This is a genomic window from Actinacidiphila glaucinigra (assembly GCF_900188405.1).
In the GTDB taxonomy this organism is placed as follows: Bacteria; Actinomycetota; Actinomycetes; order Streptomycetales; family Streptomycetaceae; genus Actinacidiphila; species Actinacidiphila glaucinigra.
The window spans coordinates 1-115,343 of record NZ_FZOF01000016.1 but is presented as its reverse complement, the minus strand read 5'-3'; the positions used below and the strand labels follow the sequence as shown (position 1 = coordinate 115,343).

Here is a 115,343-nt window from a genome sequence, read left to right as displayed (position 1 = left end):
GCCGCACCATGGTGCTGATCTTCACGGAGACCGCGATGGGGAAATACGCAAAGATGTATTGGAGACTGTGGCCCCTGAGCACCTAATTATATCGACAGGGGCATCCAACAGATACGGACATCCATCGGCGACGATCGTGGCTTCAGCTGCCGTTCATTCAAAAGTGATGTGCACGCAAGTTACGCCAGGCTGCTTTGGCTACGTAACCCGCGAAAGTCGAAACTCTGGAACCGCTCAGAGTGCTCTTGCTGGCTTGAGATCAACTCAATGTGCTGGATCTGTTCAAGCCCTTGTAATGCCGTCAACGGTTGTAATATCAACACACCCAGCGGACCAGCAGATGCGAATTAATCAGTGGCCCAGCCCCCTCTGCAAAGAGGTTTAGGATGTCCCTGCGCTGGCAACATTGAGCTTTCTCCATCACCGCTCTGAGCAGGCCAGATGTAGACAGAGGATGGCCTGGATGAGGGTCGTGATGCGGGTGGTTGGGGACCTGAGTTTGGGGAGGTTCGCCATGACGACGACTCGCTCGACCAGGGTCCGGATTTCGCGTAGGACTGGTTGATACTCCAACCGGACCTTGGGACCTGGAGCCAGTACTTGGCGCCTTCGCCGCCGTCGCCCACCCACAGGCCGAGGACCGAGCACCGCGACGACCTGGTCCGGACCCGCACCCAGACCGTCAACCGCCTCCACGCGTTGATGACCAAGCTCGTGCCCGCCGGCCTGCCGCGCAAGCTGACCGCCGATACTGCTGCCGCAGCCCTGCGGGGCCATCCGGCCCAAGGCGTCCCTGGCCCGCACCCTGCGCGCCCTGGCCACGGACCTCGTCACCGAGATCCGCCGCCTGGACCGCCGGATCACCACCGTCACCGAGCAGATCACTACAGCAGTGGCCGAGTCCAGCACCACCCTCACCGAACTCCACGGCATCGGGGACCTGCTGGCCGCGAAGATCCTCACCCGCACCGCGGGCGTCGGCCGCTTCCGCTCGGAGGCCGCATTCGCCTCCTACTGCGGCGTCGCACCCCTGGAGGTGTCCTCCGGGGACGTGAAACGACACCGGCTCTCGCGAGCAGGGGACCGGCAACTGAACTCCGCCTTGCACGTCATGGCCATCACCCAGATCCGCCACCCCACCCCGGGACAGGCCTACTACCAGCGGAAACGCGCAGAAGGAAAAGGCCACAAAGAAGCCCTCCGCTGCCTCAAGCGCCGGCTGGCCGATGTCGTCTACCGCACGATGCTCCGCGACCGGGATCCCTCTCTGATCGCCCCCGCTTGACACAGAGAGGTGCCGTTCTTTTTGCAGTCACTGACCTTGCCGTGGCCCGCTAAACTCCAGCCGCCCAGCGAAACCCGCAGGTCGGACAGAAAAATCCTGCTGGAGTATTAGAAGAGAGCTCCTTCGGTGCCCTCACCGAAATCCGTATTACCTCGCCTGGCAAGCTGCTCCCTGCGCCTCATCACGGCTTCCGGAGAAGGCAAGGGCATATCGCGATGATTTTCTTTCGCCTTCTTCTCTTGCATCGGATGCAACCCAAGGTGAACCTCGTCGGCGAAGACCTGGTGGTTCAACTGTCGCAGACGGTCGATAATCTCGGTCCGAGCGAGTAGACCAACAGTGTAGCGTTTCCCCTGATCGGTATCTTGGAAGCCATGGTCGAGCGGGAAAGTCTCGTGGGTCGGATCTGCGGGCAATGTCCGCCCAGAGTCGTCCAGCAGATCGTTCCAGCCATACGCCTCGACCGTGGCTTTGTCGATCTCCTCGTGGATGCGGCGGAGTTCGACGATTTCCTCGTCCTGGCAGTCAGGGTCGTGGACTAGATTATAGGTGGCAGTAAGCCCTATCTGGCGAGCCGCCATAAGATTACGTCGGTAGGAATCCAAAAGGGCACCAGCGGCACGAAGCCTGTCAGTCTTAGTCGGGCGAACGAGCGTTTCGAACACGTCCGTTGACGTGTAACGTAGATCCCCCTTCATCGTAGACGCGCAATTAATCGCCCACCAGTAGTGAGGGGAGCTACTAAGAACGGCCAATAGTGCATGGTCGCTGGAGGCAAACACGACAGTTGCCTCACTGAACACCGATCCAGTTGGCACCATTGCAGGAATGACTGTGTGTGTATGGCGGGTAATCACCATGCAACGCTCCAGGGGAGCAAGCGCTGCCATCAAAGCAGGTCGCTTTTCTGCATAGTGCCAATAGCGCTCAGGAAGGGGTTTGCGCAGTACGTAGGAACCATCGGGCTTGCGCCGCTGTCGCTCAGGCTTAACGTCTGCCTCGATCTTAGAAAATGCCCTTGGGAACTCCCGCGCTCGACTCTCCGACCAATCGCGGAAATTAATAACCCAACGAGAACTCAGATGCTGCGGATGATTATTGACGTCCTGCCCATTTAGATACGGAAACAAAACCTCGGCATAATTCTCATCTTCGGCGATCCATTTTTTCGCATCGGCTTCAGGGAGTGTAAATCCTAGGCCGAGCACGATAGACCCCTGGAATGAAACTCCCCCATTCTCGCGAAGCGACTCGATCCACGATGCTACGCGACTTGCCGGATTCAGTGCGGTTGAGATTCCCTGCGGGGCAGGCAAATCACCCACGAATCGTTCCGCGGCGCCCATGATGGGCGCCTTACTAGTCCATACTGCACAGTATTCAAGCACGGCAGACCGTGAAGGCCAGGGCGCGCTCTTAATCGCTCTCCGGATCAGAATCCCCTCTTCAGCCAACTGATCCAGGCCAACCGTGCGTGTATCCCCCTGAGCCAGGGTGTTCGTCGCAATAAGTCCCGTTTGCCCCCGGGAAGCAAGCAATCGATGAGTGCGTAGCTCAAAGTACGCGACCAAATCTGCACTACCCCGCCTTCGGTTCGCAAGGTATTCAACCATGTACTCTCGATATGCCTCCCCCATTGCACCAGTGAGTTTCTGCCCGCCCAAGAACGGCGGGTTACCTACGATCGCGTCAAATCCCGCCCGTCTATTGAAGACCTCCGGAAACACCAGTGGCCAGTGCACCGGCCGCCGCTCAAGGGACCCCTGCGGCGACTCCGCCGCCAACCACTCTTCCGCTGTCGCCTTAGCCTCGCGCACCACATGCGCGTCATCCTCAACCCCCTCGCCGATGATCTGCCGCACGATCCAGGCCGCCTGCGGGAACAGGTCCCTGACGCGATCGCCACCGTTCTGCGCGTACCACTCCACCCGCCCCGAGGCGCACGTCGCCAGTGCCGCGCCCGCGATCAGGTCGCCGACCAGCCGTAGGCGCCGGGAGTGGCGGTTGACTTCAGCCAGACGCTGCCGCTTCTGTTGGAGCGCGGGCAGGTCGACGCCCTTGATCGCGGTGATCGCCAGTCGTTCCCGCGTCAGCTCGTCCACCAACTGCCGGGCCTGCTCCGCCAGGATGTCGGCCTGCTGACCCGGCTTCATGTGTACGGCCTGGATCTGCTCCAGGCTGTGCACGCCCAGCAGCGAGTCACCCGCCACCAGCCGGTCGTCCAGGAACGTGAACGGCCGGCCCGGGTCCATGGAGACCAGCCACAGCGACAGCTTGGCCATCTCCACCGCCATGGGGTTGATGTCCACCCCGTACAGGCAGTGCTCGATGATCTGGCGTCGGGCCTCCACGACCACGGAGTCCTGTTCGGCGTCGGCCGCCGTCACGGCGTCCACCGCCCGCCCCGCCCGGTACGTCATCGCGTCCACGCGGCCCTCGGACTCCCAGGCCTCGATCAGTCGGTCCGCCAGGTAGCGGCAGGCCGCCACCAGGAATGCCGCCGAGCCCATCGCGATGTCCGCGACCTTCAAGTCGAGAATCTGCTCAGCCGACTTCAGACGCCACTCCCCCGTGTCCGCCGTCTGGAGCGGGCCCGGTTCGTACACCAGGGGCTCCAGCGCGTGCAGCACGACCTCCTCCGCCAGGAAACGGGGCGTGTAGTGGGTGCCCGTGTTCTTCCTCAGCGAGGACTCGGTGATGTAGAGGGCGCCGTTCGGGATGACCGTCGGCAGGCCCCGCAGGTCGTCACGCAGGATGCCGACGAACGACAGCAGCCTCTCCGTCAGTGCCGGGTCCTTGGTCACCGCGTTCAGCCGGCGCCGTGCCTCCGCCGCGTCCTCCGCCCCGAGCGGGGCGAGGCGCTTCTCCAACTGGCCCGCCGTCGCCGGGGGCTTGGGGTCCTTCCACTTGTCGAAGACGGCCTTCGCCAGCGTCTTGACCGATCCCGCCTTCGCCGCCAGGGACTCCAGTTCCCGCAGCGGCACCTCGTGCTCCAGCCCTTCCGGGCCGATCAGCCCCACCATGTGCTCGGTCGCCCGGCGCCCGTCGAACGAGAGCAGGCCCTCGTAGACGTAGCCGATCTGCTCGACGTCCAGGGCGCGGAAGCTGAGGGTGCGGACCTCGCGGTCCTTGCCCTTGCCGACGCGGACCTCCTGCACCGCCTGGAGCATGTGGAGCACCGTGCGGTCGTCGATCGGCAGGAGCGGGGTGGTGCGCTCCATCCAGGGGTACGTGTCGGGGTCGAAGATCGAGCCGTCGTACGCGGGCAGGTGGAAGCCGGAGCCCGGGTGGTCCACTCCCCCGTGCACGGCGTGGAAGAGCGCGATCAGCCGGTGCCAGGCCGAGGTGGTGTGCTCGAGCGAGGTCTCGCCCTCCTCGTCCGCGCGGGCCTTGAGCTCGTCGCGCAGGAAGCGGGCGGAGTAGGAGCGCGCGTAGACCTCGTTGTCGGCGGGGAGCAGGCCGCGTTCCTCGGCGAAGAGGAGGAAGACGACGCGCATCATCACCGCGACCGCGCCGCGGTAGACCTCGCCCGCGGCCACGCCCGAGGCGTGCAGGCCGGGTGCGCCGTGCTCGACGGCGCGGACGTCGGCGCGCCCTATGGCGTCGACGAGGAGTTCCACGGCCTGCCGGACCTGGATGCCCAGGGCCTCGGTGACGTCCTCGCCGGCCGCGAGGCTGGCCTTGAGGAGGCCGACGAGGGTCTCGGCCTCCTCGTACTCGAAGAAGCGGCGGCGGCTGAGCAGGGAGGCGAAGGCGCGGACGACGTTGCGCTCGGCGGCCTCGTTCCAGCCGATGGAGTCGAAGACGGCAGTGGTGGTGACGCCGCCGAGGGGTGCCCACACCAGGCACCACCAGCGGCCGTCGGTGACGAGGCCGAGGGGGACGCCGTGGTGCCGCAGGAGCCGCGCGAGACGGTCGGCGGGGGCGGCGGCCCAGTCGCCGCCCCCGCCGGCGCGGGCGGTGGGCGCGGTGCCGGCGGGGACGGTGATGCCGAGGAGGCGTACGCGCTTGGCGGCGGACGCGGTGTCGGGTTCGGCCGCGAGATCGTAGCCGGGCTCCACCAGGGCGAAGTCGGGGCGGACTTCGGTGTTGTGCTCCGCCACACGCAGGGTGAGGCGGTCCAGGCCATGGTGCTCGGTTTCGCCCTGCCGGAAGGTCAGGGCATCGTCCCAGCCGAGGAGACGGCGCAGGATGTAGGCCACCCACTCGTCGCGGCCCGCGGTGGTGTCGGTCTGCCAGTCGGCGTGGCGGGCGCGCAGCCGGGCCCGCTCGTCCTTCTCCAGGGGGTCGAGCTGGGGCCAGGCCCGCAGCAGGACAGGCATGGTCAGGAAGGGGCCGGAGACCTCGCTGAGGTCGAGCCACTCCTGGTGCTGCCTGCGGCCGTCGGCGGCCTGGGCCTTGGCGGCGGCGAGTCCGGGGCTCATCGGGCGGCGGGGGCTCATCGGCGGGCGTCCTTTGCGGGAATGACGAAGACGACTGCGGCGGGGAAGACGTGGGAGCGGGGCTCGCGGTAGCGGGCGGCGATGGCGGCGAGTTCGCGCTCGCGTTCGCCAGGAAGGCCTTCGAGGCGTTCCTGCCAGCGGCGGCGGTCGTCCTCGAACTGCCGGCGCTCGTGGCCGGTCAGCTCGTGGGTCGACAGCAGGGCGAGCTGTTCGCCCTCGCCGTCCCCCTCCTCCTTGAGCTTGGCGCGCAGGGTGGCCTCGAAGCGGTCGAGGGTGGCGGTGATGCGGCGCTCCTCCTCGGCCCGGCGGTCGGCGAGCCGGCTCTCCAGCTGGCGGCCGAGCTCGTCGGCCCGCGTCCTCAGTGACCGGTACAGCGGGTCACGGAGCTTCGGCCAGGCGTCGGTCAGCTCCTTGCGCAGGTGCGGGGCGGCCTCGCTTCCCTCGGTGAGGGCGCGGGACAGGACCCTGCCCTGTTCACCGACCGACTCCCAGCGGCGGAAGCGGCCGGTGTCGCCGAACCAGCCGCCCGCGTGCAGGACTTCCTCGTGGAGGCGGGTGCCGTCGGTGCCGACGAGGACGTAGCGCGCATAGGCGGAGACCAGGGTCGTGGTGACGGCCGGGTCGTCGGAGACGACGGCGGTGACGCGGTTGAGGCCGACCGAGTCGGCGTTCCACACGGCGGCAGTGAGCAGGCGCGTGGAGAGGGCGACGAGCGGGTGCTTGAGGTGGGCGAGGACCACGTCGTCGCGGCCTTGCGCGGCGACCGCCGGGGAGAAGGTGAGCGGCCGCTGCTCGCCCTCGCGGAGCTTGTGGGCCAGGCCCCGGGTCGCTCGCTCCCAGCTGCCGGACAGGGGTTGCACGTCGAAGAGGTCGCCCGGCTCGAAGTCCTCCGCGCGGAGGAGGGAGGGGAGGAGCGCGGGCTGGTGGTCGAGCGCGAGGGCGGTATCGACGACGCGCTTGACGCTGGCCGGGGTGAGGCCGAGGGAGTCGACGGTCTCCTCGTACTGGTCGGCGAGCCTCTTGGTCTGTGCGGTGACGTTCTGCTCGGGTGCCACGTCGCCGCCCGTGCGACGGCCCTTGATGGGCCTGGGCTTGGCGTTCTCGATGTCGACGGGCGCCGTGTCGCCGGTCATGCGGCGCTGGACGGCGTCTGCGAGGACGGCGTTGACGGAGCCGAGGTCGTGCTCCATGCGGGCGACCTTCTTGGCGACGCGGGAGAGGAACTCCAGGTCGGCCTCGTAGGAGCCGGCTTGGGCCTGCTGCCAGCCGGAGCCGATGAAGTGGGTGATCTCCGGGTCGTTCTTCTGGCCCCAGCGGTCGATGCGGCCGATGCGCTGTTCGAGCTTGTTGGGGTTGAACGGGATGTCGTAGTTGATCAGGCGGTGGCAGTGGTTCTGGAGGTCGATGCCCTCGCCGGCGGCGTCGGTGGCGAGGAGGATGCGGACCTTGCCCTCGACGCGGGACGGCTCGGCCTGGAAGCCGAGGCGGATGCGCTCGCGTTCCTCGGCGGACAGTCCGCCGTGGAGGCGTTCGACGCGGCCGCCGTCGGTGAGTTCCTCCTGCTGGAGCAGGTCGTGCAGCCACTCCTGGGTGTCGCGGTACTCGGTGAAGATGACGACCCGCTCATTGGTCCAGTTCCTGCCGTCGGGACGGCAGAGCGCCTTGAGGGTGCGGATCAGGGCATCGGCCTTGGAGTCCGGCGCGGCCTCGTGGGTGAGGGCCCAGCGCTCCATCTCCTGCAGCAGGTCGAGTTCCTGACCGTCCTCGGCCGGGGTGAGGGAGGTGGAGCGGGTCAGGGCGTCGTCCTCGGCGTCGACGAGGCCGGTGTCGTCCAGGTCCGCGACGAGGTCGGCGAACTCCTCCAGCCACTCGGGCACCTCGGCCGCGGCCGCACGGCCGCGCGCGGGGCCGGTGTCGTCCAGGTGGGAGAGGTACACCTGGACGGTGTGGAGGAAGGCCGCCGGGGAGGAGAAGAGGCGCTTCTTCAGCAGCAGCGTGACCAGGTCGGCGGCGCGGCGCCCGCCGCGAGCCGTGGGTGTCAGCTTCTTACGGCGCAGCTCGGCGAACGATCCGAGCAGCTGGTGGATCTCGCGCTCCTGCGGCGTGTAGTCGACGGAGAGCTCAAGGGTCTTGCGGGTGCGGAAGCGGGGCGTGCCGTCGGCGTTGGTGACGGTCGACTTCAGGCGCCGTACGACGGTGTCCTTGAGGGCTTCCTTGTCCGGGTCCACGCCGCGGGCGAAGCGCTGGTCGTCGATGAGCTCCAGGAGCGCGGTGTAGGACTCGGGATAGCCGTTGTGCGGGGTGGCGGAGAGGAAGAGCCGGTGCTCGAAGTGCGGGACGAGGCGCCGGATCAGCTTGGTCTGCTGGGAGTCGACGGCGTACACCTGCTTGGGCGCGGCGGGCGCGACGTGGTGGGCCTCGTCGAGGACCAGCAGGTCGAAGAAGCGCTTGTGCTCCCCGTCGGAGCTCTCCTCGGGCGCGCCGATGACCTCGTCGAGGAGGCGCTGTGCCTTCTGTCCGCGCAGCCAGGGCAGCGAGACGATGGTGAGCGGGTGGACGCGGAAGGGGTTGGCGGCGGTGCCGTGGGTGCGGCGCAGCCGGGCGCAGTGCTCGGAGTCGACGATGGTGAACTCCAGGCCGAACTTCTCGGCCATCTCGTCGCGCCACTTCAGGGTCAGGCCAGCGGGGCAGACGACCATGGTGCGGCGGGCTCGGCCGCGCAGCAGCAGTTCCTGGACGACGAGGCCGGCCTCGATGGTCTTGCCGAGGCCGACGTCGTCGGCCAGGAGCAGGTTGACGCGCGGCGCGCCGACGGCTCGGGAGACCGGTTCCAGCTGGTACGGCTCGACGGCGACGCCGGAGCGGAACGGGGCCTGGAGCGTCTTGGCGTCGGCGGAGGCGACGGCGGACCAGCGGACGGCGTCGAGGAAGGCGGCGAGGCGGCCCGGGGAGTCGTAGGAGCCGGTGGAGGCGTCGGGGAGGGAACCGGCGGGCAGCACACGGCGGCCGGGCTCGACCTCCCAGATGACGGAGAGGGTGTCGCCGAAGCGTCCGTCGGCGACGGACTGGAGGTGGACGAGGGTGGCGGGCCTGCGCTCGTCGTCTCCGTCGGCGGCGGGTGACGGCTCGACGCGGGAGACCACCCAGGACTGGCCGCGCACCTCGACGAGGTTGCCCTCCTCGGGGAGCTGTCCCGCCTCGGTGCGCTCGGTCTCGCGCTGAGCTGCTGGCGTCATGGGCGCTGTCCCCTCGGTGTCTCTGCTGCCGTCCGTAGACAGTGTCCTGTCTCCCCACCGAAACGGAGCGATCGCAGCGTAACACGAACAATTTGCTGTGAACAGAGATTACAAAACCATGGTCGGTGCGGAGAAGGACTCAGGCCATCCGCCGCAGCCGGTCCAGTAGGGCTCGACTGCGTCCGCGCCGGGCATCGGCCACCGGCAGGACCCTCTCCTCCTCGTCTGCCAGGCGCCGCAGCAGTTCCTCGGCAGCGAGCCGCTCTCCCGTGCGCACCAGGAGCACACCGATCTCATACCGCGTGTCCAGCACCGCCGTGTCACCCGATCCGAGAAAGCTGCGCTGTTCGGCGAGGACCGACTTCAGCTCGTCCAAAGCCTCGCGCGTGCGGCCGAGCGCGCCGGCGCAGAGGGCGGATCCGGCTCTGGCGGCGAGAAGGTCGGCGTGCCCGAGGCCGGGAACGTCCATGAGGTCGCGATATTCCTCCAGGGCTCGGGCGGGGCGTCCTGACCGGCGAACGGCGGCGATCTCGGTCAGACGTGGATGCGCGGGCGCCGCCGCGGGTCCCGGACCCTGCTGCGGGATCCAGGGGGCGAGCAGGGCGGCCACCTCCGCCGCGGAGGCGGGCCGGTCCTCGGGCTTCTTCTCCAGAAGCCCCGCCACCAATGCCCTCAGCCCGATCGGAACACCGGAGCGGCGGTCGGCCAGTGGAGGCACGGGTTCGTGCGCGTGCTGGTGGTACAGCATGAAGGGGCTGCCACCGCTGAAAGGCGGAACGCCGGTGAGAAGCTCATACAGGACGCACCCCAGCGAGTAGAGGTCGCTGGCGGCGACGGCCTTTCCCACTGCCTGCTCGGGCGCCATATAGACGACCGTGCCGGGGGTGGCGTTGGCAGCGGTGAAGCGGGTCTCGCCGGGCTGGGGCTCCAGGGCCGCGGCAACGCCGAAGTCGAGGACCTTGATCTCGCCGTTCGGGGTGATCATCAGGTTCGACGGCTTCAGGTCGCGGTGTACGACATTCTGCCCGTGGGCGTAGGCGAGCACCTCGGCAGCCCGCCGGGCAACGTCCGCGGCTCGTTCGACGGGCAGCGGGCCATCGCTCTCGAGCGCGGCATCGAGGCCACGACCCCGGACAAGATCCATGACCAGGTAAAGCTCGCCCTCGTGGCTGCCATGATCGTGGACGGCGGGGATGCCCGGGTGTTCCAGCCGACTGGTGAGGTGCGCCTCACGCAGGAACCGGCGCTCCAGCGTGCTGAGTTCAGCGCCAAGGCCGCGGGGAGCGAGAAGCTTGACAGCGACTTCACGGCCACGGTCGCGGTCGTACGCCGCCCAGACGACTCCCATGCCGCCCCGGCCCAGCTCGCGCGTCAGCTCGTACTGCCGAAGGCTTCGCCGCATTGCGCCCGTCCCCAGTCCCGGCGCCGGTGGCGCCTGTCACACCCCTGCGACCGGGGCGGCGCGGCGCACCCGGTCGGCTGAACCCATCCTCTCACCGTTCACACCGGCCACGGCCCTTGCGGAACCAGAAATGGGCGGCGGGGATCCTCGGGCCGCGCGCGACGGGTGGCCAGCACCGGGTTCGGGTCCGGCAGGTAGCGAGCGAGAGTCGCGTAGACCTCGACTGCCGAAGAGGGACGGTCGTCCGGATGCTTCGCGAGCAGAGCCGTCACCAGCTCCCGAAGGTCGTCGGGGATGTCAGAGTCGGAGATGGCGGGCGGGGGCGAACTCAGATGGTGGGAGGCCAGGAGCGCCGGCTGGTCGCTGGCGAAAGGCGTCTCACCTGTGAGCATGTGGTGCAGCAGGCAGCCCACCGCGTAGAGATCGCTGCGGCCGTCGAGCTCGTTCCCGCCGGACAGCAGTTCTGGCGACGCGCAGAGGATGTTGCCGATGCCTTCGCCTGTCATGGTCAGGCGTGGATCGGTATCGGCGAGCAGTTTCACCAGTCCGAAGTCCAGGATCTTCACGACTCCGTCCCGTCGGACCATGACGTTCTGCGTCTTGAGGTCACGGTGCACCAAGCCGGCGGCGTGGGCAGCGGACAGTCCGGAGCACAGCTGGGCGGCGACCGCGGCGGCCGAGGGCACGTCGAATCGTCCGTCCTCATGTTGATCGAAAAGGTGCTCCAGAGTGGTGCCCTCGATCAGCTCCATCACCAGACAACAGGTGTCGTCCGTGATCGAGGCATCGAAAACCGTGGTGATGTTGGGATGGCCGAGGCGCGCCGCGGCCTGTGCCTCTCTTTTGAAACGAGCCAGTGCCTCATCGCGGCTCCGGGGGACGGCCAGCAGTTCCGCGGCAATGGTCTTCACCGCCACCGGCCGGTCCAGATACAGGTCACGGCCCTGCCACACCTGCCCCATCACTCCTCGGCCGAGGACGGACTTCAGCTGGTAGCGGTCGCGAAGCACCATTCCCGGCTTGAATCTCTGCATTTCTCCCACCCTCTACACTTCCCACACAGCCGACTCACAGTTTTTCGCTGTGAACAGAGTCAATAAGCGTAGTACCCTTCCATGCAACACGGCCGCTGGGACGCCGACCAGCTCAGCCGGCCAAGCCCCTCGGAGACCTTTCGATGAGTGCACCCAGCGCCGTACCCGTCAGCTTGGCCGAGATCGCCCGGATCGCCGGCGTGGGGCGCGCGGCAGTGAGCAACTGGCGCCGCCGTCACGACTCGTTCCCCACTCGTATTGGTGGCACCGACGTCAGCCCCCAGTTCTCACTGGGGGAGGTCGAGCTGTGGCTACGCGACAACGGCAAGCTCAAGGACAACGGTGGTCGCGAGTTCCTCTGGCCCCGGTTCGAGGCCCTCGGCAGCAGGGACGAGTCAGGCTTGGCCGTTGCCGAGGCGGCCCGGCGAATGCGTTCTCCTCACGCTCGGGCCGCAGCGTTCGAGCTCTCCGCGGAAGCAAGGGACCTGGCGGATGAAGCGGCGCGACTGGGCCGCAGCGAGGGACCACGCGAAACCTTTGAATTCCTCCTGCAGCGATGGCTCGAAACACACGTGCGGCAGCTCAGTACCACGCCTCCAAGACTTGCCGCGCTGATGGCCCGGATCGCCCTCGCCTCCCGTCTCGGCGAAGCTGAAGGGGGATTGACCGTCTTCGATCCGGCCTGCGGAACCGGACATCTACCTGCCGCGGCTGCGCAAGAATACGACGGCTCAGACCTGGCGGTACTGGCGTGTGAGCAGGATCCGGCACTCGCCGCTCTGGCTTCCGCACGACTCGGATTCATCACGGAGGACCGACAGGTCCGTTCCGAGATCGCTACAGCCGACGCACTGCGCGAAGACCCCTTCGCCGGGGCTCGTGCCGACATCGCGCTCTGCAACCCACCGTTCAACGAACGCGACTGGGGCTACGAAGAACTCGCCACCGACCAGCGCTGGGCTCACGGTCTACCGCCTAGGACCGAGCCGGAACTGGCCTGGGTGCAGCACCTGCTCTCCCACCTCAAACCCGGCGGAGTGGCCGTCATCGTCCTTCCACCCGCTGTTGCGTCCCGCAAGGCGGGCCGCCGCATCCGAGGTTCCCTGCTGCGTACGGGCGCACTTCGAGCGGTCGTCGCTTTGCCGCCCGGCAGCGCACAACCGCACAGCGTGTCACTTCAGTTGTGGGTTCTCAGAGCCGCCCCGGACAGCTCTGCCCCCGGCCCGACCTACCAGGACGTCCTACTGGTAGATGCCACACGCTTCGCAAGACCGGGCTCACGCGAACCGGGACCGAACTGGGACGCTCTCGACTGCTTCGTCCTCTCCGCCCTCGAAACCCTCGACCGCCCGGACGACGATCCACCGGAAAGCGCCGTTCGCATCCCGCTTCTGGATCTTCTCGACGACGAGGTAGACGTCACTCCGGGTCGCTACACCGCATCGAGCACTGAACCTTCCGGCGTTGAACTCGCAGCGTCGTGGCAAGAGTTGGCGGAATCATTGGCCGACCTGGCCGGCCACGCGCAACATCTGTCCAAACTTGATTTCGAGACCGAGGTACTGCAAACCACGGCCGCTGTGGGGGACCTGGTCAAGGCTGGCGCCCTCACTCTGCGTGCCGGACAACACTCCCTGGAAACCATGGAGTCTCGTCGCGATCCCACCATCCCCCTTCTCACGGTCGCCGATCTGTTGATGGACGGCCGTCCCAGCGGAGTGCTCCCCGCAAACTCGGCACAAGCCGTCGCCGAGGAGGGTGACGTCGTGGTCGCAGGAGTGGTTCGGGCCTTCAAAGCCTGGGTGCACGAGGGGCCGCCGGTGGCCCTGGGCGCCCAGCTCTACACCCTGCGAGTGGACCCGGAGAAACTGGACGCCCACTTCCTCGCCGGCTGTCTGCGTGCTCCGGCCAACGGACGCCAGGCAGGCACGCACGCCTCGAGTTCCTCCCGGGTCGACATCAGGCGCCTCCAGGTGCTCCAACTTCCCCTGGAGGAACAGACGGCCTATGCCGATACCTTCCGGCGCCTCATGGCATTCGAGGCGCTCCTCACGAAGACTGATGCCCTGGGCAAGGGATTGGTGAACGATGTGAGCGATCGACTCGCAGCGGGTGGGCTGATCGCCTGAAGGCATTACGGGAGTCGTCCGCTGTCCGGACCAGAGGGCTGCCCACCATCCAGCGCGACGGACGAGTATCCAGTCCATCGCCACGAATCGCCCGGGAGACGGATACTACGGCCCGACATGTACATAGGGTGTCCTGGGCTTGATCCAAGGCCCCTCACTCGCAACTGCCAGTTCATGGGCAACTCCTCCCCAGACACGCGAGGTAGGGACCAGCGCGGCTACCCACGGCCAAAAGGTCTCGCAATTCGTCTATGAGCCCTGCCCACCAGGCCGTCGTGGCCGACGCGCAGTTTGGGCCGGTCCGCAAACGGCGCGAGGCCGTCGAGGAAGCCGCCGCCGTGCCCGGGCAGTGGTGCCCAGCCTTCGACGAGGTGTTGTGCCGTGACCGGTTCCCCGGACGAGGACGGGCCTGACCGAGATGATGCCGCGGTCCGGCAATGACGTCGGCCAGGGCCACATGTCCATCTCCACCCACGAGCGGCGGTGCCGATGCGGAGGGCTACCTCCTCTGTGACTGTGATCTCCACACTCTCCGACCGAGGACTGTCAGATGCGCCTGGCACGATGCCGGGCATGAGCCGGACACCAGAGTTGACGCAGAAGACCCTGACCGAGCGCGGCTTCCGCGGCTTCGTGCCGTTCCGTGAACTGCCCGACAGCAACGTCCCTACCGGGCACGGAATCTACGTGGTGCTCCGCACCGACACCGCGCCCCCGTCCTTCCTCCCCACCAGCCCTGCCGGGCACCTCAAAGGCCGCGACCCGTCCGTGACGGCCGACAAGCTCGGCGATGCCTGGGTGGATGGGGCAACGGTCGTGTACATCGGCAAGGCCGCGGGCCAGGACGGACTGAATCAGCGGCTTGCCGATTACCGCCGCCATGGCACCGGTCTGCTGGCCGGCCATTGGGGCGGCCGCTACATCTGGCAGCTGGTCGACTCGGACGCACTGCTCGTCGCCTGGCGGCCGACGACCGAGGACGACGCCGGTGAGGCCGAGCAGGACCTGATCGATGAATTCAAAGAACTCCACGGAGGAGTTCTGCCTTTCGCCAACCTCAGGAACAACGCCCGAAAGATTCCGGAAACGGACACGAACAGCGCCCCGTGAACAACAGTCCCCAGCCCGTCAGTTGTCGACGGCCCAACGGGCGCCGGGGATGGTGTCGGACACCGTGGTGAAGCCTTGCCATCGTTCAGCCGCAGCCCCCAGAAGAACCGTGAATGCGACGCGCAGTAGCCGTAGTTCGCCCAGCCCGCCAGCTTCGACCGGCTGACCGTGGGACGGGACATCCCGCACGGCACCGGAGTGGAGTCGGCGACCCGCACGGTGTCGTGCCAGAAGTCCGTATCCCTCGCCAGCGTCCGGATCACCCGCTTGACCTGCGGCAGCGCTGCCCGCAGCCGCTTGTTATAGCCGGAGTCCTGCGGGATGTACGGAAACAGGTGTCGGTGGTGCGCGCGCAGGTGCCGCAGCCAGCGGGCCTCGCTGTGAAAGCCCAGCAGTGCCTGCCTGACCGCCAGACACAACGACTCCGAGTGACTGAGCTTCGGCGGACGTCCCGGCAGACGCGCGATCCCGGCCCACTCATCGTCGATCTTCACGTACAGTGTGGTCACGAGGGTGTTCAGTTCTGTCGTCACAAACGGATCTTGAACACCCTCCCTTCATGCCCGCAGCCATTCGGACAGACTCGTCTAGCCCACCGCACCACGCGACGGCGCCGGACGTCCCGGGGGCTGCCGGCGCAATGCGAGCCGCAATGCTGAAAGGCAGCCCCCTCGCATTTGCCATCCCCGTGGCGGACCGCTCTTCACCACCCGTCGCACTGCACTACGGGTTTCCGTCGGGGTGGTCGTTGATCCAGGTCAGCCCGCCGAGGTCGAGGCGGGTGCGGGCGCGGGTGACGGCAACGTAGGCGAGGCGGGCGTCGGCGTCGTCGATCGGCCCGGGCAGCGGGTTCCCGTGCTCGTCTTGTTCGTCGCTGTCCCTGGGTGGGTGGAAGTCGTCTGCGATCTCGACCTGGGGCCATTCGCGGCCCTTGGCTTTGTGCGCGGTGGACACCGTCACCTGCGCGTTCTCTTCCTGGTCGAGGCGGTTGACCGCGGCTAGGACGGCGTCCGTGCCGTGAAAGTCGACGAGGTCGACCAGGGGCTGCAGGTCACTGCCGGCGGGATCGTGTTCGGCGTAGTCCTGCAACTGACCCCAGGAGCTGAACAGCACCAACTCGGGGTGGGAGGTCCGGCGTCCGTCCTGCAGGTCCCGGGCGGCCAGCGCCAGAGCACGAAGGGCCGCTCCTCCCCCGGCCAGCGCGACCCTGCGGCCGAGAGCGAGGAAGCGGAAAATCTGTGCCATGGCGCCGATGTTGCTGCGGCACAGCACCGCGTCCGGCTGCGTCACCTTACCGACATCGGTGGCGATCGACCGGCTGCCTTCCAGGCGGATCGGAGCATTGGCGATCGTCAGCCACCGGTTGGCCTCCAAAGCCAGCAGGGGGCCGAACCGGAAGGACCGGGTCAGGGACAGGGCGGTGCCGTCGAAGCCGGTCATGACGTCCTTGGCGCCGCGCCAGCCATAGATGGCCTGCGCGGAGTCGCCGACCATGACCAGCTGGGCGTGGCCGCGCTGGGCCATCAGGACCTGCTCGAGGACGGGGTTGGTGTCCTGGGCCTCGTCCAGGAGCACGAAGTCGGTGCGCAGTTTCGGGTCGGACAAGGCCCAGAGCTTCAGGTAGTGGTCGTGTTCGAAGCGGACCGCGCCGGTGTCGGGGTGCTGCAGGTCGGCCCAGGCGGCGCGGGCGTAAGGCAGGATGCGGCAGGCGAGCTCGGCGTGCAGGTCCTCGGTGTCCAGGCCGCGCAGCGGGGGCACGTGGTGGCGGTCGATGACCGGGTCGGCGGAATGGCAGAAGCGGGTCACGGTGCGCTGCGCTGTGGAGGTCAGCGTGGGCGGATACACGGTTCGGTCGCCGATGCGCATGGGCTTGGTGATGCCAAGCGCGTCGGCGGTGTGGCGGCCGGGAAGGCGGGGTCCGTTCAGGCGGGCCTGGTAGCGGTGGCCGATGGCGGCGTAGGCCAGGGAGTGGGCGGTCTTGCACAGCACCGTGCCGGGGAAGCGGCCGACGGCGTCCTGGGCGATGGCCCGGTTGAACGCGACGTACAGGCCGCGTCGGGAGGTGCCGGCAGCGAGCTGGGTGAGGGTGGTGGTCTTTCCGGTGCCGGCTCCGGCCTGGATCACCAGGTGGTCCCCGGTGGCGAAAGCGTCGGCGGCCGCGATCTGTTCGTCGGTGGGCTGCAGCATCGTTGAGCATCGTCGTTCTGTGAGTGCGCGGTACGTGGCGCGCAGGGGTGGTCAGGTGGTGTCGTCGTCCATGAGGAAGCCGCGCATCGGCACCGGCGGCAGGCCCTCAGGGTGAGCGGTCGGATGGCGGCGCAGCGCGGCCAGGTCCCGGACGATCGCCGCGTAGTGCACTACGACCGGCTCCGCCGGTACCGCGACACGGTCAAACTCGGTGACCAGGTGCTTAGCCTGCTCGAGGAAGGAGGCCCTGCTCGTTCGCTGCCGCCGGGCGAGCTCGGCCGAGACGGCCGCCGCAGTGCAGGCCCCCTTGTGGTGATGAACTGCGACCGCAGCAAGGAAGACCTCCCGGCAGGCCGGGCCGCTGAAGTACGTCGCATGCGGTACCGCCACCAAGTAGGGGACCAGCTGCGGGTAGCGGAGCAACGACGCCAGGACCACGCGCTCGGCATGCTCATCACACAGGGCAGGACAGGGCGGCGGCTGGTCCGGGTCGGGAGTACCGACCAAGGTCTTGGACACCAGAGGCCTCCGAAACGGCCAGGACAAGAGCAGCGAATCCGGCGCAGCAAGTGATGCGGCAGGAAAGTGGCCGTGGTGGCCGCGAGGCCGACGCGGGCGGAGCAGCCGAGCGGAACGGCCCCTGGAGGGCAGCGGGCTAACCCCAGACCACCGCCCGAGGCAGGCGACGGGTCGGGAAGCCGGTCGCAGATACACAAGCGGTGGCGGACCGAGTCAAAGGGCTCCCAGGCAACCAGAGCGCTGTCCGCAGCACCGCGAACAGTGGCATGAGCGGTACAACGCTGGGCGCGCCAGCGCAGCTGCTCGGCGTACGGCAAGCCAGTGAGGTCGTACAGGGCCATCACCTCCGGGTCGGCCGGCAGGTGCCCGTCGCCGGGGCGAAGGAGCGGATCGACGATCTCGAGCCGCCACGTACCAGGCAGGGCCGCGGGGTCCAGGACGGGCAGGCAGCAGCGACGGCGGGTGCGGGTCTGGGCCACACACTGGACGTCCTCGACAGGACCGGGGGCCACATAGCGCGTGCCGAGGACGCGCACGACCGGCCGGACAGACACATCCGGCGCGGCCTGGGCCGGCTGCTCAGGCCGGGGCGTGAAGAGGCCCGCATCTTGCATGCGGCGGGAGTTCAGCGCGAGGGCCCGGCACATCTCCTCCAGGAGCGGGCTACGGTTGCCCACTGGCGATGCAGGGCACAGGGCGTGGTGCCGCACCCGACACCACGCGCTCCCGTCATGGGAAGCATGAGCAAAACCGGAAGAAACATGCCAGCGCTCCCCAAGCGGCACCGACCCCACGGGCAGCTCTACCGGATGCAGCGGAACAGCAGGACTACCCGGGCGCTGGTACCACTCAACGGGATTCCCGCAGAGATCACACCGGCCGCCTTGCGCAGACCGCAGCAACCGGCTCGGACTGTCCTCGGCAATGTGCAGGGACCGGCGCGGCCGGTAATTCTTCCGGCTGCCATCCCAGGCAAAACCATCGTCAGCGAAGGAATTGTTCGTCGAGCGCATGACCGCAGACGGTGACGCCCAACACGCCACCACACGGACGACCAAGCCGAGGAAGTCACCCTACCGACCCCTTCAAGCCGCACAAGAGTTCGCTCACTAGCTCATGCGTTCCATGAGCCCCTCGAACCGGTCGATGCACACAAGGGCGCCGTGCACCCCCCTTCGACCGCCGACGCGACTGACCACCCATCCAGCCTGTGCACTCAACACCCGTCGCTCATGCGGTCGGCTGCGACAGGGGCCGCAGAAACGCGGCCTCGCCCTGCGCCTGGTCCAAGATGATCTCCGTCGCATGGGCTCATCGCCGAACCTGACACCCTGGAGGCATCGATTGAGGCGGCCCTTGCCAACAGAACGACCGTAACCAGCGCTGCAACGGCGCGTTCGTCAGCACGAGCGTGCGGGGACGCGGCCGTACCTGCAACTCATTTGGCTCGGAGGAGGCTTAGCGTCCCCACCGACACGACCGGCAGCCCGTACTCCAGAATTCAGCCGTCACTCGCCGCGGTCTATGCCGATTTCGTACGCGATCTCCCAGCGGACGTCAGGCACTACAAGGTCGGCCGTCTCCACAGGCCGACCGTCGCCGTCGTAGTACGTGCGCTCGATCCGCATCAGCAGGTCTCCGACGCTGATCCCCAGCAGGTTGGCCTCTTCTTGCGTGGCGCGCCCCGGCCGCGGCACCTCGACGGCGGTATCGACGGTGACGCCGATGGTCCGCATCCGCTTCACGACTCCCTCGCCGGCAAGCGGACCCATCTCCGGCAGCACAATGGGCGTGCCGTCCGTGATGACCATCGGCTCCCAGGACGTCGACAGTTGTACAGGCTGACCGTCAGCCATGAACTCATATGTCGTGCGCACGCAGTGATCCCCGGGCTGGATGGCGAGGCGCTGCGCAACGTCCTCTGAAGCGGGCACTCTGGCCTGACTGTGCGACTCCCAAGTGCCGGCCTTGCCTTGTTCATCCATGTTCGCGTGGAACGGGCTGCCGCCGCGGTGCTCGCGGTGGCGGGACCGGATCATGCGCATGCGCTCGCGTGGTGGGCGAACAAACCGTCCGGAGCCAGCCCGTCCTTCGAGTAGGCCTTCGATGACGAGCCGGTCCAAGGCGCGTTGCGTCACGTTGCGGCCGACGTTGTATTCGGTCGCCAAGACGGCGCCCGAGGGAAGTTTTTCGCCGATACCCCACTCCCCTGCCTTGATGCGGCGACGCAAATCGTCGGCCACCTCGAGGTAGGGGGCTTCGCGGGGCATGGCACTCTCCGTGCTGCCCCAGCGAGGGGGCGAGTTGAGGCTGACGTCGTCATTGACAAAGCTACTGCATAAGGGATAACCTACTTAAGAAGCATTACGCAGTGCGATCAACCAGTGACCAGGGGATACCTGTGCGTCCACGCATCGAAAGCATCGCCGCACGGCTCCTCGCGGCCACCGGCACAGAAGTCGAGCGCCGGGAGGACCAGACAGGCGTGCGCCTGATCGTCGCTCTCCCAGAGGAGCTCGACGAACCACACCGTGCCTTCCTCCTCGCCGCTCTGGCCGACGCTGACGACTACGGCCATGACCACGCGGGGGACGGCACTCAGCAGGCGTGGGCCCTGATCACCGGAGGTACACAATGAGCGACCGGCACGTCGGCGGATACGGCATCGCCTTCGGCATGGCCAAGCTGGGGATGCCCCGCCTGGGCGGGGGGCGCGAGCCGGTCACTGCCCAGACAGACGGCCCGGACGAACAGACGCCCCGGCTGGAGGCACTGGCCAAGATTCCGGCAGCGTCACCTGACATCGATCCAGCCCGCCTCCGTGGTGAAGCCTGCCTTTGGTGCGGTTCCACCTGCGGTCACCTCGACGGAGCGGGCATGGTGCGCGTCGCCGTTGACGGCGGGTGGCGTATATGGCCGGTCGTCGTCTGCCCTGAGCATCTCCCGCGGAGGGCAGCGTGACGGCGGCGACCAGACCCATCGCGCTGATTTACGACCGGCTCACGCGTCCAGGGCCGAGTCTGCTCATCGAGCGGCTGAGCGACTGTGAGCAGTACGCAGCCGAGGCGGACTGGGAACACAAGGGCATCTGGATCGAGCACGGGCCTCATGCGCACAGCGCCACCGATCGGCCGCAGCTCGACGCCCTGGTTCACCTGGTGCGTGCCTTCTCGCACGCGCGGCCTGTCATCTGCCTGGTCAGCAGCTGGGCCCGGCTGGGCGATGAGGCATCCCGGGCGCAGCTTCAGCTGCGGGTGCGGGAGGCCGGCGGGTGGTGTGCGACCGTCGGCGGCGCCAGCGACAGGGACAAGGGCGTGGCCGGCCACGCGGTTCGGCACCCGATCGCGGGATGCCAGCGCTTGCGTGCCACAGCGCCTGCAGCACCGCCTTGCTTGTTGGAGGAGATCTGATGCGCTCCCGTTCGGCCGTGTTATCCCGTGCCCGCTCGAGACATCGTGCGTCCCGTGATGCCGGGCCGCACCGGTCCGGTGTGCTGAGCCTGGTGTGGCTGCTGGGCAACAGTGCCGCCGTGCCGCTGCTGTGGATGCAAGTCGCCGCCGCTCAGCACGACATCCGGCCTCCGACCGCTCTGAGTTCGCCGGACGTCGCCATCGAGGTGGTCTGACGCCGGCCCCCTGTTTCCTCCCTGTTCTTCGGGGAGGACGCCCCCGCTCCACGACGACGACGCGCACGGCCCGTACCAGGCGGGCCGTGCGATCCCGCCGCGCGCGCTGGCGAGCCTGCCCGGATCGTCACCCAGCGCGCGTGGCGGGCCCCCGCCCGGTTCCACCCACGATCTTGGAAGACCACCGTGTTCGCTTCTTCTCTCCGGCTTGCGTCCGCAGTACCGCTGCCGCCGGTCCGGCCTGACCCGCCCGCCGCCGTGCGGTGTGCCGCGGACGGCCCTGGGTCCGGTTGCCGGTCCGGCGGCATCCGCGTGCCGCGGCAATGGTCCAGCGCTGTTCCGGACGAGCGGCGGGGCACGCCCTCGAGCACGGGGGCTGGGCGGGGCGCGGGTTTGGGTGGCGCCGCCCTCCACGCCCGGCAACCCGCCGGAGGCCGGCAACCCGGAGCCAGGAAGGGGGCCGGAGCCCATGCGGCGTGACACGAGCCCGGATCCGACGCGCCGGACCTGGACGGTGGAGGTCCGGCCCATAGCAGCAGTGGCGGTCATGACGTGCGAGGAATGCGGCCAGCTCCGTGACCTGCCGAGGGCGGAGCCGGTGCGTGGCGCGGTCGTGGCGCACCTGGTGGCGCATGTCCGTGCCGCGCCGCTCGCATCGCACCTGAGGACGTGCCAGTGCGGCCAGTACGGCTGCCGCTGGCATCCGCGGCACCGCGGGTGTGACGGTCTGGTCCAGCTGGTGCTGGTGCGCTGCGCGGGAGGCCGCCGATGGCGTCTGGCCGACACCTGCCACGCCTGCAGCACGGCCACACCGCAGGCAGCCACCGTGCCCGAGCCACAGGTCACGCCCCTGGGCCACGGCCCAGCCCGGGACGTGGAACCGGCGAGTTACGTGTCCCCGTTCGTCGTGGACTGCAGCGGCGGCCCCGCAGAAGTGTGGGGGTGGGATGACGGCGCAACGGCCCGGTGAAGCGGGACACCGGCCGTGGCGGCAGCACCGCGGCCTGAGGCTCCTGGGCGGGCCGCGGTCCGGCGCGGCCATGCCGACGAACTGCCCGGCCGGTCCGGCCGCACGGCACCTCGCGGCTGCAGCGACGCTGGCGGCCATGGACGATCTACTGGAAGGGAAGACGTGGTGAACGAGCAAGACCTGCGCCGGCAATTGCTGGTCTACCTCACGGCTGGCCGCAGTGTGCGCTCGCCGCAATGGCGGCAGGCCGTCGCGGTCACCGGGCGACACGAGTTCCTGCGCGGAGGCTTCTTCCGCCAGGTGCCCGGTTCGGCGCCCACCGCGTGGGAGCCGGTGATGCCCGGCGACGAAGGCTGGCTGTCCGGCTGCTACTCCGACGTCTCGGTGGTCACCCAGGTCGCCGGCACGATCGTGCCCGGCGACATCCACGGCCGGATCCTGCGCCAGCCGACCAGTTCCAGCACCGCCCCCGGCCTGGTGGTACGCATGCTGGAAGACCTCGAGGTTCAGGACGGCATGCGGGTACTGGAGATCGGCACCGGCACCGGCTACTGCACCGCGCTGCTGTGCCACCGCCTGGGAGACGACCTGGTCACCTCGGTGGAGATCGACCCCGTGGTGGCGGCCGGGGCCGCGACCACGCTCGCCACCCTCGGCCACGCACCCGAGATGATCACCGGCGACGGTCTGGCCGGACACAAGGACGGCGCCCCTTATGACCGGATCATCGCCACCTGCGGCGTACTCACCGTCCCCGAGCAGTGGATCGCCCAGACCCGCCCCGGCGGCCAGATCCTGGCCACCCTGTCCGGCTGGATGCACTCGACGGAACTGGCGCGCCTGACCGTCCACGACGACGGCACCGCGACCGGACGGCTGCTCGGCGGGCAGGTCTCGTTCATGATCGCCCGCCCCCACCAGCCCCCACCCCTCGGGACGCTCCCCGACCTCGACGCCGGCAGCGCACGCGACACCACCATTGACGCCGGCATCCTCGACGACTGGGCGGCCCGGTTCGTCGCCCAGATCGCCGCACCCGCAGCCCAGCGCCTCCACCTCGGCGACCGGGGCCAGCTGCTCGTGGACACCGACGCGGGAAGCTGGGCCCTGCTCCAGCCCGGCCCGCACGGCTGGCGAGTACGGCAAGGCGGCCCCGAACGCCTCTGGGACGCCATCGAAGACCACCTCCAACGGTGGCGCCACGACGGATCCCCCGCCCTGGACCAGTTCCGCATCACCATCACACCCGACGGGCGCCACGCCTACACCTGGCCCCACGCCCGGTGACACGGGCGCGAGGGCCGGCCCGCGCGCCAGGAAAGAGCACCAGGAGAGCCGGACCGCGGCCGCACGACGTTCATGCCGCGCCGAGCCGCATCCGCACCCAGAGCAAGACCCGGCGCTCCGACCCGGGTCAGCCAAGCGGTGAAGAGGAGCCTTGACCAGTGTGGGAGGTGGCGCGTAACGGCGTCAGGCGCGCAGGCAGCGATCTCGAAGTTCGGAGATGACGGCCTTCTCGGACGCGTTGACGGCACCGTCCACAGTGGCCACCCGGTCGGCCGCATCGAGGATGTCGCTCAGATCCCCCGGCTCGGCGTCTATGCGCCGCCACACCTCGGCGGGGTCGATGTCAACAAGGTGAGCGAGCTGTTCGTCGACCACCTGATGGTGATCCCGCACCAGCCTGACCAGATGCCGGATCAACAGCGCCTCATCGTCGGCGATTTTGTCGTCCGCCATGATGACGAGCCACGCGACCCACAGCATCAACTGCGGGTGCCGGCTCCGCTTGCTCAGGCCCTCGGCGAGTTCGATCACACGCGCCTCGTTCCGGAAGACGGCTTGCGCATGCCGTCCCGCGAGCAGCGTCGTATAGCGGTTCAGCACCACCGCGAGGGGAACGCCGACCAGGGGGATACCGATCTTGATGACGTTGCGTTGCAGGAGGAACTTCCCGACGACCGGGAGCCCCCTCCCGGCGGCCAGTACCGCTCTGGAGTAGAAGCGCTTGATCAGCGGCCGCACGAGGGCCGGAACCACCTTGATCGCGCCTTCCCGGACCGCTTCCCCACTCTTGATCGTGAAGGCCACTCGAATGAGCTTCCACATGTCTTCGGGGTCTGACAGGTCGAGCGGGACCCGGTAGAGGACTGCAATGTCGTAGGCCAGGCGCAGCTGGAGCCGGGTGATGAAAGCGACATCGACCATCATTGTTGCGACGGCAGCCGGGACAGTCGCCGGCGAGGCACCACCAAGGCTTCCAAGGGTGGCGACGACTGCCGCCGTATAGGCCCCGGCAGACAGCCCGCCCTCGAGCGCAGCGTACCGAGCCGCCATCTTCATCCGCTGATCGACGATGGCATCCGCGGGTACGCCCTCATACCGCTCCTGGAAGTACTGCCAGTCGACCTTGTCGGTGTAGGAGCTCAGGGCCTGAGCGCTGAGCTTGGTGAACCAGCTGCCCGACTTGATGTCGTCCGCGCTCAGTCCCTTGACGAACTCCCGTATCTCTTCCCGCTCGTGCTCGACAGCCTCCCGGTCGGCATCGTCCTCCCCATCGGTGTCGATGTCGACAGCGTCAATGCGGGCTTCGGTCATGACCAGTTCCCCCCAGGGTGGTACAGCGTGGAGCCAGGATGCCAGGCACGGGACAACACTGACGTCTCAACACGGTGACTCAATAACCGACACATCTGCCGAACGGATGTGCCGTTGAGTTGAGCCGCACCCTAGCGCGTCACCATGCCGCTGATGCCGACACGTCGATCTCCGTCGTGATCGCCTTCACTGCGGTCGGCTGCGTCAGACACATGCAACCCCCAAGTCGGTTCCGCACCGTGAACAGCACCGTGCCGGACGCCTTGACCACCTCGTCCGCCGCACGCTTCTCAGCGATGCGGCCGGGCGCACCCGCGCACGTCCGGCCGAAGCCCAACCGGACACCGCAAACAGCCCCACCCGGTCTGGGCGATGGCAGGCACCATGGTCCGCCAGCACGCCCGCGGCCACCCCGTGACACGCCCCGCCCGCGACCGCTCTCGAAGGCAACCAGCTGAGCCCTCACCTGCCCGTTCTGGTTGGATGCCGCCATGAGCACAGGCACTCATCCAGAATCCGGTCTGACGAAAAGCATCTGGAGCGACGCCGACTCCGACGCAATGGGATGGCATTACTGCACCATCCACGGACTCTGCGTCCAGCCGGGCGCCTCCGACGACTCGCTGCCGCGCCTGCTCCTGGACATCGACTACATCGTCCGCTGGGTGCATCCAGTCGCCCCGCAGACACACTTCAGCTTCTGGATCGCGCCGTCCACGCTCGTGTTCGACGATGTCTGGGACGTCGAGGGCGACCTCGACTTCAAGCAGATGGCCTTGAGCCTCGACATCGACCACCTTCGGCGCTCAACCCCACAGGACAGTCACGGCGACCCGCAGTGGCACATCGAAGGTCACTTCTTCAACCTCACGTTCCGGGCCACGGGATTCCACCAGTACCTACGGCAGGCACCCCAGCACGCGCAGCGGCTTGACCTCTCACACAGCGAGCGCGGAGGGATCTCATTCGTGGAGACCGCCTTCGCCTGAAAACCAGCACGCACGCCCACCCATCAGGCACTCAGATAACCGCGGTCTCAGGGAAGGACAAGCAGCCTCAAGAGCCTGCGACTCGGCGGTCACCACTGTTGCGGGTCCTGCTTGAGCAGACGCTGCAGGCGCTGCGCGCGACGCTGACCGATGTGCAGCTGCATCTGCAGCTGCCGCAGCGACACGCCCCTCGATGCGTTGCGGCCGCCGTCGGCGCGGACGACTAAGTCAAGACGGCGCGCCTCCCCCAAAAGTTCGTCCCTGTCCAGGCCGGACCGGAGCCCCGACGCATCCGCATCCGGGGCGGGTGCCTTGGCGGGCGGCTGCGCATCCGCCTCGTCGTCGGCTGCATGCGGCTGCGCATCTGCCCTGCTGTCTGCACCCGGCTGCGCACCCGCCGGAGCCGGCTGGGCCGCGATGCGGGCGTGCACGGCCTCCGTGCGGGGCGGGGCTGCAACGGCAGGCTGCGGGCCGGGCGCGGGCTGCATGTCGGGCACAGTCTCCTTCCCGGCATCCGCCACGGCAGTTTTGAGTGCGGTGTTCGCGCGGTCGAGGGCGACACCAATGAGGGCTTCCGACACCCTGAGGCCGGCCGCTCCGCACCGGGCTGCGATCTCGACCACGGATGCATACGGGTAGGCGTCCACGATGGTGCGGATGGCGTCGAGCGGCTGCATCCGCCTCAAGTCCTGGTGCGCGAGCGTACCCAGCGTTGCGGACAGGGCAGGGCTGACTGCCACGTGCCCGGGAAAGACCTCTCGCAGCGCATCGTCCCATGGCGAGGGGATCTCTCTGGTGGCAAGCTCGCCCGCGTGACGCCGGACGGCAAGGAGACGAAGCAACTTCCGGAGCTGCTCGGGGTCTTGTCCGACTTCAGCGCGGGCGACGGCGGCCCCAAGCCGCCGGTTCCTGACGTTTGGCAACCAGCGCGGGGGCTCCGGCAATGCCGCAAGGCGCACGGCCTTGCGGGTGGCGCGGTCGCGCGTGATCTGCTCGGCGTTGCGGCCGCGGTCGGCCAGGCCCAGACGGGACAGCATGCGCTCACGAAGTTCGCGGACGATGACCGCCGGGACGCTGTTGGATTGGGCCCCGGGTTTGGCGTGCCACAGGTCCAGGCCGAGCGCGAGGTGGCACAGCAAGGCGGCCAGGACCGGCCCGACAAAGGCCCGGACGGTGCCTCCCCAGATGTCGGGGCTCTCGGTGTAGGCGGGGATGACCTGGACGGTGGTGATCAGCCACACCAGCATCCCGGGCGCACCCGGCTTGTTCTTGTAGTGCATGTTGCTGCGCGCCATGAGTGCGCAGCCGAACAGTGCAAGCTCGCCGGCGAAGAACAGGAAGCCGCGCTCGCGCAGGGAGTGCATGCCGAGGTGCTCCTCGGCGAACCGCCAGGAAGTGTCGCCGCTGTAAGCAGTGCACGCGGCAGCAGCCAGCGCAGCCACCACCACAGCAACCGGATGCCGCTTGCCGTCAACGGGCTTCGACTCGTCGTCCTCCGACTTGTCACCGGTCGGCTTCCGCTTGGCGCCCGCCCGGCCGTGATTACCGCGGGTGGACCGCGCATTCGGCGGCTGCGGCTGCGCAGCCGCAGCCCGCAGCCGGCGGCGCCAGAAGACGGCAGCCAGAGTCACCGTGGTGATCTGCGCGAGGACGAACAGGCCGACGGCCAAGGGGTGCTGAGAAAATTGGTCGAGCAGGCTGTTCACCGCAGACTCCTTGCCCAGGTGTGAGAACGGATTGCCATACATGCGAGGCGGGTGCGGGCGAGATCTGCACCCGGGGCGCGGATCGCGGCCTGACGGCAGTGGCCATCATGGGCCGATACATTGGTTCTGAAGGTCGTTGTCACCCCAGCAGTGCACCAGCCGCACGAGAGATGAGACGCCCGTCCTGCAGCGGCATCTCAAGCCCCGCAACGCCGCCTTGGAGAACATCCCGCTCGACGGAATCCGACACCGGCGCCGCGCACGCAGCCGGTGACGCTGACGAGGGCGGCGACAGGTCGTGGCTGCTGCCGATGCTGCAGGAATTTCCGCGGCCAGCGACCACCGCAGCGAACCGCCATCCCTCACCATGACACCGCAGCCCTCACCTCATCAGCCCGTCCCAAGGCTCACACCCCGGCTTCGGCAGTCGAGGGTGAGGACAACGGCCGGCCAGGCGCTGGGCGGGGGTCACAGGTGCCGCCGCGGGACCGGGCGAGTATCAGACGCCCGTGAGCCGGGTGGTGGACCCGTTAGCCGGGGCGCAGGGGAGGGCTGCTGCGGTGCGGCGGCGCTGCGCCGGCGCAGGGCGTCCAGGCGGGCTTGGATGCGGGATTGGGTGTAGCGGTCGAGGGCATCGGTGAGGTGGTCCCATTCCCGGCCGTCATCGCCGGTGGGGCGGGGGCCGAGGACGTCCGGGCCGGCGTGGTCGCGGCGCCTCCGATAGTCCGCGATGGCCGTGATGAGACGGGTGTAAGCGTGCTGTTCGCCGGCGTGGTCACGGCCGGGGGCGGTGATGTTCTCGATCCAGGGTTCCGGAGCGGGCCCGCCGGTGAGAGCGGCGGTCAGAGCACGACGCGCCAACACGGCCGCCCGGACAGCCTGGGAAGCCTGGAAGGCCTGGGCGGCGCGAGGGGGGTAGGGGGCGATCAGGCCGTCACCGCCGCCCGGGGCAGGGGGCGGCTGGGTGAGGTGCGGGGGCTGGGTGGGAGCCGGACCGACCGGTGGGCTGACTGGCGGTACGGGGGGTGGGGGCGGCACCACCGGGGCCGCGACCTTGGGCGCCGGCGTAGGAACCTTGGATGGCCGGGCCGGCACCTTGGGCAGCGGGGTGGGGACGGGAGCGGCGGGTGGTCTGACGGAACGGGTGCGGGGGGCGGGCAGCAGCGCCGGGCTCAACACCCCTGGGGGTTGGGTGCGGGCAGGAAGCCGGGCGGAGGCCAGAGCGCGGATGCGGGCGGTCATGGCGTCCCAGGCCGCGGCCTCAACCGGGTCGTCGGGGCGGGGGCCGAGACCGGGAACGGTGGTGATGGCGTGGCGGATACGCCACAGCTCGGTCAGGGCGCAGGTCAGCGCCCAGGCAGTGCGGCGTTCGGGCGCGTCGGCGGGCGGGGGCGGGCCCAGCGGCTCGGCCCAGGCGGGGGGCGACCCGGCCAGGGTGCGGCCACGCTGGGCCAGGGCCCAGGTCAGGATGCGGTGGCGTTCGGTCAGGTGGCGGCGCCAGTGGCCAGGTGTGCCGGGGTGGTCCTGCGCGGTGCGGTCGGCTACCCAGTCCGGCACGTCGGCCGGGTGCCAGGGCCGCTGCGCGCACCTGCCCGGCAGCCCCACGCGGCGGCTGAGTTCGGCATGGAAGGCGTCGCTGAGCGCATCGGCCCCGGCAAGAACGGTCCGGGCGTGCCGCAGCCGCTGATCAGTGTCGAAAACGCGGACGCTGTGGTGGCGGCGTATCGCGGCCAGCGAGGACTGCGACAGGTGCGGGGTGCGCTCACGTTGCCAGTCCTCGCGCGCCGCCTCCCGCCAGGGCAGGGCGCAGCGCAGGGCATCCTCGGCGGTCAGCGCGGCAACGGTGTTCGAGGCGGCCGGCGACAAGGGGGTGCCGCTGCGTTCGGCATCCCGGCAGACAGCGCGGACAGCAGCCAGGTGGGTGTCCAGTTCGGTGCGGGTCAGCGGACCGTAAGGGCGGTGCGGCCAGGCCGCATGGGTACAGCCGCTGCCGGTGGTGACCGGGACCGGCAGCATGCCGGCGGCGGCTTCGGCGGCCTGCAGTTCACTGTGAGCGGCCGCACGCAAAGATGCGGCCCAGGCCATGAGCGCGTGCAGCCGGTACGACGGCACCACGGCCAGCCCAGCCGCAGCCGAGGAGGCGGAACCAGCCACTGGGGCCGCCGAAGTGGCGGCTGGGGCCTGCCCGGCCGGGCCCGTCACACCCGCCTGCCCGGACCCCGCGGCACGTACCAGGCGGAGCAGGCGCCCGGCGAGGCCCGCGGCGCCCGCGGAGCCTCCACCATCCTCCGTGGAGTCCCGGACGTCATCGGTGACGTCCGGCCCGTCGTTGGTGGTGTTCGGGCCGTCGTTGGTGGTGTTCGGGCCGTCGCCGGTGGCGTCCGGGCCGGCGCCGGTGGTACTCGGGCCGGATGTGGTGGCCTTCGCGAGCAGGCCGGGCAGATCGGATCCGGCGCGTTCGGCATCCAGCAGCGCGCGGGTCACGGCGGGGAAGGTGTCCGCGGCAAGCACCACGGCGGCCCGGTCCGCGCCCAGGGCCTGCTCCAGCACGGCCGACAGGCGGGCGGTGGTGGCCTGGGCTGCGGCATCCGCGTACTGCGCGGCCAGCGTGGCCGGGTCGATGGCCCGCTGCTGCAGTTCGGCGGTGGTCTCGGTCGCCGACACCTGCGTGCCGCGCCGGGCCGCGATCGTCTCCAGCACCCCCGCAACGTCCTGGCCGTCATAATCCAAGGCCAGGTAGAGGCGGTTCGTGTGCCGGCCGCGGGTCAGCTGGACGTAGACACCCTCACGAGCCGAGGCGGGCGTGGCCAGGGCGTGGGAGGTGTCGACGGTCATGCCCTGGGCGCGGTGGATGGTGGAGGCGTAGCCGAGCTCGCAGTACGCGGCCACGTAGCCGGCCGGCAGCCGCAGACGGCCGCGATGGACAGTGTGACGGACGGTCAGGGCACCGTCGGGCTCGACGGCCTGGACGGTCCAGGTGTCGCCGTTCTTCACGAAATCGCGGGCGCCACGCACGATCCGGCGGCGTTCGTTGCGGCGCGTAACCACGATGTCGCCGGCATGCGCGCGCAGCCCCCCGCGCAAGACGGCTGCGGGTCCGGCCGTAACAGTGCCGCGGGAAAGATGCCAGGCCTGCGCCCGGGCGTTGAGCGCGGAAACGGTGGCGGTGTCGGCGGCCGTCATCACCGTGCTGCACCCGGCCTCGGTATCTTTGGCCCACGCGTCGAGCACGGCCTGCTGCATCGCACCGGGGGTGCCGGCGGTGATCCGGCCCCGCTCCCGGTACCAGGCGAACACCTGCTCCGGGCGGTCGTCGTCACGTAAGACCAGCGACGCGTCGGCCTCACCGTCGGTGCGGAAGCGGTGCAGGCGGTCCAGTTCGACCACTCCCCCGCCGGAGGCGATCAGGCGCAGCGCGCCACCGGACTCGACCGCAGCCAACTGGCGGGGATCGCCCAGCAGCCGCACCACCGCCCCGGCCATGGCGGCATCGGCCACCACCCGGTCCAGCAGGCGGGTGCCGGCCGTGCCGGCCTCGTCGACCACGACCACATCACCCGGCCGCAGACCGAACCCCTCACCGGCCAGGTGGCCCTGGGCGGCCAGCTCACGCCCGCGCAGCCAGGAATGCAGGGTGTGCGCGGACCGCCCAAGGTCGGTGCCCAATACGGCGGCGGCACGGGCGGAAGGCGCCAGCGGTACCAGCCGGCCGCCCGTCGCGTCCACCGCGCGAGCCAGCAGCCGCATCGCGCTGGTCTTCCCCGACCCGGCCGGGCCGATACCCGCCAGCAGCAGCCTGTCCGAGGTCGCGAAAGCCGCGGCCAGCTCACGCTGCCCGGCATCCAGCCCGCCACCGTGCTCCGCGGCCACCCGGGCGAAAATATCCCGGCCGACTGGCGCCACCACACCCCTGCCCGCTGCGGCCACCAGCCGCTCTTCGGCCGCCAGCAGCGAGGCGGTGGTGTAGGTCCGCGACCCGATCCCCCGGTAGGCGCTCTCGCCGTCCGCGCGGGTCAGCTCCGGCAGCCCGGGATGAAGATCGGGCGGAGTCAGCTCCACACACTCCGCCCCGGCCAGCGCCCGGTCGGCGATCGCATCAGCGACACCCACCGGCGCGGTCGCCCCCGCCAGCGTCCGCATGAGATACCGGCGGGCCTCCGCCAGCACATGCCGACGACGGAACGTCGTGCGGTACGCGGACACTTCCGCGAGCACCACCGCCGCCGCCCCCACCACATCCACCTCCACCACACCGTCACCACCCGCCCCTACGACCTCCGCCCCCGTACCGGGAGCATGTTCACCGGCGGCGCCGGAAGCCCCTTCCGGGTCGGCAGCCATCCCGGCGGCTGCCCCACCGGCGCCGCGCGCAGTGGCTGCCTCACCGGCGGTGCGCGCTGCGGCCTGCGCCGCCCGCACAACACCGTCCACCGTCGCCTGGTCCGTGGCCGCGATCGCCCGCCGCCGCCAGCCGGCCAGCAGATCGTCCAGCGACCGCGCTGTTCGCTTGGCCTGTTTCGTAGAGACCCGCGCCCGCTCCTGCAGCCCCTTGCGAGCAGCCAGACCGGGCTGCCGGCCATGACGGTGCCGGTAGTCCGCCTCCAGTTCCTCAACCACCTCCCGTATCGCGCTCCCGCGCTGGGAGAACAGCTCCCGCAGCCGCACGTCGATGCCCACGAGCTGCATCACCGGGCGCTGCCCGGCCGTCACTTCCACCGGCTCGGTACGCAACCCCAACCGCCCACAGATCAGTTCCAGGGACCGCTGGTTGAACAGCTCCGACGCCGAAACGATCTCCCGGTACAGCAGGCGGGCATCGAGGTTCTGCCACTTCCCGTCCGGGCCCTGGACGCGCGGGCTGATCACGACATGCTCGTGCAGCATCGGGTCCCCAGCCCGGGACTCGTAGTGCAGATACACCGTCGCCAGCACACCGGGCCTGGCCTGCAGCTGCGCCGTCCCGCCGGTCCCTCTCCGCACCGCCAGCGCATGGTCCTCGATCCACGCGACCGTCTCGGTCCTGGCCTGCGACAGCACCTCCAGCACGACCTGGCGCACCTGCTCGTCGCCCAGCGCGAACAGCAGCGACAACTCCTCGCTGGAAAACGTCAGGTCATACCCGGTACGCGCCTGGCGCTGCTTTCCGGTGCGCGAGGCCAGGAACCGGGCGAGTTCCTTCCCGTCATCCGGCGCCCGCCGGTACTCGGCGCGGAACGCCTGCGCTGCAACCTGCATCTTCAGGTTCTTCGTTTCGGTCCCGGTCAGCGGCCGGCACAACTGCTCACTCTCGTGCTGCAGCACCTGCTCGATCTGCCGGTCCAGCGGGGTCCCTTCGGCAAGCTCCGGTAGCGCAGGGCCCAGCTTCGCCGCATCCCACGCTCGCTTCTTCGACGCGCCGGCCCGTGTTTCGCGCGTCAGGATCGCCTCGGCGTCCGGGTGCATCCCCAGCCCGAACAACGCCCGCATCTGCGGCTCGCTCACCTCACCGGCAAGCCCCAGCACGGCCGCGCCCCGCCCATGCCACCGCCCCACCGGCACCCCGGGCGTGCTCGAGGACACCGCCACCCCACCACCGCACGCCCCATCGCACTTGGCGATATTGCGCCGGTAATAGGGGTAGTTCCCCGCGGAAATGCCCTTCACCGTCATGCCCACCCCGCCACGGCATCACAGCAAACACCTCCCGCTACGGCCCAGCCCGCCAGCCTCCCCCACCCCGGAAAACAATCACGTATGGCGTGCCGCACGACGGGACCCGGCCCACCCGCCGCCACCCCGACCGCCACAGTGCCAGAGGTGCGAGACGCATCCACCCGCACCAGAGGAGGATCTGGATCGCCCCGCCACCCCACCGCGGGCATCCGCCACCACACAAGCACCCCACCCGCACCCGCGGACACCGCCAGACACGCCGCCGTCCTACCCAGCACGTCCCGACAGTTCCGCCCTCGGAAGGTGGGGGCCGGCTGCGGCCGCACACCCCGAGAGCCTCAACCAGCCCCCGACACAGCCCGCCTGAACCAACCGACACGCAACCGGCGCAGCAGCCCCTGCGGGGCTGGCCGACTCAGGACATGACGCCACGGCCCCGTGGAGGGCGAGGGCAATCAAGCCGGTGCGCGGACCGCGCGTAAAGACGCGCACCACAAGCCGGCTGAAACAGGCCTGCAGCAAGACGATCGCCTGCCACGGTCGCGTCGACCTGCTACGCATCGACGAACCCGGCTACAAGGAACTCAACTGGCACGGCGCCGAACCTCTCCCCTCCAGATTCCTGACCGTAGGCAAGGAGAAGTACAACGCCGCCATCGTCTCGAGCGAGTCGTCCGGCACAACGCACGTGTTCCGGCGAACTCGTGCGAGGCGGTGCCTGAACATGAGGTTCCAACCAGGGTGAGCGTGACTTTGAGGGGGACGTATCCTGCCGATCGTGACGGCAACCTTCGTGCTGGACGGAACTCGGATCAGAACGCTGGAGGATTTCTGGCAGGTCCTCATGGACGCGTTCGACGGCACCGGACGCCTGTACTTCGGCCGCAACCTCAACGCCTTCGCAGACTGCCTCAGCGGCGGACCTGGGCACCCCGAGGTCGACCAGTACATCGTCGAATGGCGCGACCATGCCGTATCCCGTGAGCACCTCGGCTACCCCGAAACAGTGCGCCAGTTGGAACTTCGCCTGTCAAAGTGCCACCCTACGAACCGTCCCGCTGTCAGCGCCGACCTGGCAGCGGCACGCGAAGAACGCGGAACCACCGTCTTCGACTGGCTGATCGAGATCTTCCAGGACCGCGCACCTGGAGCCCTACGGCTGCGGTGATAGGGCACGCCCTGTTCCTCACCGTCCGGCAGATGACCCATGCCGACGTAGTCAGCAAAGGTCATGCACATCGCCTGCGGGTGCAAGCCGAAGCGGCGGCACGAGTCAACCCTGTGCGGACGCAGACGGGGCGAATCGCCATGCCCGACGACAGCGCCCATCCACCCCCGGGCCAACATGCCCCGCACGTGACAGCCCATAACTGCTGTACCCGGGCACAGGGACGACGGCACAAGAGTGGGCATGACCCTGGGTGTACAAGACCGCCACCAGCCGGGACCGCGCCTTCACTGCCAGACCACGACTGCTGCTCTCCCACCTGTCGCGACCGGTGCTGCTTGCCGCCGTCCACGAGCACCACTGGCGCCGGAGGGTTGTGAATGCCTACGTGCGCCTTCTTAAGATGATCACTCATACATAGGTGGGGGGAAATATGACGGACAACCGCGCAGACGGACCCTCGGCGGTGGAGTTCCGGCAGGCGCGTAAGGAGTGGATCGAAAGCAGGATCCAGGACCTTGCCAACGTGCTTGAGAGCGCCGGCCCGGATCTGTACAAGCTGCTACCAGCCGATCTCGGGGAGCGGCGCCTAGCCGCGGCAGTCACCGTGGCCAGGGTGGCCACGGACGAGGCGCGCGCCCGCCCTGTGACGGAGACGGTTCGCCTGCTCGAGCGCCTGATTCCGGGCGGGCACCGCCACGACCTGACGGGCGCAGCCCGAGCGCTCCGTTCGCGGCTGGCGACCTGCGGTGAGCAGGCCGTCTGGTCGTGGAACGCCGCCGCATGGGAGGAGATGGCCCTGTGGTGGTGGAGACGGCATCAGCCGCGCACCGGTGATCCCGCACGGGACTTCGCCGAGTGGCGCTCGCGCTGGTCCGCAGAGATTCCTTGGAACGGCGACATCGACGAGCCCGAGCAGGCGCCTAGACAGCACGGTCGTACGCTCGTCACGCCTGGGGAGTTCTTCGCCTCGGAACCCGAACCGCTGAGACTGCTCGCCCACGCGGTGCTCAGGTCGCCCCGAACGGCCGCCGCCGTCGAGGACGCCGTTCTGCTGCGCGAGGAGCATCTTCAGGGCGCGGGACACCTGAGGTGGCTGGCGGAACAGCAGGCCTGCACCGACCAGCTCGAAGCGTGGCGCAAAGCCCAGCAGGCAACCGGGTCCGAGGCCACACGGGCCTTCCTGGCGGAGCTGTCCGAGACCGTCAAGCGCTACGCCATGCTGGTGCTGCAGCCCGTCGTCGACGCGCTCTCCGCCTGCGAACGCGCGCTCCTGAACGGCAGTCGGCCTGACGCACACCGCAATGCCTCTGACTACCTGGACATGTTCCTCGACTGGCAGGTGCAATCGGACGAGGACGCCTGGTGCGACGGGGCCCCCAGCGCGGACTTGGTACGGCAGGCGCGTGAGCACCACGAGCGGGGAGAGACGACCTGGCAGGGGATGCGGGGTTCCGTGCCCGTCTGGTACCACATCGTCACCTCCCCGAAAGAGAAGGCCGCCGCCCTCGCCTACTCGGGACGGCCGTCGGCCTCCGTCGTCCGCGTCCGGACGGGCGACGACAACGTGACGGTCCCAGGCCCCTCGCTGTTCGAGGGATTCTTCGACGAGGCCGACGAGTCGGCGGACTGGTATCCCCATCCCGGCATCGACGTCCCGTATGAGCCGGACAGCGCCTTCGACTTGTGCGCGCTTCTCGCGCTGGCACAACTCGGCCATGCCAGGCTGGAGTTCCTGACGGTTCACCCGGACGGAACAGTACGCACCCTGCGCTCGGTCCGCGCCCATGTGCGCGAAGACGACGCCAAGGCCTACCGGCGCTGGGCCCTGGCCGCATTGGCGGACCTGGTTCCCGACCCGGAGGACCTCGCCGACCTCCTGGCCGATGAGGAGGAGAGCTCGGACAACGCGGACGGGACCACCGGGTCCGACGGAAAGAAGGGCCCCGGTTCCGACACCGGTCCCGGCGGGATCCACTCCCCGGGCCCGGGTGGTGCCACCTCCCCCCGCCGCACCGCGAACGGCGCCCTTCCGCCCGAACTACTCGGCAAGGTCCGGGCCCTGCTCCGTAAGGCGGAGGACCAGGCCGCTACGGAGGAGGAGGCCCGCGCCTTCCTCGCCAAGGCCACGGAACTCATGGCCAAGTACGGCATCGAACAGGCCATGCTCGAAGACCTGGACCGACCCGCAGGACCCATGGACAAGGTCGTCGAGGTCCACCCGCCCTACGCCAAGGAGATGCGACGGCTGCTCAGCTGGATCGCCGGGGCCATGCGCTGCCGTTCGGTCTATCCCGGAGGCAAGACGCACCGGCACCGGGTCCACCTCTTCGGTTTCGAAGGCGACATCCAAGCGAGCGAGGTCCTGTTCGCCAGCCTGAGGCTGCAGATGCTGGACGGAGCCGACCGCGCCGACCGCCTCCACCGACCGGCGGCGGAGGACGCGCGCGCCTACAAGCGTTCCTGGATGCTCGGGTTCATCCGTGAGGTGACCGACCGGGTCAAGGCCGCGCATGAGGCGGCGCGGGCATCCGCCGAGCACGAACAGAAGGCAGCGGAGGGCACGGAAAGGTCGAGTCGCAGTGTGGCCCTGGTCCTCGCCGACCGGTCGACCTTGGTGACCGCACATCTGAACGACCGCTATCCCAAGCTGGGCAAGACTCGGCCCACGAAGTTCAAGGGTACGGGCTACTGGCAAGGCCGCGTCGACGGCCGACGAGCCGACATCGGTGGGCCGACCATCGTTCCCGACACACCCACTGAGCAACTGGTCGACTGATCGCGTGACAACGGACGGCGAGGGGGAACCGTTGCCAGGTCACTCCTCGTCGTTCGCCGCCAACTCGTTGATCAGCGGCACGAAGGGGTTGAACGGAGAAGCCGGAAGCCCGCATCTCACCCCGCGGGTACTCCGTCTCCAGCAACCGGGGCCGCCGTCACCGCGATTGTGCCCTGCTGACGCATGCGGCCGCTGAAGAGCCGGACAAACCGGGTGCAACCTCGGACGGCGGGGCGCGACGCGTGGGTCGCGAGGTGTGGGCTGGTGGGTCAGACCATGCTCACCTTCCGGGTTTCCCTTCGGGCGCCTGGCAAAGGGGTGCAACCGGTGGTCGGTCTGGAGTGTCCTGAGGGAATATGAGTGCACTCTTGTCCCGGCGCCCGGCTGAACGGCGCGGCCTGCGGCTCTGGCCGGTCGGCACCGTCCTCGTGAAAACACCGGTCTCATACGTGGCGCCTGCAGCGCCGAGCACGACCTCGAAGGCCCGTGTGGCGGCGGTCCGCACCTCGTTCAGCGGCTCATCTGGCCCGAGATCAAAACCGATCCCACGGCTTGACACAAAGGGGAGCCACGAGCGGATGCCGATGACAGACAGCTACCGACGCAGTCGGCCGAGTCGACTGCGGGTCAACCGCCGATACGACGGAGTGCGAAATCAGGCGCCCGCGTGGACGTGCGCGGCCCACACCGACGGCAGGTTCGGATACTTCGTCCTCAGCCGCCTGACCGTGCGATGGACCGCCGCCGACGCGCACAACGCACCGGATCGATCCGCGATCAACTCGCCGTAGATCTGCTGACTGAAGGCTGGTGCCACGGCGTCGTCGACGCGCCAGAGCGTGCCGACCACCTGGGAAAACCCGGCTATCTGAAAAGCCGCCAACGGGTGGATCGCCTCGTCGGACAGGCGCGCGGTGGTGCGGGCCGTATCGCAGGCCGACAGGAAAGCGAACTCCGCGTTCCGCAGGCGCAGCCCGGAAATGTCCAACACCCGAAACGGCGTGCGATCGTGGTCGTGCAGCGCGAGGTGGCTGTCCGAAGGGTTGTCCGGGTCGCTGTACCCGTGGCAGGCGAAGTGCGCCCAGCCACTGGCCGGCAATGCGTCGAGAACGGCGTCACGAGTCGCGTCCGCGCCGACCAGGACCGTGGCGCCGGGTATGAGAGCGGCCAGGTGGTCTGCTTCGGCCTGTGTACCGGGCAGGTCCGGGGCGTCCGGAGTGTGCGGCATCGCGACCACCAGCAGCCGCGGCTCGTTCCGGTCGTCGCGGCGGCCCGCGCGGGCGTGCCCCAGGGCGCGGATCGTCGGCGTCGTCGAGGAGACGACGCGGTCGAGGAGCACAGGTCCGCCGTCGCGGTGGTGGCCCGCCGCGTGCAGCGGGAGCAGGCTGAGCGATCCGACCGGGGCCCACCAGATCCTTGGCCACGGACCATCCGCCGCCGGTTCCGCCGTCAGCCTCAGTTCGCCCAGCACAGGGCCCACGACGGTGTCCCACAGCCACTCGAGCGTGTCATGGATCGCCTGCTCGGCGATCAGCCGCCCTTCCGTGAACGCGGTGTGCAGAGCGCGTACGCGGTGACTCACGGTCTCTTCGCTCAGACCGTCCAGCGCGCGTGACCGGACCCCGTCCGCAGTGACGATCAGCGCGTCACACCGGTACCGGCTGACGTTGATGTACACGATCGGGCCCTCGTGCGCCTGCGCGGTGAGGTCGGTGAGCAGCGGCGGCCGTAGGAACCGCTCCATCCCGGGCAGCGCACGGATCCGGTCGGTCACCGCGTCGAGCTCGTCGGCGAGCGCCACGCGGTCGCTCGTGGTGTCGGTTTCGAACTCCGCGGTGAGCGTCCGGAAGCGCTCGGCCAGCTCGGGTGCCTGCTCGCGCAGACCGGAAAGATCGCTGCGGCTGTCGAGTGCCTGGGCAGCGAGCACGCAGCGCCCGGATTCAAGCAGGGTCACCGCGCTCACCTCGTCGCCGACGGCCAGCGCGCACGCAGCCGCGTCGGCGGCAACCCCGGCGAACCGGCCGAGCCAGTACTGGGCGTCCTCGCGGCCCAGGCGGCGCCCGGCAAGCCGGGGCAGCAGCCGGACCGCGGCGGCGTACCCCTCGGCGGCCACGTCGAACTGCCCCGCCTCGGCTGACAGAGCGCCCCACCGGTCCGCCGCTTCCGCCCGACTCGCCGTCGGCGATCCGGCAGACGCCGCGGCCTCCCGATAGCAGCCGAGTGCCTCGGCCAGCGCGTCGCCGTCGCCGAAGTGCCGGAAGCCGAGCGCCAGCACGTCGGCGACCCGGGTCAGTGAACTCGCCCGCCAATAGGCGTCCTGCTCGGGCCTCCGCGCCGCACTCCGGGCCAGGCCGACCGCCTCGGCGAGGACCTGCGGATCCGGCGGGTCCCGTCGCGCGACGGCGGGCGCGACGGGGTTCGTGCACCAGTCGCCGAGCGCAGCGGCCAAGCTCGAGGTGTACCGAGGCCAGTGCGGGCTGTCCTCCGCAGTCGCGGCCACGGACGCGCGCCGCGCGGCGATGGCGTCCCGCAACGCGTTCCGGTCGCCGAACTTCTCATACGCCTTCTCCAGCACACCGCCGAGATTAGCCAGCCGCACAGCCCGGTCCGGGTCGCCGTCCGCCGTCACATCCGTGGCCGCGCGGTGCGCGTCGATCGCCTCGTCGAGCACGCCCGCCTCGCCCGTCCTGACGAAACAGTCCGACAGTATGGCGCCAAGGTTCGAGAGCCGCCGGGCCTGCCCGGGGACGAGGCTCGCGCCGAGGCGGACGGACTCCCGCGCGCGGTCGACCGCCTCCGACAGAACCTGCAGTTCACCGGTCACCCGGAACCGGGTGTGCAGCACGGCGGCGAGGATCTCGAGTACATACGGGTGGCGGTCCTGCCCTGCCGTGACCTCAGCGGCACGGCGGGCAACGTCGATCGCGTCCATGACATGAGCCAGCTCTCCTGTTGCATGGAACAACGCGTGCAGGTTGACGGCGAGGTTGCCCATGAACTGGACCCGCCGCGGATTCCCCGCGGATGTGCACGCGACGGCCTCCCGCTCGATCACGACGGCCTCCGCGAGCGCGACGCGGTCCCCGAACGCTTCACCGCGAGTGGCCAGCGCCGCAGCGAAGTGGTCCAGCCGCACACCGCGGCGTGGGTGCCCGGCAGGGGTTGCCGCCACCACCGAGCGTCCCAGCTCGATCGCCCGCTCGAGCAGGGCCGAGTCCCGGGTCAGCTCGAACTCGGCGGCGTAGCGGCCGCACGCTTCGGCTTCGGTGTCGGCGCGTTCCCAGTCGGGGGTCCCTTTCGGGCGCTCGCCGGTGAGCGCGGCCCAGTCTCGTTCCGTGGTCGTCAGCTCGACGAGGTTCTGCGAGTGCCGCGGATCGGTGACCGGGGTGTGGGCCACCAGCGTCTGCCGGACCCGAAGCAGTTCGGACAGATCATCCCGCGCTCCGCGAGCCTGGTAGCGGTCGTCGAGAAGGTACGCGAGGTTCTTCAACCGGTCGAGCACGTCGGACGACCCGGCCGGCGTGAGCTCCACCGCTCGCCGCGCGGCGTCGACAGCCTCCTCCACGACACCGGTCTCCCCGGTCTCATGGGACCAGTCGCGCAGGACCACGGCAAGGAAGTGCAGACTCCTCGCGGTAAGCACGTCATCGGGAGAGCACTCGACGGCGGCCCGCGCATGCTCCACGGCTTCAGCCAGGGAAGCGAGGTCCTGCGTCACAGTGAACGCCGTCCGCAGCGCGACAATGAGGTTACCCAGGTAGAACGCCTTCTCCGTGGACGGTTCCTCGTCAACGGCCGTCCGGCTCCACTCCAGCGCGTCAGCCAGGGTTCCACGGTCCTGGTTCTGCCCGAACGCGGTATGCAGCAGCATGCCGATGTTGTTGGCGTAGCTGGCCGAGTCCTCCGGGCTTTCGTATGCCAGTAAGTAAGCCTCCGTGACCATGCGGACGGCTTCCTGCAGGAACTCGAAGTCGCCGGTCTGGTGGTAGCGGGTCTGCAAAAGGCCCCCGAGATTGGACAGGACCAAGCGGCGCTCGGCCACGTCCTCCGCGGCCAGCACGGCACGGCCGAGGTCGATCGCCTTCTCGACCGACGCGGGGTCCGCGCTGTGCCGGGCCACGTGGAACGCCTCCCAGAACCGCTCGGCCAGGCCGTTCACGGGCCCGCCTCCCACCCGTCAGTCCTCGTTGCCGTTCGAGGTGCCGGCCGGGCCGCCAGGCGCCTCATCCGGTTCGGCGACCGTGCGTTTCGGGGTGTAGCCGCGTTCCGCGACCTCCTGCAGCAGTGCCAACTCTTCTGGCGAGAGATCGGGTTCGGGCGGGGGCACGGGTTCGTGCACCATCATCGCTCCTCCTCCGGCACGGTCACCGGTTCTCCGGGTTCGACGAACTCCAGCACGTCGAAGTCCTCCGCCCGCAGCCGCAGGCCCGCCGTCCCGCGCACGCGCACGCCGAACGCCCCGTCGGCACCCATCACGCGCGCCGATTCGAGGTACAGCTCGGCCGGGTGGGGGTACGAGGAGGCGTACGACCGGTTCCCGTACCAGCCGCCCGCCCAGTTGCCGTCCTTGAGCCGCACGCGCACGAAGCATGGTTCGCGGTCGCGGAATGCGTGGTCCCAGGCGCTGGGCGTGCGCAGGAACCGAGCCTTGCGCCGCTGCCGATCCACCAGGGAAACGGTGACCGCCGCCATGGCCGGCACGACGAGGAACAGCACCACGGCGACGAAGCCGACCACTCGCGGCCGGTCCACGAAGCCGTCCCAGCCACCGCCGGCGCCTCGAGCCAGGCGAACCAGCGCCGGCCCCGCCACCACTGCGTACAGGGCGTCCAGCGCGATCGACGCGACGATCGCCCGCAACACCCGCTCACCCAGATCACGCTCACCGGGCACCGGACCACGGCGGCGTTCCCGGACGAACTGATAGGTGACCCCGGGCAGCACCAGAAGAACGAGCAGAACGAGTTGCACGACGGTCGCAGGCGCCTGCACTCACCACCCCCATGTCTCACGAACTCCGCTCGATCAGGCTACTGGCTTGCGTCTCCACGGTCGGCGGAACACCCCCTTCCCCGGCTACTGCAAGGCAGCGGGCCGACCTCGGAAACGGCGGTCCGCATCAGCCTGTTGATCTGCAGGACGGGGCTCTGCCCTACGGCCGCGCTGACGTAGCCGACGACGGCTGGGGCCGATGGGGTTCGCCATAGGGAGGACGCGGTCGCCATCGGGTGTCCACCTGCCCATGGTCGGGACGGCCCCGAGGGCGCCATAAGTAGAACGGCAGGCTGCGATCGCAGGGCTCTCGCTCGACCCAGCAGATCAGTGGGGCGCGATTGCCGACGGCTTCGACGCCGTCGTCGGGGACGGCCGACACCGGGAAAGTCGAGTACGTGGCAGCGCCGGGGATCACCGCCTGCCGTCACGCCGGAGGACTACCTGAAGGCGTGGAACGCGACGATCCCCTGCCACCACACCCGCCGATGCCCCTGCGGCCATTCCGCGCCGCTTTTCCCGTACACACTGGCCCGCATACCCGCCGTCGCGAACCGTGGCTGCGGGCGATCTACGACCGCGGCTACTGACCTGCCCGGACGCCTACGCGTGCCAGACCGGGCGGCGCTCGCGGGCGTGATGTGCGGGGGCATCATCCCGTCACGCGCAGCGTTCACGGCGAGACCACGCACACCCCGGCGCCGGTACCCGCCGCCCCTGGCGCAGACCGGGACACCACACGGCCACGTCGCCCCAACCATCGGACGCACCTCTGGCACTATCCACCCACCCACAGCCCCCGGCAAACGACGCGGCCCCAGCATGGGCACAACACCCGTACCAGCTTCTCCTTTCCGCCGTGCCACCGGGCCGCGACCCTCGGCAAGGGAATTACGCCCGCGGTCTAAGGCTCAGAGCCAGCCCCGCCGCGCCGCCGCCAGTCCGGTCTGGAAGCGGGTGGACGCCCCGAGTTCCGTCATCAGGCGGTGGATGCGCCGCTGCGTGGTCCGGGCGCTCCAGCCCTGCGTGCGGGCGATCGCCGCGTCCGTGAGCCCTGAAGCCAGCAGGCTGACCAGGGCCAGCGTCTCCGCGTCCGGCTGCCCCGGTTCCGCCGAAGTCGTGGGCGCCGCCTCCCCCAGCGGGATCGCCCGCTCCCACTGCGCCTCGAAGAGCGACTGCAGAGCGACCAGCATCGGCGACGGATGGATCAGGTACGCCGCGGACTGACCGCCCGGCGCCAGGCTGAACGGGATGATCGCCGCCCGGCTGTCGCTGATCACCAGCTTCAGCGGCAACTCCGGCCGCATCCGGGCCTGTTCCCCGGCCCGCATGCTCGGCATGATGTCGTCCTGCAGCCTGCCGGGCCACGCCACCGCCTCGCGGTCGTAGATCACCCGGTGGGTCACCCCGGTCCGCTGCCGCTCCAGTTGGCCATCGAGGTTGCTGCCGGGCCGGTCGACGTACGGAGGACGGTCGAAGGCGCACACCTCGCGGCGCGCCCCGGTCGTCAGCCGGTGCACGGCCTTGCTGATGTCCTCGCGGTCCGTGAGCAGTTCCGCGGCCATGTCCGGGTGGCTGATCCTGCCCGCCTCCCGGTGGGTCTCGACGAGCCGCTGCACCAGCGCCCGCGCCTCGCCGAGCTGCTGCTCGCGTTCGTGGATCAGCGCGCCGACCGCGACATCGGGAGCCGTGGCGGAGAACCTCGGCGGCCGCCCCGCGCTGCGCACCGCCAGGCCGTCCCTGACCAGGCCGGACAGCAGCTTCCCCGCCGCGGGCGCGGCAAGGCCGCACGCGTCCGCGACCTCCGCCGCCGTGCACCGCGGCATCCCCACCAGCGCCGTATATACGCGCTCCGCGTCCGCCGTGAACCCCAGAACGTTAAAATCCATGCCCGCTCCCACACCTCCGTGGCACCAACCGGCCACCTGGCGGAGGTAGGCCACCTTTCCCACCTTGCGGCTCATCCGCCGCACTTGACATCTTCCAGCAACGAGCGCGCTGCCCTGCGTTGAGGTGGGCGTCAGCGCGCCACGGTGTGTCCCCCCGCACACCCTCGCCCCGCTGAAAAGGTGTCCCATGTCGCGTGCCCATCCGCACGGAAGACGACGGCTCGGAGCCGTATCCGTCACGTCCGTCGTGTTCCTGGCCCTCACCGCCGCGCTCCCGGCCTCCGCCGCTCCCGTTCCCGCCGGCCGTACGCCCCTCGGTGACGCGTCGCCGCAGAAGGCGCTGCCCGCCCAGCGCTCCGGCGTCGTCCCGGGCCAGGTGCTGGTGACCCTCTCCCCGCAGACCGCCGTGACCGGCCGCAAGCTGCCGGGCAACAGGTCTCAGGCCCACGCCCCCGGGACCAGCAGCGCCGCCGTCAACAAGAAGCTGAACGCGGTCGGCGCCACCTCGCTCCAGCCGCTCTTCCCCTCCCTGTCCGCCGCGGCCACCGAGTCGATGACCACAACCGCCCGCACGCGCCTGGGCGATGACGCGGCCGACCTGTCGCGCACCTACGTCGTACGGACCGGGAACCGCGACTCCGCCGCCGTCGCCCGCGCCTTCCAGGGCACGCCGGGGATCGCCGGTGCCGAGCCCAACCGCTACGTGAACACCATGAACACCGGAGGGCGGCAACTGCCCACCACCGCAAGGGCGTCCGCGAAGCACGCGCCGGCGACCGCGCCGGGCGCCTCCCCCCTCCCCACCAACTTCGCCCTCACCAACTCCGCCCAGGCGTTCCTCAACGCCGGCGGCGTCAACGCGGTGGGCGCCTTCGACATCCTCCAGGGCCGCTACGGGCAGCAACCCGGCACCGGTCGGACCATCACCAACGTCTCCATCGGCGACCTCACCGACCAGGCCATGGCCGACGCCGGTGACCCGTACGTGCAGGGCCACGGCCCGACCACCGTCCTCAAGGACGGTCAGCGCTACCTCGACCTCCCCTCCATGCCGCTGATCCCCGCCTACGTCGCGGCTCCCGACGGGAGCCTCAGCGGCTCGGCGTCCACCAAGGACCAGGACCCCGGCCTCGGCGAAGTCCTCCTCGACTTCAGCGTCATGGCGCCCCTCGCTCACGACCGGCAGCGCCCCGACCGGACCGGAAGCGACTACACCGACCTGCTCGGTGTCGCCCCCGGCGCCGACTACCGCCTCGTCGTCCCGCAGCAGCCGACGATGGACCAGATCGCGACCGCGCTCCTGGCCGCCGCCCACCAGTCGCCCAAGCCGGACGTCATCACCGCCAGCCTCGGCTTCGGCACCGACGCCCAGGGCTTCCCGGGGCGCTACCTCGAGGACGACCCGTACATACGGTCCGTCGTCGCCTCGATCGTCCAGAAGGACCACGTCGTGGTGGTGATCTCCTCCAACGACGGAACACGCCTCTACACCCCGGCCGCCGTCGGCCCCGACGGCGGCAGCACGCCCACCGACACCGTGAAGAACGACAAGTCGGCCACCGACATCAACGACGTGGCCTACTCCACCACCCCGTCACGCGTCCCCGACAGCGGTGCGATAGCCGCCGGCGGCACCACCCTGGACGACACGCTCGCCTCCCGGACCGGGCCCGCCACCACCGCCGAGACCCGGATCAGCGGCTTCGGCACCTTCTCCTCCGGCTTCGGTACCCGTATCGACCTCTCGGCGCCCAGCGACAACATCGTCGCCTTCACCCACACCGAGCGGGGCGACGCACAGTCCGTCACCCCCGTCCTCAACGGCGGCACGTCCGCGTCCGCACCCGAGATCGCCGCGGCCGCCGCCGTCGTGCTCCAGGCCGCCGGTCTTGCCGGACACCACCTGACGCCCGCACAGGTACGGGACGTGCTGAAGCGGACCGGCCGTGAGGTCGCCACCCCGGCGCAGATCGACCGCGAGCTCAACGTCGGCCGGCAGATCGACGTCACCGCCGCCGTCGAGGACGTCCTCGGGCACCGCGGCGGCGCCACCGCGGCCGTACGGCTGTCGGTCGCCCACCGGGTCACCAACGCCGGCCTGGGCGGGCAGTTCCTGGAGACGACCGACCCCAACCACATCGACCTCGGCGACATGGCCTCCGGCGGCAACGGCATGGGCCTGGTGGGCCCGGTCACCTTCGCCGGTGACGTCACCGGCCTCCCCAAGGGCACCAGCCCCACGTACACGCTCACCGTGGGCGCGCGGACCTGGCGCTCCGCCACCCCGGCGATCCGGGTGACGCCCTCGGAGCTGCTGGACGCCGCGGGACTCCCGGTCGTCTCCGACTCCGACCGCACGATCACCGCCACCTACCGCGTCCTGACCGGCGGCCGGACCCAGGCTACCGTGCGCCGCACCCTCACCGTCAGCCCGAGCGACGGCCGTTACGTGGAGAGCACCGCGCCCAAGGCCCCCGCGGTGGTGAAGGTCGGCAACGCGGTCACCGTCACCTACGACCTGACCGGCGTCGCCAAGCTCAACGACCCGCAACTCGTCGTGTCCACCGTCGGCCACTGGAACCCCGCCCTCGCGCCGCTGTTCAGCGCCGCGTGGCACCAGTCCCTGACCGCCACTTCCGGGACGGTCACCGTCCCCGCCGACGCGTTCGGCGCCGGGGGTGGCCTCTACGGCATCGGCATCGCCCAGGCCGGATTCGGCGGCAACCCCGCCCTCACCACCTACGGGGAGTTCGCCCCCGTCCGCGTCGACGGCGAAACCGCCGAGCAGCGCCCGCAGGCGCCGCTGGTCACCGGACAGCAGGGTGTCCCCGCGCACAGTGCCGTGGTCACCCGCGCCAAGGCCGGCTTCACCCTGAGGTACGACGTACGCGACATCCCGGGGGCGAAGTACGCGCAGGTGGAGTTCGCCGCGCCCGCCCCGACGCTCCACAACTCGCTGAACACCTTCACCAACGCCAACGGCACGGCCCTGGACGACAACGGCGTCGACACGCCCTCCAGCGCACACCGCGTCCTGACCGCCACCAAGGGCACCGTCGACCTCGACGCCCTGCGGCTGGGGCTTTCCACCTCCACCGTCTACGGCCTGCGTGTCATGGCCCTGGACAGCCGACACCGGGTCATCGGCCAGGCGTCGCCCGTGTCCACCCTCGAGGTCGACGACGGCCTCGCCCCGGACGGAAGCACGGTGCTGTCCTTCGCCGCTGCGGGCGACGACTCCGTCGCCGCACTGCGGACCGTCTCCGGCACCACCGAGATCCGGCACTACTCCACCAGGACCGGGATCTACGGCCCGGTCATCGCCTCGGACGGCGGCGACGGTTCGGAGTACGAGGTCCTCGGCGCGGCACCCGCCACGCACCGCGCGCTCGTCGTGCACCAGGCGACGCCGGACGGCGACGTGCAGGTGGAAACCTGGGACACCGCCCGCAACACCCTTGTCGGACGCACCACGCTCGCGGCGGCCGACTACCGCTTCGTCGTCGGACGCGTCGACGCCGCCCGCGCCCGCGGCGCGCTGCTGCTGCGAGGCGGCACCGACAACACCGACCTGGTGCTGCCCGTCGACCTGAAGGACGGCACCACCGAGGATCCCATCCCCGCCGACCTGCCGGGCGTCGCCAAGGGCTCGTACAGCCTCCTTGACATCGACTCCTCAACCGGGGACGTCTACCTGGCGAAGGGCGCCCCCATCGCCCTCTGCCTGGGCGGCGTGCAGATCCCGCGCGTGGACACGCAGACCCGCAACGTGAGCCTCGTGGGGACCATGTCCGGTTGCAGCAACGGCTTCGGCTCCGACGGCGCCGGCACGCTCTACAACCTGTCGGCCACCGCGATCAGCACCAAGATCGTCCCGACCAGCGTCCTCGGCTCGCTCGACGTGGCGACCGGCGAGACGGACGACCCGGTGGCGGTACGGCGCGGCCCCGCCACGGGGATGGCGGTGGACGGCGCCAACGGGCTCGCGGTGGCGGCGTTCACAGCGCCGGAGGGCACGAGCTACGCCGGCTCCGGCACCGCCGTCGTCACGGACAACAACGCCACCGGTCAGCTGCTCGTCATCGACGTCACGACGGGCGAGGTGATACGGACGCTGACCGGGTTCCAGATCACGGGCCACGGCGGTCCCCTGGTCCACGGCGGTGTGATGAACTCCGTCCAACTGGACCCGGCGACCCGCACGGGCTGGACGTACGGGGCGTACGGGGCGTACGACGGTCAGATCCGCCAGTTCTCCTACTGAGCGCGGGGCGATCTGTGCCGGGGGGCGAGAAGCGGGGTCACCGCTTCTCGCCCCCCGGCCGGGCGAACCTATCCGGTCGCGGCATCGGGCGCAGGAGTGGGTGCCGCGGGTGGCTCGCCCGGACGAATCCACGTCACGGACACGGGACTTGCATCCCGCTGCGCCGCTGATGAACGCGGCGGCTTCGGCCCTTTACTTCGCAGTGGATCACCGACGACACTGGTGCACCGCACGGCCGTCGGCTCTCTTCGCCCCCACGCACCTCGCCCGAAAGCCCGTCGGCGTACGCCCACCCAGCCTCGCGAGACGGTGCCCCACCCGGCTCAACCTCCGGCAAAGGACGCCCATGCGACACTCCACCTTGCTGACCCGCGGCTTCGGCGGCGGCGCCCTGGCGTGCGCCGCGGTCGCCCTGGCGCTGGTCTTCGTGCGCTACGACGCGCCCGCCCCGCGGTGGGACATCCTGACGGCGCTCGGGGCGTCAGCGGCCGCCGCCGGGGCCTGGGCGCTCGCCTGCCGCCTGGCACCGCCGCTGCGCCCGGGGCCCTCCGCCGCGAAGCCGTCCTCACCGCCACCCGTGCCGCGCCGGCTTCCGATGCCCGCCCGTGACGCCGGGCGCGCGACAGGTGCCGTACTCCTCATCGTGACGCCGTTCTTCCTCACCCGGCTGACCGCAGGGACCGGCGGGGTGCTCGCCGGCGTGCTGATCATCCTCATCTTCATCCTGACGGCGAAGACGCTCCAGTTCGCCCGCCGCCAGACCAGGCAGGCCGACCTCCGCGCCAAGATGCGTGTGCTGTCCGAGGACGCGGGCCGAGGCGGGCTCCACGCCGTGCGCGTCCGGGCCGGGGAGCCGGTGCGGATGCGCTACCTCAAGCGCGGAGACAAACCAGGTCAGTTGGACGTCACACAGTTCCACTGGATCGTCCTCCAGGAGGGCGGACGCGAGATCAGACTCGCAGGCCCCAACGCGGAGGTGGGCCGGGCGGCCCAGCGCCTCGGCGGCCAGGACGGATGGCTCTGCTGGCCGGAACGCTGGAAGCTGATCGAGGACGAACTGCCCGCGGCGTTCGTCGCCGACAACGGCGAGACGGTCATGGGTCTCACGGACCCGGACGAGGCACGCCCCTACCTCAAGGGCGCCGCCAGTCCCGGCGCAGCCGACCGCGCCGTCCGCCGCGTGCCGCGCACCGCCAAGTTCTCCGCGCAGGTGCACGTACCCATCCTCGGCGGCGCCCTTCTCGCGACCGTGATCGCCGCACCCGTCCTCTGGTTCGGGCCCGACCGGCTGCCCTGGTTCGTCACCTGGCTCCTGTGCGCCCTGGCCGCCGCGGCGGCCGTCCACCTGCCGCTGCGGGGGATCGGCGCGGCCAGCCGGGCCCTCCCGGACGGCCCGACCTGGACGGTGCTCGAGGAGTCGGACCCGGCCATCGCGTGACCCGGGCTGGCTCTCCCGCCACGGCCGCCGTGCGCGGTTCGCGGAAGGCTGGCACACGCTGCGCCGGGAAGCCGGACCACGGAAGCCGAGGGCGCGAGGCGTTCCCATACCCGTACCCACGACCAGGCGTCCGGGCGTTCGGGCGGCCGGCCACGGGGCGCCGGCCGACGCGGTCCCCACACACAGCACCGAGATCCGCTGCGTCCAGTGCAGCCGGGCGGGCCGCGTGGGCTTTCATGCCCTGGACCATCGGGCATCCTCGGCCTCGCCATCGCCTCTCGCGGGAGTGTCGTGCCCGTCGGTCGCCTCCTGCTATCGGCCGTCTCGGGCGGTGAGGTAGGCGAGTACCGCCATGACGCGGCGGTTGTGTTCCGCGCTCGTGGTGAGACCCAGCTTGGTCATGATCGAGCCGACGTGTGTCTCCACGGTTCGTTCCGTCAGCCACAGTCGCCGCGCGATGCCGAGGTTGGTGCGGCCTTCGGCCATCAGGGCCAGCACTTCGAGCTCGCGTGGGGTGAGCGCGGCGAGCGGGTCGCGGTGGGTGCCGATCATGCGGGACACGACTTCGGGGTCGAGCGCGGAGCCGCCCGCGGCGACGCGGCGCAGGGCGTCGATGAAGTCGTCCACGTCGAAGACGCGGTCCTTGAGGAGGTAGCCGAAACGGCCGCTGGTGACGAGTTCCACGGCGTTGCGGGTCTCGATGTGCTGGGAGAGCAGCACGATACCGAGGTCGGGGAAGACGTCCCGGATCCGCCGGGCGGCGCGGGCGCCGTCGTCGGTGAGATCCGGTGGCATCCGGATGTCGATGACGGCCAGGTCGGGGCGGTGATCGGTGACGGCGGTGACAAGGGTGGGCGCATCGGCGGCGCGGGCCACGATGTCGTGCCCGGCGTCCGCGAGCAGTCGTGCCAGGCCCTCGCGGAACAGCGCGGAGTCCTCGCCGATCACGATGCGCATGGCAGCACCGCCTCCACGGTCGTACCGCCACCCGGGGTGCTGGTGATGTGCAGCAGTCCGCCGAGTGCGGCGACGCGATCCTTGAGCCCCGACAGCCCCGATCCCCTGCCCGGGTCGGCCCCGCCGCGCCCGTCGTCCCGGATGGTCACGTACAGCGCCCCGTCCTCGTTCCCGCCGACGGCCACTCCGATGCTGGTGGCCTCGGCATGCTTGACGGCGTTGGTGACGGCCTCGCTGGCTACGTAGTACGCGGTGGTGGCGATGTCGTCCGGGAGCGGGCGTCCGTCCAGCCGCCAGTCAAGTCGCACGGGGGCTCGTGCCGCCAGTGCCTCCAGGGCCGGGCCCAGCCCGTCGTCAAGTGAGCTCGGCCGCAGGCCATGCGCCAGTTTACGCAACTCGGCCACTGCTGTGCCCAGTTCAGCCACGGCCTGGTCGAGGAGCCCGTCGACGTCGACGCTGCCGTCGGCGAGATGGCGTTGCGCGAGCCGCAGCGCCATGCCGAGGCTGACCAGCCGCGATTGGGCGCCGTCATGCAGATCCCGCTCCAGGCGGCGCCGCTCACGGTATCCGGTCCGCAGCAACCGGCTGCGGCTGGCCTCCACCTCGTCGAGCGCTCGGTGGAGTTCGAGCCGCAGCCGTACGGTTTCGACGAGCAGGGCGCCGGCGGTCGCGACCTCGCGCGGGCACGGCCCGTCGATGATCCCGATGGGGCGCCCGGCGAGCCGCACCTCGGCGCCCTGGACCACCGGTGCCCCGGCCGTGTCATGGAACTCCGTGCCGCCAGGCAGCAGATATCCGACCCGCAGCCGCGGTTCGCGCAGTGCGTCCCGCAGCACCTCCTCCAACTGCTCGGGCCGCGCCCGTCCCGCGTGCACCTCGCGTTCCAGCTCGTTCACCGCCGCCAGCGCCCGTTCCCGTACGGGATAGAAGCGCCGGTCCACCGACCGGCGCACCCGGTTCTTCACCGGCACCAGTACGACGGCGACCAGCGCCGTCACCGCAGAAGCCGCCATCGCGCTGCCCCGCCCCAGCGCGAGGCCGCCGGTGAAGGACGCGGCACTGTAGACCGCGAGCAGCCCGGCGGTCACCAGGCCCCAGGTGACGACGGCGCTGGTGGCGCGGTCCACGTCGTACAGATCGTGACGCAGGATGGCGAGCGCGGCGAGCGAGGGCACCCCGAGACAGAGCGAGATCAAGCCCACCCAGATCAGGACGCCGACGTGCCCGAAGAGCAGGTAGTCCGTCCAGCACAGGAGCAACGTGCCGGGCAGCGCGACGGCACCGAGCGCGAACCACTTCAACTGCGCCCGCTCGACGGGGCCCGCCGCACGGTAGCGGCCGCGCATGACCAGGCCCGCGCAGACGAGCAGGACCATGAACAGCCCGAGCGCCAGGAAGGACATCCAGACCGCGGACTCGGGCAGCGTGGGCAGGGGATGCCCGTAGTCCTCGAACGGCGGCATGTACCGCGTGGGGTCCATGACGGCCGTCACGTTGAAAACAAGCGTGTCGCTCAGCACCCCGTACAGCACCAGACGCGGAAAACGGCCCGATGGCAGCCGTCCGCTGGGAAAGACCAGCATCAGCAGCAGGACCGGCACGTACCAGATCGTCCACAGCCCGGCCGCGAGCTGATGGATCGCCTCGGCGCCGGGCAGTGGCCGGGAGAGGTTCACATGGTCATAGGTGTCGGTCAGCATGACCAACGGCGGTGCCAGCCCGACGAGACCAAGCAGCGGGCCGACCGGGTTGGCGGGGCGCCGGCGCGAGACGAACAGGCCCAGGAACGTGGCCAGCACGCCGGCGGCCACGGACATCACGAGGTCCATGACTTGGCCGGCGGACACGGCGGCAAGGGGAGTCAGAGCGCAGACCGCCACGACACTTCCTGCGGTCAACAGCGCGACGGCCAACGAGACTCGGCGGGGCCATGGCATGGACCAACGGTAGAGGCGGAGGCGGTCCTCGTCATCCGTGCTGACACGCGGAGCGTCTCCCGTGCCCGCACCGATGTGCGCGCCGGGCCGGCGCTGCCAGCGTGGAGGCTCCACACGCACGCTCTCTTCATCGCCGTCCCGGAACACCCGTCCACGGCCGGAGAGGTGTCGGAACGCCACGAGGCATCGCAGAGTCCATCGCTCAAGGGGGAGACCGTCATGTCCGATCAGCCCGCACTCCTGGTCCCGCAGACCACCGCCTCCGTCCCCGCAGAAACGCGGTCCTTCCTGCGCCCGCTCGCCGTGGCCGCCCTTGGTCTCGTCGTGGTGGGCAACGCGCTCAGCCTGCTGCTCACGGGGTTCACCCCGAACGGGGATCCGAGCCACGGCTTCGCCTTCCAGGAGATCGCCGGGCACCCCGACCGCTTCTGGGCTCTCACCGCCTTCGGCGGCATCGGTCAGGCCCTGCTGACCACCGGTACCGCCTTCGCGGTCTGTCTGCTGGTACGCACCCGGGGCAGCGTGCTGGCCCGGGTGGGAGCGGTCCTGTCGGTCCTGTCGGGTGCGCTGCTCAGCGCCGGCCTCGCCTCGATCGCGGTGCTGTACGGCTACGCCACCGACCCTGCCGTTCTCGACCCGGCGGCCGGCCGGGCCTTCGTGGACCACGCCAACGACCACACCTGGCGCTTCACCGCCCTGGTGACCCCCGGAGCCCTCTGCGGCATCATCGCGATGGCGCTGATCGCCGTCGCCCTGTGGCGCGGCCGCGCCGTGCCGCGCTGGATCCCGGTGATCTTCTTCATCGGCACGCTCGCCGGCTTCGTGATCAGCAGTGGTCTCGCGGGAGTCCTGGTCGCGCTGCCCGCCACGGCCACCATGGTCCTCATCTCCGGGTACGCCCTGCGGGCGACCCGAGCCACTGCCCAGGTCCCGCCCGCCGCCTGAGGGGGAGTCGGCGGCGGGACCGCCACCCCGCCTGGCGCGCTTCTGCGGGAGCGCGCCAGGCGGCAGAAACGGTCCCGGTCGGCTTCCGGCGCGGCCCAGTCCGGGACCGCCACGCCGGAGTACCGGGAGCAGCGGGCGGACCGAACCGGTTCCGGCGAGTACGGAACCCATCCCCGCGCGCCGGGCCTGTCCATGTCCCCGATCTCATGCCCTGACCAACAACGCCTCCAGTGCCTCAGCTGTAGTCGGATAACGGTCGAGCAGGGCCGCGCCCGCCGGCTCCGGGGCCGCCGTGGTCCAGGGGTCGTCGCAGCCCAGGAGGTGGGCCAGTGCGTCGGTCGTTGCCGGGTGGGCGGTGAGGAGGGTGGCGCCGCGGACGGATTGCTTGCGGGGCGCCAGGACCGGCGGCGCCGGTTCGGCCTTCCACGGGGGGATCCACGCGTCCAGGGCGGGGAGGCGGCCCGGGAACATGCGGCCCGCCTCGCGGATCAGGAGGGGGGCCAGTTCCGTGCCGCCCGCGCGCAGGCTCGTGATCAGGGTCGGGAGCCACGGCAGCAGGACCTGGTCCGGCAAACGGCCGAACGCCTTCGAGACGGCTTCCACCACCACGTCCGCCAGGCCCGGGACCGGTTCCAAGGCGTGCAGCAATCCGCTGAGGTAGCGCGGGTACGCGGGGACCACCATCGGGTTGGCCAGCAACTCGTCGCACTTGGCCCGCAGTTCCGTGCGGGTCATGGTGCCCAGATGGACCTGGGCCGCCCACAGCAGCGCCGTCTTCGACGGGTCCTGCGGGTGGGACTGCGCCACCGCCAGTTCCAGCTGGGTCCGGTCGCAGCCCAGCGACAGCGCCAGGGTCTCCATGCTGAACAGGAAGCCCAGCATCGCCGCCACCTGGCGGACCGTGGCGTCCTCGTCGGTGAACGCCGTCGGCAGCAGGGTGCAGTAGTGCGCGTACCCGGTCTTGGTGAAGGACTCGATCCACGACGGCAGCGTCGGTTCGCTCGTGCGGTAGTACGCGAGGAGCCGGCGTACGCGGCGCAGCACCTCCGGTGCGCCGTCCACCGTGCGCTCGGCCGACAGCACCTCCAAGGCGCGCGTGCCGAGTTCCTCTGCGAGGCGGCGGCTGTTCAGGTAGAGGGTGGCGTCCTCGACGGTTTCCAGGACGGTCGCCGCGGTGGCCTTCGGGTCGTACGCCCGGCGGCGCAGGCGCTGTTCCAGGACCTGCTCGATGCTGACGCCCTCGTACCCGAGCTCGATCAGCGCCCTCTGGTGCGTGCCGAGCGCCAGGTCCCAGGACTCCTGGATCGGGCGCTCGCCGAGCTTCCGCTCGCCCATGATCGGCCGGGCGGTGCCCTCGGGCATCAGCCGGCGCAGCATCCACAGCACGTCGGAGCACGGGCCGAGTTCCGGCCGGCCGGCGATGTCGAGCAACGCCCGCTGCACCCCGCGCTGCTGCAGCTTGAGGTTCAGCGGTGCGAGGCGGTCGTGGACGTCGCGGGCGAGGGGCGGCAGGGCGTCGTAGCCGACCTGGCCGATCCGGTCGCCGCCCATCATGATCTCGACGATCCGGCGCACGTCGCGCCTGCCGGGCACCGCGTCCTTCTCGATGCACGTGACCGCCGCGTCCTGGAAGTCGTACGGCGTGGGCTTGGCCCGGTCCCGCATCCCCGCCAGCAGGATCGACGTCTCGAACACGGCGATCGCGTCGGCCGTCGAGGCGAGATAGCCGTTGCGCCGGGCGGCGCGCACGATGTCCACCGACCAGCCCAGCAGTTCGGCCTCGTCCAACTTGTCGAGGACGGGCGGGCGCTGCAGGAAGCCGGTCAGCTGGTCGGCCGCCGCAGCCTGAGGGGCGGGTGGCAAGGTCTTGACGGGCGCCGCCTTCTTCGCGCCCGCCTGGCCCGTCAGGCGGTACGGCTTGACCCGCGTCCGCTTGAGGTTCTTCGTCCACTGCGTCGCCGCGATCGACACCGAGCCCGCGGCGAGGCCGAACTGCGCCTCGATCGCCGCGTGGCTGGACGGGATCAGGCCGTGCAGCCACTTGGTGGCGCTGCGCGGGCTGATCTCGAACGTGTCGGTGCCGTCCACGCCGAACTCGGCGACCCGGCTGGCGGCGTGGAAGGCACCGCAGACGTACACACAGTCCGCCGGGTCGGTGCCCGTTGCTGCCAGGTGCTCGCGCATCCGGGTCCACATGTGGCGCTCCCGGTCCTCGTCCACGCGCACCCGGTGCGGGTCGCCGGGGGCGAGGCGCCGGAAGAGGCTGCCGATGAGGAACATCACCTGGCGGTACGTGTCGTGGTCGGCGTCGCCGAGCGGCAGCTCGACGTACTGGTGCCACCACTCCGACCAGTGCCGCACCCGGCCGTGGCGCAGCAGGTGCTCCTCCAGTTCGGCAAAGCGCGGCCGCAGGTCACCGATCTCCACGCCGACCGCGTCGCCGTGCAGCGCCGCCTCCTCCTCGGCGGGCGGCGCGTCCGGGTCGTCCGGCGCGTCGGGCCGCTCGGCGCGGGCGTCCCACTGGAAGACGTGGTCGGAGGAGCGGTCGACCAGGACGAGCTCCACGCCCGGCGTGTCCAGCGCGTAGGCGATGGCCTGGTACTCCGCAGAGGCCTCGGTGATCGGGGCGACCACCGACAGTGGGGCCCAGTCGGCGGGGAAGCCGTCGGCCTCGCTCGCGTACGCCTGGACCGCCACCGGCAGCCGGCAGTTGCGCAGCTCGGTCAGCAGCGGCGTCATGTCCTCGCACAGCTCCAGGTACACGACCTTCGGCTGCTTCTCGCGCAGGCGGCGCGCCATCGCGACCGCCGAGGCGGGCGAATGGTGGCAGACCGGGAAGACCTCCAGCGGCTCGCGCACCGCGCGGTCGACGTCGTCAACCATGCCGAGCAGGATGCCCTCCAGGGCGTCGGGCCCGTCGGCGAACGTCGTGGCCGCTTCGCGGAGCTGGCCGCGCAGCGCCTCGAAGGTGCCCTCGTGCGTGGCGGTCATGACAGGGTGGCGATCGCGTCGCGGCCGCCCTCCAGGAACTCCGGCCAAGCGCCCCCCTCGTCCTTGCTGCGCGGCTCGACGACCCCGTGCAGGTACTTGTTGAGAATCGCCAGGTCCTCGGGCTCGCGCCGGGCCAGCGAGCCGACGAGCGAGGAGGCCAGGGTGCGGGCGGTCAGGGCACGCTCGCCGAAGAAGTTGCTGTGCAGGATGGAGTCCTCCAGCACGCCGATCTGCTCGGCGGTGGACAGGGCCGACTCCAGCTTCTCGTCGTCGCTGCCGGCCGCTGCGGCCGAGGCGCGCAGGTCGGCGAAGCTCTGCAGCAGCACGTCGAGCAGGGTCGGCGGCACGTCCAGCTCTATCTGGTGGCGGCGCAGCAGCTCCTCGGTGCGGAAGCGGACGATCTCCGCCTCGCTCTTCTTGTTCGTCACGACCGGGATGCGGACGAAGTTGAAGCGGCGCTTGAGCGCGGAGGACAGGTCGTTGACGCCGCGGTCGCGGCTGTTGGCGGTGGCGATGATCGAGAAGCCGGGCTTGGCGAAGACGATGTTGTCGCTGTCGCCGTCCAGTTCGGGGACGGAGATGTACTTCTCGGAGAGGATGGAGATCAGCGCGTCCTGGACGTCGCTGGTGGAGCGGGTGAGCTCCTCGAAGCGGCCGATGGCGCCGGTCTCCATGGCCGTCATGATCGGTGAGGGGATCATCGAACCCCGCGACTGGCCCTTGGCGATGACCATGGACACGTTCCAGGAGTACTTGATGTGGTCCTCGGTGGTGCCGGCCGTGCCCTGGACGACGAGTGTGGAGTTGCGGGATATGGCGGCGGACAGGAGTTCGGCGAGCCAGCTCTTGCCGGTGCCGGGGTCGCCGATGAGCAGCAGGCCGCGGTCGGATGCGAGGGTGACGATGGAGCGCTCGACGAAGCTGCGGTCGCCGAACCACTTCTGCGAGATCTCGCGGTCCAGGCCGTCGGAGGGCTCCGAGCCCAGGATGAACAGCCGGACCATCTTGGGCGACAGACGCCAGGAGAACGGCTTGGGGTTGTCGTCGACCGACTCCAGCCAGTCCAGTTCCTCGGCGTACTTGGTCTCTGCGGGGGCGCGCAACAGGTCGGACATGAGGGGCCTTTCGGGCGTGGTGGGGTTGTTCGGGCTACCTGGGTTGCCTTGCGGTGTCTTGGACTGCCCGGGGGCGCTCAGGCGAGGAACGTCTTCAGCTCGTTGACGAGCTTGCGTATGTGGCCGGAGATCACCGGCGTGCCGAGGTCCTTGAAGCGCTCCCGGAACCACGGGTTGACGCTGCCGCGGCCGGAGCTGGTCACCGACCCGACGGGGATGAACTTGACCCCCGAGCGGTGGAGGGCGGTCATGCTCTCGAACAGCTGCTCGGTCCGCCATTCGTAGAAGTCGGAGATCCACACGACGACGGTGTTGCGGGGCTCGGCGACCTTCGGCTGCGCGAGCGCCATGGCGACCGTGCCGTCGGTACCGCCGCCGAGCTTGGTGCGCAGCAGGGTCTCGAAGGGGTCGTGGACCCAGGGCGTGAGGTCGAGCGCCTGCGTGTCGTACGCGATGAGGTGGACGTCCACCTTCGGCAGCCCCGCGAAGATCGAGGCGAGGATGGTGCAGTTGACCATCGAGTCGACCATCGAGCCCGACTGGTCCACGACGACGATCAGCCGCTGGGGCGTCGTCTTGCGCGCGGTGTGCCGGTAGTAGAGGCGGTCGACGTACAGCCGCTGCTCCTCCGGGCTCCAGTTGGTGAGGTTCTTCCAGATGGTGCGGTCGAGGTCGAGGTTGCGGAACACCCGCTTGGGCGGGATCGAGCGGTCGATCGCGCCGACCGAGGCCTTCTCGACCTGCGTGCGGAGCACTTGGGCGACCTCGTCGACGAAGCGGCGGATCAGGGACTTGGCGTTGGCCAGGGCGACGCCGGAGAGGTTGTTCTTGTCCCGCAGGAGCTGCTCGATCAGCGACATGCTCGGGGTCAGCTGCGCGGCGAGCTTGGGGTCGGCCAGGACCTCGCGCAGATGCATGCGCTTGACGAGGTCGGCCTCGATCGCGCCGAGTTCCGGGCCGATCGCCGGGATCAGCCGACTGAGGTCGGGGGTGGTGCCCCCGCCGCCGGTGCCGGTCGGGCTGACGCCGGGGCCTGCCATACGTCCCCCGGCGCGGCCGCCGCGCAGCTCGCCGGGGCGGCAGCCCAGCGCGCGTTCCAGCCAGCCCGCGTCGGACTGCCAGCGTGCCAGCTGCCCGGCGGTGACGGTGCCGGAGCCGGAGGCGAAGACGTTGAGCAGGACCTTCGACACCAGCGCGGCGCGGCGGACCTCGGCGGCGTGGTCGCGTGCGCCGTCCTCAGGCTCGGGTTCCGGCGTCATCAGGCCGTCGAACTCGGCGGCCAGATCCGGGTGGCGCTGCACGATGGAGTCGACCGAGGCCTGCGGGTCCAGCAGCGCGGGCGGCAGCCCGATGTCCTCGACGACGGCGAGGCTCGCCGACTCCAGAGTGGCCTGCTCCTCGCGGTCGAAGAGCCGGGCGAGCAGGCGCCAGTACAGGACCTGACGGCGGTTGTCGTGGGGGTCGGCGACGGGAGGCCCGTCGGTGCCGTCGGCGCCATCGGTGTGCCCGGTGGTCTGCCCGGTGGTCTGTTCGGTCATTTGCGCAGCAGCCTTCCTGCGCGTTCCCGCAGGACGTCCACGGCGTCGGTGGCGGCCTTCTCGGCCTTGACGCCGTTCTTGTCGGTCGTCCCGCCCGCCCATGCCCCGGCGTGGACGGTGACGGCCTTCTTCCGCACCGTCGTCTCGACGGCCAGCGGCTGCACCCGGTACGCGCCGTCGTCCCAGCGGAGCAGCGCGATGCAGGCGCCCGACGCCGCGACCGCCTCGGGGGTGAGCGGCCCGGCGGCCGGGACGCGGTCTGTGTCGACGGCGAGGGCCTGCTCGGCGACGGTGAACGTCACCGCGCGGTCGTCGGTCGCGGCCGCGTAGCCCTCCAGGAAGACCGGTACGGCGATGCGCGCCGGGTGCCGGTCCAAGGGTGCGACGGCCGGGTCGACGGCGGTGGGCAGCGCGACGCGCGCGGTGGCGAAGGCGTCAGCGGGCTCCCCCGCCTGCGCCTGCGCGTCGCTCCAGAGCAGGTCGCCCTCGGCGGTGACCGGCATGCCGGTGAGGTCCATGGAGCGGCCCTCGCTGACGGCCGCCAGCAGCGACATGTGCGGGCGGAGCAGCTGCCACAGTCCGGCGCCGACGACTGTGTCCGGCTTGGGCACCGACACACTGGCACGCACCAGGCGGACCGCCGTGCCGTCCGCGGGCTCGAACACCGCGTGGACCTGGGCCTGTACGGCGGTGGCGTGCTCCTGCAGGTCGACACCAAGGGGCAGGAGGCGGCCCGTCGCCGTCCCGAAGACGGGCGCGGCGGTTGCGCCGGGCAGCGTCAGCAGCATCCCGCGCGACCACAGGTCGGCCCAGCGGCGTACGGGGAACCGCTCCATCGTGGCGCCGGGGCACGAGGCGGCGAGTTCGGCGGCGAAGCCGTCGAGGAGTGTGGCCAGGCGGCGCAGCGCCGGGTCGGGCAGCATCGCGGACACGATCTGTGCCGCGCCGGACACCAGGTCGTGGTCGATGCCCTGCCAGCCGGAGCGGGCCAGGTCGGACAGCCAGGAGCGGGCGGCGGCCTGCAGGTTCGGCGCCTGACAGTCTTCGGGCTCCGGGACGCTGTCGTCGCCGCGGGGGCGGCCGGTCGCCTCCTGGATCCGCGCCGTGAGCGCATCGTGGGCGGCACCGAGCAGCGCGGTGCGGGCGGCGGCGAGGACGACCAGGTGGTCCTCGCTCGCCGCGCCTGCCGCCGCCTTCTCGGCAGCCTCGGCGACCCGCGCGGCCAGCGGCGTCCCCGCGACGGCGTGGACGAGTTCCGTCAGCCCGGCGGTCTGGGCCGGCTGCGGGCGCAGCAGTCCGCCGACAAGCGTGGCGTCGAAGGCGTCGACGGCCGCCAGGGCCTCGTCGAGCCCGGGGAGGGCTTCCGCGAGCAGGTCGGTGCGCATCACGCCACCGCCCTGGTCGGCGGGAACCACTGCATCTCCGGCAGCGGGGCCGTGGTGGGGGCGAGTTCCAGGTAGGCGAGGTGGCGCAGGAACCGGCTGAAGACCGGCGCCGCGGCCTGCTTGTCGCCGGGCGACGGGCGCGCGCTCGTCATGGCGGCCGTGATGCTCTGCGCGTCCGCCTCGCCGCTCGCGCTCTCCGCCTTGACGTAGCGGGAGACGCGCTCGGCCCCGTACTGGAGCACGGCCTCGACGATCAGGGCCCGTATGTGGTTGCAGAAGCCGCCCCGGGCGCCGCCGCAGGGCCGGTTGTTGTTGGTGCTGCAGGTGTAGGCGTAGGTGCCGGCGGCGACCGACGAGACGTAGACCCGCTCGATGTCCGAGCCGCTGGACACCACGCCCTGCAGGCGTCCGTCGGCCAGTTCGACGAACGGTACCTTGGCGAGCTTGCGCGGCCGCGCGGGTGCCGTCACCCGGGCCGTGCTCGATTTCTCCCAGTCTGACAACGCGCCATCTCCTGTGCAGCAGGGGGTATTCCGCGCCACATCGGCGGGATGGCAATGAACATATCCGCGATCACTGACAATGCCGTTCGGCTGTACACATGCCCAGGTCAGAGCGCCAGGGACGCCTGCGGGGCGGGCACTTCGAACACCGCCGGCCCGGGCCGGGCGACGGCTCCGGCGTCGATGCCCCCGGCGCCGTCGATCCGCGACGCGGCCGGGGCGATCGCCGCCAGTCGCGCGAGCCGAACGGGCCTGCTCGCGGCCCCCATGTCGCCCGGCATGACGGAGCCGGTGGTGAGCCCGCCGCCCGGCCGGCCGTCGCCGCGTCAGAGCCGCGTGGGGAGACCGCCCCGTTCCGGCAGCGGCGCGGTGAACCCCCAGCCGCGGGCCAGCAGCGCGTCGACGGCGGTCGCGGCCGTCCGCAGCCGCTGTTCGTGCGGGCCGGTGAGCACCACGTACGGCAGGCCGCGGCGGGTGAGTTCGGTGCGGAAGCGGCCGGTCATCCAGGAGCGCAGGTGCTCGCCGTCGCGCAGTCCGTCGTCCTCGAAGGGCACCCCGGCGTCGTCGGTGAGCAGCCACAGGTGCTGCCGACCCCGGGCCGCGACGGCCTCCACGCGGGGATTGCGGCCGCCCATGTAGCGCTCGTGCCAGATGGTCGTGGCCATGGCGTCGGTGTCGCAGAACAAGGCCGGTGACCCGGTCCGCGCGGCGGCGTCCTCATCGGCGAGTTGGCGCTCGGCGATGACCTCGAACTCATCCGAGTCCCAGGTGACTTCGTCGAACGTGGCCTCCGGCCGGGTCGCCTGCAGCCGCGCGTGCTTCTCCTCGCTGAAGGTGCGCCCGTACTCGGGCACCCAGCGCGTCGCCTCCCACACCCCGCCGCGCGCCCGGTAGTGCTCCGCGAGGGCGCGGGCCATGGTCGTGGTGCCGGTCGACTCCGCGCCGACGACCACGACCCGGCGGGCCAGGGCCGCCCGTACCGGTGCGGCCAGGTGGTGCCAGCAGGCGACGGGGTCCTCGCGGACGGCCGTACCGGAGACGGGGTGTGCCGTACGGCGCAGGTCCACCGTCACCGCCGCCGCGCCGAAGCGGCGGGCGAGTTCCTGCCCGTACGGCTCGGAGGTGAAGACGGCGTCGACGGGGTCCGGGACGGCGGCCCGGAAGACCGCCATGTGGGCGTCCCAGACGGCGGGGTCGGTGTAGTCGACGGGTATGTCGTCCACGGCGCCGACGACGTCGATGCCCGCCTCCGGGTGCACCTCGCGCATCCAGGCGAGGCGCTCCGCGAGGGGGACGGACTCCACGGCGGAGGCGCAGACCAGCACGGTGAGCCTGCGGCACCGCGCGGCGGCGCTGCGGACGAGGTGGTGGTGGCCGGCGTGAGGCGGGTAGAACTTGCCGAGCACCAGCCCGTGGTCGAACTCGCTCACGCCACGGCCTCCATCCGGGTCGTCGTGCTCGTACGGGCGGTGAACTCGGCCCGCCAGCCGCGCAGGCCGGCCAGGCACAGCAGCAGGAAGCCCGCGTAGAGGAGCGAGGTCAGGTAGAGGCCCTTGTAGGCGTACAGGGGGATGTAGACGAGGTCGGCGGCGATCCAGAGGTACCAGGACTCGATCTTCTTCCGGCACTGGCCGTAGGTGGCGGCCAGCGACAGCGCGGTGGTGAGCGCGTCCCAGAAGGGCACCGTGGAGTCGGTGGCCCGGTCCAGCAGTACGGCCAGGAGCACGGTCGCGACCGCCGTCGCCGGGGCCAGCACCGCCCAGGTGCGCCGGTCCGTCCGGCTGACAGCGAGCCGCCCGGCGGCCGGTCCTGCGGCGGCCCAGGACCACCAGCCGTACACCGCCAGCACCACGTAGACGATCTGCAGGGCGGCGTCCGCGTAGAGTCCGGCACCGCCGAACAGCAGGATGAAGAAGAGGTTGTTGGCTATGCCGACGGGCCAGTTGGCTATGTGCCGGCGGGCCACGAGCCACACGCACAGGGCACCGCTGCCGAAGCCCAGGACCTCCACCCAGCTGACGGGGGTGTCCAGCAGCGTGAACAGCGGTTGCTGGAGAGGGGCGAGCACATCCGCGAGAGCCACGGGACGACCTCCAATAAACGTCAGCTTGACGATAATGGGCGGACGTGGCCGCGGCAAGGGAATTGCCGCGGGGCGGCGGCACGGGACGGCCCCTGGACCGAGGAACCCGTGCCCGGCGCATTCGGCCGAGGCGGACTCCGCCGCTCACCTCCCTGCGCGGCGCAGGCGGGCGCGGGGTGATCGTCCGCATGGACGGGACGCGACCGCGGACACGATCACGCCGGACCCGTCACGCCCCGCGCAGCGAGTTCTCGCGCCGGAAGCGGGCGGGGGTCGTGCCGAGGTGGGCCCGGAAGGCCCGGGAGAACGCGGACTCGGAGTAGTAGCCGACCTGGCCGGCGACGGCCGCGACGGTGGCATCGGTGGTGGCGAGCAGTTCCGCCGCCGCCATCAGCCGTGCCCGGGTGAGGAAGACACCCACGGTCGTCCCGGTGTCCCGGGTGAAGTGGCGCAGGAAGGTGGCGCGGGACATGGCGGCCGTGCGGCTGAGCCGTTCGATCGTCCAGTCCGCTCCGGGGTCGTCGAGCATGCCCTCCACTGCCGACGCGATACGGCCGTCGGCCGCCGCGGTCCACAGGGTGCTCCGCGTGGTGTCGCCCCGCGCGGTGCGCAGCACCATCGCCAGCAGCACGGTGCACAGGGCGGAGAGGATCGCCGCGGTGCCCTCGCCCTCACGTCGCGCCTCACCGCGCATGAGGGCGCTGAGCATGCGCAGCACCTCGTCGCTCTCGGCCGACTGCCCGAAGGACACGTGCACCGGGTCCGGCAGGCTCGAGAACAGCAGTGAGCCCGTGCCGGCGTCGAAGGTGTAGTGCCCGCAGAACAGGTCGATGACCGGCTCCGCGCCGTGCTCGCTGCGCGTGGTCACGAAGGCGTCGCCGGCCGCCTCCGCCGTCCCCACCTGGTCGCCTTTGCCGTCGGTGATCACCCGGTGCGGGGCGCCGCTCGGGATCATCACCACGTCGCCGGGCCGCAGGTCGAGCAGGACCGTGCCCACCTGCAGCCGGCAGGTGCCTTCCAGCAGCACGTGGAAGGGCGCCTCCCGCTCGCCGTGGGTCGGCACCTCCATCCTGGTGCCGGCCCCGAGCAGGCAGCGCTTGTCGAGGTCGGCCCTGAGCCGGGCCAGGCGCAGCAGTCGGCTGACAGAGTCCACGGTGAGACTTTCGGGCAGGACAGTGAGACGTTCGAGTCTATTTGCACCGGTGGCCGGGTCGCAGACTCGACGCATGGAGATCACCACAGCACTCACCGCGGACGTCCTGGTCATCGGCTTCGGCAAGGGCGGCAAGACCGCCGCCCACGTGCTCGCCGAGGCAGGCCGCCGCGTGGTCATGGTCGAGCGGTCCGAGAACATGTACGGCGGAACCTGCCCCAACGTCGGGTGCGTGCCGACCAAGATGCTCGTCCACTACGCCGACGCCAAACGCCTGGGGGACGACGCGCAGGAGTTCTTCGCCCACTCGATCGCCGGCGTACGCGCGCTGACCAGTGCCTTCCGCACCGGTAACTTCGAGGCGCTGAACGGCAGGGACACCGCGACGGTCATCACCGGAACGGCCCGGTTCGTCGATCCGTACACCGTCGCTGTCGGGGAGGGACGGGACCTCGTCACCGTCACCGCCCCCACGATCCTGGTCAACACGGGGTCGGAGCCGGTGATCCCCCCGATTCCCGGCCTCGCGAGCAGCCCCCACCTGGTCTCCAGCACGGAGCTCACCCGCACGCAGAACCTGCCCGAGCGTCTCGTGGTCCTGGGTGGCGGATACCTCGGCCTGGAGTTCGCGGGGATCTACCGGCACTTCGGCACCGAGGTGACGGTCCTCGAAGCGGCCGACCGGCTCCTGCCGCGGGAGGACGAGGACATCGCCGAAACCGTTCGGGAGATCCTCACCGGCGACGGCATCCGCGTCATCACCGGAGCGAAGGTCACCGAGGTGCGTGACAGCGGCGCCGTCTCCACCGTCGTCTACGAGAAGGACGGGCGGACCCACAGCGTCGAGGCTTCCGCGCTGCTGCCCGCCACCGGCCGCCGGCCCGTCACGGACGGCCTCCGGCTCGACGCCGCCGGCGTCCGCACCGCACCGAACGGGGCGATCGTGGTCGACGAATACCTGCGCAGCAGCCAGCCGCACATCTACGCACTCGGCGACGTCAACGGCGGCGAGCAGTTCACCTACATCTCCCTGGACGACGCACGCATCGTCCTGGACCAGTTCCTGGGCGAGGGCAAGCGCACCACGACCGACCGCAGGGCAGTACCCCACACCCTGTTCATCACGCCCCCGCTCGCCACCGTGGGACTGACCGAGAGCCAGGCGCGCGCACAGGGGCTGAACATCAGGGTCTCGCGGGAGAAGGTCGCGGACATCGTGGCCATGCCCCGCGCCTACACCGTCGAGGAGACGCGCGGCGTCATGAAGTTCGTCGTGGACTCGGACACCGACCTCGTCCTCGGGGCCGCCCTGCTCAGCATCGACGCGCAGGAGATCGTCAACACCGTCGCGCTGGCGATGCGGCACCACATCACGGCCACGCAGCTCCGCGACGCGATCTACACCCACCCGAGCTCGACCGAAGCCCTGAACGAGGTCTTCGACAAGGTCCTGCCCTGACCGGCCCGGCCCGGCGCTCCGCCCGCGTCGGGGTGCGGGCGGGGCAGGATGCAACGGCCGTCCGACCATGAGACAAATGGGACAGGCCCGACCCGCCTCCCAGAAGAGAAAGAACCATGCAGCAGAAGAACAGGCCCTTCGATCCCGCCGACGTCCGGATGCACGCCCGTGAACTCTCCGACGGCGTGTACGCGGTCATGGCAACGGACGTCGACGACACCGACCACACCGCGACCAACGCCGGTTTCGTCGTCGGCGATTCGGGAGTGCTGGTGGTCGAATCGCTGAGCAACGGCCGTCTGGCGTCCCAGGTCATCGGCGCGGTGCGCACGGTGACCCCGCTGCCCATCCGGTTCCTGGTCAACACCAGCTTCCATGGTGACCACTGCTTCGGGAACTTCGCCTTCCCGTCACAGACGGTGATCATCCACCACGAGGCGACCAAGCGTGTGATCGACGAGCGCTTCGAGCAGGACCGCGCCTTCATGATCGACCTGCTCGGCCCGAACGCTGGCATCGAGGAGGTGGTGCCCCGCTCCGCGGACATCGCGGTGTCCGGCCCGTGCTCCGTGGACCTGGGGGGCAAGCACGTGGACATCGACCACATCGGCTTCGCCCAGACCGACGGCGACCTGGTCGTCCGCATGCGCGAGGACAACATCGTCTTCGTCGGGAACATGCTGCAGGCGCCGCCCCCGGCGTTCCCGTGGCTGCTGGAGGGTCGGGCGGACGAGGCACTCGCCACCTACCAGCGCCTCCACGACATCCTCGACGACGACACCCTGATCGTGCCGGGCCACGGCCGCACCATGCGCCGCGCGGACATCCTGCACTCGATCGCCTACCTCGAGGAACTGACCGGCCTGGCACGGGACGCCCAGGACAAGGGCCTGTCGGACGACCAGGCCCGCGAAGCACTCGAGATGAAGGAATACAGGGGCTACAGCATGTACGAATCCATCCACCGACAGGTCAACGTCCCTGCCGTGCTGAACGCCCGATGAGCGGCGTGCGCGGGATCCCTGGTACCTGACGGGCCCCGGTCCGGTAGCGACCGGGCGCGTCCCGTCCGACGGGGGGAACGGCGGCGGAGGGGCGGGGTACGTGAGGCCACCGGCGCGCGCACGCGACTCAACGCGTGCGCGGCGTCGGCACGTTCGGGCCGACTCCGCTGCAACAGAACCCGGCCCTGTCCCCTGGTGCGAGTGGCAACGGCCGGGGTCAGCCAAAGAGACCACCCATACCCCAGGGGCACCCGACCCGGGCGCTGCACGGGATAAGATCCGGCGAGCCGGATTTCGTCGTGGTCTCGAGGACAATGGCAGCAGTTCGGCATCGTAAAGGCAATACCTTTACGATGCGATGCCGTCCCAAGAATGGCCGCAACATACTCATCCCGTAGCCGTCCATGGCTCTGACCAGGCGGTACTGGGCGCCCGTACGGAAATCCGCGTGCCGTGGTTGTCCGGATTTCGCGCACGCTCCCGTCGCACGCCGGACCGATTCCGAATTCTGGGTGGACCGCGCCCCGACGAGGCCTCCACTCTGCACATGGAGGCCCCTCGCCGTCGGGCTGCAACCCACGGTGAGTTTCCCGGGGCCGAGCGAGTGGCAACGAGTATGGGAGGTCCCTCGGCGTGCCGCCTGACACGCAAACACATCGTTCATCCACCGAAGAATCGCGTCCGAGAAGTCAAGGTGTCCGTCTGCCCACAGCGATCGTCGCCGTCCTGGTCGCGCTGGTCCTGGGATGCGTGCTCGCCCCGCGCATCCGGATCGACGTCCACCTCGCGGTACCGACGCTGCCGGCACTGATCGCGGCGGAGCTGATCCGCCGGCTCGTCCGTTCCTTCATCTCGCCGAAGGACCGGTGAGCACCGGGAGCACGAGCCTGCGCAGCGGCCACGCCCGCTGCGCACGGCGCACGTCCGGCACAATGCCCACGTGACCCTCGGATCCGGAACCCGCTACCGTGCCGCCGACCCCGTACGCACCACCCGTCTGGTCGCGGCCGCGGCCGCGGTGCTCACCGTCGGCGCGGGGCTGGCGCTCAGGGCCGTCGCGGACGGAGACGTGGCCAAGTACGGCGGAGACGCGCTGTACACCGTCCTGCTGCTCGCGCTCGTCGTCCTGGCGGCGCCTCGACTGACACCCCTGACGGCCGCCGCAACGGCCCTGGCGGCCAGTTGGGCGATCGAGTTCCTGCAGCTCACCGACATACCGGCCGAGCTCTCCGAGCGCAGCGTCGTCGCGCGGCTCGTGCTCGGTTCGACCTTCAACGCGCCTGACCTGTTCTGGTACGCGACCGGCGCGGCAGCCGGATGGCTCGTCCACACGGCGGTGAACTCCTCCCGGCCGCACCAGGAGCCGGCGCGGCGATGACGCCCATTGACGGGGCCCGCTCCTGCCGCACGTCGTCCCTACGAGCGGTATCGCTGTAACCGCGCCGGGCTCCGTTCACAGACCGGGCCCCCGGGACCGACCGCTCAGCGCCCTGCCACAAGCTGCGCCGCCAACTCCCGTGCCGAGGAAGGGATTCCGCGGACCGGCTCACCGTACTGCGGGTGCGCCTGGTCGAGAGTGGGGACCATGGGTCGCGAGCGTTCCTCCGGGACGCGTTCCAGCACGGTGGTCCCCGTCTCCGCCTCCAGGGCCGGGGCGTAGCCGGCGGCGCGCAGAGCGGCGAGGGTCTCCGCCGGGGGCGCCGTGGAGATCAGCACAGTCGGGGCGATCTTCCGCAGGCCCAGTTTGGCGAGGCCGCGCGCCTGGGCGACCTCCGCGATCAGGGCCGTGTCCTCGGAGCGGATGCAGCACGCCGATCGCACGACCCGCAGCCGCCCGTGGCTTCGGGCGACGTCCTTGACCGTGTACGTCAGCGGCTGCGGCAGTTCCGTTCCCGGGCGGCGGACGGCGGCGAGACGTTCGAGGATCTCATCGGCGTCCCATCCGGCGTCGAAGGCCCGGCGCAGCGAGGCGGGCGTGATCCGCCACACCACTGCGTGCCCCTCGGACTCGATGTCGCCGACCGCCGACAGCAGCGCCGCCAGGTCCGGAGCGGGCGTGCCGGTGACCGTCGCCGTCGAGTCGGCCTGGAAGCGGACCGTGGTACTGGGGGCGGGCAGCATCGAGCGCAGGGCTTCGCGCAGCGCGGCCACCGCCTTGGCCAGGGCCGGGCGCTCGGCCAGGCCCTCCCCCAGCCGGTCCGCGCCGCCTGCCGCCGGGTCGGCGTCCGCGCCGGGCACGGCAGGGTAGTGGCGGGCGGCGCCGGCGCCCAACAGGCCCACGACAGCGCGGCCGACTTCGGTGAGCGCGCCGTGCGCCACCAGGCCGAGCAGCTCCGCCTCGGCCAAGATGGCGTCGAGCCGCCCTTCCAGGTCCTCGTCCTCGTAGGGCGCCATCAGCGCCGGCCGGAACCAGACGGCACTCTCGAGGAGTTCGCCCTGTCCGTCGTCCCCGGCGGTCAGCCCGTGCCCGTCCCGCAATGTGGCCAGCGCCTCCAGCACGCCGTGCCGCAGCGGCACCGCGTACGGGTCCTGGGGGCTGATCAGCGCGACCGGGGTCTCGTCCTCCTCCGGCCAGTACGTGAACACCTCCGGGACGACGGCCCAGGCGGCGACCAGCGGCAGCAGCTTCCCGGCGGGGGTGGCCGCGGCCCACGCGTCGTAGCGCTCGCTGGGCAGCAGCCGCGCCGGCTGCGGCGGCGCGGTGGGTCGCCTGCGCCCTCTGCCGCGGGCAGCCGGTTCCTCCTTTTCGGTCCGTGGGGCGGCGAGGCCCGCGTTCACCGCCAGGTCGAGCCACAGCCGGGTGTGTTCCTCGCTCGTACCGGCCGCCTTGGCCAGCCTCCTGGTGTCGCGCACCGCGATACCGCCCGCCTTGCGCACCGCCACGGGGTGCGCGGCCAGTTCGCGCAGCACCAGTTCCGCCCGCCATGCGGCGGCCCCCGCCGCCACCGCGCCCCGGCCCGCCCAGTCGCGGGGCAGCGGCGCCACGCACGTCAGCGGTTCCGGGTCCAGGCTCGGCGCGGGCGCGGGCTGCTCCCCGCGCAGTGCGTGGCCCACCTCGTACGGCAGTTCCACCAGATCCGTACCGACCGGCACGACCATGCCGTGTTCCGCGAGCCAGTCGGTGCCCTCGTCTCCGCTGCCGCCCTCCCGGAACGTGTACTTGCTGTCCGGCCCGGCGTAGCCGCCGTGCCGCGAGACGAAGCAGTGCGTGCGCAGCAGCGGCTGTCCCTGCAGCATGTGGGCGAGCAGTTCGTGGGACGCCGGCGGGGCGGTGGCCACCAGTTCCCGTACCCGGCCGGGGTCCTGGAGCACGTTGCGGATCGCCGTCTGCGCGTCCGCGCGGGTGCGCTGCTCGATGCCGAGGGCGGCGGCGATCCGTTTGATCTCGGGCGCGTTGTACGCCTGCGTGAGCAGCAGGTCGGCGGGCCTTCCGTAGCCGTCCATCCGGGCCGCCCACGTGTGCAGCATCGGCGGCAGCGCCAACTGGCCGCGCGGAGCGGGGAGCAGCAGCGCCCGGTCCCGCAGCCGTTCCAGTGCCCGAACGGTCGACTCGCGTGACGTGCCACCCTGTTCGAGCCAGTCCAGCACCTCCGCCTCGGGCACCAGCCGGGTGTAGGGGTCCACCGGCGGCGGCGCGGGGCGCCAGGCGTACGTCTGCTGCTCGGTCGCGGGCACCGGCCCGTGCGTCTTCAGCGCCCGGGCGGCCACGCACGCCAGCAGCTGCGCGTCGCCTCCCGTCCCTGCGGCGACGGCCCGGTCCACGGAGTCGTCGGTGAGGAGGTGCTCCGCGAGTTGCCGGAGGGTGGTGAGCGGCGTGTAGCCGGCGGCACGCGGCAGTTCGCGTTCTTCCAGCAGGACGGTCAGGCGCTCGGCGGTGAGTCCGGCGAGCCACTTCTCCAGGGCGGTACGCGCATGCACGCTGCTGAGCCTAGGACAAGGCGAGTCGGCCCCGATGGCGCCCGGGACAATCCCGCCCCCGGCGGGTGAACGAACGAAGTGCGGCCCCACGGCACGGCGGCAGGCCGTACCGTGGGGCCGCACCCCCGCGGGGACGGGCTCAGAAGCCCAGGCGCCAGGTGTCGAGGTAGCCGGGGAGCACGATGAAGTTGCCGGGGGTGTTGTCCCTGACCCGCAGCTTCCAGGTGCCGTTGGCGGGGATCGCGGAGGCGTCGACGGTGAACGTCTGGTGCAGCTCCGGAATCGCGACGGGGCCCTGCGACCAGCCCTTCACCGGGATCACCCGGCCGTCCTCGCTGACCAGGTCGATCACGTAGAAGCCGACGTGCACCGCGTAGAGGTCGACCGTCACCTTGAGGTCGGCGGGGGCGTTGCCCTTGCGGCCGCTGACCGTGAGCGGGCTCTCGATCACCGCCCAGTTGGGGATGTCGTACCGGTTCGGGTTGACGAAGACGTCGCCGCCGGAGGCGAGGACGGTCCACTGGTAGTGGACGGTACGGCAGTTGCCCGCCGCGTCCTTGACGGTGATCGCGGGCCGGAACTCGCCGCCCTTGACCGGGGTCCCGGAGACCAGGCCGGTCCTGGTGTTGATCGACATGCCGCGCGGGAGGCCCTTGGCGGAGTAGGTGAGGGCGCCCGGGCGGGAGCTCTGCGCCTGGATCTGCCAGGTGACCTGCTGGCCGGTCGCCGTCCGCCGCGGGTTGGTGCTGTCGACCGCGATGTGGTCGACGAAGCGGTAGCCGACGTTGACCGCGGCCCAGGCGTTGCCGACCGTCTCGTACTTCGCGCTGCCCATCCCGTACAGGTCGGCGGCGGCCTGAAGGGTGGCGGTGCGCGCGCCGGCGAAGTCGGTGGTGCTGGTCATGTAGACGGTCAGCGCGCGGTACCAGATGTCCGTGGCGGACTCGCGGCCGATGCCGGAGACGGCCTTGCCGTCGGCGGTCGGGCTGTCGTAGCGGACGCCGTTGATCGTCTTCTTGCCGCTGCCCTCGGAGAGCAGGTAGAAGAAGTGGTTCGCCGGGCCCGAGCTCTGGTGCGGGTCCAGGTACTTGGTGTCCTTGCTCCAGTAGTCCTGCGAGGCGCCGTAGCCCACGTCGTCCTTGGACGGCTGATCCATGTAGCGCAGCGGCACGCCGGTGCCGTAGACGTCGGCCTTCTCGGCGATCAGGTAGTCCGGGACGTCCTTGGGGCTGTTGGTGAAGAACTCCACCGCGGTGCCCATGATGTCGCTGGTGGCCTCGTTCAGGCCGCCGGACTCGCCGCTGTAGATGAGGTCGGCGGTGGCCGCGGTGATGCCGTGCGTCATCTCGTGGCCGGCGATGTCCAGTGTCGTCAGCGGCCGTTCGTTGTTCTCGCCGTCGCCGTAGCTCATGCAGAAGCAGGCGTCGCTCCAGTACGCGTTGACGTACCCGTCGCCGACGTGGACGTAGGAGCGCGCTCCGACGCCGTCGCCCGCGATGCCGGCGCGGCCGTAGCGGGACTGGAAGAAGTCCCAGGTCTGCTGGGCGCCGTAGGCCGCGTCCACGGCGGCGGTCTGGCGGTCGGCCGGTGTGCCGTCGCCCCAGACGTCGTCGTCGTCCGTCACGACCTCGCGGGTGTCGTAGTCGTACGCCGCGCTGTTGCCGCGCTCGGCGTCGACGAGCTCGAAGACGTCGCCGTTGAGGGTCGTGCCGATCCGCACGCTGCCGTTGTGCTGGCCGGTGCCCGTACCCGCGTGGATCTGCTCCACGCTCGACAGCTGCTTGCCGGTCTTCGCGTCGGTGACCACCTGGAGGCGGCTGGGAGTGCCGTCCTTCTGGACGCCGGTGACGACGGACTCCCAGGCCAGCGTCGGCTTGCCGGTCGCCATCCAGACCACCAGGCGCGGCGCCCCGTCCACTGCGGCCTTGCGGGTCTCCTCCCGTCCGGCGATGTCCAGGGCCGACGTCCGCGCCTTCGCGGCGGCGAGCGCGGGTTCGGTCGTCGGGACCGTGAGCCGAGCGGCGGACGCCTTCGTGACCGTCCGGGCTCCGGCCCGCTCGTGCACCACCAGGTCGCCGCCGAGGACGGGGAGACCGGCGAAGGTGCGCTCGTACCGCGTGTGCACGGCGCCGTCGGTGTCCTTGACGACGTCCCTCGGTATCAGCTTCTCCTCGTCGCCCAGCTTCAGCGACTCGGCCGTACCGGCGCTCGTGCCGGCGGCGGCCCGGAGCAACTGCCCGCGCTGCACGGGAGTGAGCACGACGCTTCGCGCGCCGGAGGCGGTGGCCGTCGCGGTGCCCTGCGGGCCCTCCTGCGCGCCGGCGGAGGGGAGCGCCAGGACGGACGCGACGAGCGTGGCCATGGTGACGGTGGCGGTCGCCACGGCGCGTCTGCGCCCTGACGGACGGGCCGCGGACGACGCGGCTCGGGTGGAGCGGAAAGTGCTGGTCACTCCTGCGACTCCTCATGGGTGGGGGCGATGCGGGGATGGGGGGTGGCCGCGTCGGAACCGCCCTCGCCCCCTGAAGTGGCCCGAACACAGCCCAGATGGTGGCAGTGGCCGGAATCCGCTGTCACGGAGTGCGGAGATCATTGTCCGGAATCCGGTGAGGCGTGCCCGGCGGTGTCACAAATCGGGGGGCTGCCTGGTCAGGGGCTGCCCGATGCGGTGGTGATGTATCGTCAGATAAGTCTCGGGGGCGGTGCATCGTGGGGGCCGGCGATCTCCGGGCGGACGCTCCGGACGTCGCCCGGCGCGCGCCACGGGGCCCGTACGACAGAAGCGCCGCAGGTGTACGAGTCGCGCACCTTCGCTGGTCAGCCGCGCGCCGGCCGAGGCGGCGGCAACCCCGGCCCGGCGGCCGCTCCCGGCGTCCCGAACCGGCGGCAGGCTGGGTGGACGGCGAACGGCGCCGGGAGAGGGCCCCGTTACTCACGCTCTCCCCACTAGGTCGCCGAGCGCGCCCAGATGAGGGGTGAGCGCAGTCGCACCATGAGACGGCCCGTTGAGATCCGGCCAATCTCACCGCCGAGCCCGGCACTTCCGGCCGACTTCAGCGAGGGCGGTACCCGACCCGGACCCTGCCGCCCTCGATGTGACGACTGTATGCTGTCCGCCTGTATACAACAGCCCGACGGCCGGAGGAGACATGGCAGACCTGGACCCCGAGGTAGTGCTGGGCATGACGGCCCAGGCGCCCGACGGCGTGGTCATCATCGACCGCGAGGGACTCATCCGTTACTGGAACCACGGGTCGGAGCGGATCTTCGGGTTCCCGGCCGCCGAGGTCATGGGCCGCAGCCTGGACGTGATCATCCCCGAGCGGCACCAGCAACGTCACTGGGACGGCTTCGAGAAGTCCATGGCCAGCGGCACCACCAAGTACGGGGACGACGACCTGCTAACCGTCCCCGCCGTGGGCGCCGGCGGTCGGAAGCTGTCGATCGAGTTCAGCGTGGTGCTGCTGAACGACGCCGAGGGTCAGCCGGGTTACGTCGGGGCCGTCATCCGGGACGTCACCGAGCGGCGTGCCAAGGAGAAGGAGCTGTACCAGAAGGTGGCGGCCGCCAAGGCGGAGCAGGCGACGACGGCCTGACCTCCGCCGCCACGAACGCGAAACCCCGCACGGGCGCGAACGGCCTGAAGTCGCTCGTGGCGTACGGCAACCGTGGCGATCCCCGGCTCGCGGGTAGGCCACAGGACTGATACCAGCCGGCATGCGCGGCCTGTGCAACATGGGGACCCAGTAGGCCAGGTTCATTGCCTGGGTCCAAGCGGCGGATCCGGCCCAGCCTGCGGTGGCCTTGACGGTGGTCATCGAGGACGCCTCGCCGCGGCATACGGAGAGCACCGGGAGCGGCAGCGCGGTGCCGATCGCAAGTGCGATGAGGGACTAGGCGCTCAGGCTGGTGGCGAAGGCACGGGGAACTCCCAAGTGAGCACTTCGCCCCACTGGGTGTGCCTAGCGGGGCGGAAATCGCAGCTCAGGACCGAAGGCGAATCGAGGACTTCCCGTCTGACCCGTCGCTGCGCCAGCGTGCCGTCCCGCACTGCGCGGGGTCCGGGGGTGCCGGCGCGGTGGGCGTGGAAGGCGGCTCGGGAGACATCGAGCAGATCACACGCACGCCTGGCCCTGTGACCTGCGTTTTCTCCGCCTCGATGAACGGGTGCACCGTCACCGGGTCTCCTTGTTGATCCTGCGCAGCACGGATTTCTTACTGATTCAACACGCGCAACGGCCGCTTCGGCGGCCCGCGCTCTCGCGATCTCCCTGAAAGATCAAAATGTCAGCCAGAGAATCCAAAGCGTCTACAATCATTTCCCGCGACGCGACAAAGGCTTCGGTTTCGCATTCACCTCCGGGCCTTTCGGATCACACTTCTCGCAATCTTTGAAGTGCCGCTCGCAACTCTGGAGAGACAGGCACGAGGCTCACCCCCCTCCACCGATTTGAGGCAAGAACCGCTGGAAGGCGGGACATGGTGCGATCAGCCCGAGACTCCGTGACCGAGACCCAGCTCCGGCCTTACGAACCGCTGGTATGCCAGGGCCCACACGCCACTTTCGCTGCGTACGCGCCTCATCGTGGCCATCGGGTCCTCAGCCCAGCCCTGGAGTAGCAATTCCGTGGCCGCCTGGCACGACCGTTCGAAGTCCACAGCACCCGCGGCACTGCCCAGCCCGGCTTCCAGGAAGCCGACCGTTTCGATGGCACGCGCGGACATCTCATCGCGAGAGACGGCCTCGTCCCGGTCCAAATACGCGAGGGCGAGAGCAGCAAGGTCTCGGTAACCGACAAGGAAGTCCTGGGGCAGAGGGAATGCGGGAGCCTGCTCCCACAACTTGCGGTTCGCCTCCTGGGCCTCTTGCATGAGCCTGGGGTCGATAGTGGAGCCGCGCAGGTGGCGCCACACGGACCTGACCCCCCCGTCCACGCGGTAATACAGGGACTGGAGCCGGTCATCCGGACACGCGACGAAAACCGCGCTCCCGATCCGGAGGACCATGGACGCGTTGTAAGCCAAGGCGGCGCCACGGGCCAAGTCCTGCATGTATGTGCTCCATCCTCATTACGGCCGTGAGTGTGGGGGGAGCGGACACGCCCTCTCCCCCCACAACTGTCATCGGCTGGCTACCACGCAGCCGTTGTATCCGATGTTATGGTCGCGCCTCGACGTGCCAGAAAGTTCTGACACGCGGGGCAGATCGGCCTGCTGACCACGAGCAGACGCGGCTGAATCTGGAGGATACCCGCCGCCTCAGTCCACATCTTCACCTCGGCATGCCACAGATCCTCCCTGGCCACAGTTCTGGCCGGCTGCGGGACGCGGATGGCGAGGGTACCCGACCCGAGCGAGGGAAGAGTCGTCCATTGTCGTTCCGTCAGGTCTGCACGAGCGCCTACCGCGACGATGTCCAGGCCACCGCCCGGGGCGTCGGCGTGCAGCGCACCCATGGTGCGCCAACCGGCGCCGTCGCCTGCTATCGCGGTGATGTCGTCAACAATGTCAGTGAGGTAGTCGACATCGGCTCCGCCGCCGGTTCCGCAGTTGTGAACCAGGACCGGCTTGACCCCCGCCAGCACATAGTACGTGTGGAGGTTGCCGACCGTCAGGTTGTGGACGGTGGCGCCCTGGCTGGTCCAACGCTTGATCGCCGTTACCTGGATGTACGTGCCCGCACTGGTCTGCAGCCACTGACCGGACTTCAGGTCGGTGGCCTCGACCCACGTGTCGAGTTCAGGGACCCAGAAGGGGTGCCCGTCGGTCGCGGTGACCTGGGCCGTCCTCGAACCCTTCGTGCCGTCTATGTCGACGGTCACCTTGACCAGGTGCTTGAGGCCCTCGCCCTTGATCGCGGCGCTGACCGTCTCGACCCGGGTCTCGCCCGTCCTCGGGTCGGTCACCTTGACCTTGTCGCCGGGCTTGACCTGCTCGATCGGCTTGGCCGAGCCGTCGGCCATCAGAACCTTCGTACCGGGGACGAAGCTGTTGTTGATCGGGCAGGAACCACCGTCCCCGGACTTGCCCGAGCCGCCGCCACCGCTGCTGCCGGCCTTGCTGCGGGAGGAACCGCCGGACTTGCCGCCGCCTCCGCCGCCGCCGGACTTGCCGCCGCCGCCCTTGCCTCCACCGGAGTGCGAGGAGGACTTGGGTGCGGCCTTGGCCTGGGACTGCTTCTGGGCGGGGTTACCCGTCTTCCGCTTCGCCGCGGCCGCTGCGTCGGCTCTTCTCTTGGCTGCCTCGGCCGCCTTCTTCTTGGCCCTTTGAGCGGCTTCCTTCTTCGCCCTCTCGATGGCCAGCTTCTTGGCCCGTAGCGCGGCCGACTCGGCAGCCTTTGCCGCCTTGAGCACCAGCTCGGCGGCCCGCTTGGCCGCCTTGAACGCCTTGATGGCGTCGATGGTGCGGTTGACCGCCTTGATCACGGCCGGGATCTTCCCGAGCTTGGCCCACGGGATCGCGTCCACCGCAATGCTGACGCAGGACCACATGTCGCCGCCGAAGCAGGCGATGGCGTCGTTGATACCGATGAAGTCCTTCAGCGTCTCCCACGCGACCGCCAGAATGACGGAAGTGAGGGACTTGCCCTGCATCGCCTGCGCCTGCGCGACCTGCGCCGCGGACAGGCCCGCGCCGGCGAGGGCCGCGGCCTTCTCCGAAGCGGTCAGGCTGATGGACAGACCCGTCGGGTCGGAGTACGTGACCGGGTTGTTCTGTGCGTACGCGTACCCGTTGGACTGCAGCGGGTCGTTCAGGTCGAGCACCGGGTCGACGGACAGGAAGCGTCCGACCACCGGGTCGTAGAGACGGGCGCCGAGCGGCTGGTAACCGGAGGCGTCGTCCTTGGTCTGACCCAGGAATCCCTTGTGGTTCTGCAGGCCGGCACCGGCGCCGCCGCGCTCGTTGCCGAAGGGGTCCTGCTTGCGGATGCGCACCGGCATGGTGCCGTTGAGCGCGACCTCCGTGTAGACGCTGCCCTGGTGGTCCGTGGTCTGGGCGACCAGGGTCTCTACACCCGTGCCGTAGGCGTAGCGCATGACCGCGCCGCCGGGCGCCGCGTAGGTGCGCTGGGTGTTGACCAGGACGCCGCCCTTCTGGACGGTCAGCTCCGCCTCGCCCAGGTGCAGCGTGGCCTGCTTGCCCTGGATGGTGAGCAGGCGGGACCCGTCGGGGCCGTAGATGTGACGGGTGTCGTTCTGCGGCTCCCACAGCTGTGCCGCGGAGGAACCGTCACAGGTCGCCAGCACGACCGGGGTCGAGTTGGCGTTGACGGCCCCCTGCACCGCGAGGCACAGGCTTGGCGTGCCGGCCAGCATGAGCTGACCGACGGCGTTGCGCTGCAGCTCCTGCGCGGCGGAACCGTTGCACTTCTGGATCTGGAGCGCCGACCCGACCGACGCCGCGGTGGGCTGGAGGCACCAGTTGTCCTGCGTCGAGAGCGTGCCCCGGTTGGAGTTGGTCTGCCCCGGCGTGGGGGTGAACTTGAACTTCTGCGCCCCCGAGGAGTTGCAGGAGTAGAGCTGGATCACCTGGTTGGCCGACGGAAGCCCGCCCTTGAGGTCGAGGCACTTCTGCCCGAGCCCCACGTACGAGGTCTTGCCACCCGAGCCCAGGCCGGTGATCCGGTCGACCTGACCGTCGTAGGTCCAGGTGAGTTCCTGCTTGTCTCCGTTCTGGATCGAGGTGACGGACTTGGTCTCACCGGTCAGCTCGTACAGACGCGTGGCCTCGGCCGTGACCTGTGCGCCCGCGGGGGTCTTGTAGGTCTTCGACACCTTGGTCAGCGTGTGCGGCTGGTCCTTGGCTGCGTTCTTGCCGTAGGCGTAGGTGCTGACGGCGTTCTTGGTGGTGTCGCCTGCGAGGTCGTTCTCGGTCAGCTTGGTGCGGTTGCCGAGCAGGTCGTACTCGAACTCCTGCCAGTAGCCGGAGGCGTCCGCGCCCGCGGCGACCCGGAGCGTGCCGTCCGCGTTCTTGTTCAGCGAACCGTCGGGGTTCCTCGGGTTGACGCAGGCCGTCTGGTCCTTCGCGGTCCAGGCCGACTTCAACTGGCCCATCGGGTCGTAGACGAAGCACTGGCGCTCCGCGATCCCGTCGGACTTCTCCTGGATCGAGGTGACGTTGCCGGCCGGGTCGTAGGTGTACGCCCGGTTGGACACCAGGTTTCCGCCGACGACGGTCTTGTCGTCCGTCTTCTCGCGGTAGACCGACTGCTCCTTGAGCTCGCCGCTGCCCTCGTCGTAGGCGTTCTGCGTCCACACGCGGTACGGCTGGGCGCCGAGCGTGGAGCGGAGCACCTGGCCGTAGGCGTCGTAGGCGGTCTCGGAGCCGTACCAGTCCTTGCCGGAGATCGAGAGCGGATTGCCGTCCTTGTTGTAGCGGACGACCAGCTTCTCCGCGTCGAACTTGCCCACCGCCGGAACGGTGGACTCGTCCAGCATGCCGTTGTCGTTGTACGTGTAGTCGTACCTGTATTCCTTCTTGAAACCCCAGGTGTCGACGATGGACTGCGGCAGGGACAGCGTGGTCGAGATCGGCTGGTAGTCCTTGGTGTAGCCGTTGACCGTCTGCGTGTAGGCGAGGCCGTCGGTGTACCGGGTGGCGGTGGCGGGCATGCCCTTGCCGCCCGTGGCGGAGTCGTACGTGAACTCCGAGAGCAGGGTGCCGGCGGCGTCGTTGAGACGCTGCTGCTTGGGCCGCGACAGCTCGTCGTAGCTGTTCCAGACCTTGACGCCGCGGTCATTCGTGGTCGTCTGAGGACGGCCGAAGGCGTCGTACGTCGTACGGGTCGTCCCCGAGTCGGGGTCGGTCGCCGTCTCCACCTGGCCGGTGTGGTTGTACGTCCACGACCACGGGTGCGACGTGTCCGCCGAGGCGGTCGCCGTCCTGACCTGGCCGCGCGCGTCGTACTCATAGTCGGTCGACGTGAACCCGCCCGGGGCCTGCGGGTTGAAGGTGTCCGTCCGGACGGTGCGGCCGGTCGCGTCGGTCCAGACGCGGTAGGACGAGTCGCCCTCCGGCTGGATGACCTTCGACCAGTCCTCGCCGTACTCGTACCGGACGGCCCGGTCCTCGTACGCCTTGGAGAAGGACTCCTTGGTGTCCGGGTCGATCCACTTGAGGTACGGCGTCTCCTTCAGCACGCGGCCGAGACCGTCGTAGGTGTAGCGCGTGATGTTGGGGACGGCCGTGTCGGCGAGCGGGCTGAAGAGCTCGCCCGGCTTCGCCTCCTGGGTCAGGTAGGCGTTGTTGGTCTGGTAGACCTCACCCGAGTTGTTGTACAGGGTGTCGGTGATCAGCCAGCCGGCGTCGTTGTCGGCCTCTTCCTGCGTCTGCCGCTCGCGGCCGAGGCCGTCGTAGAGGGTGACGGAGGTCTCGATCCGGTCCTCGTAGCCACGCGCGTACGTGGTGACGTACGGAGGCTTGCGGATCTTGATGTTGGCATCGGTGGGGTCGGTCTCCTCCGCCGGGATCGTGTAGACCGCGCGGAAGTCCGGCACGCCGTTGCCGGGGGTGCGGCCCGGGGCCCAGGCCTCGGCGAGCCGGCCCAGGGGGTCGTACACCGCCTCGCTGACCTGGAGGTTGGCGTCGGTCGTCTTGACGGTGACCGACCGGCCCGGCTCCAGTTCCTGGATCTGGCTGTGTCCGAGGACGTTGGTCGTGGTGACCTTGAAGACCTGGCCCGTGGCCGGACCTATGGACTCGTAGGCGATCGTGGAGGACTTCGGGGTCTGCTGGGTCAGCTGATCCGCCGGGGTCTGCTTGATCACGCGTCCGACGTCGTCGAACTCCGTCCTGCCGGTGGTCTGGAAGCCGGTGCCGGCGCCGTTCAGCGTCCACGACTCGGTGGCCAGGCCACGAGTGGAGGAACCGGGCTCCGTGCCGTAGGACGTGCCGTCGTACGCGGTGCGCTGGCCGCCGCTGAGCGTCGACAGGTCCGACCAGTCGGCGTTCGCGCAGGTCGTCGGCGAGACCAGGACCTGCTTGGACAGACCGATGAGGTTCTTGTCGGTCCGGTGCAGGTACTCCAGCTTGGTGCAGGTCTCATCGCCGGTCTTGTCGGCGGCGGTGTCGCCCAGGGACTCCACCAGGGTCGGGAGCCCGTAGGTGGAGTCGTACGTGGTGGTCGTCTTGACCGTGCGCAGGGTGCGCGAGTCGTCGGTGTTGGTGCCGGACGACTTGGTGTACGCGATCTCCTCGGGCTCCGTGACCCGCCAGGCCCGCAGCGGGGTCAGGCCGTCGTCGCGCTCGCGCTTGCCGAGTTCGGTGGCCTCGGGCTTGGTGATCGAACGGGACAGCCAGTCGGAGTCGGCCTTGGTGGAGTCGGTGTACGTGATCTCCTCGGCGATCCGGCCGGCGAACGGCTCCTCGTCCTTGGCGATCTCGGCGCCGGTGATGTCCTTGACGGACACGTTGTCGCCGAGGCCCCGGAAGAACCGGGTGACGGACTTGGAGCGCTGGTTGACGGTGTCCGCGGTGTCCTCGACGACCGGACCCGTCAGGACCGTGGTCTGCTCGACGCCCGCGAACTGCGAGTAGGTGCGCTGGGACTTCTTGGTGAACTCGGCCTCGGCGAGCTTCCAGGCCGGGTTCTTGTACCGGTACTCCGTCCGGGTGGTGAAGTTGCCGTCGATGTTCGGCAGTTCCTCGACGGTGTCCACGACGTACTTGTGGAACCAGTCGACGTCCTCGACCTCGGGGTCGGGGTTCCAGAACGACGGGAAGCAGAGCCGGTCGTTCACCTTGAGCTGGGCCTGCAGCCGGGCCATGGCCGTGGCCCTGTCCTCGCCGGGCCGCTGGTCGAGCACGGGAAGGTCGCCGCTGAGGCAGTCGCCCTCGATCGGCTTGTACGTGACGATGGTCTCGCCGCCGTACTCGTTGACGACGCGGCCGATGCGCAGCCGGGAGAAGCCGGGCCGCGACGGGTGGACCTTCTTGACGCGGTTCGGCATGTCCTCGGCGTTGGGCTCGAACCGCACCGTGTTGAGCTTCACGCTCGCGTCGGTGGTGCCCTTGCGGGCGTAGCCGGTGCGCTGGACGGACTCCAGCCACAGGGCCGTGTTCGGGCCGGTCACCAGCCTGGCGAAACTCTGCTTCAGCTGGTACTCGTCGACGACCTGGCGGGCGACGGTGTCGGTGCGCCGCTGGGCCGAGGTCGTGATCTTGTCGAGGCGCTTGCGGGTCCAGAAGGACGGACCGGCGTTCCAGCACTTCTTGCCGTCGTCGCAGCGAAGGTCGACCGGGGTGTCGAACCAGGGCCGGTAGTTGCGCGGGTCCTTGGAGATGAAGTTGTCGTCGGAGCAGGTGACGTCGTCGACGGTGTAGCAGCGCTCCGCCACCTTGAAGCCGACGCGGGCCGGTGCCTCCGCCGTGAAGATGGTGTTGCTGCGCTGGCCGTAGTCGATGTGGTCGAGCCAGCCGTCGCGGTCATAGGGGACCGGGGCCTTGAAGTTGAAGTTGCGGGCGTAGTAGTTCGGGGCGTCCTTCTTCCACCACAGCGACATGGCGTTGCCGTGGACGTCCTCGATGTAGTCGAGGCCCCAGCGCCAGCCCTGCGTGCACCAGGAGTTCGTCCAGTCGGTGGTCGTGGGGCCCTTGTAGCAGTCCTCGTCCGAGTGGTTGCCGTAGACCGGGACCGTGAGCACCGAGTCGGTGGTCGGGTCGTCGGCGGCGCTGCCGTGGTCCGACCAGCCGGGGAGCTTGTTCTTGCCGAAGTGGTACTTCGTGCCGTCCTTGGTGGTGACGACCCAGTACTCACCGTCCTTGGCGCCGTTGCCGGTGGCCTCGTTCTTTACCAGCTGGATGGTGGAGCCGTCGCCGTTGGCGGTGAACCACTTGCCCTTGATCTTGTCCCAGACCAGCTCGGTGGTCATGCCGCCGAGGGAGAGCGTGGCGTTCTCCGAGCCCCAGCACAGGTCCGCGGTGCGGTGGGTGGCGTTGTTGGAGCCGGCCTTCTTGGAGTCCTGGCGGCAGTTGGCGTAGGTGCGGGTGATGGACCCCGCGTTGTAGTCCCAGCCGTCGCCGATCCAGGAGGCCTGGTTGTTCGTCGAGGAGGTGCGGCCGTCGACGGACTGCGAGGAGTACGCCAGGTTGACCTTCGGCATAAGGCCGCCGGCGGTCTCCGGGACCTGGACGTCGTACGAGTAGGTGAAGGCGCCCGAGGAGGAGCCCGACGACCAGGAGCCGGAGGACAGCAGCGGCGAGGCGGTGAAGTCGCCGGTCGCCGACGAGCCGGTGTCCAGGCCTCCGATGGCGGCGCCGCCGCCTGCGGAGACCGCGGGCTGGACGCCCTCGCGGTAGGAGGCCTTGGTCGCCCCGGAGGGGACGAAGCCCTCGTCGAGGAGGCTGGAGACCGGGATGGTGCCGCTGAGGATCTTGTGGGTGGGGGCGTACTTCGCCGTCTTTGCGTTGGTCGGCGCGTCCTTGGCAGGCACGGTCGTCACCGTGCTGCGCAGGCGCTGGAAGTTCTTCCTGCCGTTCTTGACGTTCTTGTCCCCGTCGGAGAGGGACATCGTGCTCGTGCCGCCGCCCTCGGCGCAGTCACCCTCGGTCGGGGAGGAGTAGACACACTCGGGGAGCAGCATCAGACCGAAGCGGTCGACGGCCTGCGGTCCGTAGAGGTCGGCGAAGCCCGCGGTGTCGATGCTGATCGCCACTTCGGCGGCCGGGTCGACGGTCGCCGGAGGGGTGAGCTTCATGATGATGCCGGAGACGCCCGCGGTCTGCGAGGTCGTCTGCGGGGCGACGCCCACGGTCCATTCGCCGGCGAGGGCGGCGGGGTCGCCGCCCTCGGGGACGCCGATGGCGACGGGCAGGTCGTCGACCGGCTTGGTGGTGCCGGGTTCGCTGGTCGCGTCGAGCGTGGCAGGACGGGTCCCGGAGGTCCACGGCGCGGTGGCGGTGGGGGTGTACGAGGTGACCGGGTTCTCGGGTGCGAGGGTCAGGGTCTTGTCGGCGAGCTCGTCGCCCTCGACCTCGGTGGCCTCCGGCAGATCCGGGAGGTCGACCTCGGCGATCGACTTCTCGCGGTTCATGCCGGGGCCGGGAACGGCGAGCGCCTCACTGCCCAGGGTGGTCATCGTCAGTGTCGAGGACAACAGAAGGACGACCCCCGTGCGGCTTCGCCGCCGGCGCCATCGTTGTGACTCCGTCATGGCTGGGCGTCCCCGCCCCAGCCATGACAGCCGACCTGAAGCACGCATACGCGTCGACTCCCACCATGGCAATTCAGACAACGGACGAGGTGCGCAAACACCGAAGGGCACACCCCTGGCTCAGGCGCGTGCGTGTGGCACCTTCTGTCATGTCCGCCGCAGATGCAAGATCGGCGAGGGGCGGCAAAGGCCCGCGAAAAGTGACCTGCGACACGGTGCGTAACCGATCAGACCGCTCCAGTAACGGCCAATCAGAAGGATGGTGGAATTCCTGCGATCACCGCCAATGCGGCCCCAGAAAAGCCGTGAACCGGACTCGGTTAACAGCCGGTCAAGTCCTTTCCGGGGCCACGTAACGGATTCATAAAATCTTCACCCGTGGACGTAAATACTTCACATGTGTGATCGTGTGCGCGCCTTCTGCCCCGCGGCCTGCCGACCGGGGCTGTCTGTGCTGTCCTCAATCCGCTTGGTTCCCACGGGAGTAGACCGCCGTGACCGCGCCGCCTCGCTTTCTCAGCCCGTTCGTGCGCACGCGCACACGGCTGTCCCTGACCCTCGGCCTCGTGCTGGCCGCCCTGACCGCCGCCCTGCTGCCGTGGTGGCAGCCCGGTGGCTCCTCCCCGGCCACCGCCGGCCGCGGCACCACCCACGCCACCCCCGCCTCCACCGGACCGCGTGACGAGGCCGGCGCGATGGCCCAGGCCCGGCGCACCCACAAGCAGGTACTCGTCGACACCGCGACCAGCGCTACCACGCTGACCTGGGCGCTGCCCGACGGCCACTTCAAGACCCGGATCACGGCCGCGCCGACCCGGGCGAGGAACGCCAGGGGCGAGTGGTCCCCGGTCGACAACACCCTGAAGCGAACGGCCAAGGCTCCCAGGGGCCTCGGCATCGCACCCGTGAACCCGGCCGTCCCCGTCCGCTTCGCGAGTGGCAACGCCGGGAAGACGCGCGCCGACCGCTCGTACGCCCGCACGGAGACACCGGGTGAGACGGTGCTCGCCGAGGTCGAACTCGACGGCCACACCGTCGCGTACACCTGGCCGGACGCACTGCCCGCCCCGGTCCTCGACGGGCCGCGCGCCCTGTACTCCGAGGTCCTCCCGGGCGTCGACCTGCTGCTCGTCGCCCGCGAAGAGGGGGGCATGGCACAGGTCCTGATCGTCAAGACCCCCGAGGCCGCGCGGCAGGAGGCGCTCAGGACCGTCACGTACGGCCTGCGCTCCGACACGGCCGTGTTCCGGCAGGACCGCAAGGCCAGCCGGGTCGCGGTCCTCGACAAGGGCGACAACGAGGTCGGCACGATCCCGACGCCGTTCGCGTGGGACTCCAGCGGCCGTGACCCCGAGCTGCCCGAGGGCACCCCGCACCGCGCGTCCGTCGCCACTCCGGCCGACGTGCTGAAGCTGTCGGGCCTGACCGGCATCGAGCCCGGTGCGCGCTCCGCTCCGCTGCCGATCACCCTGGACGGCGAGGACACCCACACCGCCCGGCTCGGCCTCGGCTTCGCCGCCTCCGGTCTCGCGGCGCGCGAGGGCGTCACGTACCCGCTGTTCGTCGACCCGCCGCTGAACCCGGGCTGGGACGCGTGGACGGTGGCCTACAAGCCGTACCCGAGCACCAGCTTCTTCAACGGCACCAACTTCTCCTCCGGAACCTCCGACGCCCGCGTGGGCCACGAGTCCGACACCGGCGGCACCGCCCGCTCCTTCTGGCGCATGGACTGGAACAAGGCCATCAAGGGCGCGGAGATCACCAGCGCGACCTTCAAGGTGCTCAACAACCACTCCTGGTCCTGCACGGACCGCGAGTTCCAGCTGTGGCGCACCGGCGCGATCTCGTCCGGCACGACATGGAACGCGCAGCCCGGCTGGTCCGACGAGATCCAGCGCAAGTCCTTCGCGCACGGCTGGTCGTCGAGCTCCTGCCCGGACGAGTACGAGGCCTTCAACGTCAAGGACGCCGCCCAGTACGCCACCGACCGGGGCGATGCGACCGTCACCCTGGGCATGCGGGCCACGAGCGAGTCCGACACCCAGACCTGGCGCAAGTTCAAGGCGACCTCCGCGACCATCGAGGCCGTCTACAACCGCAACCCGTCCGAGCCCACCGGCGGTTCCTCGAAGCCCGGCGGCCCCTGCACTCCTGGCCCCGGCGCGGGCGTGACGGTCGGCAAGACCAACATCACCCTGTCGGTGACCGCCAAGGACCCCGACAACAACATGAGCAAGGTCCGCTTCCGGTTCTGGAAGACCGGCGGCACGGTCCCGGCCGGCGCCGAGATCACGATCGGCGCCTCGGGCGGCAGCGCCTCGTACACCATCCCGTCCAGCGACCCGCTGCTGAAGGACATCACCGCCAACACCACCTTCTCCTGGGACGCCATGGGCAAGGACTCGGCGGGTGCGACGTCCACCGTCTACCCGCCGGGCACCGAGCCCTGCCGCATCACGGTGGACCCGAGCGGACCGTCGCAGCCCATCGTCACCAGCGACGTGTTCCTCAAGGCCAGCTCGGACGGCGCCACATGGGCGACGGTGAACTTCGGCAAGACCGGACCGATCACCTTCGAATCGCCGGGGGCCGCGAGGTTCACCTACGCGTGGGGCGGGGTCGGTGCTGTCTCGGTCAACGCCGACGCCAGCGGCGTCGCCACCGTCCCCAACCTGCAGCCGCTCAACGCCGGCCCCAACACGCTCCAGGTGTACGCCTACGACAGCCTCGGCAACGCGAGCGCGCGGACGGACTACACGACCTACGTCCCGCCGAAGGACAACGAGGACAAGCCGGGTGACACCGGCGGCGACGGCACCGCCGACCTGCTCACCATCGACAGCACCGGGGTCCTGCGGACGTATCCGGGCCAGCCGGGCGGCGAGCTGTACGGCCAGCTGACGTCGTCGTACACCATGGGCGCGGGCGGCAAGCCCACGCTGAACCCGGCCGGTCACTGGTACAACGCCACGACCGGCAAAGCCGCGCTCATCGCGCACTACCAGGACGCCTACCCGGGCGACGGCACCACGGACCTGTTCGCCGTCAACCCCGACGGCGTGTTCTGGCTCTACCCCGGCGACGGTTACGGCTCCTTCGACGTCGACCAGCGGATGAAGATCCGCCTCCCGTCGAACGCGCCCGCACCGTCCACCTGGACCCAGCTCAAGGCCATCGGCGACATCACCGGCGACAAGCTGCCCGACCTCGTCCTGCGCAGCGGCGCGAGCTTCTGGGTGCTCTCCGGCTACAGCGGCGCGACCTTCCGGACCGCGACCATGATGAACCCCGACGCCTGGGCCCGCCGTGACATCGTCAACCTGGCCGACATGAACAAGGACGGCACGCCCGACCTGCTCTGGCGCAACCTGGACAACGGCAACATGTACGCCCGGCACGGCAAGCCCGGCTCCGTCGCCGGCAGTGTCGACCTCAACTCCCTGATGCTGGCGAACAACTCGCTCAACGGCGACGTCCCGTTCGGCACCAGTTGGACCGAGGCCAACGTCAACTCGGCGATCGGCATCCCGGACATCAACAGCGACGGCATCCCGGACATCTGGGCCCGGTTCGCGTCGGACGGCCACATGGCCGTCTACTATCCGTCCACCACCAACACCAACGCACCGGTGAAGACCGTCATCGGGTCCGGCTGGAACGACAAGCTGGTCTTCGGGTGATCCCGCCCACCTGACCGGACCCGTTCCTCACGGGTTCACGGCCCCGCCGAGCTTCCGCCCGGCGGGGCCGTGTGCTGCCCGGTGGCGAGTGCGGGGCGGGTGTCGGCCCGCGTGGCCCCGACCCGGGTCCCGACGGCCCACAACACGCGCAGAAGCCCCCGTGCCGGGACGACACGGGGGCTTCGCAGCACGCGGGCACAGGGAGGGCCCGCGTACAGCGGCACGGATGCCCCGCGCGCACGGATCGCGCGGAGCACCCGTGGGACTGTCAGGGCCCGATCAGACGATGATCTGCTTGTCGCGCAGGGCCACGATCTCGTTCGCGTCGTAGCCCAGGTCCGCGAGGACCTCGCTGCCGTGCTCGCCGAGCAGCGGGGCGCCCTTGATCTCCGGCTTGAAGTTGGAGAACTTGATCGGGCTGCCGACCGTCAGGTAGGTGCCGCGGCCCTTCTGCTCGACCTCGACGATGGTGCCGCTCTTGCGCATGTCGGGGTCCTCCGCGAGCTCCTTCATACTGAGCACGGGCGCGCAGGGCACCTCCCACTTGCGCAGGATGTCGACGGCCTCGTACTTGGTCTTGTCGGCCAGCCACTTCTCGATCTCGGCGAAGATCTCGAAGATGTGCGGCTGACGCGCCCTGGCGGTCGTGTACTCCGGGTCCTCGACCCACTCGGGCCGGCCGATGGCCTCGGCCGTCCGCTTCCAGTTCTGCTCCTGGACCGTGAAGTAGATGTAGGCGTTGGGGTCGGTCTCCCAGCCCTTGCACTTCAGGATCCAGCCCGGCTGGCCGCCGCCGCCGGCGTTGCCGCCGCGGGGCACCGCGTCGCCGAACTCGCCGTTCGGGTACTGCGGGTACTCCTCCAGGTAGCCGATCTTCTCCAGGCGCTGCTGGTCGCGGAGCTTGACGCGGGTCAGGTTGAGGACGGCGTCCTGCATGGACACCGACACCTTCTGGCCCACACCGGTCGCGTTGCGGTGGATGATCGCCGTGAGCAGGCCGATCATCAGGTGCATGCCGGTGTTGCTGTCGCCGAGGGCGGAGCCGCTGATGGTCGGCGGGCCGTCCCAGAAGCCGGTGGTGGACGCGGCGCCACCGGCGGCCTGGGCGACGTTCTCGTAGACCTTGAGGTCGTTCCAGGACGAGTCGTCGTTGAAGCCCTTGACCGAGCCGAAGATCAGGCGCGGGTTGAGCTCGTGGATGTGCTCCCAGCCCAGGCCCATGCGGTCCATGGCGCCCGGCGCGAAGTTCTCGACCAGGATGTCCGCCTCGCGGATCAGCTTCTCCATGACCTCCTTGCCCTCGGGGGTCTTGGTGTTGATCGCCAGCGAGCGCTTGTTGCTGTTGAGCATCGTGAAGTACAGCGCGTCCAGGTCCGGGTCGTCGCGGAGCTGGTTGCGGGTCACGTCGCCGCCCTGGGGACGCTCGACCTTGATGACGTCGGCGCCGAACCAGGCGAGCATCTGGGTGCACGCGGGGCCGGCCTGGACCCCGGTGAAGTCGATCACCTTGATCCCGGCGAGCGGCTTTTCACTCATGGTGGCTTCCTTCTTGTCTGTTCGCGGTGCGCGGGTGGGCAGTGCTGGGGAACGGTGCTTCGGGGTGCGGTGCGTCGCCTACGGGGCGGTCACTTCTTGGCCGGCGTGATGTTGCCGACGGTGATGCCCTTGGGGTTGAGGTGGGCGATGTGCCCGCTCTCGGTGCCCGCCGAGGGGTCGATCACGCAGTCGATGAGGGCGGGGCCGCCCGAGGCGAGCGCCTCGGTGAGGGCGGCGGTGACCTCCGCGGGGGTGGTCGCGCGGTAGCCCTTGCCGCCGAACGCCTCGAACATCACGTCGTGGCGGGCCGCGGACATCAGCGTCGTCGGCGACGGGGCGTCGTCGTAGAGGTTGACATCGTCGCCGCGGTAGACGCCGCCGTTGTTCATGATGACCGTGACAACCGGCAGCTTGTAGCGGCAGATCGTCTCGATCTCCATCCCGCTGAAGCCGAAGGCGCTGTCGCCCTCCACGGCCACGACCGGCTGACCGCTCTCGACGGCGGCGGCGATCGCGTAGCCCATGCCGATGCCCATGACGCCCCAGGTGCCGCTGTCGAGGCGGTGCCGCGGCACGTGCATGTCGATGACGTTGCGCGCGATGTCCAGGGCGTTGGCGCCCTCGTTGACGAGGTAGACCTCGGGACGCTCGCGGATGACGTCACGCACGGCCTTCAGAGCGCCCATGAACTGCATCGGGTGCGGGTCGGCCTTCAGGCGCTCGGCCATCTTGGCGACGTTCTGCGCCGAGCGCGCCCCCAGCTCCTCGCGCCAGGCGGCGGGGGCCGCGATCTGGCCCGGCTTGCTGCGCTCGATGAGGGCCTCGACGACCGACTCGATGTCACCGACGAGCGGGGCGGCGATGGGCTGGTTGCTGTCCATCTCCTTCGCCTCGATGTCGATCTGCACGAACTTCGCGTCGGGGTTCCACTGCGGTGCCTCGCCGTGGTTCAGCAGCCAGTTCAGGCGGGCGCCGACCAGCATCACGACGTCTGCCTTCTTCAGCGCCAGCGAGCGGGCGGTGGCCGCCGACTGCGGGTGGTCGTCGGGCAGCAGGCCCTTCGCCATCGACATCGGCACGTAGGGAATCCCGGTGGACTCGACGAACTCGCGGATCTGCGCGTCCGCCTGCGCGTACGCCGCGCCCTTGCCGAGGACGATCAGCGGCCGCTGCGCACCGGCCAGCAGCTCGATCGCCCGGTCCACGGACTCGGGGGCGGGCAGCTGGCGCGGAGCGGGGTCGACGAGACGGCTCAGGGTCTTCGCGCCCTCCTCCGCGTCCATGATGGAGCCGAGCACCGCGGCGGGGATGTCGAGATAGACACCGCCGGGGCGCCCGGAGACTGCGGTGCGCAGGGCGCGGGCGATACCGCGGCCGATGTCCTCGACCCGGCTGATGCGGTACGCGGCCTTGCAGAACGGCTGCGCGGCGGCGAGCTGGTCCATCTCCTCGTAGTCGCCCTGCTTGAGGTCGACGAGGTGGCGCTCGCTGGAGCCGGAGATCTGCACCATCGGGAAGCAGTTGGTGGTGGCGTTCGCGAGGGCCACCAGTCCGTTGAGGAAGCCGGGCGCCGATACGGTCAGGCAGATGCCCGCCTTCTTGGTGAGGTAGCCGGCCGCGGCGGCCGCGTGTCCGGCGTTGCTCTCGTGGCGGAAGCCGACGTAGCGGATGCCCTGCGCCTGGGCGAGCCGTGCCAGATCCGTGATCGGGATGCCGACCACCCCGTAGATGGTGTCGACGTCGTTCATCTTGAGCGCGTCGACGACCAGGTGGTACCCGTCGGTGAGCTCGGCCGGTGCGTCGGCGTTCGCCGCGGTCTCCAGTGGTGAGGGGGCGGTCATGGTCCGAGGTCCTCCTTGGGCAAGTCATGCGTGCGGCTGCTGCTCTCACCATCCGCAGCCCGCTCGCCCGCGTCCAAGACCTATCGGCGAACAGCCGATAGACGGCGTTTATCGACGCACGCCACAGGGGCGTTGAGGTGGGTTGATAGACCTCCGCTATCGACCGTTCGCCAGTGCGTATTGGACGGGTGCTCGGCGCCCCGCGCAGTCTCGCTGGGGACGGTTCATCAGACATTCCCGGCGCGAGGAGGTGCGGCCATGGCCGTTCCGGCCGCAGCATCCGTGCGCGACCCCGGCCGTTACCGGCCGCCCGCGCTGACGGGCCTGACCGATCTACTGGACCGGCCTGCCCGGGCACGTCCCCAGGCACCGGCGCTGATCACGGGCGCCGACCGCGCGCGGGTCTCCTACCGCGCCCTGGACGAGCTGGCCGACGCGGTGGCCGCGCGCCTGACCGCCGCGGGGCTGCGCCCCGGGGACGCGGTGGGCCTGGTCAGCGCCAACACCGTCGAGTTCGTCGCGGCGTTGCTGGGCGCAGCGCGCGCCGGGCTGGTGGTGGCCCCCGTCGACCCCGCGCTGCCCGAGCCGCGGATGACGGCCGGGCTGGAGGCACTGGGGGTTCGGGCCGTCCTGCTGGGCCCGACCGCGGGCGGCACCCCGCCGGCGGCCGTGGGGCCCGGTGTGCCGGCCTGGACGCTGCGGGTGGACCTCTCCCCCGCCGGGACGGCGACGGCCTCGCTGGGGACGGGGGCGGGCGCGCCGGCCGACGCGGGGGGCGCGGCCGGCGAACTCACCGCGCAGGACGCGCTGGTGCTGTTCACCGCGGGCACCACCGACCGGGCGAAGATGGTCCCGCTGACGCACGGCGCCGTGGCCGCCTCCGTCCGCGGCGTGTGCGCCGTGTACGAGCTGGGTCCGGACGACGCGACCGTCGCGGCGATGCCGTTCTTCCACGGGCACGGGCTGTTCGCCGCACTGCTGTCCACGCTGGCGAGCGGGGGCTGCGTACTGCTGCCCGCACGCGGACGGTTCTCGGCGCACACCTTCTGGGACGACATGCGCGCGGCGGGCGCCACGTGGTTCACCGCGGTGCCCACCATCCACGAGATCCTCCTGGACCGGGCGGCGACGGACCTGACGGACCTCGCGGGCCCGCCGGTGCCGGCGCTGAGGTTCCTGCGCAGCTCCAGCGCGCCCCTCAACACGGCCACCCAGCGGGCGCTGGAGCGCACCCTCGGCGCGCCGCTGCTGTCGGCGTACGGCATGACGGAGTCCGCGCACCAGGCGACGAGCGAGCCGCTGCCGCAGCACGGGCCGCTCAAGCACGGTTCGGTCGGCCGGCCCGCCGGTGTCGAGCTGCGGGTCCTGGACCCGGACGGGAAGCCGTGCCCGCCCGGTGGCGAGGGCGAGGTGTGGGTGCACGGGCCGACGGTGGCCCGCGGCTACCTCGGCAACCCGGGCGAGACCGCGTACGGCTTCGTCGACGGCTGGTTCCGCACCGGTGACCTGGGCGCGCTCGACGAGGACGGCCACCTGTTCCTCACCGGGCGCCTGAAGAACGTCATCATCCGCGGCGGCGAGAAGGTCTCGCCCGAGCACATCGAGGACGTCCTCGCCGGGTGCCCCGGGGTGGCCGAGGCCGCGGTGTTCGCCGTGCCCGACGCGACGTACGGGCAGCGGGTCGGCGCCGCCGTGGTCCTCTCCCCGGCCGAGGGGCCCGGATCGGAGGCGCCCGGGGCCGAGGAGGTGCGGCGGTACTGCCGCGGCCGCCTGGCCCCCTTCGAGGTCCCCGACCGGATCCGGATCGTCACCTCGCTGCCGCACACGGCGAAGGGCGGGCTGGACCGGGCCGCGGTGGACCTGCAGTACGCACAGGACCCCGTGTGGCCGGGGCTCACCTGACGCGGTGCTCCGCCGGCAGCGGCTGGTCGAAGAACTCGTCCAGCGACAGCCCGGCGGCGGCGTTCATGAAGGCCCGCGCGGCGACCGAACCCGGGGTCGCGGCGTGGATCGCGACCGACACCCGCGCCCTGGCGTCCGGCTCGACCAGGCGGACGGCCCGCATCCTGCCGAGCGGCGGCATCGCCCGCAGCCAGGTGTGCGGGACGATGCTCGCGCACGCGCCGGCGCCCACGCTGGCGTACAGGGCGGCCACCGAGTCAGTCTCGACCTGCGGGGTCACCACGACCCCGCTCTCGGCGAACGCGTCGTCGATGACCTGCCGGATCCTCATGTCGGGGGTCAGCAGCGCGAGCGGCAGCGTGGCCGCGTCCGCCCACTTCATGGTGTCGGTGTGCGGCAGCAGCTGGTCGCTGGAGGCGAGGAGCATGTACCGCTCCTCGTACAGCGGCATCATCTGCAGGCTCTCGCGGTCGTGCGGGGCGAAGTGCGCGATCGCGGCGTCCAGTTCGAAGGCGAGCAGCTGGCGGTGGAGTTCGGTGGTCGACAGCCGGGAGCGTACCTGGACCTTGGCCAGCGGGTGCGCCGCGCAGAACGCGGCGACGGGCAGGACCAGGGTCGTGGACGCGGTGGGTTCGGTGCCCAGCCGCAGGGTGCCGGTGATGCCCGACTGGACGGCCGCCACCTCGGCCTTGAAGGCCTCCTGCTCGGCGAGGATCCGCTTGGCCCAGACCACCAGCCGTTCGCCCTCGGGGGTCAGGCCCTGGTAGTTGTGGCCGCGGTTGATCAGTGTGACGTTCAGCTCCCGCTCGAGCTTGGCTATCGCCGCCGAGAGCGCGGGCTGCGAGACGTAGCAGGACTCCGCCGCCCGGGCGAAGTGCCGCTCCCTGGCCACCGCCACGAAGTACTCCAGCTGACGGAACAGCATGAACGACTCCTCTCTGCCTGGGCCGCGGCCGCGCCGGCACGTCCTGCTGGAGTCGCAACGCCGTCGGTGCCGGCGGTTCGACGCTCCCGGGGTGGCGAACGTCCCCGGAGGGCCGACGGCGGACGAGCTGGTTGCGGTGTGACCGGGCAAAGCCTACCGAGCCGGATCGCGGCCCTCGTTCGTGCCCGCGAAGCCGGCGCGGGCCCCGGCCCGGAGCCCGGTCCCGTCGCCGCCGCGACGGGACCGGACCCCGGAGGTGGTGCCGCGGCCGTCCGGCGGTGGGCCGGCGATCCGCGGGTCTGTCGGGACGGGTGAGCGCGGGCCGGGCCGGGCGGGAACCGGTTTCCGCGCGGTGGCGCTCCTAGGCGGCGGTGACGCCGCGTGCCAGCAGGTCGGTGGCGGCGTGGACGGCGCGCAGGTTGGGGGCTTCGGCTCCGGAGATGTCGGCCATCTCCACGACGGCCGTCACGATGGCGTCGAGTTCCAGCTGCTTGCCGGCCTCGAGGTCCTGGAGCATCGAGGTCTTGTGGTGTCCCACCCCCTCGGCGCCCCGAAGCCGCTTCTCGATCGAGATGTCGGGGGTGCTGCCGACCCTGGCCGCGATGTCGAGGGTCTCCTCCATGAGCAGGGTGACCAGCCGCCGGGTGTGCGGGTGCTTGCAGATGTCGACCATGGTCGCCCTGGTGAGGGCGCTGATCGGGTTGAACGCGACGTTGCCCATCAGCTTGATCCAGATGTCATCGCGCAGGTTCGGCTCCACCGGGCACTTGAGACCGCCGGCGATCATGGCCTCGCTCAGCTCCGTGCACCGGTCGGACACGCCGCCGCCCGGCTCGCCGATGGAGAACCGGGTGCCCTCCAGGTGCCGGATGACACCGGGGGCCTCGATGACCGTCGCGGGGTAGACGACGCAGCCGATGGCGCGTTCGGGCGCCAGCACCTCGCTGGTGGCACCGCCGGGGTCGACGGCCTCGATCCGCCGCCCCTCGTAGGGGCCGGCCAGCTTGTGGAAGTACCACCAGGGGATGCCGTTCTGACCGGCCACCACCGCGGTCTTCTCACCGAGCAGCGGGGCGATCAGCGGCCCGGAGCTCGCGTAGGAGTGTGCCTTCAGGCCCAGGAAGACGTAGTCGACGGGGCCGATCTCCTCCGGGTCGTCCGTGGCGTGCGGCTTGGCCACGAAGTCACCGCGCGGGCTGTTCACCCGGACTCCGTCGGCCCGTATCGCCTGAAGATGCTCACCCCGGGCGATCAGGTGCACGTCGGCGCCACCACGGTGCAGTGCCGCGCCCACGTAAGCGCCGATCGCACCGGCTCCGAGGACTGCGATTTTCACGGCGACTCCTCTCCATTCGAAGGGGGAATGAATACTGTATGCAGTACCCTCTGGGGATGTACAGTCCCCATCACCGAAAGTCGCGCGCTCGGAACCGGACAGGATCCCGGCCGGCGCCGCGTCAGAGGTCTCCGGCGCCCCGCTGGGTCATGAACCGGGTCACACCCGCTCCGGACAGGTTGACCGAGCACGAAGCAGGGGAACGCTTCGCCGCACACGCGGTCCCGGGCCCGCACGGCCGCACCATGAGGCCGGGGAACACGCAGTGCCGAAGGCGGCTCGGCCGACGAGCCGTGACATCGGTCGGAAGCGACGGAAAAGGAGAGCGATGTCGGATTCACCCCCTCAGCAGATCGGTGTCGTCACCGAGTCCACCGCCGGGGAGACGCGGGTGGCGGCCACACCGGACAGCGTCCGCCGGCTCCTCGGCCTCGGCTACGAGGTCGTCGTGGAATCGGAGGCCGGAGCCGCCTCCGGATTCCCCGACGAGGCCTACACGGAAGCGGGCGCGCGGATCGGCGACGCCTGGCAGGCGGACGTGGTCCTCAAGGTCAACGCCCCCTCGCACGAGGAGATCGGGAAGCTGCGCGAAGGAGCGACCCTCATCGGGCTGATCGCTCCGGCCCACAGTCCCGAACTCGTCGAGGAACTGACGGCACGGCCCATCACCGTGCTGGCGCTGGACGCCGTACCGCGCATCTCCCGGGCGCAGTCGATGGACGTGCTCAGCTCGATGGCGAACATCGCCGGGTACCGGGCGGTGATCGAGGCGGCCCATGTCTTCGGGCGCTTCTTCACCGGACAGGTCACCGCGGCGGGCAAGGTGCCGCCGGCGAAGGTCCTGGTGGCAGGCGCAGGCGTGGCGGGTCTCGCCGCGATCGGGGCGGCCGGCAGCCTCGGCGCGGTGGTACGGGCCACCGACCCGCGGGCCGAGGTCGCCGACCAGGTCCGCTCCCTGGGCGGGGAGTTCCTCGCCGTCGAGGTGGTCCAGGAGGCGAGCGCCGACGGCTACGCCAAGGCGACCTCCGAGGAGTACGACCGGCGTGCCGCCGAGATCTACAGCGAGCAGGCCGCGGACGTCGACATCATCATCACCACCGCGCTGATCCCCGGCCGCCCGGCGCCCCGGCTGATCACGGCGGCCGACGTGGCGTCGATGAGGCCCGGCAGCGTCATCGTCGACATGGCCGCCGCGCAGGGCGGCAACGTCGAGGGCACGGTCAGCGGGAAGGCCATCGTCACCGACAACGACGTGACGATCATCGGCTACACCGACCTGGCGGGCCGGCTGCCCGCGCAGGCCTCCCAGTTGTACGGGACCAACCTCGTCAACCTGCTCAAGCTGCTGACGCCCGGCAAGGACGGGCGGCTGACGCTCGACTTCGACGACGTCGTGCAGCGGGCCGTCACCGTGGTGCGCGACGGCGAGAAGACCTGGCCGCCACCGCCCGTCCAGGTGACGGCGGCACCCGCAGGGCAGACCCCCGCTCCGGCGGCGACCGCGCCCGCACCCAAGGAGCCCCGCCTGACGCCGGCCGTCCGCTACGGACTCGTCGGCCTGTGCATGATCACGATGTTCCTCGTCGTCGCCTTCTCCCCGGCCCAGCTCATCGGCAACTTCACGGTGTTCGCGCTGGCCGTCGTCATCGGCTACTACGTGATCGGAAAGGTCCACCACGCCCTGCACACCCCGCTGATGTCGGTCACCAACGCCATCTCCGGGATCGTGGTGGTCGGAGCCCTGCTGCAGATAGGCCACGCCGGCCCGGCCGTCACCGTGATGTCGGTCGTGGCGATCATGTTGACCACCGTGAACATCTTCGGAGGATTCGCCGTCACCCGCCGCATGCTCGGCATGTTCTCGAAGGGCTGAGGATCGATGAACGCAACCACGGCCGCACAGGCCGCCGACATCGTCGCCGCGCTGCTGTTCATCTTCAGCCTGGCCGGACTCTCGCAACACCGCACCTCCCGCGCCGGAGTGGCGTACGGCATCGGCGGCATGGCGCTGGCGCTGGTCGCCACCGTCGTCGCCGCGGCGCAGGACATCCCGGGCAGCACCGTCGTGCTGATCGCCGCCGCCACGGCCGTCGGCGGCGCCGTCGGCCTGTGGCGGGCGCGCCGGGTGGAGATGACCCAGATGCCCGAGCTCATCGCCGTCCTGCACAGCCTTGTGGGCCTGGCGGCGGTGCTGGTCGGCTGGAACAGCTATTACGAGGTGGAGGCGCACGGCGCCGCGCAGACCCGCGTCGCCCCCGACCTTCTCGGCATCCACCACGCCGAGGTGTTCATCGGCATCTTCATCGGCGCGGTCACCTTCACCGGCTCCATCGTCGCCTTCCTGAAGCTGTCGGCGCGGATCAAGTCCCGCCCGCTGACGCTGCCGGGGAAGAACGCCCTCAACCTGGGGGCGCTGGTCGCCTTCGTCGCCCTGACGGTGTGGTTCACGGTGAGCCCGGACCTCGGTCTGATGATCGCCGTCACCGTCCTGGCGCTCGCGCTCGGCTGGCACCTGGTCGTGTCGATCGGCGGCGGCGACATGCCGGTCGTCGTCTCGATGCTCAACAGCTACTCCGGCTGGGCCGCGGCCGCGGCGGGCTTCCTGCTCAACAACAACCTGCTCATCGTCACCGGCGCGCTGGTCGGCTCCTCCGGCGCCTACCTGTCGTACGTCATGTGCCGGGCGATGAACCGTTCCTTCCTGTCGGTGATCGCCGGCGGCTTCGGCGCCCCGGCGCCGTCGAGCGGCGACGTGGAGCAGGGCGAGCACCGCGAGACCTCCGCGGACGAGACGGCCGAACTGCTGGAGAACGCCACGTCGGTGATCATCACCCCCGGCTACGGCATGGCGGTGGCGCAGGCGCAGCACCCGGTGGCGGAGCTGACCCAGGCACTGCGGCGGCGCGGCGTGCAGGTGCGCTTCGGCGTCCACCCGGTGGCCGGCCGGCTGCCCGGGCACATGAACGTGCTGCTGGCCGAGGCGAGGGTGCCGTACGACGTCGTGCTCGAGATGGACGAGATCAACGACGACTTCGGCGACACCACGGTGGTGCTGGTCATCGGCGCCAACGACACCGTCAACCCGGCGGCGGAGGAGGACCCGACCAGCCCGATCGCCGGCATGCCGGTGCTGCGGGTGTGGGAGGCGGAGAACGTCGTCGTCTTCAAGCGGTCCATGTCCTCGGGGTACGCGGGGGTGCAGAACCCGCTGTTCTTCCGCGAGAACAGCCGCATGCTCTTCGGCGACGCCAAGGAGAGCGTGGACGCCATCCTGCGTTCGCTGAGCACGCCGGAACCCGGTTCCGCGGCGTCGCGGGGCCTGCGCACCGACCAGCAGCCCGCGCCTGCCTGACAGTTGTTCCGCCCACGGCGGTGGGGCGGGGGAAGCACGGCTTCCCCCGCCCCGTCCGCTGTGCCACCGCCGTCCACGCCGGCGCACATCCGCACGCGGACGGCCAATTTCCGACAAAGCCTTGTACAACCCTGCGACTGCATTGCATACCGAAATCTGTATTCTTGGCACTGTGCAAAGAACTCAGCCGACAGGGGGGCTCATGCGCGAGACACGTACCGCGGCCGCCGTCGTCCGGGTCACCCGGCCGGCACCATTGCGCCAGGCCGTCTACGAGGCCCTGATCGAACTGATCATCAACGGCACCCTCAGACCGGGACAGCACCTGGTCGAGGCCGAACTCGCCGACCACCTGGGCGTCAGCCGCCAGCCGGTGCGCGAGGCCCTGCAGCGCCTGCAGACCGACGGCTGGGTCGACCTGCGCCCGGCGCAGGGCGCCTTCGTGCACTCCCCCACGCAGGAGGAGGCCACCCAACTGCTCAGCGTGCGCGCCGTGCTGGAGACCCACTCCGCGCACGGCGCCGCGCTGCACGCCACGGACACGGACGTGGCCCGGCTCTGGGAACTGCAGGACGCGGGCATCACCGCCCTCGCGGCGGACGACGCCCGCGGCATCGTCGAGGCCAACGCGGCGCTGCACGGCTTCATCACCGAACTGTCCCGCAACCAGGTCCTGGCCGAGCTGATCCTCCAGGTCGACCGGCGGGTGCGCTGGTACTACATGCCCATCGCCCGGCCCCGCGGCCGGGACGCCTGGAACGAGCACGCCACGATCATCGAGGCCATCGCACTGGGCGACGCGGAGCGTTCCGAGGAACTGATGCGCCGCCACACCCGGAACACCACCGACTTCTACTGCCGTCAGATCGCCGCCGCCGTCGACGCCGGGCGGGCCTGAGGCCCGCAGCCGGGAACGGGCGACGGTCCGGGTGCCTGGGGCGGGCACCCGGACCGTCTTCGGGGGAGGGGGAGGAACGGGATCAACGGGAGGACACGGCGAAGGAGGGGCGGGCGGGGCCGGACGGAGCAGGGGGCGCGCCCCACCGGCCGGCCCCGCCTCCGTGACACGGGCCCCCGGTCCGGGACTGCCGCCGCCCCGGGCCGGGCGACATCGCCCGCGCACGATCTGTGGGGGGCTCCTCGCGGAGCCCCGGTACCGCAGCCGTCAGGTGGTGGCCTCGGCGGGAGAGGGGGTACGGCCACCCACCTCGGCCACCGGGCTCCCGTCGCCGCTCCGGCGCGGGGCGCCGGGCTGCCGCAGGAACACCGTGATCAGCGCGGAGAGGAAGGCGATGCCGCCGGCCAGGTAGTACGCCCCGGCGTAGCCCCAGGCGGCGACCACCCCGGCGGCCACACCGCCGCCGCCGACACCGCCGACCAGCTTGGCGCTGTAGACCAGCCCGTAGTTCTGCGCGTTGTTGTTCTCACCGAAGTAGTCCGGCGTGAGCGCGGCGAACAGCGGGTAGAACGCCCCGCCGCCGAAACCGTTGAGGAACGCGAAGATCAGGAACAGGGGTTCGTTGTGCGCCTGGCCCGACCACAGCACGCCGAACTGCGCCAGCCCCGCCACCACCAGGACCAGGCCAAGTGTCTGACGCCGGCCCAGGTAGTCAGACAGCCAGCCCACGATGGCCCGGCCGACGCCGTTGACCACGGCGAGCACACCCGCCGAGGAGGCCGCGACCAGGGGGCCGAAGCCCAGGCTCTTGGCGAACGGGACCTGGAAGTTGATGCCGAACAGCGACACGCCGCCGATGCAGACCAGGGCGAACCACATCAGCGGCAGCTGCCCCGTCCTGATCGCCTCCATCGGGGTGAACTGGCCCTTGGCGGGCGGGTTCTTGGCCAGTCGCTTGGCCACCCGCCGCGCGTCCTCGCTGACGCCCCGGTTCAGCGGGTCGACGTCGTGCGGCCACCAGCTCTTCGGCGGGTCGCGGAAGAACATGCCGCAGAAGGCGACGACCAGCACCATGCCCAGCGCGATCAGGTCGAGGACCATCTTGTAGTTGGACGGGTGGAACCAGTAGTTGAAGACGAAGATGAGCGGCAGGGTTCCGTAGGCGAAGCCGCCGTTGACGAACCCGGTGCGGGCGCCCTTGTTGTCGGGGTACCACTTGCCGACCATGTTGATGCAGGTCGCGTAGACCAGGCCGGCGCCCGTGCCGCCCAGCACCGAGTAACCGGCGATCACCACGTAGGGGTTGCTCAGGTGCGAGAGCGCCAGGAAGCCCAGTCCGGAGAAGACCGCTCCCGCGAGCATCGCCGTCCTGGCCGGCAGGACCCCGGTCTCCCGCAGCCGTCCCGCGGGGAACGCGACGCCCGCCTGGAAGACGGCCCAGATGCTGGCGATCCAGAACGTCTCGGTCAGGGTCCATCCGTGGGCGTGCTCGAGCACCGCCTCCGCGGAGCTGTAGCCGTACTCGTAGACGCTGACGCCCATCATCGCGATCCAGGGGAGCCAGACCATCCAGGCCCGGGGCCTCCCCAGGAGGGAGCGGTCGGTCTCCCCGACCCGGTAGACGCGGCCGTTCGCGTCGCTGACCTCCCGGTACTGCCCGGGAACCACGTGCGGTGTTACTGACATCGGTGCCTTCCCTTGCGTGAAAAGAACCTGGCGTGCGCCCCCTGGGCCCTTCTCTTCATGCGGAGGGGTGGAGCGGACCATCCCTGCGGCTCGGCCCGGCATGGCCGGGCCCGGTGGTACGCCGTCCGGGCAGCTGAGGTCGGTCCGGGGCGGCAGACCCGGATCGTGACAGCGCGCAGTCGGGTGACACGGTGGTACGACGTGGTACGACCCCGGGCACGCCGAAACGGCCGTGCTCAGGGGGTGTCGAAACGAACATTCAGCTGGTCAGCGCGATTCTCCATACTGGAGATTGCATACGGTATGGACCGTCGAATCGGAGTGTCCAGGGGATGACGGGAAGATTGACCAGTGCATTACCAACCGGTGGAGCCCGCTCCGCACCCGCCCGGACGGCCGACTCCGGCCGCTCCAGGGCGCGTTGCTCCTGGTCACAGAGGTAAGTCCGGCTGACCGCCGATTGGTTGCCTGCGGCACCTGATGCCTCACCGCGGCCGGACGCGCGACGCGCGGGTAAAGGGCCGGCAAGGAAGACCACGAGCGCGTAAAACCGGTGCCGGACGGTCCCGGGGCGGACCGGCCGCCCCGGGACTGGGACCGCTACGCGCTCAGCCGCCCGAACCTCCGTACCGCCAGCGGCAGGAAGACCGCCAGCAGGGCCAACGGCCAGGCCACGGCCGCCCAGACGTGACCGGGTTCGCCACCGGGGCCGCCGAACAGCTCGCGTACCGCCGTCGCCGTCTGGGACATCGGGTTCCACTGCACCGCCGTGCCCAGCCAGCCGGGCATGGCCTCGGGGGCGGCGAAGGCGTTGGAGAGGAAGCCGAGGGGCCAGACCAGGATCTGCACGGCCTGCACCAGTTCCGGCTTCCCCGCCACCAGCGCCAGGTGGATGCCGATCCACAGCATCGCGAAGCGGAACAGCAGCAGGAGGCCGACGGCGCCGAGGAAGGCGGCGGCCCCGCCGTGGGTGCGCCAGCCGAGCGCGTGGCCCACGGCGATCAGGACGACGAGGCCGGCGGCCGACTGGAGCATGTCGGCGGCCGAACGGCCGACCAGGACCGCGCCGTTGGCCATCGGCATCGAGCGGAAGCGGTCGATCACGCCCTTGTTGAGGTCCTGGGTGACGGCGAGCATCGTGCCCTCCAGGCCGAAGGCCATGGTGAGGGCGAGCATGCCGGGCACGAGATAGCCGAGGTAGTCGCCCGTCACCTCGCGACCGCCGCCGACGAGGTAGCCGAACATCAGCAGCAGCATCACCGGGAAGACGAGGCCGACCAGCACCTGGACCGGCTGCCGGGCCCAGTGGGCGAGTTCGCGCCGGGTCATGGTCCAGCAGTCGGCGAGGACGTACGATCCCCGCGCCGGCCGGGCCGGGCCCCTGGTGGTGTATGCGGCGCTCACGCGGTCTCCTTCGCACGGTGGTCGTCAGAGGTGAGGTGCAGGAACACCTCGTCGAGGGTCGGGCGGCGCAGGGCGATGTCCTCCGCCTCGATGCCGGCCGACTCCAGGGCACGGACGACCCCGGTGAGCGCGGCCATGCGGTCGGCCACCGGGGCGCTGACGAGCCGCCGGTCGGCGTCCACCGACACCTCGCCCCCGAACGCGGGCAGCAGCGCCCCGGCCGCGGCCAGTTGGCCGGCGTCGCGCAGCACCACGTCGATGCGGTCGCCGCCCGTGCGGGCCTTGAGTTCGTCCGCCGTACCGTCGGCGATCACCCGGCCCCGGTCGACGACCGAGATGCGGTCGGCGAGCTGGTCGGCCTCCTCCAGGTACTGGGTGGTGAGCAGGACCGTCGTGCCGCCGTCGGCCAGGGAGCGCACGGAGGCCCACACCTCGGCGCGGCCGCGGGGGTCGAGTCCGGTCGTCGGCTCGTCGAGGAAGAGCACCTCGGGATCGGTGACGAGGGACGCGGCGAGGTCGAGGCGGCGCCGCATGCCGCCGCTGTACTGCCCGACCGCCTTGCGCCCGGTGTCCGCGAGGCCGAAGCGCAGCAGGAGCTCGTCGGCGCGCTCGCGCGCCCGGCGGGCGCCGAGATGGTGGAGGCGGGCGAACATCTCCAGGTTCTGGCGGCCGCCGAGCTGCTCGTCGAGGGCCGCGTGCTGCCCGAGCAGGCCGATGCGGAACCGCACCGCCGCGGCCTCGGTCACCACGTCGTGCCCGGCCACCTCGACGCGGCCGCGGTCCGGCCGGAGCAGGGTGGACAGAATCCGGACCAGGGTCGTCTTGCCCGCGCCGTTCGGGCCGAGCACCCCGTGCACGGTGCCGCGCGCGACCTCAAGGTCGAGCCCGTCCAGCGCCGGTTTGTCGCGGTACTTCTTGTGTACCCCTTCGACGGTGATCGCTGTGCCGGTCACTGGCCACTCCTCCGCTGATCAAGTAGTCAAACTTGATTACCGGCGCAAAGTAGTGCCTCGCGATCCATTCGTCAAATTTGATTAATGCGCGTCCCCGGGATGCGGCTCCCCCGTCGCGTACGGGTTCTCCTCGCCCCGCGCGAGCACGGCCACGAAGGGCTCGCCCTCCCCGGCGAAGGTGTACGCGCCGCCCTCGATCCGCTCGATGAGCCCACGGGTCCACGCCGCGTCGGAGTCGGCCGTGTGCACCCAGAGATTCATGATCTCGCCGATGTGGCCCAGCTGACCGGGGCCGTCCTCGGGGATGTAGTGCTCGGTGACGGCGGCCCGCCACTTCTCGATCCCGCGGATCCGCTCCCTCAGCAGGTCCAGCGCCTCGTCCCGGCGCAGATCGACGATGAAGCCGATGGCCGCGGACTGGATGTCCATCTTCTGGTCGTACGCGACCAGCGCCTCGCGCAGCAGGCGCAGGAACTCCTCGGTCCCCTTGTCCGTGATCTCGTACTCGGTGCGGGGCGGGCCGCCGGCCGTCGAGGGGGCGATCTCGTGGGCGTGCAGCAGTCCCTGCTTCGCCATCTGCTTCAGGGCGTGGTAGATCGATCCGGGCTTGGCGTTGGACCACTCGTGCGCGCCCCAGTACTCCAGGTCGTTGCGCACCTGGTAGCCGTGGGCCCGCCCGTGCTGGCGGACCGCGCCCAGGACGAGGAGACGGATCGCTGACATGCCGTCCAGATTAGGCGGACGGGTGCCGGGCGCCTCACGCGCCCCGCACCCGTCACTCGCCAGTCGCTCGCCGGTCCCTCGTCCGGTCAGCCCGCGGGGTTGCGCCGGGTGCCCCGGCGGCCCTCGCCGCCGGCCGGTGACCGCCGTGCGGCGCCGCGGGTACCCGCACCGGAACCGCTACCGGTGGTCCCGCCCGGCGCACCGCGGCGGTCGGTTCCCCGGCCGCCCGAAGCCCCCGCGGCACCCGCCGTCCCGCGCGAACCCGCGCGGCGGCCGCCACCGGCCGGCGGCGTTCCGGCCGCGGCCCGGCGGTCCGAGCCGCGGCCACCGGTCCCGGGAGCCGCACCCGTCGCGGCACCGGCTCCGCCGCCGCCACTGCGGCGCCGGCGAGCGGGCCGCCCGCCGTTCTCGGTGCCGTTCTTCTCGCGGGACGCCCTGGGCGCGGACGCCGGCTGGGGCACCTCGATGGTGATGGCGACGCCGGACGGCTCACGGGCACCCGTGACGGTGGTCAGCTCCTCGGCGCCCGAGGTGATGCGGGCCGTCCGGGGACGGATCCCCGCGTCCGACATCAGCCGGGTCATGTCCCGCTTCTGGTCGGGCAGGACCAGCGTGACCACCCTGCCGGAGCCGCCGGCGCGGGCCGTGCGGCCGCCGCGGTGGAGGTAGTCCTTGTGGTCGGTGGGCGGGTCGACGTTCACGACGAGGTCGAGGTCGTCGATGTGTATGCCTCGGGCCGCGACGTTCGTGGCGACCAGCGCCGTCACCTGGCCGTTCTTGAACTGCTCCAGCGTGCGGTTGCGCTGCGGCTGGGAACGGCCGCCGTGCAGTGCCGCCGCGGGGACGCCGACGGCCAGCAGCCGCTTGGCGAGCCGGTCGGCGGACCGCTTGGTGTCGAGGAAGAGGATGACCCGGCCGTCACGTGCCGCGATGCGCGTGGTGACGGCCTTCTTGTCGGTCTCGTCCAGGACGTGGAACACGTGGTGCTCCATGGTGGTCACCGCCCCCGCGGACGGGTCCACGGAGTGCACCACGGGGTCGGTCAGGAACCGCTGCACCAAGCGGTCGATGTTGCCGTCCAGGGTGGCCGAGAAGAGCATCCGCTGCCCGTCGGGCCGCACACGCTCGATCAGCCTGGTGATCTGCGGCAGGAAGCCCATGTCGGTCATCTGGTCGGCCTCGTCGAGCACCGTGATGCCGACGCTGCCGAGCACGCAGTCGCCGTGTTCGACCAGGTCGTTGAGCCTGCCGGGGGTGGCCACCAGCACCTCGACGCCGCGCCGCAGCGTGGCGGCCTGCTTGGTCATGGAAAGCCCGCCGACCACGGTGGCCATCCGCAGGTTCACCGCCGTCGCGTACGGCGTCAGCGCGTCCGTCACCTGCTGGGCAAGTTCACGGGTGGGCACCAGCACGAGGGCCAGCGGCGCCTTGGGCTCCGCGCGCAGTCCGGCCGTGCGGGCCAGCAGCGCCAGGCCGAAGGCGAGGGTCTTGCCGGAGCCGGTGCGGCCCCGCCCCAGCAGGTCACGGCCGGCGATCGAGTTGGGCAGCGTGGCGGCCTGGATGGGGAAGGGGGTGGTCACGCCCTGCGCGGTGAGGGTCTTCAGCAGTCCCGCGGGCATGTCGAGAGCGGCGAAGTCCTCGACCGCGGGGAGTGCGGGTGTCGTGCTTTCCGGCAGCCGGAATTCTCTCGGCGACGGTGCGGAGGGTGCGGACGACGACGCGCGCCGATTCGATTTCTGGGGCCTGCGGGACATGCGGTGGTGTGCCTTCCTGAGAACAGCGCAAACCGGGGTCCGCACCATGACGGTGCGGACCCCGGTGAGCGGGTACGCGTCCGGCGATCAGGCGGGGACGATGTTCTCCGCCTGCGGGCCCTTCTGGCCCTGCGTGACGTCGAAGCTCACCCGCTGGCCCTCCTGGAGCTCACGAAAGCCCTGGGTGGCGATGTTCGAGTAGTGGGCGAAGACGTCGGGGCCGCCGCCGTCCTGCTCGATGAAGCCGAAACCCTTTTCGGCGTTGAACCACTTGACGGTTCCCTGTGCCATGACATTCTCCTTCTTTAGGCAGAGGGCCCACCCGGAGATGCCGGAGAACAAATAATGCGCCTGCGGGAGAAGAATCCGTCAGGCGCACATAATTCCTATGGGTACCACAACTGCAACTACTTCACCCTAACACATATCGACCCGGCACGGCGGACGGGGCCGACGGGGCCGGGACGGCACGGACCGGGGACGGGAGCGGGGCAGGGTCGGGCACCCGTCGGTCACCCCACGTTCACCGGGCGGCGTTCACCCGTCCGTGTACCCGCCGGGGGCCCGGCGCGCCCCCGTCCCCGCCGCGGGGGCGCCCTTCCAAGCCCCCGCGGCGTTCCGGCCCCCGGCCCGCCGGGGCCGGCCGGGATTTCCTCGTCGTCAGCGCAGCAGCTTCACCGCCTCGACCACCAGGGGGTCCAGGCCGTCCGCTCCGGCGTCGACGAAATCGAACAGCCGGGTACGCATCCGCGGGTCCCAGAACCTGCCGATGTGCCCCGCGACGGCCTCGGCCGCGCTGGCACCCGGCAGATGGACGAGGTTGGCCGCGATGTCGTTGGCCATCCGGCGCTCCGCCGGCACGGCGCCGGCCATCAGTCCACCACCGTCAGCAGCTCGTCCCGCTCCCGGCCCCGGTCGTTCTCCGCGCCGTCGTCCCGGCGCGGGCGGGCGAGCCCCACCTGGACGGCGGTCACCTTGTACTCCGGGCAGTTGGTCGCCCAGTCGGAGTTCTCGGTGGTCACCACGTTGGCCCCGGTCACCGGGTGGTGGAAGGTGGTGTAGACGACCCCGGGCGGCATGCGGTCGGAGATCTCGGCCTTCAGCCTCGTCTCCCCCACCCGGCTCGCCAGGGTCACCATGTCCCCGTCCACGATGCCGCGGACCTCGGCGTCGTGGGGGTGCAGCTCCAGCACGTCCTCCGGGTGCCAGGCGACGTTGCCGGTGCGGCGGGTCTGCGCCCCGACGTTGTACTGGCTGAGGATCCGGCCGGTGGTCAGGATCAGCGGGAAGCGCCTGGTGCTGCGCTCGGCGGTCGGCACGAAGGTGGTGACCACGAACCTGCCCTTGCCCCGCACGAACTCGTCCACGTGCATGATGGGCGTGCCCTCGGGGGCCTCCTCGTTGCACGGCCACTGGACGCTGCCCAGCTTGTCCAGCAGCTGGAAGGAGACCCCGGTGAAGGTCGGCGTGACCTGGGCGATCTCGTCCATGATCTCGCTCGGGTGCCCGTACGACATGGGGTGGCCCATGGCGGTGGCGATCTCGGAGACGATCTGCCACTCGTGCTTGCCCGTCTTCGGCTTCATCACCGCGCGCACCCGGTTGATGCGGCGCTCGGCGTTGGTGAAGGTGCCGTCCTTCTCCAGGAAGGACGCGCCGGGCAGGAAGACGTGCGCGAACTTCGCGGTCTCGTTGAGGAACAGGTCCTGCACGACGACCAGTTCCATGGCCTCCAGCGCGGCGGTGACGTGCTTGAGGTTGGGGTCGGACTGGGCGATGTCCTCACCGTGCACGAACAGGCCGCGGAAGGTGCCGTCGATGGCCGCGTCGAACATGTTCGGGATGCGCAGCCCCGGCTCGGCGAGGATCGTGCCGCCCCACAGGTTCTCGAAGACGGTGCGCACCGCGTCGTCCGAGACGTGCCGGTAGCCGGGCAGCTCGTGCGGGAACGAGCCCATGTCGCAGGAGCCCTGCACGTTGTTCTGGCCGCGCAGCGGGTTGACGCCGACGCCGTCGCGGCCGATGTTGCCGCAGGCCATCGCGAGGTTGGCCATGCCCATCACCATGGTGGAGCCCTGGCTGTGCTCGGTGACGCCCAGCCCGTAGTAGATCGCGCCGTTGGGGGCCTGCGCGTACAGCCGTGCCGCCGCGCGCAGCTCCTCGGCCGGCACGCCGGTGAGCTCCTCCGTGGCCTCCGGGCTGTTCTCCGGGCGGGCGATGAACTCCTCCCAACCGTCGAAGTCCTCGCACCGCTCGTCCACGAAGGCCCGGTCGACCAGCCCCTCGGTGACCACCACGTGCGCCATGGCGTTCACGACGGCCACGTTGGTGCTGGGCCGGAGCTGGAGGTGGTGCTCGGCCTGGACGTGCGGGGAGCGCACCAGGTCGATGCGGCGCGGGTCGACGACGATGAGCTTGGCGCCCTCGCGCAGCCGGCGCTTCATCCGCGAGGCGAACACCGGGTGCCCGTCCGTGGGGTTGGCGCCGATCACCATGATGACGTCGGCCTCGGCCACGGACCGGAAGTCCTGGGTGCCGGCCGACTCGCCGAACGTCTGCTTGAGCCCGTACCCCGTCGGGGAGTGGCAGACCCGGGCGCAGGTGTCGACGTTGTTGTTGCCGAAGGCGGCGCGCACCATCTTCTGGACGACGTACACCTCTTCGTTCGTGCACCGCGAGGAGGTGATGGCACCGATCGCGCCCGACCCGTACTGCTGCTGGAGCTCGCGCATCCGGCGGGCGACCGTGCCGATCGCCTCGTCCCACTCGACCTCGCGCCACGGGTCGGTGATCTTCTCCCGGACCATGGGCTTGAGCATCCGGTCGGGGTGGCTGGCGTAGCCGAAGGCGAAGCGCCCCTTGACGCAGGAGTGCCCCTCGTTGGCGCCGCCGTCCTTGTGGGGCACCATCCGCACCAACTCGTCGCCGCGCAGCTCCGCCTTGAACGAGCAGCCGACCCCGCAGTACGCGCAGGTCGTGATCACCGAGCGGGTCGGCATGCCGAGCTCGACCACCGACTTCTCCTGGAGCGTGGAGGTCGGGCAGGCCTGCACGCAGGCGCCGCAGGAGACGCACTCGGACTCCATGAAGGTCTCGCCGGCGCCGGCCGACACCTTGGAGTCAAAGCCGCGGCCCTCGATGGTCAGGGCGAAGGTGCCCTGCACCTCGCCGCAGGCCCGTACGCAGCGGGAGCAGGCGATGCACTTGGAGGCGTCGAAGTCGAAGTACGGGTTGGAGGTGTCCTTCTCGGCGTCGAGGTGGTTCTCGCCCTCGTAGCCGTAACGGACCTGCCGCAGCCCGACCACGCCGGCCATGTCCTGCAGCTCGCAGTCGCCGTTGGCGGGGCAGGTCAGGCAGTCCAGCGGGTGGTCGGATATGTACAGCTCCATGACCCCCTGGCGGAGCTTCTCCACCTTCGGGGTCTGGGTCCGCACGCTCATCCCGGCCGCCACCGGCGTGGTGCAGGACGCCGGGGTGCCCCGGCGGCCGTCGATCTCCACCACGCACAGCCGGCAGGAGCCGAACGGCTCCAGGCTGTCGGTGGCGCAGAGCTTGGGGATGTCGATGCCGGCGAGCGCGGCGGCGCGCATCACCGATGTGCCCTCGGGCACCGTCACCGGCATCCCGTCCACTTCCACCGAGACCGTCGCCGGTCCGGGCCGCTCCGGTGTGCCGAAGTCGGGTTCCTTGAGGAGTGTCATGCCGTGCCCTCCGTCCTGCCTCCATGGGCGTGCGTGCGTGGGATCGCCCGGCCGGGGTCGCGGGCGAGGAAGTCGTCGGGGAAGTGCGCGATGGCGCTGCGCACGGGCATCGGCGTGAGCCCGCCCATCGCGCACAGGGAGCCGTCGGTCATCAACTCGCACAGGTCCTCGAGCAGGGCCAGGTTCTCGTCCCGCTGCTGACCGGCCACGATCTTGTCGATCACCTCGACACCGCGGACCGAGCCCACCCGGCAGGGCGTGCACTTGCCGCAGGACTCCTCGGCGCAGAACTCCATCGCGAACCGCGCCTGGGCGGCCATGTCGACGGACTCGTCGAACACGACGACACCGCCGTGGCCGAGCATGGCGCCCGCCTCGGCGAACGCCTCGTAGTCCATCGGCAGGTCGAACATCGACGTCGGCAGGTAGGCGCCGAGCGGCCCGCCGACCTGCACCGTGCGGACCGGCCGCCCGGAGAAGGTGCCGCCGCCGTACTCCTCGACCAGTTCGCGCAGCGTGACGCCGAAGGCGGTCTCCACGATCCCGCCGCGGGCGATGTTGCCGCCGAGCTGGAACACCTGGGTGCCGCGGGAGCGTTCCACGCCGAGTTCCTGGTACGCCTTCGCGCCCTCGGCGAGGATGACCGGCACCGTGGCGAGCGTGAGGACGTTGTTGACGACCGTCGGCTTGCCGAACAGGCCCTCGATCGCGGGGATCGGCGGCTTGGCGCGGACGGTTCCGCGCTTGCCCTCCAGGCTCTCCAGCATGGAGGTCTCCTCGCCGCAGATGTACGCTCCGGCGCCGACGCGTACGTGCAGCTCGAAGTCGAGCGGGGAGCCGAGGATGCCCTTGCCGAGCCACCCCTGTTCGTGCGCGATGCCGATCGCGGCGCGCATCGTGGCCACCGCGTCGGGGTATTCGGAGCGGATGTAGATGTAGCCCTCGCGCGCGCCGACGGAGTGCGCGGCGATCGTCATGCCCTCGATGAGCATGAAGGGGTCGCCCTCCATGACCATGCGGTCGGCGAAGGTGCCGCTGTCGCCCTCGTCGGCGTTGCAGCACACGAACTTGAGCTCGTCGGCGCAGTCCAGGACGGTCTTCCACTTGATGCCGGCCGGGAAGCCGGCGCCGCCGCGTCCCCGCAGACCGGAGTCGGTGACCTCGGTGACGACGTCGGCGGGGGCCATGCCGAGGGCGGTGCGCAGTCCGGCCAGGCCGCCGTGGCGCAGGTAGTCCTCCGGCGAGAGGGGATCGGTGATCCCGATGCGGGAGAAGGTGACCCGGGTCTGGCGGGCCAGCCAGGGCAGTTCGTCGACGACGCCGAGGCGCAGCGGGTGGTCGGCGCCCTCGAGCATGCCCGCGGCCAGCAGCCCCTCGACGTCGGAGGGGGCCACCGGCCCGTACCCGACGCGGCCGGCCGGGGTGACCACCTCGACCAGCGGCTCCAGCCACAGCATGCCGCGGGAGCCGTTGCGCACCACCTCGACGGGCGCCTCCCGCTCCGCCGCGGCGCGCATCAGCGCGTCCGCCACCTCGTCCGCGCCGACCGATCTGGCCGCCGAGTCACGCGGGACGTAGACCGTCACCGCGGAGTCGGAAGAGTCCTTCGTCATGCCACCGTCCCCTTGAGGATGGAGCCCAACCGGGCCGTGTCCACTCGTCCGTACAACCGGCCGTCGACCTCGACCGCGGGCCCCAGGGCGCAGTTGCCGAGGCAGAAGACCTGCTCGACGGTGACCGAGCCGTCGGGGGTCGTCTCCCCCACCGCCAGTCCCGCTTCCCGCGCGTAGCCCACCAGCGCGTCGGACCCGAGGGCCTGGCACGCCTCGGCGCGGCAGATGCGCACCGTGGTCCGTCCCGCCGGCTCGCGGCGGAAGTCGTGGTAGAAGGTCACCACTCCGTGGACGTCGGCCCTGGAGAGGTTGAACTCGTCGGCGAGCACCGGTATCGCCTCTTTCGGTACGCACCCCAACTCGGCCTGCAGGGCGTGCAGTACCGGCAGCAGCGCACCGCGCTGATCCCGATGATCAGCCACAACCGTCCGGACCGCGTCTTCGACCGTCATGTCACTCCCGCCGATCGTCATTGACCACTCCGCCTTCGCCAGGTCAGGGAGTGCCGGCGCGGGATCGTCACAGAGCCGCTTCGCCTTCCCGACGGTGCCGGCAGTACACCGCGACGATACCGCATACAAACTTCTGCATACAGAATGCTGCGGCCAGGACTTTTCCAAGTCCCGCCACCAGGGCGCGCCTTGCCGCGACAGAAGGCATGTTGCATACCAAAACCTGTATACTGACTCTTCCCGCCGCCGGCGACCCTCACGGCGGCCACCAGTCGAGAGCCGTCGGCCCACAGGCTCGGTGGCAGAACGGGGGAACCATGCGCGAGGCCCTGACGGCCGCGGCGACCCACCGGGTCGCCCGCCCCGCACCACTGCGCCAGGCCGTGTACGACGCCCTCATCGAACTGATCATCAGCGGGTCCCTGACGCCCGGCCAGCACCTGGTCGAGGCCGAACTCGCCGAGCATCTCGGGGTTTCCCGCCAGCCGGTGCGCGAGGCCCTGCAGCGCCTGCAGACCGACGGCTGGGTCGACCTGCGCCCCGCCCAGGGTGCCTTCGTGCACTCCCCCACCGAGGAGGAGGCCGCCCAACTGCTGGGCGTCCGCTCGGTGCTGGAGACCTACTCGGCCCGGCTCGCCGCCGGGAACGCCAAGCCCGAGGACGTCGAACGCCTCTGGGAGCTGCAGGAGGAAGGGGTCGGGGCGCTCGCCGCGGGTGACGTGGAGCGCCTGGTCACGGCGAACACGGCGCTGCACTCCTTCATCACGTCCATCGCCGCCAACGCCGTGCTGGCCGAACTGATCTCGCAGGTGAGCCGGAAGGTGCGGTGGTACTACACCCCGATCGCCAAGCCCCGCGGCAAGGACGCCTGGAACGAGCACGCCCAGCTCATCAAGGCCATCGCCAAGGGCGACGCCGAACGCGCCGGCGAGATCATGCGCAAGCACACCGAACGCACCGGCGACTACCGCAAGGCGGTCGCGGCGGGGGCGACGGCGCTGAGCTGAGCCGCCCCGGCCGGCGCCGAGGGGGCCGATTCCGCGGCCGCCACCGACGGGTGGACGGCCGCCGCGCCCACGGCGTCCCGCAGTTCGAGCAGCCACGGCAGCACCGTGCGCAGCACGACGTCGTGCCCCGCGCCGTCCTCCCCGAGCATCGCGTCGGCGGGGACGAGGACCGGGTCGGCGAGCACCGTCGAGGTGGCGCTGCCGTGCGGCCCCGCCCCGTCCGGCCGGGCGGGGACGAACAGGTCGGGCGCGTGCGCGGGCACCAGCCACAGGGTCAGCCCGTCCGCGGCGGCGAGCGGCGGGGACGACCAGACGTAGCTGTCGGCCTCCCCCGCCGCGACGACCTCGCGCTTGCGGGCGCTCAGGGTGACCACCTCACCGGTGCGGGTGGCGGTCGCACCCACGGCGCCGTACGCACCGTCCGCGAGGGCGAGGCTGCTCAGGTGGCGTCCGGCGGCTATCTCGCCGCGCACCCAGGCGCTTCCGCACGCCTCGATCACGGCGACCGCCGCGTAGTGGGACTGGAGCACGGCCGCGGTCACCGGGCAGCTCCCGGCGATCCGCGCGACGACCTCGGCGGCCTCGGCCGGACCCCGGCCACCGCCGCCCAGTCCGGCGGAGACGGTCAGCCCGAGCAGGCCCGCCTCGCCCAGGGCGGTCACCGCGCCGCGCGGGAAGCTCCCCTCCCTGCCGGTCCGCTCGGCACGGGGCGCGATGACGTCGCTCAGGACACGGGAGAAGGCGTTGCGGTACGACACGAGGTGACCCCCTCGGGAACGGTTGCTGATCTGCCGTCAGGCAGTGGATGTGGGCACGCCGACGGACGGGGCGGCCGGGCACGCGGGTGTGCGTGCGGGCCGGCCGCCCCGCCGGCGTGCGCGCGGACCAGCCGCCGGGAGCAGCCGTCCCGCGTCTCCCGGCAGGTTGCCGTCCGCCGGTCCGCGCGCAGGTCTGGACGGGGCGTCGTGCCCCGGGGGCTCAGGGCTGGGGGTCGATCTCCCGCAGCAGCCCCGTGGTGACGTCGAAGACGAAGCCCCGGATGTCGTCGGTGTGGGGCAGGAACGGGGAGGTGCGCACCCGCTGCATCGACTGCCGGACGTCCTGGTCGACGTCCTGGAACGCCTCCACCGCCCACGCGGGGCGCTGGCCGACCTCCATCTCCAGCTCGTGCCGGAAGTCCTCGGTGAGGGTCTGCAGGCCGCAGCCGGTGTGGTGGATCAGTATCACGCTGCGGGTCTTCAGGGCCCGCTGGCTGATGGTCAGCGACCGGATGGTGTCGTCGGTGACGACGCCGCCAGCGTTGCGGATGGTGTGGCAGTCGCCGAGCTCCAGGCCGAGGGCGGCGTGCAGGTCGATCCGGGCGTCCATGCAGGCCACGACGGCGACCTGGAGCACGGGCTGGGCGCCCATGCCGGGGTCGTCGAACCCCGCGGCGTACTTGCGGTTGGACTCCACGAGGCGGTCGATGACCGTCTCCCCGCCCGCGGCGCTGCCGCCGGGCTGTGCGGAACCGTACGTTGACGTCGACATGACTCCGGTGCGCTCCTTTTCTGGTGCGGCCCCCCACGTGTTCCGATCATGCACGTGAGGGGCCGGTTCGGGGTGGACCACGGCGGCTCGCGCCGCTCCGGTTTCCTCCCGGCGGTCGATAGACGCCGTGAATCAACGCAGGCCGGACCGCAGGGCGCAGCGCCCCCGGTACGGCGGCGGGGTCCGCCGCGCCGACGTGCCGTGCTCCGGACGCCGCCGGTACGGCGGCGGCTCGCACCGCCGGGTGGTGTCGCCGGCGGTGGGACGGCGCGTGTGGTCCGCGTTCATGGTCAGATCACTCCTTGTGCCTTGAGCCCCGGCAGCTCGTCCTCGTGGATGCCGAGTTCGGTGGTGTAGATGTCGTGGTTGTGTTCGCCGAGGAGGGGTGAGCGGTGGATGGTGGTGGGTGAGTCGGAGAGTTTGAGGGGGTTTCCGACGGTGGTGTAGGTGCCGCGTTCGGGGTGGTCGACGTCGACGACGATTTCGTTGGCCTTGAGGCTTTCGTCGTCGATGATCTCTTTGGTGGACAGGATCGGCCCGCATGGGATGTTGTGCCGGTTGAGTTCTTCGAGGACCCGCCATTTGGGCTGGGTGGTGGTCCATTCCTCGATGAGCTGGAACATCTTGGCGAGTTTGGGGAGCCTGGCTTCGGGGGTGGCCCATTCGGGGTCGTCGGCGAGTTCGGGGTGGCCGATGAGTTGGGCCAGGGGTTGCCAGCCGACGGGTTGGACGATGACGTAGACGTAGTCGTTGGGGCCGCCGGGGGCGCATTTGACCGCCCAGCCGGGTTGTCCGCCGCCGGAGGCGTTGCCGGAGCGGGGGACTTCGTCGGTGAAGTCCTCGTTGGGGTATTCGGCCAGTGGTCCGTGGGCCAGGCGTTGCTGGTCGCGGAGTTTGACGCGGCACAGGTTGAGGACGGCGTGCTGCATGGCGACCTGGACGCGTTGTCCGCGTCCGGTGTGGGTGCGCTGGTAGAGGGCGGCCAGGATCCCGGCGACGGCGTGGACTCCGGTGCCGGAGTCGCCGATCTGTGCGCCGGTGGCCATCGGCGGGCCGCCTTCGAAGCCGGTGGTGGCCATCGAGCCGCCCATGGCCTGCGCGACGACCTCGTAGGCCTTGAACGCGGTGTAGGGGCCGTCCCCGAAGCCCTTGATCGAGGCGTACACGATGCGGGGGTTGATCTCCTGGATGCGTTCCCAGGTGAAGCCCATCCGGTCGATCGCGCCGGGGCCGAAGTTCTCGACCATCACGTCGCTGCGGGCGATCAGGTCGGTCAGGATCTCCCGTCCGCGCGGGGTCTTGGTGTTCAGCGTGATGCTCCGCTTGTTCGCGTTGAGCATCGTGAAGTACAGGCTGTCCACCCCGGGCACGTCCCGCAGCTGACGCCGGGTGATGTCACCCCCGGGCGCCTCCAGCTTCACCACGTCCGCACCCAGCCACGCCAGCAACTGCGTCGCCGACGGACCCGACTGGACATGCGTCATGTCCAGAACACGA

The 115,343-nt window shown here is 70.4% G+C and carries 72 protein-coding genes and 2 pseudogenes (1 of these 74 running past the window's edge); 25 read left to right on the top strand and 49 right to left on the bottom strand.

All coding sequences use genetic code 11. The features are described 5' to 3' along the window. Window positions 1-385 carry the 3' end of a ComEC/Rec2 family competence protein gene (locus CHF15_RS46735; protein WP_107418574.1) on the top strand. Its footprint begins 611 nt before the window's first position, so only the last 385 of its 996 coding nucleotides appear in the window; its start codon lies off the left edge, out of view; the stop codon is at window positions 383-385. Window positions 386-892: 507 nt separating this feature from the next. After that, the gene (locus CHF15_RS27280; protein WP_179279982.1) at window positions 893-1,285 is read left to right on the top strand and encodes a transposase; all 393 of its coding nucleotides are present in this window, start codon (window positions 893-895) and stop codon (window positions 1,283-1,285) included. Between the two features lie 107 nt (window positions 1,286-1,392). Here CHF15_RS27280 and CHF15_RS27275 read toward each other — a convergent pair whose 3' ends face one another. From CHF15_RS27275 to CHF15_RS27260, 4 genes are all read right to left on the bottom strand, one after another. After that, a complete protein-coding gene (locus tag CHF15_RS27275) occupies window positions 1,393-5,727 on the bottom strand; it encodes an Eco57I restriction-modification methylase domain-containing protein (RefSeq protein WP_089226523.1) in 4,335 nt (1,444 codons plus the stop codon). Next, entirely contained in the window at window positions 5,724-8,963 is a 3,240-nt protein-coding gene (gene drmD, locus CHF15_RS27270; RefSeq protein WP_089226522.1) for a DISARM system SNF2-like helicase DrmD, read from the bottom strand. Before drmD ends, CHF15_RS27275 begins: the two co-directional genes overlap by 4 nt. Before the next feature lie 139 nt (window positions 8,964-9,102). After that, window positions 9,103-10,365, bottom strand: a complete 1,263-nt coding sequence (locus tag CHF15_RS27265; protein WP_089226521.1) for a serine/threonine-protein kinase — start codon at window positions 10,363-10,365, stop codon at window positions 9,103-9,105. Between the two features lie 98 nt (window positions 10,366-10,463). Continuing rightward, window positions 10,464-11,399: a serine/threonine-protein kinase gene (locus tag CHF15_RS27260; RefSeq protein WP_089226520.1), complete on the bottom strand. Its 936-nt coding sequence runs from the start codon at window positions 11,397-11,399 to the stop codon at window positions 10,464-10,466. A 143-nt stretch (window positions 11,400-11,542) separates the two neighbouring features. On the opposite strand from CHF15_RS27260, the gene CHF15_RS27255 reads away from it, so the two are divergent. After that, on the top strand, window positions 11,543-13,528 hold the full coding sequence (locus tag CHF15_RS27255) for an N-6 DNA methylase (RefSeq protein ID WP_089226519.1): 1,986 nt from the start codon (window positions 11,543-11,545) through the stop codon (window positions 13,526-13,528). Between the two features lie 573 nt (window positions 13,529-14,101). Continuing rightward, window positions 14,102-14,638 (top strand): hypothetical protein, encoded by a 537-nt coding sequence (locus CHF15_RS27250; protein ID WP_245939066.1) that lies wholly within the window; start codon window positions 14,102-14,104, stop codon window positions 14,636-14,638. A gap of 86 nt (window positions 14,639-14,724) precedes the next feature. On the opposite strand, the pseudogene CHF15_RS45920 reads toward CHF15_RS27250, so the two are convergent. The 5 genes and pseudogenes from CHF15_RS45920 to CHF15_RS27230 all read right to left on the bottom strand — a co-directional run. Continuing rightward, window positions 14,725-15,171, bottom strand: a pseudogene (locus CHF15_RS45920) (IS982 family transposase); the annotation flags it as partial. Between the two features lie 190 nt (window positions 15,172-15,361). Further along, complete coding sequence (locus tag CHF15_RS27245) at window positions 15,362-16,822, bottom strand: UvrD-helicase domain-containing protein (RefSeq protein WP_089226565.1); 1,461 nt, start codon at window positions 16,820-16,822, stop codon at window positions 15,362-15,364. 54 nt (window positions 16,823-16,876) lie between these two features. Beyond that, window positions 16,877-17,344, bottom strand: a complete 468-nt coding sequence (locus tag CHF15_RS27240; protein ID WP_179279981.1) for a DnaB-like helicase N-terminal domain-containing protein — start codon at window positions 17,342-17,344, stop codon at window positions 16,877-16,879. Window positions 17,345-17,961: 617 nt separating this feature from the next. Further along, window positions 17,962-18,357, bottom strand: a pseudogene (locus tag CHF15_RS45915) (DUF6083 domain-containing protein); the annotation flags it as partial. A 495-nt stretch (window positions 18,358-18,852) separates the two neighbouring features. Further along, a complete protein-coding gene (locus CHF15_RS27230; protein ID WP_089226516.1) occupies window positions 18,853-19,614 on the bottom strand; it encodes a GntR family transcriptional regulator in 762 nt (253 codons plus the stop codon). A 131-nt stretch (window positions 19,615-19,745) separates the two neighbouring features. Here CHF15_RS27230 and CHF15_RS44495 point away from each other — a divergent pair, with 131 nt between their 5' ends. The 4 genes from CHF15_RS44495 to tgmC all read left to right on the top strand — a co-directional run bounded on the left by CHF15_RS44495 (window position 19,746) and on the right by tgmC (window position 23,226). Then, on the top strand, window positions 19,746-19,982 hold the full coding sequence (locus CHF15_RS44495) for a hypothetical protein (protein ID WP_143681639.1): 237 nt from the start codon (window positions 19,746-19,748) through the stop codon (window positions 19,980-19,982). Window positions 19,983-20,301: 319 nt separating this feature from the next. Then, window positions 20,302-20,754: a recombinase family protein gene (locus tag CHF15_RS27215; RefSeq protein ID WP_089226513.1), complete on the top strand. Its 453-nt coding sequence runs from the start codon at window positions 20,302-20,304 to the stop codon at window positions 20,752-20,754. An 80-nt stretch (window positions 20,755-20,834) separates the two neighbouring features. Next, window positions 20,835-20,969, top strand: coding sequence for a hypothetical protein (locus tag CHF15_RS46455; RefSeq protein ID WP_265737410.1), 135 nt, complete (start codon window positions 20,835-20,837; stop codon window positions 20,967-20,969). A 1,135-nt stretch (window positions 20,970-22,104) separates the two neighbouring features. Further along, on the top strand, window positions 22,105-23,226 hold the full coding sequence (gene tgmC / locus CHF15_RS27205; protein ID WP_089226511.1) for an ATP-grasp peptide maturase system methyltransferase: 1,122 nt from the start codon (window positions 22,105-22,107) through the stop codon (window positions 23,224-23,226). A 183-nt stretch (window positions 23,227-23,409) separates the two neighbouring features. Here the strand turns inward: tgmC and CHF15_RS27200 are convergent, their stop codons facing one another. Beyond that, complete coding sequence (locus tag CHF15_RS27200; protein WP_089226510.1) at window positions 23,410-24,537, bottom strand: hypothetical protein; 1,128 nt, start codon at window positions 24,535-24,537, stop codon at window positions 23,410-23,412. Between the two features lie 491 nt (window positions 24,538-25,028). Between CHF15_RS27200 and CHF15_RS27195 the strand changes: the two genes are divergently transcribed. Next, window positions 25,029-25,526 carry a hypothetical protein gene (locus tag CHF15_RS27195; RefSeq protein WP_089226509.1) on the top strand — a complete coding sequence of 166 codons (498 nt, stop codon included), beginning with the start codon at window positions 25,029-25,031 and terminating at the stop codon, window positions 25,524-25,526. An 89-nt stretch (window positions 25,527-25,615) separates the two neighbouring features. On the opposite strand, the gene CHF15_RS27190 is transcribed toward CHF15_RS27195, so the two are convergent. Both CHF15_RS27190 and mobF read right to left on the bottom strand, forming a co-directional pair. After that, complete coding sequence (locus CHF15_RS27190; protein WP_245939060.1) at window positions 25,616-27,232, bottom strand: hypothetical protein; 1,617 nt, start codon at window positions 27,230-27,232, stop codon at window positions 25,616-25,618. Window positions 27,233-27,700: 468 nt separating this feature from the next. Beyond that, window positions 27,701-32,881, bottom strand: a complete 5,181-nt coding sequence (mobF, locus tag CHF15_RS45910) for a MobF family relaxase (RefSeq protein WP_322975707.1) — start codon at window positions 32,879-32,881, stop codon at window positions 27,701-27,703. Between the two features lie 781 nt (window positions 32,882-33,662). Between mobF and CHF15_RS27175 the strand changes: the two genes are divergently transcribed. Both CHF15_RS27175 and CHF15_RS27170 read left to right on the top strand, forming a co-directional pair. After that, window positions 33,663-34,052, top strand: a complete 390-nt coding sequence (locus CHF15_RS27175; RefSeq protein WP_089226508.1) for a barstar family protein — start codon at window positions 33,663-33,665, stop codon at window positions 34,050-34,052. Between the two features lie 433 nt (window positions 34,053-34,485). Next, window positions 34,486-36,831, top strand: a complete 2,346-nt coding sequence (locus CHF15_RS27170; protein WP_089226507.1) for a DUF2786 domain-containing protein — start codon at window positions 34,486-34,488, stop codon at window positions 36,829-36,831. Window positions 36,832-37,486: 655 nt separating this feature from the next. Here CHF15_RS27170 and CHF15_RS27165 read toward each other — a convergent pair. From CHF15_RS27165 to CHF15_RS27155, 4 genes are all read right to left on the bottom strand, one after another. Then, window positions 37,487-40,990 carry a CHAT domain-containing protein gene (locus tag CHF15_RS27165; protein WP_089226506.1) on the bottom strand — a complete coding sequence of 1,168 codons (3,504 nt, stop codon included), beginning with the start codon at window positions 40,988-40,990 and terminating at the stop codon, window positions 37,487-37,489. Window positions 40,991-41,008: 18 nt separating this feature from the next. After that, complete coding sequence (locus tag CHF15_RS45090; RefSeq protein ID WP_179279974.1) at window positions 41,009-41,176, bottom strand: hypothetical protein; 168 nt, start codon at window positions 41,174-41,176, stop codon at window positions 41,009-41,011. Continuing rightward, on the bottom strand, window positions 41,173-41,823 hold the full coding sequence (locus tag CHF15_RS27160; protein WP_089226505.1) for a DUF6338 family protein: 651 nt from the start codon (window positions 41,821-41,823) through the stop codon (window positions 41,173-41,175). Before CHF15_RS27160 ends, CHF15_RS45090 begins: the two co-directional genes overlap by 4 nt. Window positions 41,824-42,734: 911 nt before the next feature. Next, window positions 42,735-43,712: a helix-turn-helix domain-containing protein gene (locus CHF15_RS27155; protein WP_089226504.1), complete on the bottom strand. Its 978-nt coding sequence runs from the start codon at window positions 43,710-43,712 to the stop codon at window positions 42,735-42,737. Between the two features lie 187 nt (window positions 43,713-43,899). Between CHF15_RS27155 and CHF15_RS27150 the strand changes: the two genes are divergently transcribed. Beyond that, the gene (locus CHF15_RS27150) at window positions 43,900-47,976 is read left to right on the top strand and encodes a S8 family serine peptidase (protein WP_089226503.1); all 4,077 of its coding nucleotides are present in this window, start codon (window positions 43,900-43,902) and stop codon (window positions 47,974-47,976) included. Between the two features lie 346 nt (window positions 47,977-48,322). Next, window positions 48,323-49,414 carry a hypothetical protein gene (locus CHF15_RS27145; RefSeq protein WP_089226502.1) on the top strand — a complete coding sequence of 364 codons (1,092 nt, stop codon included), beginning with the start codon at window positions 48,323-48,325 and terminating at the stop codon, window positions 49,412-49,414. Window positions 49,415-49,726: 312 nt separating this feature from the next. Here CHF15_RS27145 and CHF15_RS27140 read toward each other — a convergent pair whose 3' ends face one another. Continuing rightward, entirely contained in the window at window positions 49,727-50,371 is a 645-nt protein-coding gene (locus CHF15_RS27140) for a response regulator (RefSeq protein ID WP_089226501.1), read from the bottom strand. Further along, the gene (locus tag CHF15_RS45085) at window positions 50,359-52,218 is read right to left on the bottom strand and encodes a sensor histidine kinase (RefSeq protein ID WP_179279980.1); all 1,860 of its coding nucleotides are present in this window, start codon (window positions 52,216-52,218) and stop codon (window positions 50,359-50,361) included. The genes CHF15_RS27140 and CHF15_RS45085 overlap by 13 nt, the downstream gene beginning before the upstream one ends. 309 nt (window positions 52,219-52,527) lie before the next feature. Here CHF15_RS45085 and CHF15_RS45080 point away from each other — a divergent pair, with 309 nt between their 5' ends. After that, window positions 52,528-53,253 carry a DUF4386 family protein gene (locus CHF15_RS45080; protein ID WP_107418572.1) on the top strand — a complete coding sequence of 242 codons (726 nt, stop codon included), beginning with the start codon at window positions 52,528-52,530 and terminating at the stop codon, window positions 53,251-53,253. A 204-nt stretch (window positions 53,254-53,457) separates the two neighbouring features. On the opposite strand, the gene CHF15_RS27130 is transcribed toward CHF15_RS45080, so the two are convergent. The 9 genes from CHF15_RS27130 to CHF15_RS27095 form a co-directional block, all read right to left on the bottom strand. Continuing rightward, window positions 53,458-56,244: a DUF5682 family protein gene (locus tag CHF15_RS27130; RefSeq protein WP_089226499.1), complete on the bottom strand. Its 2,787-nt coding sequence runs from the start codon at window positions 56,242-56,244 to the stop codon at window positions 53,458-53,460. Beyond that, window positions 56,241-57,359, bottom strand: a complete 1,119-nt coding sequence (locus CHF15_RS27125) for an ATP-binding protein (RefSeq protein WP_089226498.1) — start codon at window positions 57,357-57,359, stop codon at window positions 56,241-56,243. The genes CHF15_RS27130 and CHF15_RS27125 overlap by 4 nt, the downstream gene beginning before the upstream one ends. A gap of 77 nt (window positions 57,360-57,436) precedes the next feature. Then, entirely contained in the window at window positions 57,437-58,897 is a 1,461-nt protein-coding gene (locus CHF15_RS27120) for a VWA domain-containing protein (RefSeq protein WP_089226497.1), read from the bottom strand. Beyond that, a complete protein-coding gene (locus CHF15_RS27115) occupies window positions 58,894-60,282 on the bottom strand; it encodes a hypothetical protein (RefSeq protein WP_179279979.1) in 1,389 nt (462 codons plus the stop codon). Before CHF15_RS27115 ends, CHF15_RS27120 begins: the two co-directional genes overlap by 4 nt. Further along, complete coding sequence (locus tag CHF15_RS27110; RefSeq protein WP_089226495.1) at window positions 60,282-60,785, bottom strand: hypothetical protein; 504 nt, start codon at window positions 60,783-60,785, stop codon at window positions 60,282-60,284. The genes CHF15_RS27115 and CHF15_RS27110 overlap by 1 nt, the downstream gene beginning before the upstream one ends. 107 nt (window positions 60,786-60,892) lie before the next feature. Continuing rightward, window positions 60,893-61,066 (bottom strand): hypothetical protein, encoded by a 174-nt coding sequence (locus CHF15_RS45075; protein ID WP_179279978.1) that lies wholly within the window; start codon window positions 61,064-61,066, stop codon window positions 60,893-60,895. Window positions 61,067-61,111: 45 nt separating this feature from the next. Continuing rightward, window positions 61,112-62,215, bottom strand: a complete 1,104-nt coding sequence (locus CHF15_RS27105) for an AAA family ATPase (protein ID WP_089226494.1) — start codon at window positions 62,213-62,215, stop codon at window positions 61,112-61,114. Beyond that, window positions 62,212-62,868, bottom strand: a complete 657-nt coding sequence (pnuC, locus tag CHF15_RS27100) for a nicotinamide riboside transporter PnuC (protein WP_089226493.1) — start codon at window positions 62,866-62,868, stop codon at window positions 62,212-62,214. The genes CHF15_RS27105 and pnuC overlap by 4 nt, the downstream gene beginning before the upstream one ends. A 229-nt stretch (window positions 62,869-63,097) precedes the next feature. Next, window positions 63,098-64,021, bottom strand: coding sequence for an AraC family transcriptional regulator (locus CHF15_RS27095; RefSeq protein ID WP_089226492.1), 924 nt, complete (start codon window positions 64,019-64,021; stop codon window positions 63,098-63,100). A 73-nt stretch (window positions 64,022-64,094) separates the two neighbouring features. On the opposite strand from CHF15_RS27095, the gene CHF15_RS27090 reads away from it, so the two are divergent. The 4 genes from CHF15_RS27090 to CHF15_RS27080 all read left to right on the top strand — a co-directional run bounded on the left by CHF15_RS27090 (window position 64,095) and on the right by CHF15_RS27080 (window position 67,862). Further along, window positions 64,095-65,480: a dihydrolipoyl dehydrogenase family protein gene (locus CHF15_RS27090; protein WP_089226491.1), complete on the top strand. Its 1,386-nt coding sequence runs from the start codon at window positions 64,095-64,097 to the stop codon at window positions 65,478-65,480. A gap of 116 nt (window positions 65,481-65,596) precedes the next feature. After that, complete coding sequence (locus CHF15_RS27085; RefSeq protein WP_089226490.1) at window positions 65,597-66,484, top strand: MBL fold metallo-hydrolase; 888 nt, start codon at window positions 65,597-65,599, stop codon at window positions 66,482-66,484. A 633-nt stretch (window positions 66,485-67,117) separates the two neighbouring features. Then, a complete protein-coding gene (locus CHF15_RS44485) occupies window positions 67,118-67,354 on the top strand; it encodes a hypothetical protein (RefSeq protein ID WP_143681638.1) in 237 nt (78 codons plus the stop codon). Window positions 67,355-67,424: 70 nt separating this feature from the next. Then, entirely contained in the window at window positions 67,425-67,862 is a 438-nt protein-coding gene (locus CHF15_RS27080; protein WP_245939058.1) for a ribosomal maturation YjgA family protein, read from the top strand. Between the two features lie 104 nt (window positions 67,863-67,966). Here the strand turns inward: CHF15_RS27080 and CHF15_RS27075 are convergent, their stop codons facing one another. Further along, entirely contained in the window at window positions 67,967-70,402 is a 2,436-nt protein-coding gene (locus tag CHF15_RS27075) for a helicase-associated domain-containing protein (RefSeq protein WP_089226489.1), read from the bottom strand. Between the two features lie 139 nt (window positions 70,403-70,541). Next, on the bottom strand, window positions 70,542-72,764 hold the full coding sequence (locus CHF15_RS27070; protein ID WP_458363515.1) for a M4 family metallopeptidase: 2,223 nt from the start codon (window positions 72,762-72,764) through the stop codon (window positions 70,542-70,544). A gap of 787 nt (window positions 72,765-73,551) precedes the next feature. Between CHF15_RS27070 and CHF15_RS27065 the strand changes: the two genes are divergently transcribed. Continuing rightward, a complete protein-coding gene (locus CHF15_RS27065) occupies window positions 73,552-73,998 on the top strand; it encodes a PAS domain S-box protein (RefSeq protein WP_089226487.1) in 447 nt (148 codons plus the stop codon). 892 nt (window positions 73,999-74,890) lie between these two features. On the opposite strand, the gene CHF15_RS27060 is transcribed toward CHF15_RS27065, so the two are convergent. Both CHF15_RS27060 and CHF15_RS27055 read right to left on the bottom strand, forming a co-directional pair. Then, on the bottom strand, window positions 74,891-75,454 hold the full coding sequence (locus CHF15_RS27060; protein WP_089226486.1) for a hypothetical protein: 564 nt from the start codon (window positions 75,452-75,454) through the stop codon (window positions 74,891-74,893). A gap of 80 nt (window positions 75,455-75,534) precedes the next feature. Beyond that, window positions 75,535-83,478, bottom strand: a complete 7,944-nt coding sequence (locus CHF15_RS27055; RefSeq protein ID WP_089226485.1) for a ricin-type beta-trefoil lectin domain protein — start codon at window positions 83,476-83,478, stop codon at window positions 75,535-75,537. Between the two features lie 569 nt (window positions 83,479-84,047). Between CHF15_RS27055 and CHF15_RS27050 the strand changes: the two genes are divergently transcribed. Beyond that, on the top strand, window positions 84,048-87,233 hold the full coding sequence (locus CHF15_RS27050) for an FG-GAP-like repeat-containing protein (RefSeq protein WP_089226484.1): 3,186 nt from the start codon (window positions 84,048-84,050) through the stop codon (window positions 87,231-87,233). A gap of 279 nt (window positions 87,234-87,512) precedes the next feature. Here CHF15_RS27050 and frc (CHF15_RS27045) read toward each other — a convergent pair whose 3' ends face one another. Next, window positions 87,513-88,769 carry a formyl-CoA transferase gene (gene frc, locus CHF15_RS27045; protein WP_089226483.1) on the bottom strand — a complete coding sequence of 419 codons (1,257 nt, stop codon included), beginning with the start codon at window positions 88,767-88,769 and terminating at the stop codon, window positions 87,513-87,515. Between the two features lie 89 nt (window positions 88,770-88,858). Next, window positions 88,859-90,610, bottom strand: coding sequence for an oxalyl-CoA decarboxylase (gene oxc, locus CHF15_RS27040; RefSeq protein ID WP_089226482.1), 1,752 nt, complete (start codon window positions 90,608-90,610; stop codon window positions 88,859-88,861). A gap of 258 nt (window positions 90,611-90,868) precedes the next feature. On the opposite strand from oxc, the gene CHF15_RS27035 reads away from it, so the two are divergent. Continuing rightward, window positions 90,869-92,512: a FadD7 family fatty acid--CoA ligase gene (locus CHF15_RS27035; protein ID WP_089226481.1), complete on the top strand. Its 1,644-nt coding sequence runs from the start codon at window positions 90,869-90,871 to the stop codon at window positions 92,510-92,512. Here CHF15_RS27035 and CHF15_RS27030 read toward each other — a convergent pair. Both CHF15_RS27030 and CHF15_RS27025 read right to left on the bottom strand, forming a co-directional pair. Continuing rightward, the gene (locus tag CHF15_RS27030) at window positions 92,505-93,437 is read right to left on the bottom strand and encodes a LysR family transcriptional regulator (RefSeq protein WP_089226480.1); all 933 of its coding nucleotides are present in this window, start codon (window positions 93,435-93,437) and stop codon (window positions 92,505-92,507) included. The two genes, CHF15_RS27035 and CHF15_RS27030, sit on opposite strands and share 8 nt — an antisense overlap. A gap of 361 nt (window positions 93,438-93,798) precedes the next feature. Then, window positions 93,799-94,773 (bottom strand): 2-dehydropantoate 2-reductase, encoded by a 975-nt coding sequence (locus CHF15_RS27025; RefSeq protein ID WP_089226479.1) that lies wholly within the window; start codon window positions 94,771-94,773, stop codon window positions 93,799-93,801. A 328-nt stretch (window positions 94,774-95,101) separates the two neighbouring features. Here CHF15_RS27025 and CHF15_RS27020 point away from each other — a divergent pair, with 328 nt between their 5' ends. The 3 genes from CHF15_RS27020 to CHF15_RS27010 all read left to right on the top strand — a co-directional run bounded on the left by CHF15_RS27020 (window position 95,102) and on the right by CHF15_RS27010 (window position 99,023). Beyond that, complete coding sequence (locus tag CHF15_RS27020) at window positions 95,102-96,646, top strand: Re/Si-specific NAD(P)(+) transhydrogenase subunit alpha (protein WP_089226478.1); 1,545 nt, start codon at window positions 95,102-95,104, stop codon at window positions 96,644-96,646. Between the two features lie 6 nt (window positions 96,647-96,652). Next, window positions 96,653-98,125, top strand: a complete 1,473-nt coding sequence (gene pntB, locus CHF15_RS27015) for a Re/Si-specific NAD(P)(+) transhydrogenase subunit beta (RefSeq protein WP_089226477.1) — start codon at window positions 96,653-96,655, stop codon at window positions 98,123-98,125. A gap of 202 nt (window positions 98,126-98,327) precedes the next feature. Beyond that, a complete protein-coding gene (locus CHF15_RS27010) occupies window positions 98,328-99,023 on the top strand; it encodes a GntR family transcriptional regulator (RefSeq protein ID WP_089226476.1) in 696 nt (231 codons plus the stop codon). A 267-nt stretch (window positions 99,024-99,290) separates the two neighbouring features. Here the strand turns inward: CHF15_RS27010 and CHF15_RS27005 are convergent, their stop codons facing one another. The 10 genes from CHF15_RS27005 to CHF15_RS26960 all read right to left on the bottom strand — a co-directional run bounded on the left by CHF15_RS27005 (window position 99,291) and on the right by CHF15_RS26960 (window position 111,309). Beyond that, a complete protein-coding gene (locus tag CHF15_RS27005; RefSeq protein WP_179279977.1) occupies window positions 99,291-100,709 on the bottom strand; it encodes an OFA family MFS transporter in 1,419 nt (472 codons plus the stop codon). Window positions 100,710-101,309: 600 nt separating this feature from the next. Beyond that, a complete protein-coding gene (locus tag CHF15_RS27000; RefSeq protein WP_089226562.1) occupies window positions 101,310-102,038 on the bottom strand; it encodes an ABC transporter permease in 729 nt (242 codons plus the stop codon). Window positions 102,039-102,109: 71 nt separating this feature from the next. Then, entirely contained in the window at window positions 102,110-103,066 is a 957-nt protein-coding gene (locus tag CHF15_RS26995; RefSeq protein ID WP_089226474.1) for an ATP-binding cassette domain-containing protein, read from the bottom strand. A gap of 81 nt (window positions 103,067-103,147) precedes the next feature. Then, window positions 103,148-103,789, bottom strand: a complete 642-nt coding sequence (locus CHF15_RS26990; RefSeq protein ID WP_089226473.1) for a PadR family transcriptional regulator — start codon at window positions 103,787-103,789, stop codon at window positions 103,148-103,150. Window positions 103,790-103,875: 86 nt separating this feature from the next. Next, window positions 103,876-105,543, bottom strand: coding sequence for a DEAD/DEAH box helicase (locus CHF15_RS26985; protein ID WP_089226472.1), 1,668 nt, complete (start codon window positions 105,541-105,543; stop codon window positions 103,876-103,878). 87 nt (window positions 105,544-105,630) lie between these two features. After that, entirely contained in the window at window positions 105,631-105,834 is a 204-nt protein-coding gene (locus tag CHF15_RS26980) for a cold-shock protein (protein WP_030069301.1), read from the bottom strand. A 369-nt stretch (window positions 105,835-106,203) separates the two neighbouring features. After that, on the bottom strand, window positions 106,204-106,416 hold the full coding sequence (locus CHF15_RS26975) for a formate dehydrogenase subunit delta (protein WP_245939056.1): 213 nt from the start codon (window positions 106,414-106,416) through the stop codon (window positions 106,204-106,206). Then, window positions 106,416-109,244: a formate dehydrogenase subunit alpha gene (gene fdhF / locus CHF15_RS26970; protein WP_089226471.1), complete on the bottom strand. Its 2,829-nt coding sequence runs from the start codon at window positions 109,242-109,244 to the stop codon at window positions 106,416-106,418. Before fdhF ends, CHF15_RS26975 begins: the two co-directional genes overlap by 1 nt. Beyond that, on the bottom strand, window positions 109,241-110,857 hold the full coding sequence (locus tag CHF15_RS26965; protein ID WP_089226470.1) for a formate dehydrogenase beta subunit: 1,617 nt from the start codon (window positions 110,855-110,857) through the stop codon (window positions 109,241-109,243). Before CHF15_RS26965 ends, fdhF begins: the two co-directional genes overlap by 4 nt. Then, entirely contained in the window at window positions 110,854-111,309 is a 456-nt protein-coding gene (locus CHF15_RS26960; RefSeq protein ID WP_245939055.1) for a formate dehydrogenase subunit gamma, read from the bottom strand. The genes CHF15_RS26965 and CHF15_RS26960 overlap by 4 nt, the downstream gene beginning before the upstream one ends. A gap of 317 nt (window positions 111,310-111,626) precedes the next feature. Between CHF15_RS26960 and CHF15_RS26955 the strand changes: the two genes are divergently transcribed. Continuing rightward, entirely contained in the window at window positions 111,627-112,316 is a 690-nt protein-coding gene (locus CHF15_RS26955; RefSeq protein WP_089226468.1) for a GntR family transcriptional regulator, read from the top strand. Here the strand turns inward: CHF15_RS26955 and CHF15_RS26950 are convergent. The 4 genes from CHF15_RS26950 to frc (CHF15_RS26940) form a co-directional block, all read right to left on the bottom strand. Further along, window positions 112,274-113,074 carry an acyl-CoA dehydrogenase family protein gene (locus tag CHF15_RS26950; RefSeq protein WP_089226467.1) on the bottom strand — a complete coding sequence of 267 codons (801 nt, stop codon included), beginning with the start codon at window positions 113,072-113,074 and terminating at the stop codon, window positions 112,274-112,276. The two genes, CHF15_RS26955 and CHF15_RS26950, sit on opposite strands and share 43 nt — an antisense overlap. 220 nt (window positions 113,075-113,294) lie before the next feature. Further along, the gene (locus CHF15_RS26945) at window positions 113,295-113,846 is read right to left on the bottom strand and encodes a beta-class carbonic anhydrase (RefSeq protein WP_089226466.1); all 552 of its coding nucleotides are present in this window, start codon (window positions 113,844-113,846) and stop codon (window positions 113,295-113,297) included. A 132-nt stretch (window positions 113,847-113,978) separates the two neighbouring features. After that, on the bottom strand, window positions 113,979-114,134 hold the full coding sequence (locus CHF15_RS45070; protein ID WP_179279976.1) for a hypothetical protein: 156 nt from the start codon (window positions 114,132-114,134) through the stop codon (window positions 113,979-113,981). Between the two features lie 2 nt (window positions 114,135-114,136). Further along, on the bottom strand, window positions 114,137-115,343 hold a 1,207-nt coding region (gene frc, locus CHF15_RS26940; protein ID WP_107418571.1), incomplete at its 5' end, for a formyl-CoA transferase.

Excerpts from the sequence above, each read along its gene's own strand:
- CHF15_RS27275 (WP_089226523.1), bottom strand. The coding sequence starts at position 5,727 with ATGAGCCCCCGCCGCCCGATGAGCCCCGGACTCGCCGCCGCCAAGGCC.
- drmD (WP_089226522.1), bottom strand. The coding sequence starts at position 8,963 with ATGACGCCAGCAGCTCAGCGCGAGACCGAGCGCACCGAGGCGGGACAG.
- CHF15_RS27265 (WP_089226521.1), bottom strand. The coding sequence starts at position 10,365 with ATGCGGCGAAGCCTTCGGCAGTACGAGCTGACGCGCGAGCTGGGCCGG.
- CHF15_RS27260 (WP_089226520.1), bottom strand. The coding sequence starts at position 11,399 with ATGCAGAGATTCAAGCCGGGAATGGTGCTTCGCGACCGCTACCAGCTG.
- CHF15_RS27255 (WP_089226519.1), top strand. The coding sequence starts at position 11,543 with ATGAGTGCACCCAGCGCCGTACCCGTCAGCTTGGCCGAGATCGCCCGG.
- CHF15_RS27250 (WP_245939066.1), top strand. The coding sequence starts at position 14,102 with ATGAGCCGGACACCAGAGTTGACGCAGAAGACCCTGACCGAGCGCGGC.
- CHF15_RS27230 (WP_089226516.1), bottom strand. The coding sequence starts at position 19,614 with ATGCCCCGCGAAGCCCCCTACCTCGAGGTGGCCGACGATTTGCGTCGC.
- CHF15_RS27200 (WP_089226510.1), bottom strand. The coding sequence starts at position 24,537 with ATGACCGAAGCCCGCATTGACGCTGTCGACATCGACACCGATGGGGAG.
- CHF15_RS27195 (WP_089226509.1), top strand. The coding sequence starts at position 25,029 with ATGAGCACAGGCACTCATCCAGAATCCGGTCTGACGAAAAGCATCTGG.
- mobF (WP_322975707.1), bottom strand. The coding sequence starts at position 32,881 with ATGACGGTGAAGGGCATTTCCGCGGGGAACTACCCCTATTACCGGCGC.
- CHF15_RS27170 (WP_089226507.1), top strand. The coding sequence starts at position 34,486 with ATGACGGACAACCGCGCAGACGGACCCTCGGCGGTGGAGTTCCGGCAG.
- CHF15_RS45090 (WP_179279974.1), bottom strand. The coding sequence starts at position 41,176 with ATGATGGTGCACGAACCCGTGCCCCCGCCCGAACCCGATCTCTCGCCA.
- CHF15_RS27155 (WP_089226504.1), bottom strand. The coding sequence starts at position 43,712 with ATGGATTTTAACGTTCTGGGGTTCACGGCGGACGCGGAGCGCGTATAT.
- CHF15_RS27150 (WP_089226503.1), top strand. The coding sequence starts at position 43,900 with ATGTCGCGTGCCCATCCGCACGGAAGACGACGGCTCGGAGCCGTATCC.
- CHF15_RS27145 (WP_089226502.1), top strand. The coding sequence starts at position 48,323 with ATGCGACACTCCACCTTGCTGACCCGCGGCTTCGGCGGCGGCGCCCTG.
- CHF15_RS27140 (WP_089226501.1), bottom strand. The coding sequence starts at position 50,371 with ATGCGCATCGTGATCGGCGAGGACTCCGCGCTGTTCCGCGAGGGCCTG.
- CHF15_RS45080 (WP_107418572.1), top strand. The coding sequence starts at position 52,528 with ATGTCCGATCAGCCCGCACTCCTGGTCCCGCAGACCACCGCCTCCGTC.
- CHF15_RS27130 (WP_089226499.1), bottom strand. The coding sequence starts at position 56,244 with ATGACCGCCACGCACGAGGGCACCTTCGAGGCGCTGCGCGGCCAGCTC.
- CHF15_RS27125 (WP_089226498.1), bottom strand. The coding sequence starts at position 57,359 with ATGTCCGACCTGTTGCGCGCCCCCGCAGAGACCAAGTACGCCGAGGAA.
- CHF15_RS27120 (WP_089226497.1), bottom strand. The coding sequence starts at position 58,897 with ATGACCGAACAGACCACCGGGCAGACCACCGGGCACACCGATGGCGCC.
- CHF15_RS27115 (WP_179279979.1), bottom strand. The coding sequence starts at position 60,282 with ATGCGCACCGACCTGCTCGCGGAAGCCCTCCCCGGGCTCGACGAGGCC.
- CHF15_RS45075 (WP_179279978.1), bottom strand. The coding sequence starts at position 61,066 with ATGCCGGGCGACATGGGGGCCGCGAGCAGGCCCGTTCGGCTCGCGCGA.
- CHF15_RS27090 (WP_089226491.1), top strand. The coding sequence starts at position 64,095 with ATGGAGATCACCACAGCACTCACCGCGGACGTCCTGGTCATCGGCTTC.
- CHF15_RS27085 (WP_089226490.1), top strand. The coding sequence starts at position 65,597 with ATGCAGCAGAAGAACAGGCCCTTCGATCCCGCCGACGTCCGGATGCAC.
- CHF15_RS27070 (WP_458363515.1), bottom strand. The coding sequence starts at position 72,764 with ATGGCCACGCTCGTCGCGTCCGTCCTGGCGCTCCCCTCCGCCGGCGCG.
- CHF15_RS27065 (WP_089226487.1), top strand. The coding sequence starts at position 73,552 with ATGGCAGACCTGGACCCCGAGGTAGTGCTGGGCATGACGGCCCAGGCG.
- CHF15_RS27060 (WP_089226486.1), bottom strand. The coding sequence starts at position 75,454 with ATGCAGGACTTGGCCCGTGGCGCCGCCTTGGCTTACAACGCGTCCATG.
- CHF15_RS27055 (WP_089226485.1), bottom strand. The coding sequence starts at position 83,478 with ATGACCACCCTGGGCAGTGAGGCGCTCGCCGTTCCCGGCCCCGGCATG.
- frc (WP_089226483.1), bottom strand. The coding sequence starts at position 88,769 with ATGAGTGAAAAGCCGCTCGCCGGGATCAAGGTGATCGACTTCACCGGG.
- oxc (WP_089226482.1), bottom strand. The coding sequence starts at position 90,610 with ATGACCGCCCCCTCACCACTGGAGACCGCGGCGAACGCCGACGCACCG.
- CHF15_RS27035 (WP_089226481.1), top strand. The coding sequence starts at position 90,869 with ATGGCCGTTCCGGCCGCAGCATCCGTGCGCGACCCCGGCCGTTACCGG.
- CHF15_RS27030 (WP_089226480.1), bottom strand. The coding sequence starts at position 93,437 with ATGCTGTTCCGTCAGCTGGAGTACTTCGTGGCGGTGGCCAGGGAGCGG.
- CHF15_RS27020 (WP_089226478.1), top strand. The coding sequence starts at position 95,102 with ATGTCGGATTCACCCCCTCAGCAGATCGGTGTCGTCACCGAGTCCACC.
- pntB (WP_089226477.1), top strand. The coding sequence starts at position 96,653 with ATGAACGCAACCACGGCCGCACAGGCCGCCGACATCGTCGCCGCGCTG.
- CHF15_RS27010 (WP_089226476.1), top strand. The coding sequence starts at position 98,328 with ATGCGCGAGACACGTACCGCGGCCGCCGTCGTCCGGGTCACCCGGCCG.
- CHF15_RS27005 (WP_179279977.1), bottom strand. The coding sequence starts at position 100,709 with ATGTCAGTAACACCGCACGTGGTTCCCGGGCAGTACCGGGAGGTCAGC.
- CHF15_RS27000 (WP_089226562.1), bottom strand. The coding sequence starts at position 102,038 with ATGACCCGGCGCGAACTCGCCCACTGGGCCCGGCAGCCGGTCCAGGTG.
- CHF15_RS26990 (WP_089226473.1), bottom strand. The coding sequence starts at position 103,789 with ATGTCAGCGATCCGTCTCCTCGTCCTGGGCGCGGTCCGCCAGCACGGG.
- CHF15_RS26985 (WP_089226472.1), bottom strand. The coding sequence starts at position 105,543 with ATGTCCCGCAGGCCCCAGAAATCGAATCGGCGCGCGTCGTCGTCCGCA.
- CHF15_RS26980 (WP_030069301.1), bottom strand. The coding sequence starts at position 105,834 with ATGGCACAGGGAACCGTCAAGTGGTTCAACGCCGAAAAGGGTTTCGGC.
- CHF15_RS26975 (WP_245939056.1), bottom strand. The coding sequence starts at position 106,416 with ATGGCCGGCGCCGTGCCGGCGGAGCGCCGGATGGCCAACGACATCGCG.
- fdhF (WP_089226471.1), bottom strand. The coding sequence starts at position 109,244 with ATGACACTCCTCAAGGAACCCGACTTCGGCACACCGGAGCGGCCCGGA.
- CHF15_RS26965 (WP_089226470.1), bottom strand. The coding sequence starts at position 110,857 with ATGACGAAGGACTCTTCCGACTCCGCGGTGACGGTCTACGTCCCGCGT.
- CHF15_RS26960 (WP_245939055.1), bottom strand. The coding sequence starts at position 111,309 with ATGACGGTCGAAGACGCGGTCCGGACGGTTGTGGCTGATCATCGGGAT.
- CHF15_RS26955 (WP_089226468.1), top strand. The coding sequence starts at position 111,627 with ATGCGCGAGGCCCTGACGGCCGCGGCGACCCACCGGGTCGCCCGCCCC.
- CHF15_RS26945 (WP_089226466.1), bottom strand. The coding sequence starts at position 113,846 with ATGTCGACGTCAACGTACGGTTCCGCACAGCCCGGCGGCAGCGCCGCG.
- CHF15_RS45070 (WP_179279976.1), bottom strand. The coding sequence starts at position 114,134 with ATGAACGCGGACCACACGCGCCGTCCCACCGCCGGCGACACCACCCGG.